The 100,900-nt window shown below is 60.2% G+C and carries 92 protein-coding genes; 33 read left to right on the top strand and 59 right to left on the bottom strand.

The features are described 5' to 3' along the window. Positions 1-269 precede the first annotated feature (269 nt). The 3 genes from AAC850_RS05350 to tpiA all read right to left on the bottom strand — a co-directional run bounded on the left by AAC850_RS05350 (position 270) and on the right by tpiA (position 3,252). The gene (locus AAC850_RS05350) at positions 270-1,910 is read right to left on the bottom strand and encodes a CTP synthase (protein ID WP_340587631.1); all 1,641 of its coding nucleotides are present in this window, start codon (positions 1,908-1,910) and stop codon (positions 270-272) included. 105 nt (positions 1,911-2,015) lie between these two features. Further along, a complete protein-coding gene (gene secG / locus AAC850_RS05345; RefSeq protein WP_340587630.1) occupies positions 2,016-2,393 on the bottom strand; it encodes a preprotein translocase subunit SecG in 378 nt (125 codons plus the stop codon). A 100-nt stretch (positions 2,394-2,493) separates the two neighbouring features. Next, a complete protein-coding gene (tpiA, locus tag AAC850_RS05340; protein WP_340587629.1) occupies positions 2,494-3,252 on the bottom strand; it encodes a triose-phosphate isomerase in 759 nt (252 codons plus the stop codon). Between the two features lie 251 nt (positions 3,253-3,503). On the opposite strand from tpiA, the gene AAC850_RS05335 reads away from it, so the two are divergent. The 6 genes from AAC850_RS05335 (at position 3,504) to trpC (ending at position 10,166) form a co-directional block, all read left to right on the top strand. Next, positions 3,504-5,435: a peptidylprolyl isomerase gene (locus AAC850_RS05335; protein ID WP_340587628.1), complete on the top strand. Its 1,932-nt coding sequence runs from the start codon at positions 3,504-3,506 to the stop codon at positions 5,433-5,435. Between the two features lie 82 nt (positions 5,436-5,517). After that, positions 5,518-7,002 carry an anthranilate synthase component I gene (trpE, locus tag AAC850_RS05330; protein WP_422723177.1) on the top strand — a complete coding sequence of 495 codons (1,485 nt, stop codon included), beginning with the start codon at positions 5,518-5,520 and terminating at the stop codon, positions 7,000-7,002. Then, positions 6,999-7,784 carry a phosphodiester glycosidase family protein gene (locus tag AAC850_RS05325; RefSeq protein WP_340587626.1) on the top strand — a complete coding sequence of 262 codons (786 nt, stop codon included), beginning with the start codon at positions 6,999-7,001 and terminating at the stop codon, positions 7,782-7,784. The genes trpE and AAC850_RS05325 overlap by 4 nt, the downstream gene beginning before the upstream one ends. Further along, positions 7,781-8,386, top strand: coding sequence for an anthranilate synthase component II (locus AAC850_RS05320; RefSeq protein ID WP_340587625.1), 606 nt, complete (start codon positions 7,781-7,783; stop codon positions 8,384-8,386). The genes AAC850_RS05325 and AAC850_RS05320 overlap by 4 nt, the downstream gene beginning before the upstream one ends. Then, complete coding sequence (gene trpD / locus AAC850_RS05315; RefSeq protein WP_340587623.1) at positions 8,383-9,378, top strand: anthranilate phosphoribosyltransferase; 996 nt, start codon at positions 8,383-8,385, stop codon at positions 9,376-9,378. The genes AAC850_RS05320 and trpD overlap by 4 nt, the downstream gene beginning before the upstream one ends. Then, positions 9,375-10,166 (top strand): indole-3-glycerol phosphate synthase TrpC, encoded by a 792-nt coding sequence (gene trpC, locus AAC850_RS05310; protein WP_340587621.1) that lies wholly within the window; start codon positions 9,375-9,377, stop codon positions 10,164-10,166. The genes trpD and trpC overlap by 4 nt, the downstream gene beginning before the upstream one ends. A 31-nt stretch (positions 10,167-10,197) precedes the next feature. Here trpC and AAC850_RS05305 read toward each other — a convergent pair whose 3' ends face one another. Further along, on the bottom strand, positions 10,198-10,887 hold the full coding sequence (locus tag AAC850_RS05305) for a hypothetical protein (protein ID WP_340587619.1): 690 nt from the start codon (positions 10,885-10,887) through the stop codon (positions 10,198-10,200). Between the two features lie 514 nt (positions 10,888-11,401). On the opposite strand from AAC850_RS05305, the gene AAC850_RS05300 reads away from it, so the two are divergent. The 4 genes from AAC850_RS05300 to lexA all read left to right on the top strand — a co-directional run bounded on the left by AAC850_RS05300 (position 11,402) and on the right by lexA (position 14,354). Next, positions 11,402-11,776, top strand: coding sequence for a DUF3597 domain-containing protein (locus tag AAC850_RS05300; protein WP_340587618.1), 375 nt, complete (start codon positions 11,402-11,404; stop codon positions 11,774-11,776). A 155-nt stretch (positions 11,777-11,931) separates the two neighbouring features. Beyond that, positions 11,932-12,414, top strand: a complete 483-nt coding sequence (gene moaC, locus AAC850_RS05295; RefSeq protein ID WP_340587617.1) for a cyclic pyranopterin monophosphate synthase MoaC — start codon at positions 11,932-11,934, stop codon at positions 12,412-12,414. After that, complete coding sequence (locus AAC850_RS05290; protein WP_340587616.1) at positions 12,411-13,616, top strand: molybdopterin molybdotransferase MoeA; 1,206 nt, start codon at positions 12,411-12,413, stop codon at positions 13,614-13,616. The genes moaC and AAC850_RS05290 overlap by 4 nt, the downstream gene beginning before the upstream one ends. A gap of 72 nt (positions 13,617-13,688) precedes the next feature. Beyond that, the gene (lexA, locus tag AAC850_RS05285; RefSeq protein ID WP_340587614.1) at positions 13,689-14,354 is read left to right on the top strand and encodes a transcriptional repressor LexA; all 666 of its coding nucleotides are present in this window, start codon (positions 13,689-13,691) and stop codon (positions 14,352-14,354) included. Between the two features lie 54 nt (positions 14,355-14,408). Here the strand turns inward: lexA and AAC850_RS05280 are convergent, their stop codons facing one another. Further along, positions 14,409-16,592 (bottom strand): ComEC/Rec2 family competence protein, encoded by a 2,184-nt coding sequence (locus tag AAC850_RS05280; RefSeq protein WP_340587613.1) that lies wholly within the window; start codon positions 16,590-16,592, stop codon positions 14,409-14,411. A 28-nt stretch (positions 16,593-16,620) separates the two neighbouring features. Here AAC850_RS05280 and gltX point away from each other — a divergent pair, with 28 nt between their 5' ends. Next, on the top strand, positions 16,621-18,054 hold the full coding sequence (gene gltX, locus AAC850_RS05275; RefSeq protein ID WP_340587612.1) for a glutamate--tRNA ligase: 1,434 nt from the start codon (positions 16,621-16,623) through the stop codon (positions 18,052-18,054). A 42-nt stretch (positions 18,055-18,096) separates the two neighbouring features. Next, entirely contained in the window at positions 18,097-19,383 is a 1,287-nt protein-coding gene (locus AAC850_RS05270) for a citrate synthase (RefSeq protein ID WP_340587606.1), read from the top strand. 19 nt (positions 19,384-19,402) lie between these two features. Here the strand turns inward: AAC850_RS05270 and AAC850_RS05265 are convergent, their stop codons facing one another. From AAC850_RS05265 to AAC850_RS05250, 4 genes are all read right to left on the bottom strand, one after another. Beyond that, positions 19,403-20,767, bottom strand: a complete 1,365-nt coding sequence (locus tag AAC850_RS05265) for a sensor histidine kinase (protein WP_340587605.1) — start codon at positions 20,765-20,767, stop codon at positions 19,403-19,405. A 4-nt stretch (positions 20,768-20,771) separates the two neighbouring features. Next, a complete protein-coding gene (locus AAC850_RS05260; RefSeq protein WP_340587604.1) occupies positions 20,772-21,728 on the bottom strand; it encodes a hypothetical protein in 957 nt (318 codons plus the stop codon). 34 nt (positions 21,729-21,762) lie between these two features. Beyond that, positions 21,763-22,896, bottom strand: coding sequence for a hypothetical protein (locus tag AAC850_RS05255; protein ID WP_340587603.1), 1,134 nt, complete (start codon positions 22,894-22,896; stop codon positions 21,763-21,765). 100 nt (positions 22,897-22,996) lie between these two features. Continuing rightward, a complete protein-coding gene (locus AAC850_RS05250) occupies positions 22,997-23,302 on the bottom strand; it encodes an Hpt domain-containing protein (protein ID WP_340587602.1) in 306 nt (101 codons plus the stop codon). 69 nt (positions 23,303-23,371) lie between these two features. Here AAC850_RS05250 and AAC850_RS05245 point away from each other — a divergent pair, with 69 nt between their 5' ends. Beyond that, entirely contained in the window at positions 23,372-25,966 is a 2,595-nt protein-coding gene (locus AAC850_RS05245; RefSeq protein WP_340587600.1) for a hypothetical protein, read from the top strand. Positions 25,967-25,990: 24 nt separating this feature from the next. Here the strand turns inward: AAC850_RS05245 and AAC850_RS05240 are convergent, their stop codons facing one another. The 22 genes from AAC850_RS05240 to AAC850_RS05135 all read right to left on the bottom strand — a co-directional run bounded on the left by AAC850_RS05240 (position 25,991) and on the right by AAC850_RS05135 (position 46,119). After that, the gene (locus AAC850_RS05240; protein ID WP_340587599.1) at positions 25,991-26,281 is read right to left on the bottom strand and encodes a DUF1467 family protein; all 291 of its coding nucleotides are present in this window, start codon (positions 26,279-26,281) and stop codon (positions 25,991-25,993) included. An 11-nt stretch (positions 26,282-26,292) separates the two neighbouring features. Further along, complete coding sequence (locus AAC850_RS05235; RefSeq protein WP_340587594.1) at positions 26,293-27,945, bottom strand: ribonuclease J; 1,653 nt, start codon at positions 27,943-27,945, stop codon at positions 26,293-26,295. Next, complete coding sequence (locus AAC850_RS05230) at positions 27,945-28,733, bottom strand: type III pantothenate kinase (protein WP_340587593.1); 789 nt, start codon at positions 28,731-28,733, stop codon at positions 27,945-27,947. Before AAC850_RS05230 ends, AAC850_RS05235 begins: the two co-directional genes overlap by 1 nt. After that, positions 28,717-29,451: a biotin--[acetyl-CoA-carboxylase] ligase gene (locus tag AAC850_RS05225; RefSeq protein WP_340587592.1), complete on the bottom strand. Its 735-nt coding sequence runs from the start codon at positions 29,449-29,451 to the stop codon at positions 28,717-28,719. Before AAC850_RS05225 ends, AAC850_RS05230 begins: the two co-directional genes overlap by 17 nt. A gap of 10 nt (positions 29,452-29,461) precedes the next feature. Then, a complete protein-coding gene (gene nuoN / locus AAC850_RS05220) occupies positions 29,462-30,925 on the bottom strand; it encodes an NADH-quinone oxidoreductase subunit NuoN (protein WP_340587591.1) in 1,464 nt (487 codons plus the stop codon). Then, positions 30,925-32,466, bottom strand: coding sequence for an NADH-quinone oxidoreductase subunit M (locus tag AAC850_RS05215; protein WP_340587590.1), 1,542 nt, complete (start codon positions 32,464-32,466; stop codon positions 30,925-30,927). The genes nuoN and AAC850_RS05215 overlap by 1 nt, the downstream gene beginning before the upstream one ends. Further along, positions 32,466-34,532 carry an NADH-quinone oxidoreductase subunit L gene (nuoL, locus tag AAC850_RS05210; RefSeq protein ID WP_340587589.1) on the bottom strand — a complete coding sequence of 689 codons (2,067 nt, stop codon included), beginning with the start codon at positions 34,530-34,532 and terminating at the stop codon, positions 32,466-32,468. Before nuoL ends, AAC850_RS05215 begins: the two co-directional genes overlap by 1 nt. 4 nt (positions 34,533-34,536) lie before the next feature. Beyond that, positions 34,537-34,842, bottom strand: a complete 306-nt coding sequence (nuoK, locus tag AAC850_RS05205) for an NADH-quinone oxidoreductase subunit NuoK (protein WP_340587588.1) — start codon at positions 34,840-34,842, stop codon at positions 34,537-34,539. Beyond that, positions 34,839-35,456 carry an NADH-quinone oxidoreductase subunit J gene (locus tag AAC850_RS05200; protein ID WP_340587587.1) on the bottom strand — a complete coding sequence of 206 codons (618 nt, stop codon included), beginning with the start codon at positions 35,454-35,456 and terminating at the stop codon, positions 34,839-34,841. Before AAC850_RS05200 ends, nuoK begins: the two co-directional genes overlap by 4 nt. 30 nt (positions 35,457-35,486) lie before the next feature. Continuing rightward, positions 35,487-35,972, bottom strand: a complete 486-nt coding sequence (gene nuoI, locus AAC850_RS05195) for an NADH-quinone oxidoreductase subunit NuoI (protein WP_340587586.1) — start codon at positions 35,970-35,972, stop codon at positions 35,487-35,489. Beyond that, positions 35,969-37,027: an NADH-quinone oxidoreductase subunit NuoH gene (gene nuoH, locus AAC850_RS05190; protein WP_340587585.1), complete on the bottom strand. Its 1,059-nt coding sequence runs from the start codon at positions 37,025-37,027 to the stop codon at positions 35,969-35,971. The genes nuoI and nuoH overlap by 4 nt, the downstream gene beginning before the upstream one ends. Beyond that, on the bottom strand, positions 37,024-39,036 hold the full coding sequence (gene nuoG, locus AAC850_RS05185; protein ID WP_340587584.1) for an NADH-quinone oxidoreductase subunit NuoG: 2,013 nt from the start codon (positions 39,034-39,036) through the stop codon (positions 37,024-37,026). Before nuoG ends, nuoH begins: the two co-directional genes overlap by 4 nt. Continuing rightward, positions 39,036-40,328, bottom strand: a complete 1,293-nt coding sequence (nuoF, locus tag AAC850_RS05180) for an NADH-quinone oxidoreductase subunit NuoF (protein WP_340587583.1) — start codon at positions 40,326-40,328, stop codon at positions 39,036-39,038. Before nuoF ends, nuoG begins: the two co-directional genes overlap by 1 nt. Further along, positions 40,318-40,506, bottom strand: coding sequence for a hypothetical protein (locus AAC850_RS05175; protein ID WP_340587582.1), 189 nt, complete (start codon positions 40,504-40,506; stop codon positions 40,318-40,320). The genes nuoF and AAC850_RS05175 overlap by 11 nt, the downstream gene beginning before the upstream one ends. Further along, a complete protein-coding gene (locus AAC850_RS05170) occupies positions 40,503-40,643 on the bottom strand; it encodes a hypothetical protein (protein ID WP_340587581.1) in 141 nt (46 codons plus the stop codon). Before AAC850_RS05170 ends, AAC850_RS05175 begins: the two co-directional genes overlap by 4 nt. After that, complete coding sequence (nuoE, locus tag AAC850_RS05165; protein WP_340587580.1) at positions 40,643-41,311, bottom strand: NADH-quinone oxidoreductase subunit NuoE; 669 nt, start codon at positions 41,309-41,311, stop codon at positions 40,643-40,645. Before nuoE ends, AAC850_RS05170 begins: the two co-directional genes overlap by 1 nt. Next, positions 41,301-41,486, bottom strand: coding sequence for a hypothetical protein (locus tag AAC850_RS05160; RefSeq protein WP_340587579.1), 186 nt, complete (start codon positions 41,484-41,486; stop codon positions 41,301-41,303). The genes nuoE and AAC850_RS05160 overlap by 11 nt, the downstream gene beginning before the upstream one ends. Beyond that, a complete protein-coding gene (locus tag AAC850_RS05155; RefSeq protein ID WP_340587578.1) occupies positions 41,483-42,697 on the bottom strand; it encodes an NADH-quinone oxidoreductase subunit D in 1,215 nt (404 codons plus the stop codon). The genes AAC850_RS05160 and AAC850_RS05155 overlap by 4 nt, the downstream gene beginning before the upstream one ends. Continuing rightward, complete coding sequence (locus AAC850_RS05150; RefSeq protein ID WP_340587577.1) at positions 42,694-43,548, bottom strand: NADH-quinone oxidoreductase subunit C; 855 nt, start codon at positions 43,546-43,548, stop codon at positions 42,694-42,696. The genes AAC850_RS05155 and AAC850_RS05150 overlap by 4 nt, the downstream gene beginning before the upstream one ends. Next, complete coding sequence (locus AAC850_RS05145) at positions 43,545-44,063, bottom strand: NuoB/complex I 20 kDa subunit family protein (protein ID WP_340587634.1); 519 nt, start codon at positions 44,061-44,063, stop codon at positions 43,545-43,547. The genes AAC850_RS05150 and AAC850_RS05145 overlap by 4 nt, the downstream gene beginning before the upstream one ends. A gap of 71 nt (positions 44,064-44,134) precedes the next feature. Next, complete coding sequence (gene ndhC / locus AAC850_RS05140; protein WP_340587576.1) at positions 44,135-44,521, bottom strand: NADH-quinone oxidoreductase subunit A; 387 nt, start codon at positions 44,519-44,521, stop codon at positions 44,135-44,137. Between the two features lie 158 nt (positions 44,522-44,679). Then, positions 44,680-46,119 (bottom strand): coniferyl aldehyde dehydrogenase, encoded by a 1,440-nt coding sequence (locus AAC850_RS05135; protein ID WP_340587575.1) that lies wholly within the window; start codon positions 46,117-46,119, stop codon positions 44,680-44,682. 123 nt (positions 46,120-46,242) lie between these two features. Between AAC850_RS05135 and AAC850_RS05130 the strand changes: the two genes are divergently transcribed. Together AAC850_RS05130 and AAC850_RS05125 are read left to right on the top strand one after the other, a co-directional pair. Further along, positions 46,243-47,439 (top strand): acetyl-CoA C-acyltransferase, encoded by a 1,197-nt coding sequence (locus tag AAC850_RS05130; RefSeq protein WP_340587574.1) that lies wholly within the window; start codon positions 46,243-46,245, stop codon positions 47,437-47,439. A 100-nt stretch (positions 47,440-47,539) separates the two neighbouring features. Then, the gene (locus AAC850_RS05125; protein ID WP_340587573.1) at positions 47,540-47,917 is read left to right on the top strand and encodes a hypothetical protein; all 378 of its coding nucleotides are present in this window, start codon (positions 47,540-47,542) and stop codon (positions 47,915-47,917) included. 63 nt (positions 47,918-47,980) lie between these two features. Here the strand turns inward: AAC850_RS05125 and AAC850_RS05120 are convergent, their stop codons facing one another. After that, the gene (locus AAC850_RS05120; protein ID WP_340587572.1) at positions 47,981-48,448 is read right to left on the bottom strand and encodes an SH3 domain-containing protein; all 468 of its coding nucleotides are present in this window, start codon (positions 48,446-48,448) and stop codon (positions 47,981-47,983) included. Positions 48,449-48,624: 176 nt separating this feature from the next. On the opposite strand from AAC850_RS05120, the gene AAC850_RS05115 reads away from it, so the two are divergent. Both AAC850_RS05115 and AAC850_RS05110 read left to right on the top strand, forming a co-directional pair. Next, entirely contained in the window at positions 48,625-49,890 is a 1,266-nt protein-coding gene (locus AAC850_RS05115) for an ammonium transporter (protein WP_340587571.1), read from the top strand. Next, a complete protein-coding gene (locus AAC850_RS05110; RefSeq protein WP_340587570.1) occupies positions 49,887-50,408 on the top strand; it encodes a DUF805 domain-containing protein in 522 nt (173 codons plus the stop codon). Before AAC850_RS05115 ends, AAC850_RS05110 begins: the two co-directional genes overlap by 4 nt. On the opposite strand, the gene AAC850_RS05105 is transcribed toward AAC850_RS05110, so the two are convergent. From AAC850_RS05105 to AAC850_RS05095, 3 genes are read right to left on the bottom strand one after another with little or no spacing between them, the layout of a single operon-like run. Then, positions 50,405-51,112 carry a YqiA/YcfP family alpha/beta fold hydrolase gene (locus AAC850_RS05105; RefSeq protein ID WP_340587569.1) on the bottom strand — a complete coding sequence of 236 codons (708 nt, stop codon included), beginning with the start codon at positions 51,110-51,112 and terminating at the stop codon, positions 50,405-50,407. The genes AAC850_RS05110 and AAC850_RS05105 overlap by 4 nt on opposite strands. Next, positions 51,109-52,515, bottom strand: a complete 1,407-nt coding sequence (locus AAC850_RS05100; RefSeq protein ID WP_340587632.1) for an NAD(P)H-dependent flavin oxidoreductase — start codon at positions 52,513-52,515, stop codon at positions 51,109-51,111. Before AAC850_RS05100 ends, AAC850_RS05105 begins: the two co-directional genes overlap by 4 nt. Continuing rightward, positions 52,496-53,293 carry a class I SAM-dependent methyltransferase gene (locus AAC850_RS05095; protein ID WP_340587568.1) on the bottom strand — a complete coding sequence of 266 codons (798 nt, stop codon included), beginning with the start codon at positions 53,291-53,293 and terminating at the stop codon, positions 52,496-52,498. The genes AAC850_RS05100 and AAC850_RS05095 overlap by 20 nt, the downstream gene beginning before the upstream one ends. Before the next feature lie 110 nt (positions 53,294-53,403). Here AAC850_RS05095 and AAC850_RS05090 point away from each other — a divergent pair, with 110 nt between their 5' ends. Further along, positions 53,404-55,545 carry a penicillin acylase family protein gene (locus AAC850_RS05090; protein WP_340587567.1) on the top strand — a complete coding sequence of 714 codons (2,142 nt, stop codon included), beginning with the start codon at positions 53,404-53,406 and terminating at the stop codon, positions 55,543-55,545. Positions 55,546-55,548: 3 nt separating this feature from the next. Here AAC850_RS05090 and prfB read toward each other — a convergent pair whose 3' ends face one another. From prfB to AAC850_RS05075, 3 genes are all read right to left on the bottom strand, one after another. Beyond that, positions 55,549-56,676 carry a peptide chain release factor 2 gene (gene prfB / locus AAC850_RS05085; protein ID WP_340587566.1) on the bottom strand — a complete coding sequence of 376 codons (1,128 nt, stop codon included), beginning with the start codon at positions 56,674-56,676 and terminating at the stop codon, positions 55,549-55,551. 100 nt (positions 56,677-56,776) lie between these two features. Continuing rightward, positions 56,777-59,311 (bottom strand): penicillin-binding protein 1A, encoded by a 2,535-nt coding sequence (locus tag AAC850_RS05080; RefSeq protein WP_340587563.1) that lies wholly within the window; start codon positions 59,309-59,311, stop codon positions 56,777-56,779. Positions 59,312-59,387: 76 nt separating this feature from the next. Beyond that, positions 59,388-60,260 (bottom strand): N-acetylmuramoyl-L-alanine amidase family protein, encoded by an 873-nt coding sequence (locus AAC850_RS05075; RefSeq protein ID WP_340587561.1) that lies wholly within the window; start codon positions 60,258-60,260, stop codon positions 59,388-59,390. 503 nt (positions 60,261-60,763) lie between these two features. Here AAC850_RS05075 and AAC850_RS05070 point away from each other — a divergent pair. The 3 genes from AAC850_RS05070 to AAC850_RS05060 all read left to right on the top strand — a co-directional run bounded on the left by AAC850_RS05070 (position 60,764) and on the right by AAC850_RS05060 (position 65,412). Further along, on the top strand, positions 60,764-63,460 hold the full coding sequence (locus tag AAC850_RS05070; RefSeq protein WP_340587559.1) for an Rne/Rng family ribonuclease: 2,697 nt from the start codon (positions 60,764-60,766) through the stop codon (positions 63,458-63,460). Positions 63,461-63,489: 29 nt separating this feature from the next. Beyond that, positions 63,490-64,320 carry an NTP transferase domain-containing protein gene (locus AAC850_RS05065; protein WP_340587557.1) on the top strand — a complete coding sequence of 277 codons (831 nt, stop codon included), beginning with the start codon at positions 63,490-63,492 and terminating at the stop codon, positions 64,318-64,320. 72 nt (positions 64,321-64,392) lie between these two features. After that, positions 64,393-65,412 (top strand): D-alanine--D-alanine ligase family protein, encoded by a 1,020-nt coding sequence (locus AAC850_RS05060; protein WP_340587556.1) that lies wholly within the window; start codon positions 64,393-64,395, stop codon positions 65,410-65,412. Between the two features lie 5 nt (positions 65,413-65,417). On the opposite strand, the gene AAC850_RS05055 is transcribed toward AAC850_RS05060, so the two are convergent. Next, positions 65,418-66,134 (bottom strand): SDR family NAD(P)-dependent oxidoreductase, encoded by a 717-nt coding sequence (locus AAC850_RS05055; protein WP_340587555.1) that lies wholly within the window; start codon positions 66,132-66,134, stop codon positions 65,418-65,420. 229 nt (positions 66,135-66,363) lie between these two features. Here AAC850_RS05055 and AAC850_RS05050 point away from each other — a divergent pair, with 229 nt between their 5' ends. The 3 genes from AAC850_RS05050 to zapE are packed head-to-tail and all read left to right on the top strand — an operon-like array spanning position 66,364 to position 68,718. After that, entirely contained in the window at positions 66,364-67,146 is a 783-nt protein-coding gene (locus AAC850_RS05050; RefSeq protein ID WP_340587554.1) for a succinate dehydrogenase iron-sulfur subunit, read from the top strand. Between the two features lie 20 nt (positions 67,147-67,166). Beyond that, the gene (locus AAC850_RS05045) at positions 67,167-67,601 is read left to right on the top strand and encodes a PaaI family thioesterase (RefSeq protein WP_340587552.1); all 435 of its coding nucleotides are present in this window, start codon (positions 67,167-67,169) and stop codon (positions 67,599-67,601) included. Position 67,602: 1 nt separating this feature from the next. Further along, complete coding sequence (gene zapE, locus AAC850_RS05040) at positions 67,603-68,718, top strand: cell division protein ZapE (RefSeq protein WP_340587551.1); 1,116 nt, start codon at positions 67,603-67,605, stop codon at positions 68,716-68,718. Here zapE and AAC850_RS05035 read toward each other — a convergent pair. The 12 genes from AAC850_RS05035 to AAC850_RS04980 form a co-directional block, all read right to left on the bottom strand. After that, positions 68,715-70,610 carry an XrtA/PEP-CTERM system amidotransferase gene (locus AAC850_RS05035; RefSeq protein ID WP_340587550.1) on the bottom strand — a complete coding sequence of 632 codons (1,896 nt, stop codon included), beginning with the start codon at positions 70,608-70,610 and terminating at the stop codon, positions 68,715-68,717. The genes zapE and AAC850_RS05035 overlap by 4 nt on opposite strands. Before the next feature lie 11 nt (positions 70,611-70,621). Then, positions 70,622-72,199, bottom strand: a complete 1,578-nt coding sequence (xrtA, locus tag AAC850_RS05030) for an exosortase A (protein WP_340587549.1) — start codon at positions 72,197-72,199, stop codon at positions 70,622-70,624. After that, positions 72,168-73,391 (bottom strand): TIGR03087 family PEP-CTERM/XrtA system glycosyltransferase, encoded by a 1,224-nt coding sequence (locus AAC850_RS05025; RefSeq protein ID WP_340587548.1) that lies wholly within the window; start codon positions 73,389-73,391, stop codon positions 72,168-72,170. The genes xrtA and AAC850_RS05025 overlap by 32 nt, the downstream gene beginning before the upstream one ends. Beyond that, complete coding sequence (locus AAC850_RS05020) at positions 73,388-74,446, bottom strand: FemAB family XrtA/PEP-CTERM system-associated protein (protein WP_340587547.1); 1,059 nt, start codon at positions 74,444-74,446, stop codon at positions 73,388-73,390. Before AAC850_RS05020 ends, AAC850_RS05025 begins: the two co-directional genes overlap by 4 nt. Next, positions 74,443-75,366: an XrtA system polysaccharide deacetylase gene (locus AAC850_RS05015; RefSeq protein WP_340587546.1), complete on the bottom strand. Its 924-nt coding sequence runs from the start codon at positions 75,364-75,366 to the stop codon at positions 74,443-74,445. Before AAC850_RS05015 ends, AAC850_RS05020 begins: the two co-directional genes overlap by 4 nt. Before the next feature lie 13 nt (positions 75,367-75,379). Further along, positions 75,380-76,522, bottom strand: a complete 1,143-nt coding sequence (locus AAC850_RS05010; RefSeq protein ID WP_340587545.1) for an XrtA/PEP-CTERM system-associated ATPase — start codon at positions 76,520-76,522, stop codon at positions 75,380-75,382. A 21-nt stretch (positions 76,523-76,543) separates the two neighbouring features. Next, positions 76,544-78,190 (bottom strand): preprotein translocase subunit YajC, encoded by a 1,647-nt coding sequence (locus tag AAC850_RS05005; protein WP_340587544.1) that lies wholly within the window; start codon positions 78,188-78,190, stop codon positions 76,544-76,546. A 5-nt stretch (positions 78,191-78,195) separates the two neighbouring features. After that, the gene (locus AAC850_RS05000) at positions 78,196-79,230 is read right to left on the bottom strand and encodes a P-loop NTPase (protein ID WP_340587543.1); all 1,035 of its coding nucleotides are present in this window, start codon (positions 79,228-79,230) and stop codon (positions 78,196-78,198) included. Positions 79,231-79,241: 11 nt separating this feature from the next. Beyond that, positions 79,242-80,765: an XrtA system polysaccharide chain length determinant gene (locus AAC850_RS04995; RefSeq protein WP_340587542.1), complete on the bottom strand. Its 1,524-nt coding sequence runs from the start codon at positions 80,763-80,765 to the stop codon at positions 79,242-79,244. A 13-nt stretch (positions 80,766-80,778) separates the two neighbouring features. Further along, complete coding sequence (locus tag AAC850_RS04990; protein ID WP_340587541.1) at positions 80,779-81,423, bottom strand: XrtA/PEP-CTERM system exopolysaccharide export protein; 645 nt, start codon at positions 81,421-81,423, stop codon at positions 80,779-80,781. 195 nt (positions 81,424-81,618) lie between these two features. Next, positions 81,619-82,845: a pyridoxal-dependent decarboxylase, exosortase A system-associated gene (locus tag AAC850_RS04985; RefSeq protein ID WP_340587539.1), complete on the bottom strand. Its 1,227-nt coding sequence runs from the start codon at positions 82,843-82,845 to the stop codon at positions 81,619-81,621. Continuing rightward, complete coding sequence (locus AAC850_RS04980; RefSeq protein ID WP_340587538.1) at positions 82,842-84,344, bottom strand: acyl-CoA ligase (AMP-forming), exosortase A system-associated; 1,503 nt, start codon at positions 84,342-84,344, stop codon at positions 82,842-82,844. The genes AAC850_RS04985 and AAC850_RS04980 overlap by 4 nt, the downstream gene beginning before the upstream one ends. A gap of 25 nt (positions 84,345-84,369) precedes the next feature. On the opposite strand from AAC850_RS04980, the gene AAC850_RS04975 reads away from it, so the two are divergent. The 4 genes from AAC850_RS04975 to AAC850_RS04960 all read left to right on the top strand — a co-directional run bounded on the left by AAC850_RS04975 (position 84,370) and on the right by AAC850_RS04960 (position 87,125). Continuing rightward, positions 84,370-85,356 (top strand): GNAT family N-acetyltransferase, encoded by a 987-nt coding sequence (locus AAC850_RS04975; protein WP_340587536.1) that lies wholly within the window; start codon positions 84,370-84,372, stop codon positions 85,354-85,356. A gap of 12 nt (positions 85,357-85,368) precedes the next feature. Then, positions 85,369-85,662: a phosphopantetheine-binding protein gene (locus AAC850_RS04970; protein WP_340587535.1), complete on the top strand. Its 294-nt coding sequence runs from the start codon at positions 85,369-85,371 to the stop codon at positions 85,660-85,662. An 84-nt stretch (positions 85,663-85,746) separates the two neighbouring features. Further along, positions 85,747-86,331 carry an alpha/beta hydrolase family protein gene (locus AAC850_RS04965; RefSeq protein WP_340587534.1) on the top strand — a complete coding sequence of 195 codons (585 nt, stop codon included), beginning with the start codon at positions 85,747-85,749 and terminating at the stop codon, positions 86,329-86,331. Continuing rightward, positions 86,328-87,125, top strand: a complete 798-nt coding sequence (locus tag AAC850_RS04960) for a hydrolase 1, exosortase A system-associated (RefSeq protein WP_340587533.1) — start codon at positions 86,328-86,330, stop codon at positions 87,123-87,125. The genes AAC850_RS04965 and AAC850_RS04960 overlap by 4 nt, the downstream gene beginning before the upstream one ends. On the opposite strand, the gene AAC850_RS04955 is transcribed toward AAC850_RS04960, so the two are convergent. The 7 genes from AAC850_RS04955 to AAC850_RS04925 form a co-directional block, all read right to left on the bottom strand. Beyond that, the gene (locus AAC850_RS04955) at positions 87,084-87,998 is read right to left on the bottom strand and encodes a class I SAM-dependent RNA methyltransferase (RefSeq protein WP_340587532.1); all 915 of its coding nucleotides are present in this window, start codon (positions 87,996-87,998) and stop codon (positions 87,084-87,086) included. The two genes, AAC850_RS04960 and AAC850_RS04955, sit on opposite strands and share 42 nt — an antisense overlap. 281 nt (positions 87,999-88,279) lie before the next feature. Continuing rightward, entirely contained in the window at positions 88,280-89,674 is a 1,395-nt protein-coding gene (locus AAC850_RS04950) for an NAD(P)H-hydrate dehydratase (RefSeq protein ID WP_340587531.1), read from the bottom strand. Between the two features lie 3 nt (positions 89,675-89,677). Continuing rightward, the gene (locus tag AAC850_RS04945; RefSeq protein ID WP_340587530.1) at positions 89,678-90,001 is read right to left on the bottom strand and encodes a hypothetical protein; all 324 of its coding nucleotides are present in this window, start codon (positions 89,999-90,001) and stop codon (positions 89,678-89,680) included. After that, positions 90,001-91,866: a dihydroxy-acid dehydratase gene (gene ilvD, locus AAC850_RS04940; protein ID WP_340587529.1), complete on the bottom strand. Its 1,866-nt coding sequence runs from the start codon at positions 91,864-91,866 to the stop codon at positions 90,001-90,003. The genes AAC850_RS04945 and ilvD overlap by 1 nt, the downstream gene beginning before the upstream one ends. A 96-nt stretch (positions 91,867-91,962) precedes the next feature. After that, positions 91,963-92,691, bottom strand: coding sequence for an N-formylglutamate amidohydrolase (locus AAC850_RS04935; protein WP_340587528.1), 729 nt, complete (start codon positions 92,689-92,691; stop codon positions 91,963-91,965). Continuing rightward, positions 92,688-93,500, bottom strand: a complete 813-nt coding sequence (locus tag AAC850_RS04930) for a 4-(cytidine 5'-diphospho)-2-C-methyl-D-erythritol kinase (RefSeq protein ID WP_340587526.1) — start codon at positions 93,498-93,500, stop codon at positions 92,688-92,690. Before AAC850_RS04930 ends, AAC850_RS04935 begins: the two co-directional genes overlap by 4 nt. Before the next feature lie 13 nt (positions 93,501-93,513). Further along, positions 93,514-95,160: an electron transfer flavoprotein-ubiquinone oxidoreductase gene (locus AAC850_RS04925; protein WP_340587525.1), complete on the bottom strand. Its 1,647-nt coding sequence runs from the start codon at positions 95,158-95,160 to the stop codon at positions 93,514-93,516. Positions 95,161-95,243: 83 nt separating this feature from the next. Between AAC850_RS04925 and AAC850_RS04920 the strand changes: the two genes are divergently transcribed. From AAC850_RS04920 to moaB, 3 genes are read left to right on the top strand one after another with little or no spacing between them, the layout of a single operon-like run. Further along, the gene (locus AAC850_RS04920; RefSeq protein ID WP_340587524.1) at positions 95,244-95,975 is read left to right on the top strand and encodes a uracil-DNA glycosylase family protein; all 732 of its coding nucleotides are present in this window, start codon (positions 95,244-95,246) and stop codon (positions 95,973-95,975) included. A gap of 10 nt (positions 95,976-95,985) precedes the next feature. Continuing rightward, a complete protein-coding gene (locus AAC850_RS04915) occupies positions 95,986-97,752 on the top strand; it encodes a lytic transglycosylase domain-containing protein (RefSeq protein WP_340587523.1) in 1,767 nt (588 codons plus the stop codon). Further along, the gene (gene moaB, locus AAC850_RS04910) at positions 97,752-98,279 is read left to right on the top strand and encodes a molybdenum cofactor biosynthesis protein B (RefSeq protein ID WP_340587522.1); all 528 of its coding nucleotides are present in this window, start codon (positions 97,752-97,754) and stop codon (positions 98,277-98,279) included. The genes AAC850_RS04915 and moaB overlap by 1 nt, the downstream gene beginning before the upstream one ends. Here the strand turns inward: moaB and AAC850_RS04905 are convergent. Next, on the bottom strand, positions 98,276-98,707 hold the full coding sequence (locus AAC850_RS04905) for a YcxB family protein (protein WP_340587521.1): 432 nt from the start codon (positions 98,705-98,707) through the stop codon (positions 98,276-98,278). The genes moaB and AAC850_RS04905 overlap by 4 nt on opposite strands. Positions 98,708-98,856: 149 nt before the next feature. Between AAC850_RS04905 and AAC850_RS04900 the strand changes: the two genes are divergently transcribed. After that, entirely contained in the window at positions 98,857-99,933 is a 1,077-nt protein-coding gene (locus AAC850_RS04900; RefSeq protein ID WP_340587519.1) for a PA0069 family radical SAM protein, read from the top strand. Positions 99,934-100,055: 122 nt separating this feature from the next. Continuing rightward, positions 100,056-100,900, top strand: an 845-nt coding sequence (locus AAC850_RS04895; RefSeq protein ID WP_340587518.1) for a porin family protein, incomplete at its 3' end; no start/stop codon positions are given.

The following is a 100,900-nucleotide window of genomic DNA, read 5'->3' as shown; positions in this document are numbered from 1 at the left end:
GCGCCGACTCGCCAGAGAGATAAGCTGTCCGGGTCGCAAGAGACAGCCTTTCACGCTAGCAAGACCGGTCCGACTGCGCAGGAACCCCCTGTTGCCCGCGCAAGGTCGGTCAATACCTTGGGGTGTGCGAAATGCAGCGCGACCGCGTAGCATCACGGATGAATGTTGATCGAGCTACCCCCTTGCCCCGTATTACCATTGGTTACGCCCCCACTAGTAACAATTGCAAGGTTTTTCTCTATAATGCGTAATCCAATGGAAACTATCGCCTATACAAGTCGTGATTGAGCAAGTGCTGCTTCAATAAAACCGGAAAAAAGTGGATGCGGGTCGAAAGGCCTGCTCTTTAGTTCCGGATGGAATTGTACGCCGACGAACCACGGATGGTCCGGTCGTTCTACTATCTCGGGTAGCAAACCGTCAGGCGACATCCCGGAAAAGATCAGTCCGCCTTCTTCCAATCGCTCTTTATAGGCTGAATTGACCTCGTAACGGTGACGGTGGCGTTCGGAAATCTCGCTGGCCCCACCGTAGATCTGCGAAACATGGCTGTTGCCCGCCAGTTGCGCGGGGTAGGCTCCAAGTCGCATGGTTCCGCCCAGATCGGTCTCTGCGGATCGTTTCTGCAAACCCTCTTCGCTCATCCATTCGGTGATGATGCCCACTACTGGCTCATCCGTCTCGCCGAATTCGGTCGAGGAGGCGCCGCCAATGCCTGCCATGTTCCGCGCACCTTCGATGCAGGCCATTTGCATCCCCAGGCAAATGCCGAGGAATGGAACCTTGCGTTCACGCGCGAAGCGGACGCTGGCGATTTTTCCTTCGCTACCACGATCGCCGAAGCCGCCTGGCACGAGGATGCCATGCAATGGCTCCAACTGGGCGGCAATCTCTGCGTCATCGCCTTCAAAGACCTCGGCGTCGATCCACTCGATATTGACCTTGGTACGATTGGCCATGCCGCCGTGAACCAGTGCTTCGTTCAGCGATTTGTAGGCATCGGGCAGGCCGACATACTTCCCTACGACGCCGATGTTCACTTCGCCTTCGGGGTTCTCGTAGCGGTCAACCACATCTTCCCAACGCGCCATGTCCGGCGGATTGGACGTTCCAAGCATCCCGAAATGGCGAAGAACCTCGGTGTCGAGACCTTCCTCATGGTACTGGCGCGGCACGGCGTAGATGCTGGACGCATCGAGTGCCGGAATCACCGATTCCGGGCGAACGTTGCAGAATGCGGCGATCTTGCGCTGCTCGCCTTCCGGCAGCGGATGTTCACAGCGGCACAGCAGGACATCCGGCTTGATGCCGAGAGCAGCCAGCTCACGCACTGAGTGCTGTGTCGGCTTGGTCTTCAGCTCGCCCGCAGCAGCGATGTACGGCACAAGCGTAACATGCACGGAGACCGTCTGGTCGGGCTCAAGCTCATTTCGCAACTGGCGGATCGCCTCCATGAACGGCAGGCTTTCGATGTCGCCAACGGTTCCCCCGATTTCGCAAAGGATGAAGTCATGGTCACCTTGGTCGGCGAGTGCGAAGTCCTTGATCGCATCGGTGACGTGCGGAATGACCTGCACCGTCGCACCCAGATAATCGCCGCGCCGCTCCTTGGCGATAATATCGCGATAGACGCGCCCCGAGGTGATATTGTCGTTCTGGTGAGCAGAGACACCGGTGAAACGTTCGTAGTGGCCGAGGTCGAGATCGGTCTCTGCCCCGTCATCGGTGACATAGACTTCGCCGTGTTGATACGGGCTCATCGTTCCCGGATCGACATTCAGATAGGGATCGAACTTGCGTATACGGACCTTGTACCCACGTGCCTGCAGGAGGGCTGCCAGAGAGGCTGCCATGAGACCTTTGCCGAGCGAGGAGACCACGCCGCCGGTTATGAAAATGTACCGCGCCATGGGAGTTGAGCCTTAAGCTCACGCGGGGATTCGGCGCAAGCATAATGCGGCGAGTTTTGCCGCGAATGTGCGAATTTTCCCCGGTTTCAAACCGATTGCGGGAAATTACTCGGCGACGTCAGCCAGGGGATCGTCTGCATCAACAGCGTCCGCGTCTTCACCAGCAACCGGAGCGGCCGTGCCGGGCGCAATTTCATCCGACGCACTGATCGAACGATCGAGAGTATCGTCCAGTTCGCCCCCGCCGCTTGCGTCAACCGCAAGGCTGGCAAGAATCACAGCAAGAACAACAAAGGCCACCGCGAACCACTTGGTTGCCCTGGTAAGGAAGTCTGCTGCACCACGGGCTGACATGACGCCGCCCGGGCTACCGCCACCACCGATTCCCAGCCCGCCACCTTCGGACCGCTGCATCAAGACTAGCAGAACGAGCCCTGCGGCCACGAAAGCCTGGATCAGAAAAAGGAAGTTGAAGAGTGTCATGGCCGGTCAGTCAGTCGATTTTTGAGATGAAATGAGCGGCGCATGTAGTCCGCCCCGCCCTTTCTCACAAGGGGGCACATTGTCTACGAAGTTTAAGCAGCTATTCGCGTTCGTCCTCTGCGGCAGCCATGATGATGCCCAGGAAGCTTTCGGCCGAAAGGCTCGCTCCGCCAACCAGTGCACCGCCGACCTCGTCCGCACTCAACAGTTCGGCAGCATTTTCCGGTTTCACGGAGCCACCGTAAAGTATGCGCACTTCACTGCCTGCATCGCCATAGGCCTTCTCCAGAACCTTTCGTATATGGCGGTGCATGTCGGCGATATCATCAGGCGTGGGCGTACGACCGGTGCCGATAGCCCAGACAGGTTCGTAAGCGACGGTGACCTTGTCGGCCACCTCATCACCATCGGGCAGCGAGCCATTGAGCTGGCGTGTAACGACACTTGCCGCTTTGCCCGAATCGCGCTCCGCTTCCGTCTCACCGACGCAGACGATCACGCTCATGCCGGCATCGATGGCGGCATGCGCCTTCCTCTTTACCAACTCGTTGCTTTCGCCGTGGTTCGCACGACGTTCGCTGTGCCCGACGATGGTAAAGCCCGCGCCAGCGTCCTTGACCATGGCTGCGGAGATGTCGCCGGTGTGCGCGCCGCCATCCGCAGGGTGGCAATCCTGCGCGCCAATTGCGATCAACGTTGCTTCCTTGCGGGTGGCGTGAATCAGGGTGAAAGGAGGGGCGATCGCCACCTCGACTTTCAGCAAACGCTCTGCCGCACGGTCAATCGCGCGCGCTTCCGCCAGCATCGCACGCGTGCCGTGCATCTTCCAATTGCCGACAATATATGGCCGAGTGGTCATTGAATTCACTGTGATTTCCGTAACTTGCTTTGACTCGTGATCCAAGCCGAAGTGATAGGTGACAAAGCGCGCTAATGCCCGAGGTCGTTCTTGTCAAAGCTGCTTGTGCACAATGGACGAAAGCACCTACGCCCTGTTGCGGCATGGTCGCAGGCGGGATAAAGCGCATGCTCTTTTCATGGAGCCACGTTGCCAAGCAGCGTGCCCTATCCGCACAAACGGCCACCAGGCCAAGGCAGAATTGATCTCGCATGTTCCAGATTTTCCGCAATTTCTTCAAATCCAAGGTCGGTATCGTGGTGACACTGGCATTCCTCGGCCTGATCGCCGTGGCATTTGCCAGCTCTGACGTAGCAAACACCGGCATGTTCGGGGGAGTCGCCGGAGGCGACCGCGTGGCTGTGGTCGGTGACCGCACCATTTCGACCGCCGATCTGCAGCAGAATGCCAACAACGCCTTGCAGCAGTCCCGCGAAGAAAATCCCACGTTGTCGATGGAAGGATTCGTTGCCCAAGGCGGGTTTGACGATGTGCTCTCGCAAATGCTCAGCCGCGCGGCGATTGCGGAATTTGCCGAAATGATAGGCTTTCGTGCCGGCAAACGACTGGTCGATAGCGAGATCCAGAACGCTCCGGGGTTCCAGGGCATTGATGGTACGTTCAATGTCGAGGCATTTCGCAACTCGCTGCGCCAGCGCAATTTGACCGAAAGCACCGTCCGCGAAGACCTGGCGCTCAGCCTGTTGGCTCGTCAGTCCGTCGTGCCGATCTCCTTCGGAGCGCGGATGCCTGACAGCATGGCGCGCACCTACGCGCAGCTTCTGAATGACACTCGCACCGGGACCGCTGCTGTCTTTCCTGCCTCGGCATTCGCCCCCCAGGGCGACCCGACTGACGAGCAGATACAAGCCTACTATAATGAGAACCGCGCCCGCTATATCCGACCAGAACGTCGTGTGATCCGCTATGCTGCTTTCAGCGAAGATGCGGTATCCGATCTTCCGCCGGTCACTGCTGCGCAGATTGCCGCACGATACGAAGCCGACAGCGTCTTGTACCGTGCGACGGAGCGCCGCACGTTCACGCAGCTTGTAGTTCCGACACAGGCCGCCGGTCAGGCAGTCGTCGATGAAGTGAGGGGCGGCGTCACGCTCGAGGCTTCGGCGCGGTCCAAAGGCCTCGCCACGACGCAGGTGAGCGAAGTCGAGCGCCCCGATTATGCCTCTACCGCCTCACAGGCCGTGGCTGGGGCCGGTTTCGATGCTGCAGAAGGCGGGCTTGTCGGACCAGTGCGCGGAAGCCTTGGCTGGTATGTCTTTCGCGTGGACGACGTCACGCCGGTCGCTGCGCGTTCGCTGGAGCAGGTTCGTGATGAAATTCGCGAGACCCTCATCGCTGAACGGCGCCGGGAAGCCCTCAACGAGCTGACCGAACGGCTCGAGACCGAATTCGGTCGCGGCCGTACGTTGGAAGAAGCGGCTGCCGAACTCGGCGCTGAAATCCAGTCGACGCCACCCTTGCTCGCAAACGGGCAGGTCTACGGCCAGGACGGTCAGGCACCGCCGGCCCTCTCGCGGGTCGTGTCCTTTGCATTCGAAATGAGTGCTAACAGCCCTGAGATCACCGAATTGGTGCCGGGCGAAGCCTATCTGATCTTCGATGTGTCGGAAATCACGCCAAGCGCGACTGCACCGCTCGCCGAAATACGCGACGGGATCGTCCAGCAATGGCGCCGCGATCAGGGCATGGCCGCAGCAGGACGGGCTGCGGGACGTGTCCTCGAGCGCGTCGAAGGCGGAGCCTCGCTGGCCGAGGCCGTTGCCGCCGAGGAAGTCGAACTCCCGTCGCCGCAAAACCTGCGCATCAATCGCCGCGAACTGGCCCAGCAGGGGCAGATTACTCGCGCGACAATCCTGTTCTTCTCGATGGCAGAAGGCACCGTGGAACGCGTTGCCGTGCCGGAAGCGAGCCAATGGTACGTGGTATCGCTCGAGGACATTGAAACGGCCGAGCTCGATGAAGACAGCCAGGACTTTGTCAACACGGCAGCGCAGCTTTCCGAAGCGCTGGGCCAGGAATATGTCGAACAGTTCGTCACTGCCGCAGAGGCGGCCGTCGAAATCGAACGCAACGAGGCCGGCATTGAAGCTGTACGCGCACTGCTGACCGGCGGATCGAACTGAGGAGGCGGGCCTGGGCGCCCCGGAAACCAACAACGCGGTTAACGCAGGGGCTGTCCAGAACGGCGATGAAGCACTCGCCGCACTGGCGCAGGGCAACAACACGCTCGTCTGGCGGCGGGTGGTTGCCGACACCGAAACGCCGATTGGCGGCGCGCTCAAGCTGATCGAGGAAGGGCGCGGAGATTTCCTGCTGGAATCGGTAGAGGGCGGCGAAATTCGCGGGCGCTACAGCTTGCTCGGCCTCGATCCCGACCTTATGTTCCGCGCAACCGGCGCACAGGCCGAAGTCAACCGCAACTGGCGGCACGACCGGGATGCCTTCGACGCCCTTCCCGGCGACAGCATGGCCGAACTGCGCGCGCTGGTGCAGTCCTGCCGTATCGACGTTCCCGATGCGCTGCCTCCGGCGCTTGCCTGCGTCGTCGGTTATTTCGGCTACGAGACGATTGGGCTGGTCGAAAAATTGCCGCGCGCACCGCAAAGCGATCTCTCCCTGCCCGACATGCTGTTCGCACGCCCTGCCCTCGTGCTGGTGTTCGACCGACTGACGGATGGCCTGTTCGTGATTGCGCCGCTGTGGGCCGACGCCGCAGACCCTGCGGCAAAGCTGGAGAGAGCAACCGACCGCATCGACGAGGCGCTGCGCAAATTGGGCGAAAAGGTTCCCGAAGCTGTCCGTCTTGACGATCTGCCAAATTGCGAACTCGATCCTGTCATCCCTGCAGAGGATTACGAGCAGATCGTGCTGCGTGCGAAGGACTACATCACGGCAGGCGATATTTTCCAGGTCGTACTGGCACAGCGTTTCACCTGTCCCTTCCCGCTCCCGCCACTGGCTTTGTACCGCGCGTTGCGGCGGGTAAATCCTTCGCCTTTCCTGTATTTCCTCGACATGCCTGGTTTCGCGGTGGTCGGCTCCTCGCCCGAAATCCTCGTGCGTGTGCGACCCAATACCGATGGCAAGGCCGAGGTGACGATACGCCCCATCGCCGGAACCCGGCCGCGCGGCCTATCCGAGGCCGATGACAAGGCCAATGAAGCAAGCCTGCTCGCCGACCCCAAGGAATGTGCCGAGCATCTGATGCTGCTCGACCTGGGCCGCAACGATGTCGGGCGCGTGGCTTCACAGGGCAGCGTCACCGTGACCGACAGCTTCACCGTCGAGCGGTACAGCCATGTCATGCACATCGTGAGCAACGTGGTTGGCGAACTGGCGGACAACAAGGACGCGCTCGATGCCCTGTTTGCTGGTTTCCCTGCAGGCACTGTCAGCGGCGCTCCCAAGATACGCGCCTGCGAAATCATCGCGGAACTGGAGCCGGAAACGCGCGGAGCCTATGCCGGGGGCGTCGGCTATTTTGCGCCCGATGGCTCGGTCGACAGCTGCATCGTCCTGCGGACAGCCGTTGTGAAAGACGGCGTGATGCACGTTCAGGCAGGCGCCGGTATCGTTGCGGACAGCGATCCGGCGTATGAAGCCGCCGAATGCCGCCACAAGGCCGGAGCCTTGATTGCTGCCGCACGGGAGGCGGTGGGGATCGCTGCAGAGCCGGAGTACGGGCAGTGAAGCGCGTCGCGGGCGTAATGACAGCGTGTCTCGCGCTGACGGCCTGCGAAGTGCATTTCGAAGGTGAACCTGCAGAAGAGCTCTTGTCGATTTGCCAACCTGTCATGTTCGAGGACACGCCGCTAACACATTGCCAGGCTGAGCCGACTCGCCACGCGATCAACACGGACCTCGCGCCCGAAGGCGAAGATAACCCCTATCGATCCCTACGTGCATTCGTACGTCATCCTCGTGAAGTAGAGCATCCTGTCGTCTTCGCCATGAATGCCGGCATGTTTGATGCCGAGGGCGTACCCATCGGGTATTATGTCGAGGAAGGGCGTCGCCTGGCCCTGCTTAACCAGACCGATGGTCCGGGCAATTTCCACCTGCTTCCCAATGGAATTTTCTTCGGCGGGGAAGACGGAAATTGGCGTGTTCTCGAAACCGAGGCCTTCGCTGGCCAGATCAAGGATCGCCCGCATTTCGCCACGCAGTCCGGCCCAATGCTGGTCATCAACGGGGAATTGCACCCTGCCTTCGACCCCGATGGCGAATCCCGCAAGATCCGCAATGCAGTAGGCGTCGATGCCAGCGGGCGAGCGCATTTCGTGATCAGCGAAGCCCCAATCAGTTTCGGCAAGCTGGCGCGCTATTACCGGGACGCGCTGAACGTCGATAATGCGCTTTTCCTCGACGGAAGCGTGTCGCAGATTTGGGACATGCCCAATGAACGGCTCGATACCGGACCGGACATCGGACCCTTGATCGTGGTGAGAAATCGGGCAGAGGCTGCAGAATGAGTCACATTCTCGTCATCGACAATTACGACAGCTTCACTTTCAATCTCGTCCATTACTTGATGGAACTTGGTGCCGAAGTGAAGGTTGAACGCAATGATGCCGTCAGCGTCGATGACGTCATGGCATCGGGTGCCGCTGGCATTCTCATCTCTCCCGGACCATGCACACCGAATGAGGCTGGCATAAGCCTCGATCTGGTCGCAGCCTGCGCAGACGCGAAGCTGCCATTGCTTGGCGTCTGCCTTGGCCATCAGGCGATCGGTCAGCATTTTGGCGGACGCGTGACGCGCGGCGGGCTGATGCATGGCAAGACTTCGCCGGTTGATCATGACGGAACAGGCGTTTTCGCTAACTTGCCTTCGCCCTTTCATGCGACCCGGTATCACTCGCTGATCGTGGACAATATTCCCGATTGCCTGCTGGTCAATGCCACCAGCGAAACACCGGGTCTCGACGGAACGAGCGTGATGGGCTTCCGCCATGCGGACCTGCCCATACACGGCGTGCAGTTCCATCCTGAAAGCATTGCCACGCAGCACGGTCACGCGCTGCTCGCGAATTTCCTCCAATTGTGCGGCATCGCCGCAAAGGTACCTGCATGAGCGGCGTATTGCCCCCTACCGATATTGCCCTGACCGAAGCCGATGCGGAGCGTGCCTTTGGCGATATGCTCGACGGGAAGCCATCCGAAAATGAGATCGCGCGCTTCTTGTCCGAGCTTTCAGACAGGGGCGAGCGGGCAGAGGAAATTGCCGGAGCGGCAATGGCAATGCGCAAGCGGCTCATTCCGATCGATGCGCCGGAGAACGCCATCGACGTTTGCGGCACGGGTGGGGACGGCCATCACACACTCAACGTTTCGACTGCCGTCAGCCTGGTGGTCGCAGCGTGCGGCGTGCCAGTGGCAAAACACGGAAACCGTGCGGCGAGCTCCAAGGCGGGTGCAGCCGACACACTGGAAGCACTCGGCCTCGACATGGACGCGGCCGGGCGGACTGCCGAGAGAACACTGGCCGAAATCGGCATCTGCTTTCTTTTTGCCAAGAACCATCACCCGGCGATGGCGCGTATTCAGCCCATCCGGCAGAAACTGGGCAAGCGCACAATCTTCAATTTGATGGGGCCACTGTCCAACCCTGCCAAGGTCCGTCGCCAGCTGATTGGTATTGCCCGTCCGGCCTATGTCCCGATCTATGCCGATGCGATGGCGCGCCTCGGGACCGAACGGACGTTCATCATCTCGGGCGATGAAGGATTGGACGAATTGAGCCTGGATGAGGGAAACGAACTTGCCGACGTGCAGGGTCGCAATGTCACAATGCGGCGCGTGGATGCCAGCGATGCCGGCCTGGAACACGCTCCCGTCGAAGCCATTCGTGGCGGTGATGCTGCCCACAATGCCAAGGCGCTGCAGGCCCTCTTGATGGGCGCGCCCGGTCCCTATCGCGATGCGGTCGTTTTCAATGCAGCGGGTGCGCTGATCGTGGCAGGCGAAGTGGAAAGCTGGACCGAAGGCGTCGAGGAAGCAGGCGAGGCTATAGACAAGGGGCTGGCCAAGGCACTGCTCGAATGCTGGATCGCGACCGCCAAATGACCGACAAGCTGCAGGAGATCTGCGCCAACAAGCGGCAGGAAGTCGCTGCGCGCAAGACCGCCATGACCATGTCCGACTGTGACCGGGCAGCGCAAAACTCCAGCGCGCCACGTGGTTTCCGGCGGGCGCTCGAAGAGAAAGCACACGATGGCTTTGGCCTCATCGCGGAAATCAAGAAGGCCAGCCCGTCCAAAGGCTTGATCCGCGCCGATTTCCGCCCACATCAACATGCGATGGACTATGCCAAAGGCGGTGCTGCATGTCTTTCGGTGTTGACCGACGCGCCCTATTTCCAGGGGCATGAGGACTATATGATGGAAGCGCGTGCATCGGTAGACCTGCCGGTGTTGCGCAAGGATTTCATGGTTGATCCGTGGCAGGTCGCCGAAAGCCGAATGATCGGGGCCGATGCGGTCCTTGTAATCGTTGCCGCGCTGGATGATGTCGCGATGGTTGAAATCGAGGCCGCAGCTATTGAGCGTGGCATGGACGTGCTGGTCGAGGTACACGACGAAGCCGAGCTTGAACGTGCCGCAAAGCATCTCCAATCGCGGCTTATCGGAGTCAACAACCGCGACTTGCGCACTTTCACCACCGACCTAGCCACTACAGAGCGGCTTGCGCCGCTAGCTCCCGATGGAAGCCTGATCGTCGGCGAAAGCGGGATCAAATCGCATGCTGATTGCGAGCGGCTTGCCGCTGCGGGCGTCCGATGCTTTCTTGTCGGAGAAAGCCTGATGCGGGCCGACGATGTAGAAGCAGCAACGCGGGCGCTGCTCGAAGGCTGACGATCAGCCAGGTAGCAGCGCCCTCGTCCGGCTAGCGTTTTCCAATCGCCGTGCCGATCACGTGAATCCGGCGCCCTGTCCCGCCGTCCTCGGAAACGATTGCAAAGCTGAAACCGGTCTCGATGCCTTGCGGTCCGAAGAACCAACCCCCGTAATTGGACTGGAGGTTCTGCCAGTTGCTGCTCGTCAAATCTGCCGAGTAGGTCTGAACCGTGCCGTCGAAAGATGCCTGCCCCTGGTACCTGCCGAGTTCGGTAATCGCACCCGACGGAACGCCATTCTCGATGCGCCGGCCGACCAGGCGTATATTCGTGTTGAGAGTGCCGGTGGCAAGATTCACTGCCTGGGTGATGACACTGTCCTTGATTTCATATGTCACCACGCCGCTCGTGTTGGTTTCCAGCGCAAATCCACCGACACCGAAATTGTCGTAACTCACATTATTGGCGGTCGGCCGATCATCCAACTGGGTTGGTACGCCGAGCACGCAATAGTGGATGATTGGCTGGTTGGATCCATTGAAGCCCGCAACATATGCACCACGCGTATAGTCCGCGGTACCTGTCGCCAGGGCTCCAACCCCGATGTAGAGCCGCTCCGAAGCACCGCTCGGCAAAGTGCGCTTGTATGCAGCCGAAGAGGGTGTCGGAGGTGCCGTATCAACGTCAGCAGGCCCGAATTGCAAATTGATCTGGTTTGGACCTGATATGGCCCAGGTCATGCTGGCGGCTGTGTAGGGTAAACTTAAGCTCTCGCCAAAAGCCGTCGCCGGGTAAATTTGGGGGTCCGGTACGCGGAAAAAGCCGGATGCACATGAACTCGCAAACGAGCGATTGCCGGTGATATTCGCGTATCGTGCATAGCTCGGCGTGGGCGTGGGAGTGGGTGTCGGGGTTGCAGTGGGCGTCGGAGTTGGCCCCGCTATTGGGCCGGGTGAACTGTCGTCACCGCCGCAACCAGAAACCATCAAGCACCCCGCAAGGAGCGCAGAAACAGTTGATCGCATTTTCGTTAATTCCCCGAGGGACCTATCCCGATTCTGGGCAACTCGCCCAAACGAAACAAATAAATAGCTTCGAAAATTTCGACAATTGAATTCAACCGGGAACCGCAAAATAGTTGGTGGAGACATGCTCAGTCGAGGAACAGAGATTTTACAAAATCATTGTTCTGCCAGACCGGTGCAATTGTGTATGAACACACCATACCGAACAAATCGAAAGAGGAACCAGACCATGGGAATTTTCAGCACGATCAAGAATGCGATCTTTGGCGATGACAAGGATGACGAAGCACCGACGAAAACGGTAGGCGCTCCCAAGTCGACAGGTTTCAACCGCGGATCTTCCAAGGCTGTCAGCAATGTCGATGTCGAAGCCAAGCTGGACAACATGGACGGTGCGGACAAGCTAAACTGGCGCACTTCGATCGTCGACTTGATGAAGCTGGTAGATCTCGATCCAAGTTACGAAAACCGCAAGGAACTGGCGAACGAGCTTGGTGACAATGATTATTCGGGCAAGGCGGAAGAAAACATCTGGCTTCACAAGCAGGTGATGAACCGCCTCGCCGCTGCCGGGGGCAATGTCCCCGCTTCACTCCGCGACTGAAGCATGACCCTGTCCTGATCGGGACGAGTATGGCACAGGTATCGCATGATCCGTGCCTCGCAGAATAATCCAAACGCACAACGCCCTGCCTGCACACGATGCACGGCGGGGCGTTTTCCGTTGCACGATGAATTGCCACGCAAGGATGATGAGCAATGCCGCGTCTGACCCACCTTGATGAAAGCGGCGCGGCGCGAATGGTCGACGTCAGCGGCAAGCGCGACAACAAGCGGACTGCAACGGCAGAGGGCCGTATTCGCATGGCTGCAGCCACACTTGCCGCTATTCGCGACGGCAGTGGACCGAAAGGGGACGTTCTGGCCGCCGCTCGCATTGCGGGCATCATGGCGGCGAAAAAGACGGGTGAACTCATTCCGCTCTGCCATCCGCTTGCGCTGGAGTCCGTCCGCATCGATTTTGCTTTCCAGGATGATGCGATCCGTGTGACCGCGGTGGCGGCACTGACGGGCAAGACCGGTGTGGAAATGGAAGCGATGACGGCTACTTCCATCGCGTTGTTGACGATCTACGATATGGCCAAGGCGCTGGAGAAGGGCATGGTGATCGAACATTTGCGCCTCATTTCGAAATCGGGCGGCAAGAGTGGTGACTGGCACGCCGAAGACGAGGCGGAATGAATCTGCCTCCCCCGATATCCATGCAGGACGCGCAGTCCAGGTTGCTCGCACTTGCCCAACCGCTTGAAGCGGAAACTGTTGCGATCGAAAATGCAGCCGGCCGGTTTCTGGCCTCAGATATCATTGCACGAAGAACACAGCCCCCGGCAGACTTGTCGGCTATGGATGGCTTTGCTGTAGGTGATAACGACCCTTCCGGTTCCTGGCGCGTCGTCGGCGAAAGCGCCGCGGGCCATCCTTTTGAAGGCACTTTTGGTAAAGGCGATGCTGTCCGCATCTCGACCGGAGCGCTGATGCCTGAAGGTGCCAGCGCCGTGCTGCTGCAGGAAGATGCTCAGCTTGATGGCAATGACCTGCGGGTGGCAAGTGACGCTACAGCTTCACCCCGGCACATCCGTCATCAGGGGTTCGACTTCACCGCCGGAGATGCGTTGCTGCGAACCGGAACGCGTATGGACGCAGCCAGATGCGCGCTCGCAATTGCTGGGGGCCAAGTCACAGTCGATGTCGGGAGAAAGGCCCGTCTGAGTGTCATCGACAGCGGCGATGAACTCGTAGCAGATGCAGCAACCGCCAGAGACCACCAGATCCCGGCCAGTAATGGGGCAATGTTGGGAATCATGGCTTCACCTTTTTGTGAATCGTCGCATCGGATCGGTCCGGTCCCAGACCGCCGCGAGAAGTTGGTTAAATCCTTCGATGATGCATCCACAGCCGATGTAATCATCATCAGCGGCGGAGCTTCAGTCGGCGACCACGATCTGGTCCGTCCTGCCCTTGAGCAATGGGGCGCGAAGCTGGATTTCTGGCGCGTCGCCATGAAACCTGGAAAACCACTGTTGGTAGCCCGCAAGGGAACTAAGATCATTCTGGGCCTGCCGGGCAATCCAGTGTCGAGCTATGTCACGGCCTTTTTCTTCCTCCTGCCGCTGCTTCGGCATCTTGCGGGTTCATACGATCCGATGCCGCAATCGCTGGCATTGTCTCTCGCCGCAGACCTGCCAGCCAATGGCTCACGCACCGAGTTTATCCGTGGCGTAATGTGTCCCGAAGGCGCTCAGCCACTGCTCCAACGCGACAGCAGCGCCTTGAGAACGCTCGCAGCTGCGGATTGCTTCATCGAAAGAGGTGGCAACGCCCCGCCGGCAAGGACTGGTGACCCCGTAACGGTCTATCCGCTCCAAAATGGCGGTATTGCTTGACTTTGGCGAATCTGTTTCATACTTGTTCCTTATTCGTTCCCGAAGTGGAACATTGACGCAAGGGACAGGCCGATGTTGACCGCCAAACAACACGAATTGCTGCTTTTTATCAATCGCCGCCTCGAAGACACGGGCATCTCGCCCAGTTTCGAGGAAATGAAGGAGGCGCTTGATTTGAAGAGCAAATCGGGCGTGCATCGGTTGATTTCGGCTCTCGAAGAGCGCGGCTTCATCCGGCGCCTGCCGAACCGCGCCCGCGCGCTTGAAGTGGTCAAGATGCCAGAGAACCTCGCCGGGAACGACCCCGTCGCCAAAGCAACTTCGGTACCGGCTGCGCAACCACAAGCCGCAAACGATGTTATCGAAATTCCGCTTCATGGCCGTATCGCTGCGGGTGTTCCGATAGAGGCGCTGGAAGGCAGTCAGACGCTGCCCGTTCCGGCTGCCCTGCTTGGCAGCGGCGAACACTATGCGCTCGAAGTTTCGGGCGACTCGATGGTTGAAGCCGGCATTTTCGATGGCGACTTCGCGCTTGTGAAGAAGGCCACCACTGCACGCGATGGCGATATCGTGGTCGCGCTCGTCGATGGCGAAGAAGCGACATTGAAGTATCTGTTTCACGATGGCGGCCGCATCCGTCTCGATCCGGCAAATTCGTCCTACGATCCGCAAATATACGCGGATAATCAGGTGGAAGTTCAGGGGAAGCTGGCAGGGCTGCTCCGCCGTTACCACTGATCGGGCCTTATCACTGATGCTGATGATGATCCTGCGCGGGTAGCCCGGGCAGCATCAGTATTCCCGGCGGCCGCGCCACCAGCCATGCTCTCCCTCGGCCTCGGCAACGGCTCTGACGTGCTCGCCCTCCAGATCGATTGCCAGGCCGCCATTGATCGACAGCATTCGCGCATCGGCCTTGAACCAGCGCGGTTCGCAGCTTCGCGGTAGCCAGCGATCGGAGACTACGATGTCAGACCGCTCGCAGGCGGCGGCCAGAGCGCGCTCGGCGACTATATCGCGGCTACGGCTCATCAATATGTGCCAATCGCGTCCACCCCGCTCCACCGTTATGGCGCAAAAATCAGGACTACATTGCGCGCCGGGCCACGCGGCCATGGGCATCGTCTCGCCCTCTACACCTGCCAGTTCGAGCAGGTTCTCGCGGGTGAAGGCGCTGCGTGTGTCGCGGAGGACGAGCAATCGCTCGTCCTCACCGGTGATTCCGACATGTCGGCCATCGCCCGAGATCAGGATATCGGGAATGGGCGTCGTCATCAGCATGGCAATAGCCGCCGCGGCAGGCAGAAAGCCAAGTAGTCGCGCCCTGCCCTTCCATAGCGCCAGCCACAGGCCGCCCGCAGCGAACAGGAGAACCGTTGTCAAAGTCATCTGGGGGATGAGCTTGACCGCGCCGGGCTGACCGGCGGTGAAATGCGCAATTCCCACCAGCAGGTCGAGTGATTTGCCAGCCAGCCACCAGAACGGCGCTCCCGCTCCGATCGTGTCGAACAGGAGCGCGATGGCGATCAAGGGCATGGAGACGAAGGTCACCAGTGGTATGGCGACGACATTCGCCAATGCGCCGTAAATGCCTGCCCGATGGAAATGATACAGCACGATCGGCATCAGCGCGATTTCAATTACCATACCGGTGACAAGCAGCATGAACGTCCGCCGACCGAGCCGCGCCAGCCAGCTTTCCTCGCGCGGCGCCAGGAAACGCTTGACCGGCTCTGAATTGTGTAGGGCAACAATCGCGATAACAGCGCAAAAGCTCATCTGGAAACTCGGACCGACCAGGCTCTCCGGCCATGCCAGCAAGACGGCAAAGGCCGCGGCAGCCACCATTCTCAGCGACAGGGGCTCACGGCCCAGTGCCAGAGCCACGAGGACAAGCAGCGCGCCAATACAGCTGCGAACCGTCGGCACCTCCGCGCCCGTCAAAAGCGTGTAACCAATACCCGCCAACGCCGCGAACGCTGCGGCCATTACCGGCAGCCGCACGCGCAATGTCAACCAGGGCCACAGCGCCAACAGCTTGATAGCCAGGAGATATGCTGCACCGATGACCGCGCTGACATGCAGGCCACTGATAGAGAGCAGGTGCGTCAGGCCTGCATCGCGCATGGCATCCTCGTCGGCCTTGCTTATCGCTCCGCGGTCTCCACTGGCAAAGGCGGCGGCAATGCTGCCTGCCGATCCATCGAGCTCACCGCGTACGTGGCCGGAAAGGCTTCGCTGGATGCTGGCGATAAGGGCACCGTCCGGAGGCGCAGGCTCGACCACCTCGATGTCTCCCTGCAGGCTGCCCGTAGCTGCCAGCCCGTCGAACCAAGCCCGACGGGCAAAATTGTATCCACCAGGCAGCATCGGCGCAGCAGGCGGCATCAACCGGGCCTGCGCCCGGACAAGCGCGCCCTCTCCCATCGCAGGCGTCGCCTGCTCCAGTGGGACGTTCACACGGATGCGGACCGGCTCACCGTCCTCCGGGCTGCGAATTGCCAGAACCAGTCGCACGCGGTCCTGCGCGGGTTGTTCGATCCGCTCGAGCACGCGCCCCTCAACCATCTCGGACATCGGACGCTCGAACGCTTCTTGCCCGACGATCGCAGAGCGCGCCCAGATCAGCCCCGTTCCGAACGCGAACAACACGCCGCTTGCGATCAGCGCGGTCACCAGATGCGTGCGATCGACCCTCCCTTTCCATTTGGCGAGCGCCGCCAGCGCGAGAAGCGGCCCCCCGGCGAGACATGCCACCCATCCTGCGGAATTGGGGAGGATAAACCACGCGCCGATGCCAGCGGCCAGGAGGACCGCCATCCAAGGGCCGCGATCGAATCCCGCCGACGCGAGAAATGCCTCCGCCGCGTCTGCGATACTGGACAAAGTGACGCGGTTTCGCCAAGGCGTGTGCTGCAACGCAACATCGCGATCGTCGTCCCCCAGCGGAACCATTGGCGGCTGACGAGTGGCCATGCATATACAGGACAGGAAACAAGCGGTTATGGCAAGTTCGGATGGCAATGGCGGTGGTGAAAGCCGGCCCGTGGTGACACGGTTTGCGCCCTCTCCGACCGGTTTCCTGCATATCGGTAACGCACGCACCGGATTGTTCAGCTGGCTATATGCGCGCCATCATGGCGGCAAGGCGCTGCTGCGCATCGAAGATACCGACAAGCAGCGTTCCACACAGGAAGCGATCGATGTAATTCTCGACGGGCTGGACTGGCTCGGGCTTGAATTTGACGGAGAGACTGTTTTCCAGAGCGAACGCGCGCCTCGCCATGCAGAAGTGGCCGAAAAACTGCTCGCAGTAGGCAAGGCTTACAAATGCTTCGCGACTTCTGAAGAACTTGCCCAGATGCGGGAAGAACAGCGCGCCGCGAAGCAACCAATGCGATATGACGGGCGCTGGCGCGACCGCGATCCGTCCGAAGCGCCCGAAGGTGCGCCCTTCACCGTCCGCATCAAGACGCCCGAGGGCGGCGAAACGGTGATCGAAGATGCCGTGCAAGGCCGCGTGAAGGTCGACAATCGTGAAATCGACGATTTCATCCTGCTGCGCGCCGATGGCACACCGACCTACATGCTCGCTGTCGTCGTGGACGACATGGACATGGGCTGCACGCATATCATTCGCGGTGACGACCATCTCAACAACGCGTTTCGTCAGATTCAGGTAATCGACGCCATGCAGGACGTCGAGGATGGCTGGGAACGCCCGACCTATGCCCATGTGCCGCTAATCCACGGAAATGATGGCGCCAAGCTGTCGAAGCGGCATGGAGCGTTGGGGGTTGATGCCTACCGCGATGAGCTGGGCATTTTGCCGGAAGCGCTGTTCAACTACCTGCTGCGGCTTGGCTGGGGCCACGGTGACCAGGAAGAATTCAGCTGTGAAGAAGCAATCGCGCTGTTCGATATCAATGCGGTGGGCAAAGGGCCTAGCCGTTTCGATATGAAGAAACTGCTGAACATGAACGGTAATTACATCCGCGCAGCCGATGATGCGCGACTAGCCGGCTTGGTAGCAGAGCGGATTGACGGCGCCGACACCGCGTTGCTGACAGAAGCGATGCCGGTCCTCAAAACCCGCGCACGCGATATCAACGAACTGGCCGACGGGGCTGCCTTCCTTTTCAAGACGCGGCCGCTCGAATTGACCGAGAAGGCATCGAGCCTGCTCGACGAAGAAGCGCGTCTGCGACTTTCGTCTGTATCAAGCAGGTTGCAGGCCGAAACGGACTGGACAATCGAGGCGCTGGAGGCCAATCTGAAGGCCTATGCGGAAGAGCAGGGGCTCGGCCTCGGTAAACTTGCGCAGCCGCTTCGCGCGGCGCTAACGGGGCAGACCACCTCGCCCGGAATTTTCGATGTGCTCGTCCTCCTCGGCAGGGAGGAAAGTCTCGCGCGGATTGACGCGCAGGCGGCGACCTGAACGGGTCGTTTGCGTAACAGGATTTTTAGAAGGAGAACCCCATTGGCGGACAAGCAGGCAGATCTGGCAGTAGGCGGCGAGAATTTCGAATTCCCTACACTTGAAGGTAGCTGCGGCCCGGATGTCATTGATATCCGCAAGCTTTACGGGAAGACCGGAAAGTTCACCTTTGACCCGGGATATAAGTCCACCGCCAGTTGCGAAAGCGCGCTGACCTTTATCGACGGCCAGGAAGGCGTGCTGCTTCATCGCGGTTATCCTATCGGACAGTTGGCTGAACATTCCAGCTTCATGGAAGTCAGCTACCTGCTCCTGAACGGCGAACTGCCCGACCAGGCCGAGCTGGACGATTTCACCTACACGATCTCCCGTCACACGATGCTGCACGACCAGCTGCGTCAGTTCTACCAGGGCTTCCGCCGCGATGCGCACCCAATGGCGATCATGTGCGGCGTGGTCGGTGCCTTGTCGGCATTTTATCACGACAGCACCGATATTTCGGACCCCGAACATCGCAAGATTTCGAGCCACCGCCTGATTGCCAAAATGCCGACAATCGCGGCCTGGGCCTATAAGTATGCGGTCGGCCAGCCATTCATGCAGCCCGATAACTCGCTGAGCTACACCGGAAATTTTCTGCGCATGACATTCGGCGTCCCGGCCGAGGAATATGAGGTCATTCCCGAGGTCGAAAAGGCGATGGACCGGATTTTCATCCTCCATGCCGATCACGAACAGAACGCTTCGACCTCGACCGTGCGACTTGCAGGTTCGTCTGGTGCGAACCCGTTTGCTTGCACCGCGGCAGGCATTGCCTGCCTGTGGGGGCCTGCACACGGCGGCGCGAACGAAGCGGCTCTCAACATGCTGCGTGAAATCGGTACGCCCGACAAGATTCCGCATTACATCGAGCGGGCCAAGGACAAGAACGATCCGTTCCGCCTGATGGGTTTCGGTCACCGCGTGTACAAGAATTACGATCCGCGCGCGACCGTGATGCAGAAGACCGTGCGCGAAGTATTCGACGCGCTGGAGGTAAAAGATCCGGTGTTCGAAACCGCGCTGCAACTCGAAGAGCTTGCCCTGAATGATCCGTATTTCCAGGAAAAGAAGCTGTTCCCCAACGTCGACTTCTATTCGGGCATTATCCTGTCGGCCATTGGCTTCCCGACGACCATGTTCACCGCGCTCTTCGCCCTCGCCCGTACCGTTGGCTGGGTCGCGCAGTGGAACGAAATGATCTCCGATCCCGGCCAGGTCATCGGTCGTCCACGTCAGCTCTACACGGGCCCGACGCAGCGCGATTACGTACCGGTCGAGAAGCGGTAATGTATCGGGGTCTTGGATCCTAGCCCTCCGGATCTGACGGAATCTCGAGCGTGAAGCGGGCACCCTTCCCCTTCGCGCTCTCGACCGTCAGGTTGCCGCCCATCGCTTCGGCAAGGCGGCGCGAGATGTAAAGGCCAAGCCCAGAACCTCCGTCGCCGCTGCGGCCCAGGCGCTCGAATTTTGCAAATACTTTTGCCTGTTCATCAGTGGACAGCCCTTCGCCCTCATCGCCGACGGTGACGCGGGCGCGGGCATTTGCCTTCTCGACACTGATCCAGACCTGTCCGCCTTCGGGAGAGTAGCGGATGGCATTGCCGACAAGGTTGAGCAGCACTTGTAGCGTGCGGCGAAATTCACCGATTGCCGGGACGCTCTCGTCTTCACCAGGCGCATTGAGGATTATTCCGCGATCGCGGGCACGCACCCCGAGAATTCCCGAAGCCCGGCGCGCGACATCGGCAAGGTCGATTTTATCGGGGGCAGGCGCGAATTCCTCGTCTTCGACCATCTCCAGCGTAGTGAGGTCATCGATCAGTGCCAGCAAATGCTCGCCCGCCGAGGCGATGTCGGCCGCGTAAGCGCTGTACTCGTCCGCCAGTGGCCCAGCGAGCTGTGTACGGATTGTCTCGGAATTAGCGATGATGCGGCTGACAGGTTGACGAAGGACCGGTGCGATATCGCGGCCAATCCCCGCAGCGCGTTCCGGTTTTTGAGCATGCCCGCGAGCGACCTCGGGCAGCGGCTTGTTCGGGACAAGATAGAGCTCAAAACCATCCGAGCCCGGTTCGCCGCGCCCAAGGGGAACAAGCTGGACGGCCCATTCACGCGGAGAATCTGCCACAGCGACTTTCACGCCATCCAACAGGCGCCAGTGCATCGGTTGGCGATGGCCATTGCCTTCAGGCACCGCAAAATCTGTCCACGGCTGCCCGACTCCCGCCATCATAGCTTCGCCAAGGCTCTGTAAGTCAGGCGCGTTCCAGTCGACTGTCAGCAATTCCTGCTGCGGCCCGAGCCGTGCCGAAAGGCCTGCGAGGTGACGCACCAGAGCTAGGCGCTGGTATTCTTCACCTTCAGCGTCGGGTATAGGAATGCCCTCCGCTTTCCAGGTGCTGATGTTAATGATCGTGCCAGCTTTGCCCGGCACGACCTCGGCCCAAGCGGTTATCTGCTCGGTCGAATCCTGTGCACGAATTGCTCGAGAAATCCGTCGACCACTCTGCCGCGCCTTGCGTACCAGTTCGAGCAACGCCGGCGTGACAATTGGCCCCGGCAGTTCGCCTCCAGCCCGCAGGTGGAAGCTTGCAAGCGGTTCTTCCGCCTCGATCAGGCGATCATCGGCGTCAGTGCGAGCTCGGGCCGTCAGGATGTTTGTCGAAGCCATGGGATCAGGCCTTTTCCGCCGAAGGCAGCTTGGCCAGCAGGGCCATGGCGTCGTCTGCGGTCAAATTTTCGAAGCCTTCCGGCAATGCCAGATCCGGATGCAGGTAGTGCAACTGTTCCTCGACCAAACTCTTTTCAAGCCCCGCGGAACACAGCTCAACTGCGAGCCGCAAGGACTGCTTTTCACCGAGCGAAAGAATCGTAAAATCTCGTGGCTGGTCTGAAAGCAACGAAAGCGTACTGGAGAAGAATGCCAGACCGGCTCTGTCGATCTCGAGAGCCTCCGTTGCATTCGCTTCCATCATGCCGACCAGCGTTGCGAAATGCTGCGCGCGGCGCTGCGATGGATCATAGTATTCCCGCAATTGAGCAGAAGCGGCCGCGACCGCATCTTTCTCGCGGGCGAGACCATCAATAAGAGCCGACAGGGCAAGATCGAACAATTCCTGCGGCAATTCGGTTATCGCCAGCTCCATCCGGTGACCTTGTTGAACAAAACGCGCCTGTGCAGCGATTGTTCGCATGGCAGTCGCGGATATTTGCTGTTCCGAAGAAACCGCAAGTTCCTGCAAGAACGGGCTGCGAACGGGATCGATGCCGATGCGCTGGCTGAGCCGCTCCGAGACTAATGTCTCGATCGCAAGTGCATGTAGATGGGACAGAAATTCAGCCTCATCCAGCAGCTTCGCAGCGAGCATGTTGGTTCGCTGGCCAATAAAATTATCCGCCTGTGCGCCATCCTGCTCGACAACGGCAAAAATGAGTTGGCGAGCGATGTTGGCTGTCATTCCGCGAATGTGCGCGATGACCTGATCGTTGAACAATGTGTGATCGTCGTTGAGCAGGAGATGGCGGATAATCGGGCCGGTTGTTGCGAGAACCGCATCGCCATGCGCCAGCTCGGCACGCAGCATATCTCCCACAGCATCCGCCGAAGCATCAGATTGGCCATATTCGCTCATGCGTGCGGATTATCCTGTTAGCGTTAATTCCGCGTTAGCCGCTGTCTTTCGCATCAGGAGCCAATTTGACCGCCAGCAGGAGGGCCACCACCGACATGATGGCGACCTCAGGCGAAAATATCGCGGCGACTACGCCAATTGTGGCAGCCACCACGGCCCGGTCACGCAGAGTTTCGACGATTCCCCGCACTGCGCGGCGATCGAGCAAGAGTAGTCCAGCGACCAGAACAAAAGCAGGAAACGCTGCACGATACCAAAGGCTGTCTATCGCAAGAAAGGCGATCACGAGCAGAACCGCATCAATCGCCCGTCGTAGCCATGGCAACCGCGCAATTCTTCCGAAAGGTGCGACTGCAAGGCGCGAGAGGGATAAAAAGCTTTCCAGGAGCGGAACCGCCAGGGCCGCGAGGCCAAAGGCAGCCACAGGCTGATCATAGATTGCCGCCGCAACAGACCCGCCAAGAACTATCGCGGTGACGGCAAGCAAGACCGGCCGCGCCCACTTGCGCGCCATCAACCAGGATCCGGTGCGCGAAACGGCAAAGCGTGCCACCGTGCGAGAGACAGCTCCGTTTGACGGGGCTCCAAGCTGGTCGCGCATCCAGTGCTTTTCGCGCAATTCCGCCGTCTGGGCATCGCAGATGAGCATCCAGCGGCCATCATCGAGTATCGAATCGGCCAACCGCGCCTCTGGCAGGCGTTTTTGCAGAGCGATACGAAGCAAGGCCGCGTGGGGTGCAGCATCCTCCGGCAAGCTGGTAAGCGCTTCCAGCCACCGTCCCGGCATCGTCACCGCCCCGCCCCATGCGCGGTCGAGATCGATACGCTCGAAGCCTGCCGCTGCTCCTGGGCCAGCGGATGTCACCAATAGGCGATCGCCATCGGCACGTAGCAAGTCGAGCGCCTGGCGCGATTCGGGCAGCAGGCCGGGTTGCAGTACAAGCAGGCTGTCTTCACCGCCAATCGCGCCTGCAAGTGCGTGGCTGTTGGAAATCGCTTGATAGCGCAAGCCCGCTCCCTCGACCGCTTGACGGAGCGAGATTGCGTCGGATGAAGCGCCGCCACCATGTGCAATCACCATCGTGCAGCCGCATTCGCGCGCGAACAGCAATTGCCGTTGCGCGATGGATTTGCCGGCTATGATGGGCTGAGCGCCCTCCCCCGGCATTGGCAGGCTGATAAGTGCGGCCCGCAAGTTCTCAAGCTCCTGTCGACGCGATCCTTTGCGTCAAGCTAGGGGCCGAGTGGCATACTGCCAAGGCGATTGGTCAGCCGCTTGCGGAAAACCTGCTGGCATAGGTGTTAAGCTTGCGCACGACTGCGGGGTCACCCGGTGCACCATCAAGCGCTTCTTCGGCCAGCAAAACGAGATCCCCGGCGTGAAAACTGGCTCCCAATCCGCTCAGGCGTTTGGCGGCGGTCTGCCAATTGCCATCGCATCGGGCACGGCTGAGCAGGTCGATCTGGCGCACGAGGCTGTCGGCGAAACTTGTCCGCAACTCGGCCATCAGCGCAGGATCGTTTCCTGCGACTGTCGAGAGCGTCATTTCGAATTCGGACTGCGCATAGGCCATGCCCTACGATGGCGGACAACGTGTTAAGGCGGGGTTTCAAGCCTTGTAGGTTGTGCTAAATGTCCCAGGATGACACGTCGCCGAAACTTTGTGCCCGCCGAAGAAGGCGAAACACTGGAAATTGAACCGACTTTTGGTCGGCATGAGGTCGAGGAAACTTCTGCCGAAGCCGTCGATGAAGTCGAATGGGAAGAACCTGTCGAGCTAGAGGAAGATTGGCTTGATGAAGGCCACTCCACGCGCCCTCGCGGAACGTGGATTGTGCCAGCAGTGGCGATCGCGGCCGGTCTTGCATGGACAGGCTTTTACGGATGGGTGCATCTGGAAACGATGATGTCCGGGGCAAGTGCCGAGCAATGGACACAGTGGATCGCAACCTGGTCTATGCCCGTCATTCTCATCATCGGCTTCTGGTTGCTGGCGATGCGCAACAGTCGGCGCGAGGCCAATCGCTTTACTGATGCTGCACGGGCATTGGCTTACGAATCGTCCCAACTTGAATCGCGGCTCACCGCAGTAAACCGCGAATTAAGCCTGGCCCGCGAGTTTATCGCGTCCCAGTCGCGCGATCTCGAGGCATTGGGCCGTGTCGCGACAGAGCGGCTGTCAACCAATGCAGATCGCCTGCAAGAGCTGATCCATACGAATAGCGCCCAAGTGGAAACAATCGGAACTGTCAGCGATAACGCATTGGCAAATATGGAGCATTTACGCGACCAATTGCCTGTCCTGTCCAATGCTGCACGCGATATGAGCAATCAGATTGGCAACGCAGGCAACATCGCACATGGCCAGATCGAAGCGCTGGTTGCCGGATTCGACCGATTGAACCAATTTGGCGAGGCGGGCGAAAAGCATGTTGAGAACATCAGCGAGAAGGTTACAACTGCGCTCGACTCTTTTGACATGCAGGTCACAGCGTTGGGCGAAGTTACGCAAGCCCGCTTCGGAAAGCTGCGCGAAGTAAGCGAGGCTTTCCGAACCGACATTATCGAGTCGGAAGATACTGCTTTCGCCTCGATCCGCGCCCGCGCCGATGAACTCTCCGAGTTGCTCACTGCACGGCAGGCAGAACAGCGCGAAAGCCAGGATGCCGCCTTGGCTGCCATGCGGAATGAGATCACGATTCTTACAAATGAAGGCGAGCAACTCCTTTCATCACTTGCTGATGGGCGGGAGAACGCCGTTGCCGCCTGGAGCGACGCGCTCGCCGAATTGCAGAGCCGCATAACTGACACGATCACGCGAGTTTCGGCTGTGGACGAGAACGCGATGGAAGGCGCCAGACAGCGTCTTGCTGCACTTTCCGAGCAAATCGAACGCACCGATACACACGCTGCCAGCAGCCTCGAAGCTTTCGATCTGGATATGCGGCGCCGCAAGGACGCGGCTTCTGATCGTCAGCAAGCAGAACTGGCAGAGTTGGAAGAACAGCTTGCCGCGTTCGATGCCCGAATGGCGCATCGCCGAGAGGAATATGCCGCGCTGCTTGGCTCGCTAGGCGAACGTAGCGAAGCCCTTTCCACTCGACTGGATGCAATCGACAGCAACATTCGCAGGCTCGCCCAGGAAGGAGACGATACGCGCGACACGCTCGACTCAGTCACGCAAGAATTCACCGATCGTCTTGCACAAAGCCGTGCTGCGCTTGAGGAAAACACGGCGCATATCGCTCGCTTGACCGACGATGGCGTCAGATTGCTGGAAATCATCCGTTCGGGAGCCGATCACTCTCAAGGCGCACTTGCAGATTCGATCAGCCAGGCCGAAGCGCGTTTGGCCAGCTTCAGCACCGAAACAGACAGGCTGCATACTCTCGTTACCGAAGCAGAGTCGCGTGGCGAATTGCTTGCCGCCCACGTCGCTTCGGCGCATGGCAACAGTGCCTCCACGCTCGAGCAGATGCAGGCGCTTGAAGCACAAATTGGCATCGTGACTGCAGAAAGCGAGAAACTGGCCGAAGAAACAACCAGCGAGTTGCGTGAAGCCATCCAGTTGCTGGCTGGCTCCTCGACACAAGCGCTTGAAAGCCTGCGCGAGGACCACCGCGAGGTTATCGAAGAAATCGCCTCGCGGATTTCGGAACAGAGCCGCGAAAGCGTGGCTGAGGCCATCCGGCGAGACACCACCGCAGTTATCGAAGAAATAGAGGAGGCCGCATCGCAGGCCGCCGAGCGCGGTAGGGAAACTACGCAATCCCTGCGCGATCAGCTTTCAATGGTGAACGAACTGGCCGGTAACCTCGAGCAGCGCATTACAGCTGCGCGTGCGCAAGCCGAGGAGCGGGTGGACAGCGACTTCTCTCGTCGCATCGCGCTGATCACTGAATCGCTTAATTCCGCAGCGATCGATATCTCCAAGGCCTTCGAAACCGAAGTTTCCGACACCCAGTGGGAGCACTATTTGCGCGGAGACCGGGGCATTTTCACGCGTCGGACAGTCCGTTTGCTGGGCCGCCAGGATACTAGGTCGGTGGCCGAAATTTACGGCGAGGACGGCGAATTCCGCGAAACGGTCAACCGGTTCATCCACGATTTCGAAGGGATGCTGCGCGAAGTGCTATCGACCCGCGATGGCAATGCCCTGGCAGTCACGCTGCTTTCCAGCGATACCGGCAAGCTCTACGTGGCACTAGCGCAAGCCATCGAAAGGCTGCGCAACTGATCCCCAGACTGGCGCTTGAAAAAGCTAGCTTTCGCTTGGCTCGTAGCCGGGTGGATTACCGAAGATGTTGATATCGTCGACCGTGATCCAACCTTGCATGTAGTTGGCTATGTACAGCCCGCAAAGCACAGCTGCGATAACACTTGCACGTAAAGCGAGTTTTCCAGGGCGGAAATTGACCGGCGCGCTGTCGGCCTGTCCTGGCACTTTCTCCACCCCGGCTTCATCGGCGGTGCGCACACCGAACGGCAGCAGCAGAAATGCACTCATCACCCAGAACAATGCGTAGATCGCAATTATCGAAGTGAGCTTCACTGCGTAGGTCCTTAGACTTCACCAAGGAGGATTACGCGCGTCTGCGGCTTCTTGCCTGACCAGCGCTGCGCAGCGCGCCGTGCAGCTAGCCGCGCTGCTTCCATAATAGCGTCGCGGTCTTCACGGCGGCCCTTGCGCAATTTCATAAGGGCATCGACCACATCGGCCTGTGCCTCGGAAATGAATTCGGGATAGTCCTCGTCCAGCGGCAGGCCGATACCTTCGATCTGTACCCCGCCCTCGCCATCAAGAACGACGATCAGCATTCCGTCACGCGACATGCGACGTCGCATGGTGACCGCGTCGCCATCTGCCGGCACAATAACATCGCCATCGAGAACGAGGCGACCGGTGTGAATTTCGGCCAGCTTTTCCGGCACTCCGGGAGCGAGGCGGATAATATCGCCATTCTGCTGGACGATATTGTGCTCAATGCCATTGGCACGGCCCAACCGGCCCTGTTCCTGCATATGGCGCATCTCGCCATGGACCGGCACGAGGATATCCGGCCGTAGCCAGCCATATAGCGCTTCGAGCTCGGGCCGCCCCGGGTGGCCGGACACGTGGATTTCACTCTGCCGGTCCGTGACCATCTCGATCCCGCGCCCGGCGAGCTGGTTCTGCACCCGCCCGATGGCAAGGTCGTTGCCGGGAATGACGCGGCTCGAGAACAGCACCACATCGCCTTCGACCAGCGCGAGCGGATGGTTGCCATCAGCGACACGGCTGAGCGCAGCGCGTGGTTCTCCCTGACCGCCGGTGGCCAGGATCATCAGTTCACCACGCGGTATTTCCATGGCCGCATCGAAACGAACGGTTTCAGGAAAATCGCGAAGATAGCCATTAGCCTTCGACACCTCGATGATGCGGTCTAGCGAGCGGCCGGCCACACACAGTTGGCGGCCTGTTTCGCGCGCCACATCGCCCAGAGTCTGGAGCCGCGCGACGTTGGACGCGAAAGTCGTGACCAGCACGCGCTTGCCGCTGTGCTTCTGCACTTCTTCCAGCAGGCCGCGATAGACCGCGCCTTCACTGCCCGAAGGCACCGGGTTGAAGACATTGGTCGAATCGCAGACCAGCGCCAGCACGCCCTCGTCACCTATCTCGGTGAGTTCGGCGTCGGTGGTTGGCTCGCCGATGATCGGCTCTTCGTCCAGCTTCCAGTCGCCGGTGTGGAACACGCGTCCGTAAGGCGTGTCGATCAGCAGCGCATTTCCCTCCGCGATCGAGTGGGCGAGCGGCAGGTAGGTGATATTGAACGGGCCGATGTCAAAACTGCCGTGATCGTCATCGATCACGTTGAGCTCGATTGACTGGGTTAGCCCTGCCTCGTCAAGCTTGCGGCGGATCAGGTCGGCGGTGAACGGTGTTGCGTAAAGCGGTACATCGAGTTCGCCCGCGAAATAAGGGATCGCGCCGATGTGGTCTTCATGCGCGTGGGTCAGCACGATGCCGAGAAGGTCCTTGGCGCGCTCCTCGATGAATTCCGGATCAGCGAACATCAGTTCGGTACCGGGATATTCATTGCTGCCAAAACTCATGCCGAGATCGACCATGAGCCATTTGCCTTTGCAGCCGTAGAGATTGACGTTCATGCCAATCTCACCCGAGCCGCCAAGCGCAAGGAAAAGCAGCTCGTCCTGCGGGGTGTAATCTTTTTTCATTATGCTCCTGCGCGGCCGGTTGCACGATCAGCAAAGATCTGCAGGCCGCGTATGGTAAGATCGGCGTCAATTACGTCGAATATGTCGGTTTTCTCGTCGAACAATATGGCGAGCCCGCCCGTCGCTACAACCTTTACCGGTCGCCCTATTTCGGCCTTCATGCGCTGGATCAGGCCTTCCATCATGGCAACATAGCCCCAGAACACGCCGATCAGCATCTGGTCTTCGGTGTTGCGACCGATCACGCTCGTGCCTTCTGGCGCGCGAATGGCAATGCGCGGCAGTTTTGCAGTTTTGCCGACCAGCGCGTCCAGCGAGAGATTAATGCCCGGCGCGATGATGCCGCCCTTGTAGGCTCCGTTGAAGTCGACCGCTTCAAACTTGGTCGCAGTCCCAAAATCAACCACGATCATGTCACCGCCGAAAAGCTCATGCGCCGCAATGCAATTGAGCGCGCGGTCGGCCCCCAGCGTGTGCGGCTGTTCAACGTCGATCTCGAAATCCCATGCAGCAGCCCCCTGCCCCGCAAACAACGGTTCGACGTTGAAGTACTTGTTCGCCAGTACAGTCAGATTGTGATCTGCGCGCGGCACGACCGAGGAATATATGATGCGGTCAACATCGCTCCGTGTGAATCCTTCGATCGCCAGCAGTTGGAGTAGCCAGGTCGCGTATTCATCACCCGTGCGACGGGGGTCGGTGGCGATACGCCAGCGCGTACGGATCTCGGACCCATCGAACAGTGCGAAGACAACATTTGTGTTTCCGACATCAACTGCCAGCAGCATCGGTTCCATCCTCCAGCATCACATCGCCTGCGTGAATGACATGGACAGCGTCATCGGGCAAACGCAGCCGCAGCGCTCCGTCATCTTCAAGTCCGGCAAACTCGCCGGATATGGCAGTTCCACCCGGTTGATGAACGCGCAGCGCGGTGCCCACCGGGTGTGCCGCAGCACGCCAGCGGTTCATGATCGGGCCAACGCCGAATTCACGCCAACGCCGCACTTCGATTTCCAACTGTGCGGCCAGCCTTTGCGCCACAAGATCGCGCGACGGTGTAGGAGTGGCATCCGACAACGCGCCCACTTTCCGCCCGTCAATTTCGGGAGCTGCGGCAAGATTTATTCCGACCCCGATTATTATACTGTCGCCTTCGCGTTCGAGCAGCAGGCCACAGAATTTCGCCCGGCTGAGCAAAAGATCGTTGGGCCATTTCAGCTGCAGCGCATTTGGATCAGGGATCAGCGGCAACAGCGTTTCATAAACTGCGATCGCTATGACAAAACTGAGACTGGCAGGTGGCGGATCATGCGGTTGCAAACGCACGGCAGTGGAGCCCATGAAATTGCCCGGCGCATCGAGCCATTGCCTCCCCTGCCGTCCGCGCCCGCTAATTTGGCGATCGGCGACGAGCCAGTAGCCTTCCGCAATCACATCTCCGTTGCGCACGCGCGCGGCAAGATCGGCGTTTGTGCTGCCTGTCTTGGGAACTATCTCTATCAACGGCCTATTGTCAGACGGGCAGCGCCAGCGATGCCGCTGCCATATCCGCCAGGTCGCCGAGCCATCCGGCCGCCAGATATCCGAGCGGGGAAATGATGATCGCGCAGATCAGCAGCAGCGCCCAATGCGGCGTATCACCCTCGCCCTTCACCGTGCCGACGGCGTCGTCGAAGAACATGATCTTGACGATCTTGATGTAGTAGAAAGCACCAATGACGCTGGCTGCGATACCGATGGCTGCCAGTGCCAGCAGGTCGGCCTGCACAGCCGCCTGGAACACAACGAACTTGCCCCAGAAGCCGAACAGCGGCGGAATACCCGCCAGGCTGAACATCAGCGCCATCAGCGCCCAAGCCACCGCCGGTCGCGTCGTTGCAAGTCCCGCGAGATCGGAGATGCCCTCAAGCTGGTTACCATCCGCATCGCGCATCAGCAGCACCGCAACAAAGCTTCCCACGGTCATCACGGTATAGATCGCCAGATAGACCATCATCGCGCTCACACCCGCAGCTGTTGCCGCTGCAAGGCCGATCAGGATAAAGCCGACGTTATTGATAGACGAGTAGGCGAGCAGGCGCTTGACGTTGGTCTGGCCAATAGCGCCCAAGGCACCGATCACGATCGACAGCAATGCCGCCGCGATGACGACCTGTTGCCATGCGTCGGCCTGCGTGCCGAAGCCTTCCATCGTGAAACGCGCAAGCAAGGCAACGGCTGCGACCTTGGGCGCGCTGGCGAAGAACATCGTCACCGGCGTTGGAGCGCCTTCGTAAACATCGGGCGTCCACATATGGAACGGTGCGGCGCTGATCTTGAAAGCAAGGCCCGACAGGATGAAGATCAGGCCGAACAGCAGGCCCATATTCATGCCTGAGGAAACAGCCGTGGCGATCCCGCCAAAGTTGGTCGTTCCGGTAAAGCCGTAAGTCAGGCTCATACCGAAGAGCAGGATGCCGCTGGCAAGCGCACCAAGCACGAAGTACTTGAGACCCGCCTCGGCAGAACGCTCGTCATCGCGCAGCATGGCGGCCATAACATAGGCGGACAGCGAGTTGAGCTCGAGCCCGAGGTATAGCGTCATCAGGTCATTGGCCGAAACCATGATGCTCATGCCCAGCGTTGCGAACAGCACAAGGATCGGGAATTCGGGCTTCATCCACCCGATTTTCTCGAAAAAGCGCGGGGCGATCATCAAGGTCGCGCCTGATGCGGCGAAGATCATCAGCTTGGCTAGCCCGGCAAAGGCATCGGCCCTGAACAAGCCGCCGAAAGCGACCGTGTCAGGCCCACTGGCGCCAGCACAGACAGACGGTGCAACCAGCGCGAATGCTCCGCCAAGGGCGATGGCGGCAATGATACTGGTCGCGCGCGAAAACTTGTCGCCCCCGAACGCTGCCAGAAGCACCAGGAACAGTCCGACGATACCGAGAACCAGCTCGGAGGCGATCAGGGCGAAGGAAGCCGAATAGTCCATCAGTGCGCCTCCCCTTCAGCCGCATCATGCGCTGCCGGCTCCACCTGCAAAGGTTCGGCAATCACCAGGTGCGCATCGCTTTCCGGCGCCGAACCGGACAGTCGTTCATCAAGCCACGCGATATCGGCGCGCATGGGGGCAAGGAAGCTTTCGGGATAGACACCCATCCACAGCACTGCCGCCGCGATCGGGGCAAGCAGGAGATATTCTCGCTTTGAAAGGTCGGGCATGGCCGCAGCGTCCTCATTGACCTGCTGGCCGAAACAAACGCGGCGATAGAGATAAAGCATGTAGGCAGCGCCAAGAATGATGCCGGTGGTGCACACAAAGGCGACCCAGCTGTTGATTTGGTAAATACCGGCAAGTGCGAGGAATTCGCCGATGAAGTTGCTAGTCCCCGGCAAGCCGACGCTCGCCATGGTGAACAGCATAAACAGCGTCGCATAGGCTGGCATGTTGATGCTGAGGCCGCCGTAGCGAGCGATCTCACGCGTATGCAGGCGGTCGTAAATCACACCCACACACAGGAACAGCGCGCCCGACACAAGACCGTGGCCGAGCATAATCATCATCGCGCCTTCAAGGCCCTGAACGTTGAAGGCGAACAGGCCGACGGTCACGATGCCCATATGGGCCACCGATGAGTAGGCGATCAGCTTCTTCATGTCGTGCTGCACCAGCGCGATCAGGCTGGTGGCGACGACTGCGACCATCGACAGCCCCCAGATCAGCCACACGAATTGCGCGCTGGCATCGGGGAACATCGGCAGGCTGAAACGGATGAAACCGTATCCGCCGAGCTTCAAAAGCACGCCGGCAAGGATCACAGATCCTGCCGTAGGTGCCTGGACGTGCGCATCGGGAAGCCAGGTGTGGACCGGCCACATTGGCATCTTCACCGCGAAGCTGGCGAAGAAGGCGAGCCACAGCCATGTCTGTGCCTCGGCTGCGAAGTCGTACTCCATCAACACGGGGATGGAAGTCGTGCCGGCCGCATTTGCCATCCACAGCATGGCGATCAGCATCAGCACCGATCCGAGCAAAGTGTAGAGGAAGAATTTGTAGCTGGCGTAGATCCGGTTATCGCCGCCCCATACCCCGATGATCAGGTACATCGGGATCAGGCCGGCTTCGAAGAAGATGTAGAACAGGAACAGGTCCTGCGCGGCGAACACGCCGATCATCAGCACTTCCATGAACAGGAAAGCCGCCATGTACTCGCCAACGCGCTTGGTGATCGCGTTCCAGCTCGCTCCGATACAGATCGGCATCAGGAATACGCTGAGCATGATCAGCATCAGCGCAATCCCGTCGATCCCCAGTGCATAGGCGAACCCGCCGAAGATCGCGGAATACTCCTGGAACTGCCATTGCGCACCGCCGATGTCGTAATTCACCCACAGCAATACGCCGAGCGCTAGGTCGATCAGCGTGGCGGCCAGCGCAACCATGCGCGCAGGCTTCGCGTCCACGAACAGGCAGATGATGGCGCCCAGCATCGGCACCGCCAGCATGGCGGAGAGGATCGGAAAACCATCCATCAGAACAGCACCCAGGTGATGGCGGCGACAAGGCCAATAAGCATGATCAGGGCGTAACTCGTAAGAAGACCGGACTGAACTTTCTTCGCAAGGCCACTGCCCTGCAACACGACCCACGCGGCCCCATCGGGACCAAAGCGGTTGATCGTGCCCTCGTCACCACGTTTCCACAGGATGCGGCCGAGCCAGAAAGCGGGAACGACGAAGATGTAATGATACAGCTCGTCGAAAAGCCATTTGCGATGAACAAAGGTGTAGATCGGACCGAGCTGCTCGACAGTCTGGCGCGGCAGGTCGGTGTTACGGATATAGGCGTACCATGCTCCGACAAAGCCGAGCACCATCACGATGAAGGCGGCATACTTCACCAGCACCGGCACTTCATGCATCGCGTGCATCAGACTTGCGTTGTAAGCGATGGACCCATTCCAGAAGCTTTCCTGATCGAGGAAGGCATCGTGAAACACCTGACCTGCGAAGATCGCGCCGATGCTCAGCAGGCCGAGTGGCGCAAGCATGGTCCACGGGCTTTCATGCGGGTGATAGCCGCCGGTGCCCTCATGATCGGAAGCCGCGGGCACGTCATGATGGTGCAGTTCGCCCGCGTCCTCCTGGCTGGCAGGATTGTGATCATCGGGATCATCATGGCCGTGATGAAGCGCATGCTGGATATGCTCGGACTGCGCCCAACGCGGTTTGCCCCAGAAAGTAAGGAACATCAGGCGCCAGCTGTAGAAGCTCGTCAGCAGCGCGGCGATCGTGCCGAGCCAGAAGGCCATGTTTGAGTATTCACCGGCAGAGGCATAGGCGACTTCGAGAATGGCATCCTTCGACCAGAAGCCAGCGAAACCTGCCTGGAGGTGGTAAATCCCCACCCCGGTGATCGCCAGCGTGCCCGCCATCATCGCCCAGAACGTGAACGGAATTTCTTTCCGTAACCCGCCGTAATAGCGCATGTCCTGCTCGTGATGCATCGCGTGGATTACGCTACCCGCGCCAAGGAACAGCAGTGCCTTGAAGAAGGCGTGCGTGAACAGGTGGAACATCGCCGCGCCATAGGCGCCAACGCCCGCAGCGAAGAACATGTAGCCGAGCTGCGAGCAGGTCGAATAGGCAATCACGCGCTTGATGTCCCACTGCGTCGTGCCGATGGTTGCGGCGAAGAAGCACGTGGCAGCGCCGATCACCGTCACGAACGCAAGCGCGGCAGGCGCAGCTTCGAACATGGGCGATAGGCGGCAAACCATGAAAACGCCTGCTGTCACCATGGTGGCAGCGTGGATCAGTGCGGAAACCGGTGTCGGACCTTCCATCGCGTCGGGCAACCATGTGTGCAGGCCAAGCTGCGCGGATTTGCCCATTGCGCCGATGAACAGCAGGATGCAGAGCACGGTCATCGTATCGACACGCATGCCGAGGAAGCCGATACTGCTCGCTCCTTCCATCGCCGGAGCCATCTCAAGGATTTCGGGAATGCTGGTGGTCTGGAACACCAGGAAGGTGCCGAAGATGCCGAGCATGAAGCCAAGGTCGCCGACGCGGTTGACCACGAAGGCCTTGATCGCGGCGGCGTTGGCGCTCGGCTTCTTGAACCAGAAGCCGATCAACAGGTAACTCGCGAGGCCCACGCCTTCCCAACCGAAGAACATCTGGACGAGGTTATTGGCGGTCACCAGCATGAGCATGGCGAAGGTGAACAGCGAGAGATAGGCGAAGAAGCGCGGCTGGTCCGGATCTTCGTCCATATAGCCCCAGCTATAGAGGTGGACGAGCGCGGAAACGCTGGTGATCACCACCAGCATCACGGCTGTCAGCGTATCGACCCGCAGCGCCCAGTCGAAGCTCATCGCGCCGGATTCGACCCACTTCATCACCGGCACAACGGCGGCGCTTTCGCTGCCGGTCAGGAAACCGAGGAAGATCGGCCAGCTTAGCGCACAGGCGAGGAACAGCCCGCCGGTCGTAATCAGCTTGGCAACGAAATTGCCCAGCATCCGGTTGCCCAACCCGGCGATAATGGCCGCCAGCAAGGGCGCGAAGACGATAATCAGGATGGAGGTCTGCAAGTCCCTAGCCCTTCATCTGCGTTACATCGTCCACCGCGATCGTGCCGCGTGAACGGAAATAGATGACGAGGATGGCGAGCCCGATGGCCGCTTCACCCGCAGCCACGGTCAAGACGAACATGGCAAAGACCTGTCCCGACAAATCGCCAAGGAAGGCACTGAAAGCCACGAGGTTGATGTTGACCGCGAGCAGGATCAACTCGATCGCCATCAGGATGACGATGATGTTCTTGCGGTTGAGGAAGATGCCCAGCACGCCGAGCACGAACAGGATCGTGCTGACGACTATGTAATGCTCGATGCCAATCACAGCTCGACCCCCTTGCCGATTTCCGGCTTCACGTTCAGCGTCGCTTCTTCAGGACGACGGCTGACCTGCTTGGAAATATCCTGATGCCCGCGCGTGCTGCGCTGTTCGCGGTGAGTCAGAACGATCGCGCCGATCATCGCGACGAGCAGGATAATGCCAGCCAGTTCGAACAGGAGCAGGTACTTGCCGTACATCAGCACGCCGATGTTCTCGGTATTGCTCGCGCCAGCAACCGGAGCCGCGTCACCCAGCGGAGTGCCAAGGTCGAGCTTGCCCGCACGATAGGCACCAATGCCCAGCACCAGCTCTGCCAGCAGGATCACTGCCACGGCCACGCCCAGGGGTGCGTTCTTCATGAAGCCGGCACGCAGTTCGGCGAAATCGATGTTGAGCATCATCACGACGAACAGGAACAGCACCGCGACCGCGCCTACGTAGACCACGATCAGCAGCATCGCGAGGAACTCGGCCCCGACGATGACCATCAGGCCCGCGGCGTTGAAGAAGGCGAGGATCAGCCACAGCACGGAATGCACCGGGTTGCGCGCAAGGATCGTCATCGCGCCGGACGCGATTACGATGGTGGCGAACAGGTAGAAGGCAAACGCGGTCAAATTCGGTCCCCGTGGGTTCTTGCGGCGCGGTTAGCGGTAGGGGGCGTCGGCTTCAAGGTTTGCGGCAATCGCCCGCTCCCACTTGTCCCCGTTCGCCAGAAGTTTGGCTTTGTCGTAGAGCAGTTCTTCGCGCGTTTCGGTCGCGTATTCGAAGTTCGGACCCTCGACCACGGCATCCACCGGACAGGCTTCCTGGCAGAAGCCGCAATAGATGCACTTGGTCATGTCGATATCGTAGCGCGTGGTGCGGCGGCTGCCGTCGGAGCGCGGCTCGCTCTCGATGGTGATCGCCTGCGCCGGACACACCGCCTCGCACAGCTTGCACGCGATGCAGCGTTCCTCGCCATTGGGATAACGACGCAACGCATGCTCACCGCGAAAACGCGGGCTAAGCGGGTTTTTCTCGAACGGATAGTTGATCGTCACCTTTGGCTTGAAGAAATACTTCAGCGTTAGTGCATGAGCCTTGAGGAATTCCCACAAGGTGAAGCTCTTGATGAGTTGGGCAGCGGTCATGCCGCACCTCCGTAACGTGTAAGCATGAGCCAGCCCGAGATCAGGAAAACGAAGATCAGGCTCATCGGCAGGAACACTTTCCAGCCAAGCCGCATCAATTGGTCATACCGGTAACGCGGCACGGTCGCCATGACCCAGCTGAACATGAAGAAGAAGAAGAACGTCTTGCCGAGGAACCAGACGATGCCGGGGATGTCGAACCACGGGATCAGGTCCACGTTGAGCGGGGGCAGCCAGCCACCGAAAAACAGCAAGGTATTGAGCGCGCACATCAGCAGGATGTTGGCATATTCGCCGAGCCAGAACAGCGCGAAGGCCATCGAGCTGTATTCGGTCTGGTAACCGGCGACCAACTCACTCTCTGCCTCGGTCAGGTCGAAGGGAACGCGCTGCGTCTCGGCAAGGCTGGAGATGAAGAACACCACCCACATCGGGAACAGCAGCAGGTTGAACCAATATCCATTCACGATGCCGAAGCCGTGGCCAAGCTGTGCGTTGACGATCTCAGTCAGGTTGAACGTGCCTGCGTAAAGCACGACGCACACGAGGATAAAGCCGATCGAGACTTCGTAGGAAATCATCTGCGCGGCGGCGCGCATCGCGGAATAGAATGGATATTTCGAGTTACTCGCCCAGCCCGCCATGGTGATGCCGTAAACCGACAGTGAGCTGATCGCGAGGATGTATAGCAGGCCGACATTGATATCTGCCAGCACTACTCCCGCATCAAACGGGATCACCGCCCAGGCGACCAGCGCCACGGTAAAGGTGATGATCGGGGCGAGCAGGAAGATGCCCTTGTTTGCCGCACTGGGAATGATGGTTTCCTGCAGGAAGACCTTCAGCCCGTCGGCAAAACTTTGCAGCAGCCCGAACGGCCCGACCACGTTGGGGCCGCGCCGCAAATTGATGGCCGCCCACACCTTGCGGTCGACGTAAATGATCATCGCGACAGCCAGCATAAGTGGCAGGGCGATCAGCAGGATGCCGATGACGGATGCGAGCACTGTCGCCCAGCCTTCCATCATGCCTTGGGAGATGAAGAACTCGGTCATTCCGCTGCCTCCTTCAACTCATCGCCATGGAGCAATTCGTCCGAGCAGCGCTGCATCACTAGGCTGGCGCGGGCGATGGGGTTGGTGAGGTAGAAGTCTTTCACCGGATAGGCGTTGATCGTGCCCGATGGGGCTGACCCGGCAGGAGCGGATGGCAGCGCACCAAAGTCCGCAATCTCGCCCTCATTGCCCAGTGCAGGCACGTCTGCCGTCATGGCAGCGCGCAGTTCAGTGTAGTTGTCGAAGCCAACCGTTACGCCCAGCGCATCGGCAAGCGCGCGCAGGATCGTCCAGTCCTCGCGTGCGTCGCCCGGTGCGAAGATCGCCTTGTCGGCCATCTGCACGCGGCCCTCAGTGTTCACATAGGTGCCGGGCTTCTCGGTATAGGCGCTCGCGGGCAGGATGATATCCGCCGCATGCGCGCCCTTGTCACCGTGATGGCCGATATAGACCTTCAGCGCCTCGGGGAACTGGCCGAAGTCGACCTCGTCCGCACCCAGAGCCAGCACGACCTTGGGCTTTGCCGCGACGATATCTGCCATGCCACCTTTCTGCGCAAAGCCGAGCATCAGCGCGCCCATGCGGGCCGCGGAGAAGTGGAGCACGTTGAAGCCGTTCCAACCGTCCTTCACCATGCCGAAATCATGCGCGATCCGCAGCGCAGCATCATGCGCGCCAGCGACTAGCCCCGCCCCGCCGATGATGACCGCAGGCCGTTCCGCGCCCTTGAGCGCATCCTGCACATGACCGGGAAGATTGCCGAGCAGTCCGACATCTTCGCCAAGGAACTCGGCCGTATAGGTTGTTTCCCATTCGGGACCGACCACGAACACCTTCGCACCGCGCTTGGCCGCCTTGCGCAGGCGGACATTTACCAGCGGCGCTTCCCAGCGGATATGGCTGCCGATGATAAGGATAGCGTCCGCCTCCTCGATCCCGGCAAAACCGCTGTTGAAATTCACGCCCGCAAGACTGGACACATCGTAATCCATGCCCGTCTGGCGGCTTTCGATGAGGTCCGAACCGCTCGCCTTGAGCAGCGCCTTGGCGGCGAACATTGTTTCGCAATCGACCATGTCGCCCGCGATGGCGGCGATATTCATGCCCGGCTTGGCCTTGGCGATCTTCTTGAACGCCTCGTCCCAGCTAGCCGCTTCGAGCTTGCCGCGACGGCGGATGAAGACCTTGTCGAGACGGCGGCGTGTCAGGCCATCGACCTGGTAGCGCGCCTTGTCCGAGATCCACTCTTCATTCACGTCATCATTGTTGCGTGGCAGCACGCGGAGAACTTCGCGTCCGCGGCTGTCGATACGGATGTTGGAACCCACTGCGTCCGACACGTCGATGCCGAGCGTCTTCTTCAGCTCCCAAGGGCGGCTTTCGTAAGCGTATGGACCGCTGGTAAGCGCGCCTACCGGGCAGAGGTCGATCACGTTTGCGGAAAGCTCATGCTTGGCCGCCTGCTCGAGATAAGTGGTGATCTGCATGTCTTCACCGCGATAAAGCGCGCCGATTTCGTCCACGCCGGCGACTTCTTCGGAGAAGCGCACGCAGCGGGTGCAGTGGATGCAGCGGGTCATGATCGTTTTGATCAGCGGGCCCATGTGCTTTTCGGTCACCGCACGTTTGTTCTCGTGATAGCGGCTCGCCCCGCGGCCATACATCATTGCCTGATCCTGCAAATCACACTCCCCGCCCTGATCGCAGATCGGGCAATCGAGCGGGTGGTTGATGAGCAGGAATTCCATCACGCCTTCGCGCGCGGTCTTCACCATTTCGCTATCGGTGCGGATTTCCTGACCCTCGGTCGCAGGCAGCGCGCAGCTGGCCTGCGGCTTGGGCGGCCCCGGTTTCACTTCTACCAGGCACATCCGGCAGTTACCGGCGATACTTAAACGTTCGTGGTAGCAGAAACGCGGGATTTCCTTACCCGCAAGTTCGCACGCCTGCAGCACGGTGGCGCCATCAGGTGCGTCGATTTCCTGTCCGTCTACGGTGACTTTAGGCATTACTCAGCGGCCTCCTGCAAGCTGCCTTCACGTTCGGCAATGCGGCGTTCGAGTTCAGGGCGGAAATGTTTGAGAAGGCCCTGTATCGGCCATGCGGCAGCATCGCCCAGCGCGCAGATGGTGTGTCCTTCGACCTGCTTGGTCACCTGGTAGAGCATGTCGATCTCTTCGGGCGTGCTCTCGCCTACGCGTAGCCGCTCCATCACGCGCCACATCCAGCCTGTGCCTTCGCGGCAGGGCGTGCACTGGCCGCAGCTCTCGTGCTTGTAGAAATACGAAAGGCGGCTGATGGCGCGGACGATATCGGTGGACTTGTCCATCACGATGACCGCCGCCGTGCCGAGGCCTGACCCGAGGTCTTTCAGCCCGTCGAAATCCATCGGCGCATCCATGATCTCGGCAGCCGGGACCAGTGGGACAGATGATCCACCGGGGATCACGGCCAGAAGGTTGTCCCACCCGCCGGTGATGCCGCCAGCGTGTTTTTCGATCAGCTCGCGGAAGGGGATGCTCATCGCTTCCTCGACGACGCAGGGCTTCTCGACATGGCCGCTGATCTGGAACAGCTTTGTGCCGTGGTTCTTGTCGCGTCCAAAGCTGGCGAACCAGCTTGCACCGCGCCTAAGGATAGTGGGAACGACCGCAATACTTTCGACATTGTTGACCGTCGTGGGACAGCCATACAGACCCGCGCCTGCCGGGAATGGCGGCTTGAGGCGGGGTTGGCCCTTCTTGCCTTCAAGGCTTTCGATCATCGCGGTTTCTTCGCCGCAGATGTATGCGCCCGCGCCGCGGTGCATGAAAACATCGAAATCGTAGCCGGACCCGCTGGCGTTCTTGCCGATCAGTCCGGCGTCGTAGGCTTCCTCTATGGCCGCCTGTAGAGTTTCGGCTTCGCGGATATACTCGCCGCGAATGTAGATGTAGGCCGCCCTCGCCCGCATGGCAAAACCCGCGACGAGCGCGCCTTCGATCAGCTTGTGCGGATCGTGGCGGATGATTTCGCGGTCCTTGCACGAACCGGGTTCGGATTCGTCGGCATTGATGACGAGGAACGACGGGCGGCCATCCTTGCTCTCTTTGGGCATGAAAGACCATTTCATGCCCGTCGGGAAGCCGGCTCCACCGCGTCCGCGCAGGCCCGATGCCTTCACCTCTTCGATGATGGAATCCTGGCCCTTGGCGATCAGGTCCTTGGTGTTGTCCCAGTCACCACGCTTTTCAGCCGCCTTCAGGCCCCAGTCCTGGAACCCGTAAAGGTTGGTGAAGATGCGGTCCTTGTCAGCCAGCATCGCCATTTTCCTTGTTCTTTTTCGCCTGCGCGCCGAGCACCGCCGAGAGCGCGAAAACCGTGGTCGCGAGCGCCATGAGTACTACGCCGATAACCTGATCCTGCACGAACGACATATACGCACCGATGCCGAAGATCATGAGGCCCACGGCAAGCAAGACTTTCTGCTGTCCGGTCATCCCATGCCCCCGAAAACGAAAATGGCTGCAGCTGCAAGGATCACGACGAGCGCGATGGTCTTGATGATGCCCTTGAGCACTTTCCACGCTATCACGACGAGGATCAGCGCGATGAGGATGGGGAAAATCTGGTCCATTACCAATCGCCCCGATAATCGTGGTTTGCGTCGACCATTTCTTTCAACGTCGTCGGCCCACCAGCTGGCTCGGAGGTGTGGCGTCCCGGCTCCTGCGTGCCGGTCTTGGGCTGCTCGCCAGCTGCCAGCGCATCGAGGATTACATCGAGCCGCTGCGGGTTCAAATCCTCGTAATTGTCGTCATTGATCTGGACCATCGGCGCGGTCGCGCAATTGCCCATGCATTCGACCTCGCTGAGCGTCCAGAGCCCGTCATCAGAGACCTTGCCGAAATCCATGCCGCGCTTCTTGCACGCCGCCATGATCTCGTCCGACCCGCGCAACATGCAGGGCGTGGTGCCGCACACCTGCACGTGGAATTTGCCCACCGGAACAAGGTTGTACATCATGTAGAAGGTCGCGACCTCAAGCACGCGGATCACCGGCATGCTCAGATATTCGGCAACATATTCCATCACCGGCAGCGGCAACCAACCCTGAGTACCAGTCTCTTCACCCACTTGGCGCTGCGCCAGATCGAGAAGCGGCATCACCGCGCTTTTCTGGCGGCCCTCGGGATATTTCTTGATGTGCCAATCGGCCTTCTCACGGTTTGCATCCGTGAAAGACCATCCATCCCAGCGCGCGCGCAGTTCGGGAGTGTCAGGGGCGATATGTCTACCGGCCATGCGCCAGTCTCCGTTCGATATAGCGGCCCACATAAAGGCCGATCACCGCAGCAAAGGCGGTGGAGAGAATGTCCTTAAGCGGCGCTTCTCCGTGGAAGACCGCGAGATATGCCGCGACCGCCGATGCGAATGCGGCGAATGCGGCGACGACAATGAAGAGTTCGCGGAGGATCACCGGTCACACTCCCCGAACACCACGTCGATCGCGCCCAGAATGGCGGTCGCGTCGGGCAGCATGTGGCCCTTGGTCATGAAGTCCATCGCCTGCAAATGCGAGAAGGCGGTCGGGCGGATCTTGCAGCGGTAGGGTTTGTTCGACCCGTCGCTCACCAGATAGACCCCGAATTCGCCCTTGGGGCTTTCGGTCGCGACATAGACTTCGCCCGCAGGGACGTGAAAGCCTTCGGTGTAGAGCTTGAAGTGATGGATCAGCGCTTCCATCGACTGCTTCATCTCGGCGCGCTTGGGCGGAGCGACCTTGCGGTCATCCGTCGCAATCGGGCCTTCGGGCATTTCTGCCAGGCACTGCTTGATGATACGCGCGGACTGGTAGACTTCCTCGCAGCGAACCATGAAACGGTCGTAGCAATCCGAATTGGTGCCGATCGGAATCTCGAAATCCATCCGGTCGTAGACATCATAAGGCTGCGATTTGCGCAGATCCCACGGAATGCCCGCGGCGCGGATCATCGGGCCTGAGAAGCCCCAGGCAATCGCATCTTCCTTCGACACATGCGCAATATCGACATTGCGCTGTTTGAAAATGCGATTGTCCTGCACCAGGCTCATCGCATCACCGAACAGTTCGGGCAGGCGATTGTCGCACCAGTCGCCAATATCCGTCAGCAGCTTGAGCGGCACATCCTGATGCACGCCGCCAGGGCGGAAATATGCTGAGTGCATACGCGCGCCCGAGGCGCGTTCAAAGAAATTGAGGCAGTCCTCGCGCAGCTCGAACACCCACAGGTTCGGCGTCATGGCGCCAACGTCCATCACATGCGCACCGATGTTCAGCATGTGATTGCATATGCGCGTCAGCTCAGCAAACAGCACGCGCAGATATTGCGCGCGGATCGGCACTTCGACGTTGAGCAACTTCTCGATGGCAAGGACATAGCTGTATTCCTGCGCCAGCGGGGAGCAGTAATCGAGCCGGTCGAAATAGGGCAGCGCCTGCAGATAGGTCTTGTATTCGATCAGCTTTTCGGTGCCGCGATGCAACAGGCCGACATGCGGATCGACACGTTCGACGATTTCACCGTCCAGCTCCATCACCATGCGCAGCACGCCGTGCGCTGCAGGGTGCTGCGGGCCAAAGTTGATCGTGTAGTTCGAAATCACCTCACCATCGGTGGTCAGTGATTCTTCCAGAGTCAGGCCGCTCATGACTTGTCTCCAACATCTGGCTTCGTTGCACCCTTGGTGTCGTGAACCGAGCCTTCGCTCTCCTCACGATCGGGCCGCTCTTCGGTCGGTTCGGGCGCGTCCGGTTCGTCCATTCCGGACTCTTCCTCGGCAGGCGATCCGGCGCTGACCTTTTCGGCAGCCTTCTCGTCGGTGGCCGCGCCGGCGCCGGTATCTTTCGGACTGTCGGTCGTTTGCGATTCGTCGACCGGCGGAATGTCGGCCTTCTCGTCACCGGGCAGCACGTAATCGGCACCTTCCCACGGCGAGGTGAAGTCGAATGTGCGGAAGTCCTGAGCCAGCTCGACCGGCTCATACACGACGCGCTTTTCTTCTTCGGAATAGCGCAGTTCGGTATAGCCCGTCAGCGGGAAGTCCTTGCGGAAGGGATGCCCTTCAAAGCCGTAATCGGTGAGGATGCGGCGCAGGTCGGTATTGCCGTCAAAGGTCACGCCATAGAGGTCGAAAACCTCGCGTTCGAGCCATCCGGCAACCGGCCACAGCGTGGTCACCGTGGGAACCGGCGTATCTTCATCGGTGCTCACCTTCACCATCACGCGGTGGTTCTTCGTAAGGCTGAGGAGCATGTAAACGACTTCGAAGCGCTCGTCGCGACCGGGATAATCGACACCGGCGATCTCAACGAGCTGCTGGTAATCGTGATCGTCGCGGAGGCTGCGCAAGACATCTTCAATGCTATCACGCTTCACGGTGAGAATGATCTCACCATAGGCTTCGCTGCTGTCGATCACGTGAGCGCCCAACGCCTTGGTCAGCGTGTCACGCACACCCTCGTTCGACGCGATCCGGGGAGCCGAATGGAACACGCTCATCGTTCGATCGTCCCGCTGCGGCGGATCTTGCGCTGCAACTGCATCACACCATAGAGCAGCGCCTCGGCAGTCGGAGGGCAGCCGGGGATGTAGATGTCGACCGGCACGATACGGTCACATCCGCGCACCACCGAGTAGCTGTAGTGATAGTAGCCACCGCCGTTGGCACAGCTGCCCATCGAAATGACGTATTTCGGATCGGACATCTGGTCGTAAACGCGGCGAAGTGCTGGGGCCATCTTGTTACACAGCGTACCGGCCACGATCATCACGTCCGACTGACGTGGGGAAGCGCGCGGGGCGACGCCGAAGCGTTCCATGTCGTAGCGCGGCATGTTGACGTGGATCATCTCGACCGCACAGCAAGCGAGGCCGAACGTCATCCACCACAGGCTTCCGGTGCGCGCCCACTGAAACAGGTCTTCGGTGCTGGTGACGAGGAAGCCCTTGTCATTCACCTCGCTCTGCAGGGCATTGAAATAGTCCGCGTCAGGCTGCTTCACCTCACCGCCCATGGCGGCAGGCTGATCCTGGTATGGCGGATAGAGAGCGGGTTCGCCCGGCATCTCTTGCGTATTCGGGTCGGTCACTCCCATTCCAGAGCTCCCTTCTTCCAGGCATAGGCAAAGCCGATGGCGAGTTCTCCGATGAAGATCATCATGGATGCCCACCCGGCCCAGCCGGTGAATTCAAGACTGACCGCCCATGGGAACAGGAAGGCCGCCTCGAGGTCAAAAATGATGAACAGAATGGCCACGAGGTAAAAGCGCACGTCGAACTGGCTGCGGGGGGATTCGAATGCCGGGAACCCGCACTCATACTCAGTGAGTTTTTCTGCCGCAGGATTGTGGCTGCCCGTCAGGCGCGACACGCCCATCGGCAAGAACACAAAGGCAGCAGAAAGCCCGAAGGCTATGCCAAGAAACAGCAGGATCGGAAGATACTGCACAAGATAGGGATTGAGATCGGCCAAAGCGGACTCGGAAATAGCTAAAGGTTGCGTGGCGCGTCTAGGCAATGCCCCGCCATCATGCAAGGCAGCACAACGGCCTAAATCCGAGTAATTTCCGGTTATTCGCGAGGCAACTCGTCATCAGGTCCGGATAGACCGCGCTCGCGCAATCCCTAAGTCTATTTGCGGGCCATTAGCTTGAGCACCTTTTTGGCCCGTTCGCCGTAGGGGGGCTTGAGACCGGCAAGGCCTGCCACGTCGATCTTCGGCTGCGTATAAACGGCTCGCGCGTGGCTGAATTCGCGAAAGCCTTCAGGACCGTGATAGGCACCGATGCCGCTTGCACCCACCCCGCCGAAAGGCAAGTCTTCGGCGCTGTTGTGGAAGATCACATCATTGACCGTGACACCGCCTGAAATCGTCCGGGAAAGCACCGCATCACGCTCATCGGAATCGTTACCGAAATAATAGAGCGCCAGCGGATGCGCCCCGTCGTTGATGAAATCGATCGCCTCATCGATGTTCTTGTATGTCTTTATCGGCAGCACCGGCCCGAAGATTTCATCCTGCATGGCCTGCATCTCGCTCGTCGGGTTGCGGATGATAGTCAGCGGCATCTTGCGGGCATTGCTGGCCGAGAAATCCTCGTCCGCCGGGTTGATTTCCAGCACCTCTGCACCCTTGTCTCGCGCATCGGCGACCACTTCCTGCAAGCGCGAATACTGGCTGTCATTGATGACACTGGCGTAATCCGAATTGTCGCGCACGGTTGGGTATTGATCCATCACGCCCAGTTCGAGCGCGGCAATCATTCCGTCTTCCATGCTTTCCGGTACGAGCAGATAATCCGGCGCGATACAGATTTGGCCGGCGTTCATCATCTTGCCGGTTACGAGCCGCGAACCGGCTCGCTCCAGATCGGCGCTGCGACCGATCACTGCGGGACTCTTGCCGCCCAGTTCCAGCGTCACGGGTACGAGATTTTCTGCTGCGGACTGCATGACCTTGCGGCCGGTTGCAGTGGAGCCGGTGAAGACGAGGTGATCGAACGGCAAGGCGGAAAAGGCCTTTGCAAGTTCGCTGTCGCCCACGGCCACGACGACTTCTTCGGGTTCGAAATATTTGACAACGAGTTCAGCCATCAGTTCGCCGGTCGTTTCGGTGGACTCGCTCGGCTTGATCATTGCACGATTACCCGCCGCAAAGACTTGTGCCAGCGGACCGAAGGCAAGGTTTATCGGGAAATTCCACGGGCTGATGATGCCGACGACGCCCTTGGGTTCATACCGTACCTCGGCCTTCGCGCCGAGCAATCCCAACGGAAATTGGACATGCCGGCTGTCGGGCTTGGCCCAATGCGACAACTTGGAGCGGCAATATTTGGCGAGCTGAATCGAAACGAGCACGTCGGTCAACATGCTCTGCACCTCGGAACGGTTGCCGTAATCCTCGTTCATCGCGTCGCACAGCGCCTTGTCGTTTTCGGCAAGCAGAGCGATCAGGCGATCAAGCCGCTCGCGTCGAACCGACAAAGGTTCAGGCCGTGCAGAGACAAAGGCCTTGCGCTGCCGTTCTAGCATCGGGGCGAGTTGATCGGGCGCTGTAATTCTGGAGGTCATTCGGCACACCTTATGTTTTTCGTGCATTCGTATTGGGAATGCATGAGGTTTGCATTTGTTGCAGTGCAAAACTAAAAGACGATCAAATACCTTACACCGTTTTTGCCAGAAAGGCCGCTTCTCATGCCCGCATTCAACGAAAGTGATCCCATTGTTGTTCTCTCCTACGCGCGCACGCCGATGGGAGCGATGCAGGGCGCACTGGCCGATGTCTCCGCCACCGATTTGGGCGCGACTGCTGTGAAGGCCGCCATGGAACGCTCGGGCGTTGCCGGAGAAGATGTCGATCGCGTGTACATGGGTTGTGTGCTGCCCGCTGGCCTTGGCCAGGCACCGGCGCGCCAGGCGGCCCTGAAGGCTGGCCTTCCGCTCAGCGCGCAGGCGACTACGGTCAACAAGGTATGCGGCAGCGGAATGCAGACTTTCATCATGGGCGCAGAAGCACTTGCCACCGGTAGTGTCGACACGATTGTAGCAGGCGGCATGGAAAGCATGACCAACGCGCCATATTTGCTGAAGAAGCATCGTTCGGGCGCACGCATCGGACATGACGTCACTTACGATCACATGTTCCTCGATGGACTGGAAGATGCCTACGAAGAAGGCCGCGCCATGGGCACCTTCGCACAGGACATGGCTGACAAGTACCAGCTCACCCGCGAAGACATGGACAATTACTCGATCGCGTCGCTCGAACGCGCAAATGCGGCAATTTCCAGCGGTGCATTCGCCGACGAAGTCGTGCCGGTCACCTTCTCGTCGCGCAAGGGCGACGTGACGGTCGATACCGATGAGGCACCCGGTCGCGGCCGTCCGGACAAGATCCCGACACTGCGCCCTGCATTCGCCAAGGACGGCACGATTACCGCTGCAACGTCTTCGTCGATCTCCGACGGCGCAGCTGCCGTAGTGCTGACCCGCAAAAGCGTTGCCGAAGCCAAGGGCCTGACCCCTGTGGCAACCGTCATCGGCCTTACCGCACATGCGCAAGCGCCCGAAGAATTCACGATCGCCCCGGTCGGCGCGATCGAGAAGCTGCTCGAACAGACGGGCTGGAGCGTCGATGACGTTGACCTGTGGGAAGTGAATGAAGCTTTCGCCTGCGTCGCCATGTTCGCCATGCGCGATATCGGCATCGATCACGACAAGATCAACGTCAACGGCGGCGGCACCGCCTTGGGTCATCCCATCGGTGCCAGCGGCACGCGCATCATCGTCACGCTGATCAATGCTCTCAAGCAGCAGGGCAAGAAGCGCGGCATTGCATCGTTGTGCATCGGCGGCGGCGAAGCAACTGCCATAGCGGTTGAGCTCGCCTGATTGGCAATCTAGGCTATCCAGTGATCGTTTTCGGGCACGAATGCTGCGCCCGTTCATTGCATAGCCACAGAGAACCAAAACCGTTCTACAGGGAGTTACCATGAAGAAGATTGTTGCACTTACCGGCGTGTTCGCCCTCGCAGCTTGCGGCGGCAACGACGCCTCGGAGCCTACCGAAGCCGTGATCGACGATACGCCTGAAACAGCGGTTGTGTCTGACGCAGGCACATACAGCTCGCTCAATGAAGACGGTGACGTAATCGCAATTTCGCTGAATGCGGATGGCACCTACACGGTGTCCGAAGCCAACCAGCAGGTCGAGAATGGCACTTGGGAAGACACTCCGGAAGGCGCTTGCTGGACCGCTGAAGGCGAAGAAGAGCCTGTATGCGCTACATTCGCGCCTGGCACAGAGCCGGGCACTGTCAACGTCACTTCGCCGGGTGGCGAAACGATGACCTACAGCTACGAAAGCTGAGCATCACGTTATTACAGTTTGAGATTGGGCGGCCTGCGGGTCGCCCTTTTTCGTTGTGCGCGATCAGGGTTCGCCAGCGCCCCATAACCTGTCTTGAGCAACCCAGCCGCGATGACCGTTGACGTCGAGCTGGCACCAGCTTTCGACACAGTCCCCCAGGACGCCGATGACGCCCGGTTCGAGATTCCACCGTAACGGTGCACCGGGCGCACCTGTTTCACGCATGGCGGCAAGCTCTTCGCCTATTACGATGGCAGTACGGGTGTCACTGAGCAGGCCGGAAAAAATCCATCCTTCGGTTCCGTCGACTTCCTGAACCCGGCGCCAACCTTGGAAGCGCAGGATCACCTTCACCGGCAGTCCGCGTCGCGCATAGACCCAGTCGATCGGATACTGTTCGCCCGGCCCCACACGCATATTTGCTTCCTCGGCAGCGATACTGGCCCAGTAAGGCACTTCGGCATCCTGGGCCGCCGCGTTTGGCGAGGTGAGGGATACTGCGACAATGGCAAGCAAGATGATGCGGATCATGCAGTGAGCATTAGCGCGGTGGAAAGAGTCGCGGCAACAGCGGGATTGCACCTTGCTTGGTATTACTAATCTGTCTTAAAGCCCGCGCCCAACGCAATCTCGCTACCAAGGCGGGGATCGGGGAGTGAAGAATGTTACGCAAATCGGGCTTGGCGTTGGGGCTATCTCTAGGGCTAATGGCGGCGCCACAGGCGGCGCTTGCGCAGGAAATGACCAATATCGCGCAAAACGACACGGGCGACACGGCCTGGATCCTCGTATCCAGTGCGCTCGTTCTCCTCATGACCCTGCCCGGTCTCGCACTGTTTTACGGCGGATTGGTACGAGCCAAGAACTTCCTGTCGGTCATGTTGCAAGTCGCGGCAGTCGCTGGTCTGGCGTCCGTCTTATGGGTTGTGGTCGGCTATACGCTTGCATTCGGCGACAGCGTTGGCGGAGTGATCGGCGACGGCAACAAGTGGATGCTGATCGGGCTGTCTATCCTGCGCGAAGGCATGACCCTTCCTGAAAGCACTTTTGTGCTGTTCCAGATGACCTTTGCCGCGATTACTCCTGCGCTGATGGTCGGTGCATGGGTCGACCGGGCGCGTTTTGGCTGGGTACTCGCCTTCACCGCGATCTGGGGCTTGCTGGTCTATGCACCCGTCGCGCACTGGATTTGGGGCGGCGGTTGGCTAGGCCAGATGGGCGTGACCGACTTTGCAGGTGGACTGGTAGTTCACTGCACGGCAGGCGTGTCCGCGCTGGTTATCGCGCTTTTGCTAGGCAAGCGGCAGGGCTTCCCCTCGTCCGCACTGCTCCCGCATGCACCGGGGATGACGATGCTTGGTGCGATGTTGCTGTGGGTCGGCTGGTTTGGCTTCAACGGTGGCAGCGCGCTGGCCGCTACCGATGATGCTTCCAGCGCCATCATCAACACTCACGTAGCCGCCGCCGTGGCTGCGCTGGTTTGGGTGCTGATCGAAAAAGTGAAGTTCGGCAAGGCGACCACGGTTGGCTTTGCGACCGGCGCCATTGCCGGCCTCGCGACGATCACGCCAGCAGCAGGCTATGTCGCTCCCGGAGCTGCGATCCTGCTCGGCATCGCCGGGTCGGTGGTCTGCTACTGGGCGATTACGCTGGTGAAAATCCGTTGGGCCATCGACGATTCGCTCGATGTCTTCGCGGTTCACGGTGTCGGCGGAATCCTCGGTAGCCTGTTGCTCGGCATCTTCATGTCGGCCGATCTGGGCGGGACCGGCTTTGCCGAAGGCACCGGCATCGGCGGAATGCTGGGTATCCAGGCGATCGGCGTTGCGGTTGTTGCACTGTTCAGCGCTGTCGTCACCGCACTGATCGCCGTGGGCGTGAGCCTGTTTATCCCGATGCGCGTCACCGAAGAGGAAGAGGTGCAAGGCCTCGACATGACCAGCCATGGCGAGCGTGCGTGGCACTTTGATTGAGCAAGTTGGAGACCGCAGACCTTAGCGCCAAACGCGGGTGCGCGGCCGATCTGGCCGCCTACTGGCGTGGCCTGCGCCGTTTCTACGATCCGCGCGGGCGCGCAAGCCGCACGGAATTTTTCATGCTGGTGATCCTTTCTGCCCTGATCGCCGCAATTGTCCAGTTTGTGATTGGCAACATGCTCTCGACAAGGGCTGAACATACCGTCGCGTGGAGTGTTTCGGCGCTCGTGCTCATACCCGTTCCGGCCGCGGCGGCCCGACGGTTTCACGATATGGGCAAGAGTGGCTGGTTCGCCTTGCCGGTGCTGCTGCTGTGCCTTGCCTATTTCTGGCATATCTGGGGCGAGATCGAGACTGGACCGGTTACTCCTATTGCATATTCGGGTAGCGAGCCGACGCTTGAATTGCTTTACGGATTTATCGGGGTGATGTTCGCCATTATCCTGATGCAGCCGCCCCAGCATTTGACGAATCCCTACGGATCAGACCCGCGCCCTGCACCAAAGGTAATCTAGGCGCGCTCCGCATCGACCTCGGCGATCTTCGCAAGCAGCTTGTCAATCGCGGCGCGCGAAGTCCCAAGCGCGAAATGCGGCGCATCGATGCGCAAGGTGTAATCCGCTTCACCGTCACGACCGCGCGTGCATTCTGGAGCGATTACGCCATCGACCGCAGACCAAACGGCGATAGTGGGCACGGGGGGTTTTGCACTCATATCTTCGGAGAACGGCGGATCATCGACCGTATGATCGTTTAAAGCCTCATATATGCGCCAGGCATTATTGGCATGGCGATCCCCTGAAAATGGGCTGGCAACGGTCACCACCATATCGAGATGCTGCGCGCAGCGATGGCCGAGCACACGGGCGTAGAGCCCGCCGAGGCTCCAACCGATCAGTACGACCTTCTTGCCGCTCTCCGAATGCAATTGCGCAATCCGCTTCTCGAGCATGCGCAACTTGGCAAGGTCTGCGCCGGTATTGATACCGAGCCGCCAGCCTTCGGGCGCAAAACCGCGCGCCTTCAGTGTCCGGCGCAGCAGCACAGTTGAGATATCGCCCGTTGTCAGTCCGGGGATGACCAGAGCCGGCCTCCCCTTCCCGATTTCCGCACCCGAACGCGCACGGCGCAACGGGTTGACGATGATGCGCGGGAAGCTGGCCCATTCGCGGACCAGCCTCCGAAATGGCGGAGGTGCCGGCCTATCTGCCAGCGTCAATCACCGGTGAGGATTCGTTCGACCAACTGTTTCACGGTTGGCGTGAAATTGTTGGAATAGAACGGATCCTGCTTGAAGCGATAAGCCGCATGGCCTGCAAAGGCGAGATTGTCGTCCGGATCGCCGCCATGGGCGATGTCCTGCAAGGTTTTCTGGATGCAGAAGCTGCGCGGATCAGCAAGGCGACCGGTAGTGAAATTGTCATGATCTTTCCATGACGAGAATCCACAATGCGACAGGCAACCCATGCAATCCTGCTGGTCCTGCCGAATGATCTCGGCGCTCTGGGGCGTCACGAACACCACGGTATCGTCGGGCGTCTTGAGCGTTTCGGTAAAGCCTTCGGCCCACCAAGCCTGCGCCTTGCGCTGATCGCCAGGGTGCACCCAGTAATACTTGGACTTGCCGTGGTCGGAAAGCGGAACCGTGCCCTCTTCCTGGTCGCGCTTGAAGATCGGAATCTGCCGTTCGCTCCGGTGCATAAGATCATACAGGAACGGTGTCTTGACCGCGCTGGAGTAGAAGCCTGTCGGGCTGAACTTGTGCAGCAGCACATCGCCCGGCTCGACCGTGCGGAGCATCTCTTTCCAGACCTGCGGGATCGGGCTTTCCTCGGTCAGCAAGGGGCGTGTGCCGAACTGGAATGCAATCTTGCCGAGTTCCGGATTATCGATCCAGTCTTCCCACTCGCGCAGGAACCAGACGCCGCCTGCCATCACGATAGCGGTTTCCTCGCTCACCCCTTCGGCCCGCATCGTATCGCGCAGGGCTTTCACGCGGGGGTAAGGGTCCTGCGGAACTTCGGGGTCTTCAGCGTTGGACAGGCCGTTGTGACCGCCCGCCAGCCACGGATCTTCATAGACCACAGCGGCCATCAGGTCAGGCACCTTGGAATAGCTGCGCTTCCACAGCGCGCGGAATGCGCGGGCAGAACTGATGATGGGGAGGTAATAGACGTTATGCTTCGCCGCGATTTCGGCCAGCTTATAGGGCATACCGGCACCGCAAGTAACGCCGGTGATCATGCCCGGACAATTTTCCAGCACACCTTCAAGCACTTGCTGGGCCCCGCCCATTTCCCACAGGACATTGATGTTGATCGCGCCGTTACCGCCCGCGATCTCGTGCGCGCGCTTCACCTGCTCCGTCGCGCCATCGATAGCATAACGGATAAGCTGCTCGTGACGCTCGACGCGGGTCGCCTGCGGGTAGACCTGCGGAATCGGGTTACCGTCGCTGTCATAGCTGTCGGCATTTACGGCACTTACCGTACCAATACCGCCTGCAGCAGCCCATGCACCGGAACTGGCGTGGTTGGTCGCCGAAACACCTTTGCCGCCTTCGATCAGCGGCCATACTTCGCGACCACCGTAATTAATGGGTTTAAGGCCCTTGAACGTCATTATCTTCCCCGGAGGAGGAGCCTTCGTCATTGATCAAAAGCTCGTTTAATTCGTCGCCCGGCTGCAAGCAGGGCTCTATATCGCGTGGGTCGGGCCTCTCACCCGCCACTTCGAATTGTGCGTAATATCCCGCAATCTGGGGATTGCGTACAAACTCGACAAGCCGATAGCCGACCCGTTCGAATTCGCAAAACAGAAGCTGCGGGTTGATCCCGTGCTGATCTGCCGGACGATCGACATCGACAACAATCACCTGACCGCCTTCGCGTAGCGCTGGGCGCATGCGCCAGATGAACGCATAAGGCTCTGTAATCTCATGATACATATGTACCATGAATATACGGTCAAAGCTATTGGGTGGTAGTCCTGGGTCGTCGATTCCGCCACGAGCGACGGATACATTGTCGAGCCTGTCGCGTTCCACACGGCTGCCAAGCCGCCGCAATGCCGCCTCGTCGATATCTTGCGCCAGCACACGACCTTCGGGCCCAACCCGGGCTGCGAGGCGCACGGTGTAGTAGCCTTCACCCGCGCCGATATCGGCAACGGTCATACCTTCGGTAATAGCCGCCTGGTCCATGACGGTTTCGGCTTCCCGCCGGTCATCACGGATCTGTTCTGTTGAAAATGAATTTCCGCTCAGGTCGGAGACCGGGCGATAAGGACGAGGAAAGTCCTGGCTGGTGACCGGCCGGTCTTCCTCCGCCACGTCGCACGCAGCAAGTGCGCCACACATGGCGACGCTCGCCAGTATTCCGAAAACAGACCCTCTCTTCATGCTTGAGCCTCTAGCGAGAGAGAATGCTAAAGGCAAAGCCACTTGTGCAGCCCGGCCCCTTGTGCGGCAGTCCCATTTGGTGCCAAACCTCTGATTGGGGAGAATTTCGCATGCATATCAAATCGCTTCTCGCTGGCTGTGCCGCGCTATTTGCCGTTGCTCAACCAGCCCAGGCACAAGATTGGTCGTCCGCAGGAGATGAGGACAGCCCCGCCATCTACTGGGATGAGTGGGGAGTCGCCCATATCACGGCGGCCGGTGACGAAGACGCCGCCTACGCTCTTGGATGGGCGCAAGCACGCGGCCGGCCCGACCAGTTGATCGAACTGCTTGTGCAAGGACGCGGCACCGCGGCGAGCCTTTGGGGTGAGAGCTATGTGGAAAACGACATCCTCGTCATCACAGCGGGTATTCCGGACTCGATCCCCGCCCTGATGGCGGCACTGGAGACTGAAGAGCGAGCACGGCTCGAGGCCTTTGCAACCGGCATCAACGCTTATTTCAACGCACACCCGGAGGCGCTGCCAGCGGAGCGGCGCAGGGGATTGCCGATCACGCCCGAGGACATCGTCGCCCATGCCCAAAGCGGAATATACCTGTCATTTGTCGCACCGCGCGAGCTGTTCCGCGTGCAGCAATTGCGGTCCGCAGCACAAGCCCCGGGAGAACCCGGTGACCGCGGCTCCAATGGTTGGGCTGTCGCTCCGTCCCGTTCGGAAAGCGGCAATGCACTGCTGTTGATGAACCCGCATTTGCCGTGGGACGGGATGTTCACATGGTTCGAAAGCCACGTGATCGCCGATGGTAACAACCGCTATGGCGTGGGTTTGCTGGGACATCCGCAGCAGACGATCATGTTCAACCAGAACCTGGGCTGGACGCACACGGTCAACCGGCTCGACAATGCCGATATGTACGCGGTGGAGTTGACGCCATCGGGTGGCTACATGTTCGACGGCGAGGAGCGCGCACTTGAGATGCACCAGCACGTCCTGACCATCGCCCAGCCCGATGGCAGTTCGATCGAGCAGAATATTCGGATCTTCAGGACAGTTCACGGCCCGGTCGTCGCGCAAGACGGAAACCGCGTCTACGCACTGCGCATCGCCGGAATGGGCGACACCGCTTATGGCAACACTTTCGCCCAATATGCACAGATGGCAGAGGCACGAACGCGAGAGGAGTTCGAGGCAGCACTCGCACGGCTGCAGAACCCCATGTTCAACACCATCTATGCAGATTCCAATGGGGAAATCCTGTTCGTATCCAATGGCCTGCATCCGGTTCGCGGACCCGGTGATGCCGATTACTGGGACGGGGTCATCGACGGCAACACCGCTGAAACGCTATGGACCGACTACCATCCGTATGAGAGCCTGATGCGCATCGCCAACCCGGCGAGCGGCTTCCTGCAAAACGCCAACGAGACAGGCTTCACCGCGACACTTCCAGTAGCGCTCGATCCTGCGGATTTCCCTTCGGACTGGATCCAGCCCGACATGCGTACGCGGCCACAACACAGTATCGAGTTGCTGCGCGATGACACATCGATCACCTTCGACGAAATCATCGCCTATGCGCATGACACTCGCCTGACCTTTGCCGACAACGTGCTGGACGATCTGCTACGCGCCGCCCGGAATGATGGGCGCGCCGAAGCCCTGCGCGCCGTAGAGGTGCTCGGAGCATGGGATCGCCGCACCAATGCAGAAAGCCGGGGCGCCGCGCTCTTCGTGCAATGGGCCAATGCTTTTCTCGACACCGGACAATTCGACTACGATCGCAGGTGGAGCTTCGAAGCGCCCGAGCAATTCAGCGCAGGAATTTCTGATGTGGTGGAAGGTGCGGCGGTCGATGCGCTCGTCGCGACCGTCCAGCGCGCCGACGCGGCAGGAATCCCGCTCGATCTGCCATGGGGTATGCTCGCCCGTGTGCCTGATGGTGATGGGGGCACCCTGCCCTCTGACCTGGCGCCCGGTGGCCTCGGTGCCTTCCGTGTCGGTCAATTCGACTTCGCGACTGGAGTGATGAACACGAGCGTCAACGGCGGAACAGGCTGGGTGGCCGCGATAGAATTTGCCGATACGCCGCGCGCGCAGGCGATTCTTCCCTATGGCAATTTCGAACACCGCCCCGCTGCCGTCCGCAGCCAGTACCAGCTGCTTTCGGAAGGCCTGTTGCGCGATGTCAACTTCACACCCGAAGCCGTGCGAGAGGCTGCGGTATATGGTGAGGTGCTGGAGCGGGACTAGGGCCTACTCCACATCCTCAACATCGACCTTCTCGCCTGTCACACGCTGCGCCAAGGCGGCAGCGATGAAATCGTCCAGATCGCCGTCAAGCACGTCGTCAGGTGACGGGCTGGTGACGCCGGTGCGCAGGTCCTTGACCATCTGGTAGGGCTGGAGAACATAGCTGCGGATCTGGTGGCCCCACCCGATCTCGGTCTTTTCCTGGTATTCGCCCGCTGCCACCGCTTCTCGTTCCGCCATTTCGCGTTCGAACAGGCGCGCCTTGAGCATGTTCATCGCGGTCGCGCGGTTTTTGTGCTGGCTGCGGTCGTTCTGGCTGGCCACCACGATACCAGTCGGTTGGTGGGTGATACGCACAGCGGAATCGGTGGTGTTGACGTGCTGCCCACCCGCACCCGAAGCGCGGTATGTGTCGATCTTCAGATCGCCTTCGTTAATCTCGATATTGATGTCGTCATCGATCACCGGATAGACCCACACGCTCGAAAACGAGGTGTGACGCCGCGCCGAGCTGTCATAGGGGCTGATCCGCACGAGCCGGTGGACCCCGCTTTCGGTCTTGGCGTAACCATAGGCGTTCTCACCCTTGATCAGCAGTGTGGCAGACTTGATGCCAGCCTGGTCGCCTGCGGCATATTCGACCGTTTCGACCTTGAAGCCGCGCTTTTCGGCCCAGCGGGCATACATGCGCAGCAGCATTTCGGCCCAGTCCTGGCTCTCGGTGCCGCCTGCGCCCGCGTTGATCTGGAGATAGGTGTCGTAGCCATCAGCCTCACCCGACAGTAGCGCATTGACCTTGTCGCGGTCGGCGCGCTTGGCGAGTGTTTCGAGGCTGCTGAGACCCTCCTGGACGACGTCATCATCGCCTTCGGCCTCACCCATATCGACAAACTCGATTGCGTCGGACATTTCGCCGGAGATTTCCTGCACGGTTTCCACCGCATCCTTCAGCAGCTTGTGTTCGCGGCTGATTGCCTGCGCCTGCTTGGGATCGTTCCACAGGTCCGGATCCTGCACGCGCGCTTCCAGCTCGTCGAGCCGGCGCAAGGCGTGCTCCCAGTCGAGCGACTTCTTGACCAGCGCGAGCGCTGCGTTGATCCGGTCGATATGGGCCTGCCCTTCGGCACGCATGGCATTGTTCTCCGAGTGATGTGATCGGCGCGCCTAGCGCAGCGCGCGGCTTTGCGGAAGGGGGAGCTGATCTACGGAACCCCGTAGAACAGAGTGTCGATCAATAGATGCCACCCTGCTCTTCAGCGAAATCGACCGGCGCTTCCTCTTGCGTCGTCACAGCCGCAGGTCCGCGTTCGCGTCGTCGCAGTTGGGCGAGGATGATTTCGCGCAGGGCGTCGATCTCGTCCTGGCGCTGGGTCCGGCGCGGTTCGGTATCGGGCTTGAACGCTTCCCAGATCACCGCAGCGGTCGGCTCGTCGCCGGGCCAGCCACCGAATACCCGGCTTCCGGTCCGTCGGTCGATGCGCACCATGCGCACGCCCGATGGTGCGGTGAACGGCCTGCCGCTCCAGTGATCGCGGCTTTCGGTCACGAACTGGCGGAAGATCGGGACGGCCGTGTTACCCCCCTGGATATAACCACCCATGTTGCGCGGCTGGTCGAAGCCGAGATAAGTGCCCGCCACGATATCCGGAGTGCCGCCCACGAACCATGCGTTGGTCGGTCCGGTGCTTGTGCCGGTCTTGCCGAACATCGGAATTTCGAGATCGCGCAGCCGCGTTGCAGTGCCGCGCTGGACGGTGCCGGTCAGCATATGGACGGTCTGGAATGCCGTTCGTGCGTCCATCGCCTGCCGCCCGGTGCGACCGAACCGTGGCATGGGACTACCGTCCCATTCTTCCATGTTGCAGCCAGTGCATTCGCGTTCATCCGCGCGCCAGATCACATTGCCGTCACGGTCCTGTACGTAGTCGATGACCGTTGGCTGGTTTAGCCGGCCGTGGTTGACCAACGCGGCATAGGCTGCGGTGATACGCTCAACCGTCGTTTCACCGGCCCCGAGCGAATAGGCGGGATAGGGCTGGTATTCGATACCATCCGGCTCCAGGCCCATGCTGCGGAAAGTCTGGATGACATTGTCCATCCCGGTTTCCATGGCGATGTGCACGGTCATCAGGTTCTTGGACTGCTCGAGGCCATAGCGCATCGGATATTCGCCGCCACCTCGGCTGCCGCCGAAATTGGTGAAGCACTTTTCGCCCAGATTGCTGCCCTGGTAATAGCAATACTGGCTGTCGGGGATCATTGTCGCCGGGGTCATCCCCTGGTCGAGGCCTGCCGCATAGACAAAGGGCTTGACCGTCGAGCCCGGCTGACGGTCAGCCTGTGTCGCTCGGTTGAAATCGCCCAGACGGGAATCGAAACCGCCCTGCATTGCAAGGACGCGGCCGGTTTCCGGTTGCATCGCCACGAAACCGCCGGACACTTCCGGCACGGTACGTACGCGCCAGCTATTACCCGATGGAGACGCGGCGATCACGTCACCCACACCGGCCTCGTCCGGAACATTGGAAAGCGGTGCTTCCTCGCCATTGGCAAAGCCGATGGTGGCAGACGATCCGCTGCGCTGCGTAATGACGCCGATGCGCCAGTCGTCGTAGCTGATCGAGAGGTATGAGCTGCGCAATTGCTCTGTCAGATCACCATTGTCGGGATTGATAGTGGCAATCGGCCCGCGCCATCCACGGTTGCCGTGATACCGCAACATCGCTGCGCGTAGCGAGTTGCGCGCTGCATCCTGCAATTCCATATCGAGCGAGGTGCGGACCCAAAGGCCCCCTGCATAGACGCTGTTCTCGCCATCCTCCGCCTCTTCACCGAAACGGGCGATAAGCTGGCGACGAACCTCCTCTAGAAAATAGCCCGCATCAGCCGAACGCGCACGGCGCTGGCCCTGAACGATGCCGAGGTCCCTCGCCTGTGCAGCGCGCATCTCGGCCTCGGTAATGTAGCCATTGTCTTCCATCTGGCTGAGAACGAGATTGCGACGTTCGCGGGCTATCCCGAAATTGGCCGAGCGGCTGTATTCTTCCGGCGCGCGCGGCAGAATGGCGAGATAGGCCATCTCGTGCAATTCCAAATCCTCCACGTCCTTGTCGAAATAGGCGAGCGAGGCGGCCTGCACGCCGAAGCTACGCCGACCAAGGGGGATTTCATTGAGATAGAGAGTGATGATCTCTTCTTTTTCCAGCACATCCTCGATGCGCGTGGCGAGGATCATCTCGCGCAATTTGCGGGTGACCGAGTATTCATTGCCGACCAGGATATTCTTGGCGACCTGCTGCGTGATGGTAGAGCCGCCAACCGCACGCTCGCCCGAACCCAGCTTCGAAACATAGTCGATTACCGCATTGAGAAAGCCGCCGGCGTCGATGCCGTTGTGGCTCCAGAAAGTCTCGTCCTCGGCCGAGACATAGGAGTTAAGCAATTGCTCCGGCAGGTCGCGATAATCGAGCTCGATCCGCCTCTCGCGTTCGTAACGGTGGACGATTTCTCCGTCGATGCCGCGCACTACGGTGGGCAGGTTCGGTTCGTAATCCAGCAGAGTTTCCGCATCAGGCAAATCGTGCGCCAGCCAGGCCCAACCGATGATCGCGAAGATCAGGCCGCCACCTACAACATAGGACGACAAGCGGAACCAGCGCCGCGTTTCCCATGCCTGGCGGATGTTTTCCCACGCGCCGCTGCTGCCGCGCGAGATGCGCCGCGCCAAGGTGCCGGTGCCGGATTCGTTTGGATATTCGTCAGTCATCGCTCATCACATTAGCATGGCAAAAGAAGCTGGCGCCACAATGAATACGCACCGCTTGCCGCAATGCGGCAGTTCCCTAGTCTGAAATGCTCTGTCGAGCGAAGAATATGCGGATGGCGCGAGCCATGGCCTCGGCGAACTGCTCCTTGCCCTCCGCAGACGCGAGCGCACGTGCTTCCTCCGGATTGGAAATGAACCCGGCCTCGAAAAGCACCGCCGGCATGTCCGGTGCGCGCAATACCGCCAGTGCAGCGGACCTGCGAGCCTGCGGGTGGAATCGTAGCACCCCCTCCCCCTCACGCTCGACCAGAGTTGCAAATTCGCTCGAACCTTGCAATGTGCGGCGCTGCGAAAGTTCCACTAGGATGGCGTTGACCGCGGCATCATTGCCCGAAAGGTCGACACCGTTGACGATGTCCGCATTGTTCTCACGCTCGGCAAATCGCGCTGCCGCTTCGGAAGAGGCAGTGTCTGACAGAGTGTAAATGCTTGCGCCCTCGATACCCTGCTGTTCACCGGCAGAGTCGGCGTGAATCGAAATGAACAGATCGGCGCCTAGCGCGCGGGCAATTTCTGCTCTTTCCTCCAGTACGATCAGCCGATCATCATCGCGCGTCATCGCCACGCGAATACCGCCTTCGGCCACAAGCTTGTCCCGCAATGCACGGGCAAGGCCGAGGACGATCGTTTTTTCGCGGTAACTGGCTCCCGAAGCTCCCGGGTCGGGCCCGCCATGACCGGGGTCGATCACGACCAACGGCCGCGACGCATCTGCAGGACCGGCGATCTCGGGCAAACCGAGCTTCGCCTGTGTATCGGGCAAGGTCATGGCGATGACATAAGTCCGGCCAAGTACGGGAACGGGCAGCGTCAGGCCCCAGGCATACAAAACGCCCAGCAGGAACACCGGAACGGCGAACAGCAAGCCTATCTGGATGCGCTGCAACACGGCGTTTCGCGGAGTCCTTTGCTGCAATTTTCCAACAGGCCGACTTGTTACCATGAATTGGCAGCAAATTTACCCTGCCACAGACCCAAGGGAAATTTGCCCAAACGCGCAACAAGGTTGCCGAGACTTTCCCCGGATGCTAGCAAATCTGCGTCGGAGCAAAATTTCCCGGCTGACCGGGATGGCGTCCTGCCAGGCCCGGCACAGATTACAGGTTGATGCCGCAATGCAAAGCAATAGCCAGTCTACCACATCACGTCCTTCAGGGCGTGTGATGGTTGCCGCTGGCCAAGCGCAGAAGCAAACCCTGCGCCTTTGCATTATGACAAACACGTTTCGCAAGCCCGAACGCCAGACCCCCAACCGGGCGGCTGGCCACGGCGCGATCATTCCTTCCCTGCGCATGAGCGCCGGGATCCACACATATAGGCAATCCCCCGCAATCGAACCGGCTTCAACCGGTCGGTCCGTTGGCGCATCGGGGCCTGCCTGGAGAAAATTCAATGGCAACGCGCATGTTAATCGATGCGCGCCACCCGGAAGAAACACGGGTGGCGGTACTCAAGGGAAACCGGATTGAGGAGTTCGACTTTGAATCTGCCGAACACAAGCAGATCAAAGGCAATATTTATCTAGCGAAAGTCACCCGGGTCGAGCCATCCTTGCAGGCGGCATTCGTCGATTTCGGCGGCAATCGTCACGGCTTCCTCGCTTTCAGCGAAATCCATCCCGACTATTACCAGATCCCGGCGCAGGACCGCGAGGCTCTGCTGGCCGAGGAACAGGCTGCAGCCGAGGAAGAAGCTGCACTGCGAGAGCAGGACGACGAGGACGAGGCACCCGAGCCTGCGGACGAGCATCACGAGGATGACGAGCCCGGTGTCGAGGAAATCGACACATCCGAAAAGGACAAGGTCGCAACGATCGAGGAAGGCCAGCTCGAAGATAGCGATGACGACGATTCGGACGAGGACGACGGCGAATCTGACGACGATGACGATGACGATGACGCCGAAGATGATGGCGACAGCAACGACGGCGGCAAGCGCCGTGGTCGCGGACGTGGCCGTGGTCGCAACCAGGGTCGTGGCCAGAAGGGTCGCCGCCAGGGTGGCAAGCGCGGCGGCAGCCGTGCCAAGGAAATCGACGAAGCCCGTGCCAAGCGCCAGGCTTTGCGTCGCCGCTACAAGATCCAGGATGTAATCCAGCGCCGCCAGGTACTGCTTGTACAGGTCGTGAAGGAAGAGCGCGGCAACAAGGGCGCTGCCCTTACGACCTATCTCAGCCTTGCGGGTCGCTATTGCGTGCTCATGCCTAACTCCAGCCATGGTGGCGGGATTTCGCGCAAGATTTCCAGCGGTGCCGACCGCAAGCGGTTGAAGAGCATAGTCAGCGACCTCAGCCTGCCCAAGACCATGGGCCTCATCGTGCGGACCGCCGGACTTTCGCGCACCAAGCCCGAAATCAAGCGTGACTTCGATTACCTTGCGCGGTTGTGGGACGAAATCCGCGAACGCACACTCGGCTCCAGCGCGCCGAGCATGATCCATTCGGATTCGGATCTCATCAAACGCGCCATCCGCGACATCTACAATCGCGAGATCGAGGAAGTGATTGTCGAGGGTGAAGCCGGTTACAAGGCCGCCAAACAGTTCATGAAACTGCTGATGCCTAGCCACGCAAGGCGGGTGAAAGCGTATAATGATCCGGTTCCGCTGTTCCAGCGATATGGCGCGGAAGACCAGCTGTCTGCGATGTACGAACCGGTCGTGCAGCTCAAATCGGGTGGTTATCTTGTCATCAACCCGACCGAGGCACTTGTCTCGATCGACATCAACTCGGGCCGCTCCACCAAGGAACACGGGATCGAGCAGACCGCGCTCCACACCAATCTTGAAGCCGCCAAGGAAATCGCCCGACAGTTGCGCCTGCGCGACATGGCCGGCCTCGTGGTAATCGACTTCATCGACATGGATCACAATTCCAATGTCCGCAAAGTCGAACGCGCCATGAAGGATGCGCTCAAGAATGATCGCGCGCGCATTCAGGTCGGCCGTATTTCCGGATTCGGCCTGATGGAAATGAGCCGCCAGCGGCTGCGCACAGGCGTTCTCGAAGCCTCGACCCGTGAATGTCCGCATTGCGATGGCACCGGCCTCGTCCGCACTGCGTCTTCCGCAGGCCTTTCTGCCCTGCGCGTAATCGAGGATGAAGCGGCCAAGGGGAAAGGCACGGTCATCACCCTGCACGCTTCAACCGAAGCGGCAGTCTACCTCCTTAACGCCAAGCGCTCCGACCTTGCGGAAATCGAAAGCCGTTATGGCGTCTCGGTCGAAGTGAAGCCCGAAGGCGAAGACGAAGGCGCCAAGATGCGCGTCGGGTCATCCGGACCAAAGCCGACTGAAGCGCCGAAATTCGAACCAATCGTCGATGACGACGATGACGACGATATCGCCGAAGATGCTGACGAAGCAGACGACACGCGTGATTCGGACGATGGCGAAGATGGCGGCCAGAAGAAGAAGCGTCGTCGCCGTCGCCGTGGAGGTCGCGGTCGCAACAAGAACCGCGATCTGGGCGAAAATGGCTCTGAAGATGATGATTCTTCGTCCGACGACAGCGAAGAGTCTCCGGCTGAAACTTCGGACGACGATGACGCGGGTGACAAAAAGCCTCGGCGTGGTCGTCGTGGTGGACGTGGTCGATCGCGCAAGCCGCGCGGCGATGACGCCTCTGAAGCAAGTGAAGGCTCGGACACCCAGCCTGATGGCGCTGATGAAAATGATGCTGCTCCCGAAGCCGAAGAGAAGCCAAAGCCCAAGCGCCGCTCGCGCAAGAAGGCAGACGCTGACGACGCTGCAACGGAAGAAAGCGCGGCTCCTGAGGCGGAAGCAGCCGTTGAGGCAGAAGAAAAGCCCAAACCCAAGCGTCGTCCACGCAAGAAGGCCGAACCCAACGCCGACGCAGATGCTCCTGCAGATGCTGTGAAGAGCGAGGCTGCGCCAGAAGGCGAGGAAAAGCCCAAGCCCAAGCGCCGACCGCGCAAGAAAGCCGAACCGAAAGCCGAAACAACGGAAATATCGGAAGCCGAGCCCAAGCCGGCAAACGATGCCAACGGGGAGGCAGACAATGCGTCAGCCAAAGGCGGCGAAGGCGGCCAGCGACGCGGCGGTTGGTGGCAACGCACCTTCGGCAATTGAATTTGTGACCTCGGAGAGCCGCACAGGCTATGTCTGAACTTCCCGTCACCGTCATCGTGCTTGCGGCGCAGCGGGCAGGCGTGGTCAATCCGCTCGCATCACGCGCGGGCGTGAGCCACAAATGCCTCGTGCCGATTTGCGGGCGACCGCTGATCGAACACGTGCTGGAAACCCTCACCACCCTGCCCGCCATCACGGCGATCAGGGTGGTGCTGGAGCCTGAAGGACAGGAAGATGTCGGGCGCGCAATCAATCCGTTTCGTGAGCGGGGCATACCGATCGAACTGGTCGATTCCGATCCAAACATCGTCGAGAGCGTGCTTGCCGCCGCGAAGGATGAAGCCGGTCCATTCGTGATCACCACGGCCGACAATGTCCTGCTCACGCAAGATGGTTTCAACCAGCTGCGCAATGCCCTGCGCAATGCTGATGCAGTGCTGGGCGTCACCACTCGCGAGAGAGTGTGGGACATCCACGCGCAAGGGCAGCGAAATTTCTATGAGTTCCGCGATGCCGGCTATGCGAATTGCAACATCTACGGACTTGGCAATCGCAAGAGTTTCGACGCGGCAGAGGCTTTTCGCGAAGGCGGCCAATTCCAGAAGAATCGCGGTAGGATGATCCGCGCCTTCGGACTGCTCAACATCTTGTTGATGCGCTTTGGCCTGGTCACTCTGCCGCAAGGCCTGAAGCGCGTTGGCAAACGCTTTGGCACCAGACTCGCCCCGGTCATATTCGACGATGGCGCGCTTGCCATCGATGTCGATAACGAACGCACCTTTGCAATTTGCGAGTGGGTACTGGGCCAACGGCTTGGGTTGGCTGTTCCGAAACCCGAAATTTCGCCCGACGAGGCATAGCTATTCAGGCCATTGCGCGGCTCGGGCTCCCGCACTAGATCGCGAAGATCAACCAAAGCCGAAAGACACCGCATGAGCCATTCCATCTCTCCCCTGCGAATCCCCGACGATGCCAAGGAGCAGGTTCGCATGCTCTTCATGGCAAAGCATGCGCTGTGGGGCGGCGGGATGCACCCGGAAGATGGCAATCATGCAATCTATCACCACGAAGTGCGCACGACTCTGGAAAATCTCGGGCTGAACCTCGAATTTGCCAATAGCTACGAAGTGCTTTTCAACCGGCCAGAGGTGGATTTCGTGTTTCCGCTGCTCAATCGCGGGGGCTTCGTGAATTCCGAAATGCTCATCCCGATCCTGTGCAACATGCACCGCATTCCCTACCTCGGGGCGATGCCGTTCCTGCGCGGCTTGGGGGACGACAAGTCCGTTTCAAAATTGACGTGCACCCATGCCGGTGTGCCCACCGCACCATGGTTCTGCTACCGCCGCGGAGCGCCAATCAACGAATCCGATCTGCCGCCATCTCCCGACGGACGCTGGGTGATCAAGCCCAATGCTTCCTCGGCAAGCTGGGGCATTTCGGATGCTTTCGACTGGAACGGCGTCGTCAATGCGCTGGCGAATATTCACGGTCAGGGGCATGACGCAATCGTCGAACCCTACCTTGACGGTTATGATGTCCAATGCGCTTTCATTACCATCGACAGCAAGCCAATTGCCTTGCCGATGCTGTGGTATGAGCGTGAAAACACGCAGAAACTCTGGACTTATTACGAAAAGCGCGATCTGGTCCCCAATGCGGAAAAGTCGGCGCTCAAGCGATTTGATCACGCGGAACTGGCCCCCAGGATCGAAAAGATGGCTACCCGGGTGGCGCAGGAATTCGTGCCATTTGACTATGGCCGCATCGAATTTCGCGTCGACCTGAAAACTGGCGATGTCAATTTCATCGAGATCAACCTCAACTGCAACCTGTGGTCCGAAAAGGTCATGGCCAAGGCTGCCGAGCAAGCGGGCTTCAGCCACGCTGACCTGCTGGAAACGCTGTTGGCAGAATCGTGGCGCCGTAACGGGCTGATCGCCGCCGCCTGATCTGTTCAGGCCGGGACGATCGATCCTTTCCAGTCGAGGATGGCGCCGCTGTCTCGCGGCTCCAGCCCTGCAAGCACGCCCAGCAGGTTTGCAGCAGCTTCGTCCGCATCGGTCAGTTGACCTTGTGGCAGGTTCGACTGGAACGGCTTGGAGAGACCGGTGTCCACCGTGCCGGGATGCAAACTGACGATGCAAGCCTGCTTGTGGGTGCGGCCCATCTCGATGGCGAAATTGCGGATGAGCATGTTGAGCGCGGCCTTGCTTGCACGATAGGAGTGCCATCCGCCGATACGATTGTCCCCGATCGAACCGACGCGAGCGGACAGTGCTGCAAAAGTTGCCGGCCTGTCACGCGGTAGAATCGGCAAGACATGCTTCGCGATGATTGCCGGTCCGACCGTATTGATCTGAAGCATCTGCGCCATGACGTCAGGTGCAATGTGGCGCAGGCTGCGTTCCGGCCCGGTGCCGTCTGGCATGGTGAGCACACCGCTGGCCACGATCACGAGATCGGGCGGATCGGAATCCCAACCAGCCACAGCATCAGCTATGCTTGCCTCGTCCGCCAGGTCGAATCTGAAAGGCGTAATATTGGGACATTGCGGCACCTTGCCGCTTCGTGATCCGGCCAACACAGGTGAACCCGTATTAGCCACTACACGCGTCAGGCTTGCGCCTATGCCACCGCTCGCGCCGAAAATTGCCGCTTTGGTCCAATCCATGCTGATCCCTTCAAAAGCAGAACTCGGAACCTAGTCAGACAGAGCGCCGCGCATAACCCGTCCTCTCTGACGTATCCCGGTGCGCTGCAGATCGGCGGGACCACTTTGGCGATAATTGCGCAAATTCGTGCGCTTTCCTGCGGATAGAGGCCTATGCGCCAAAGGTCCTGCTTGCCCTTAGCCGCATGATGGGTAGATAGGGCGCAGCACAGAAAAACCGGGACTTCCAATGGCAACCTTCACCCTCCCCAAGAACAGCACAATTCGCAAGGACGGCGCAGTCCACAAGGCTGACGGCGCATCGCGGGTGAAGACTTTCAGGATATATCGCTACGATCCAGACAGCGGGCAGAACCCCAGCTACGACACGTTCGAGGTCGATCTCGACAATTGCGGCCCGATGGTTCTGGACGCGCTGTTCAAGATCAAGAACGAAATCGACCCGACGTTGACCTTCCGCCGCTCCTGCCGCGAAGGGATTTGCGGTTCATGCTCGATGAACATGAACGGCAAGAACGGCCTCGCCTGCACCACCGCGATCGAGGACATGAAGGGCGACATTCGCATCACGCCGCTGCCGCATATGGAAGTGGTGAAGGACTTGGTGCCCGATTTCACACATTTCTACGCCCAATATGCCAGCATCCGTCCGTGGTTGCAGACCGTCTCCACCACGCCTTCGGGCAAGGAACGCCTGCAGTCCCCCGAACAGCGCGAGCAGCTTGATGGCCTGTATGAGTGCATCCTGTGCGCCTGCTGCTCCACCGCCTGCCCCAGCTATTGGTGGAATTCGGACAAGTTCCTTGGCCCGGCCATCCTGCTGCAAGCCTATCGCTGGCTGGCCGACAGCCGCGACGAGATGACGGGTGAACGTCTTGACGATCTGGAAGACCCCTTCCGTCTCTATCGCTGCCACACCATCATGAACTGCGCCAATGTCTGTCCCAAGGGCCTCAGCCCGGCACGCGCCATTGCCGAAATCAAGAAGATGCAAGCGGAGCGCGCAATCTGAGCACCACCTATCCACCTGTCTTGCAGGGTGAACATCCCGATCATCCGGGGTGGCAGGAATGGCGCGTGCCCGATGATCACGGCTTCAACCAGGCGGTTATCGGCCTCATGCTTGTGCGCCTCGACGATGCGGAAACTGCGCGCGTGCGCATTTTTCCTAGAAAACTTCATCGCAATATGAATGACGTAGTGCATGGCGGCGTGATCCTCTCGCTGGCCGATATTGCGATGTTCGCCGGTGCCGGACTCATCCTCGGCTCGCGCCTGGAACGCGGGGTCACTCTGGAACTGAACACACAATTCCTGACGCCCGGCGATCTCAGACGCCCGCTTGATGCAATTGTCGAGGTGACCAAGGAAACCGGGCGAATGGTCTTTGCCCGGGGTCTCATCGTGCAGGACGACGACAAGGTTTCTTCCTTCTCCGGCATTCTGCGCAAACTTTCAGCAGCTTGAAATGAGCGGGTTGCTCGCACGATACGAGAAGTTGGTCGCTGCCAATGAATTGCGGCCCGACGCCGATCAACGCGCCGCAGCGGTAAGGCTGGACAAGCTTCAAAAGGAACTTGAGGCAGACGAGCCGGGCGGCTTGCTCGGCCAATTCTTCGCGCGCCGGAAGGAGACGCCACAGGGTGTATACATGTGGGGCGGCGTGGGGCGCGGCAAGTCGATGCTGATGGACCTGTTCGTGGCAACATTGGGGATCAAGCGGAAGCGGCGCGTCCATTTTCATGCCTTCATGCTCGAAGTAGATGCATTGCTGCGTGAAGAACGCGAGCGCGAGACCGAAGGGCCGGTCCGGCGGGTTGCCAAGCGGATCGCCGAGAACGTGCGCTGCCTCGCCTTTGACGAAATGGTCGTCACAAACACCGCCGATGCCGCCATCATGGGGCGCTTGTTCACAGCCCTGATCGTGGATGAAGGTGTAACGGTGGTCACAACCAGCAACCGCCCACCGTCAGACTTGTATAAGGACGGCCTGAACCGCTCACTCTTCCTGCCATTCATCGACCTTGTTGAGGCAGAAATGGACGTCGTTTCCCTGAACGGCCCGACCGATTACCGGCTCGACCGGCTCGGCGACATCGAGACGTGGCACACGCCCATCGGCGACGAGGCTACCGCGCAGGTGCGCGAGGCGTTTTTCCGGCTTACCGACTACGCGCCAGAAGATGCCGAACATGTCCCTAGTGGCGAGCTGGATCTTGGCGGCGGACGTACACTCTTCGTGCCCAAGAGCCTGAAGGGCGTTGCGGTATTCAGCTTCAAACGGTTGTGCGCCGAGAACCGTGGAGCGGCAGATTATCTTTCTATAGCGTTGGAATATCACACGATTATTGTGGTTGCGATCCCGTGCATGGGTCCGGAAAACCGCAATGAAGCAATTCGTTTTACCAAGCTGATCGACGCTTTGTACGAAAACGGTGTTAAGCTTTTTGCGACCGCCGAGGCTGAACCTGAGGAGCTTTACCAGAGAGGTGACGGCGCGTTTGAATTCGACCGCACCGTCAGCCGCCTGAAGGAAATGCAGAGCGCCGATTACATGGCGCTGGGCCACGGCCGCGTAAGCTAGGTGATTCCGAGCCGCGCAAGTGAGCGGTCAAGCATCAGCAATTGCCAGAGCAGCCGCGAATGGTCGGACCGACCCGCGATGTGCGCCTCTGCCAATTCGGCAATCCGTGTGTTGTCGAACCAATCGGTCCTTGCCAACATTGCGCTTTTCGAGATGCCCCGCGCCTTGTCCGCCAGCGGACCACGAAACCATTGGGCAATTGGCGTGACGAAGCCCTGTTTGGGTCGATACAGAATGTCGTCCGGCAGATAGCGTTCCATCGATTTCTTCAGCAGCCATTTTCCCTGCGAACGTTTGACCCGCAGCCCCTCCGGTAGCGCCGCCGCAAACTCCACCAGTCGGTGATCGAGCAGGGGCTCACGCGCCTCAAGGCTCACCGCCATGCTCGTGCGATCGACCTTGGTCAGAATATCGCCCGGTAGCCAGAATTTCAGGTCGGCATATTGCGCAGCGTCGAGGCCGGAACGCGCCGGAGCCTGCGCCATCATTTCTGTCAGCGGCGTCTCGCCACGATAGCCGCCGATCTGCTTGCGCAAACCCTCGCTGTAGAGGCCAAGCCGCAATTCGGGCGGTACCACCGAAAGCGCGCGGGCATAACCATCGGCACCCGAGCCAGCGAGCGATTGCAGCGTGGACTTGGCGCGCAGAGGGCGCGGAGCCCAGTCGAGCTTGGGAAATGCTTCTCCAAGTGGTCCAAGCACCTTGGAACGGATCGCCCGCGGGATCAGTCCGCGCAGCCGTTCCTCATGTGCGTGAAACACCTGGCGTCGATAGCCGGCAAATGCCTCGTCCGCGCCGTCGCCCGAAAGCGCCACGGTCACACTTTCCCGCGCCAACTGGCAAACACGCCACGTTGGCAAGGCAGAGGCATCCGCGAAGGGCTCATCGAACATGCCTGCCACCGTGTCGATGGCATCGAACTGGTCGGCACTCACGATGCGGCTGGCGTGGTCTGTGTCGAACAGCTGTGCGACCTTGTCTGCGTGGCTCGTCTCGTCGGCGCTGGCGACATCGAAACCGATCGAGCAGGTGCGCACCTTGCCCTTCCCCGCACCCGACATGAACGCCACGACAGTAGAACTGTCCACTCCGCCCGAAAGGAATGCGCCAAGCGGAACATCGGATACCATGCGGCTTTCAACTGCTTGCTGCAGGTGGTGCAGCAGCTCTGCCTCCAGATCGCGCGGTTTCGCCTTGTGCCGACGCTCAAAGCTGACATCCCAATACTGTCGGGGCCGCGGTACGGGCGTGTCGTGCTTGAGCAGCAAGCTGTGACCGGCAGGAAGTTTTCGCACTCCGCGCAGGATGGAGCGGTGATCGGGGACATAGCCCCAGGTCATGTAATCCTCGATGGCCAGCGGATCGGCTTCACGGCGCAGCAGCGGATGCGCCAGCAGGCCTTTTAGTTCTGAAGCAAATGCCAGTGATCCATCTGACAGTTCGGCGTAGAAAAGGGGCTTCACACCAAGCCGGTCACGCGCGAGAAACAGTGTCCGGTCCGCACGGTCGTAGATTGCGAAGGCGAACATGCCGTGCAGGTGCGCCGCGCAATCCTCGCCCCATTTCTGCCACGCAGCGAGAATGACCTCGGTATCGCCGTCAGTCCTGAATTGTGCGCCCTGTTGTTCAAGCTCGCGGCGCAATTCGCGGTAATTATAAATTTCGCCGTTGAACGAAATGACCACACGCTCGTCTGCAGATTGCATCGGCTGCGGCGAACCTTCGAGATCGATAATCGCGAGACGTCGATGCCCCAGCCCTACTCCGGGAGCGGTCCAGATGCCCGAGCCATCAGGCCCGCGATGGGCGAGTACGTCGCACATCCGTTCAACCCGAGCAGGGTCGACCGGCTTGATGGTTCCGGTATGAAAAAGTCCCGCGATCCCGCACATGGGAAGATGCGTTAATCGACCCCGACCGCGCGGTCCATCCATTGATCGAGACCTGCGGTGGACGAGCGGAAATCGGCGATAGTCTGCGTGCTGTCTTCGCCGGTCCTCTCTTCTGCGGAAATAATCAGCATTGTGGCAGGCTGCGCACGCAGCAAAAGCCGGTCGCGCATGGTGACCAGCTTGAGCGACAAGGTGCTACCGCCGCTCCAGTTGCCAAGTCTGTACCATGTCTCCGCCACACGTCGGTACGTACCCAGAGCTTGGATCCGTTCACCGGCGACACCATCAGGGGAGATGGTCGCCGATAGCCAGCGCCAGTCACTCTCCGCAGGCAGAGCGCCTTGCCCGAAGGCCCCAGCCTCACGCCCCTCGGACTGGTTGGCGTAGACCGCGAAGACCACGTCGATCACCCGGCCCTGCTCATCACGGTAGCTGACGGTCTGCTTCCGGTCTGCCCCACCGGCATGTGGTTGCCAGCTATGCGCATGATCCGGCATAACCTGCGTCCAGCCTCCGACTTCCGGCAAAACCAGCTCATCAGGAACCGCCGCTTCAAGCGATTGCGCTTTTGCGGACCACGCTAGGGTGAAGAGCGTTATTGCCGCGACCGCTGCCAAGACTCGCCACCCATCTGTATCGCGGCGTTCCATCTTTTCGAAGATAGACAAGGCAGCGATACGTTCGGCGCTTACAAACGGTGTGGTCACGCCGCGATCAAAGAATTTCCATGCGATCCCAAGCAGCAACCCCATCACCAGCGCAAAGAATACCCAGCCGTAAATGATGTGATCGAAGCCCGCAGCAAAGGCGACACCCTGCGATTGCGCGATGTAGATAGTTCCCCAGGCTCGTACGCCATTCGCCAAGACCGGGATAACGACAGCCAGCGCCATGAACCCGGCGCGGCGCCGCCATGACGTGAAGCCGACATGCGCGACAAGCGTACCGAGTGCGACCATCGCAATCAGGAATTTCACGCCCGAACATGCCTCGGCTACCTCGAACAATCCCGCCGGTGTATCGATGAAAACTCCCTCGATATGCGCCGGAATGCCGCTAGCCATGGTCAGTGCAATGGTGATCTCCGCAGTGATCATCTGCAGCGCGGGTACCAGCTCATCGCCAAGCGGGACCAGGAACAGGCCGTAGCACAGCGGAAACAGCAGCGCCCAGCTCACGCGTGGGCCCAGCATCGTCAACACCAGTGCCTGGAGCGCAAGCACCACGCCGAGATGCGTTGCGGTCGCGAGGCCCGAAATATCGCCTAAGAGCCAGATGAAGAGGGCACCGGCAAGCGGAACCAGTCCGGGCCACCACGTTCGGGGCGACAGTTTGGCAAGCTCGCCCGCACGCTGCCAGACGAGCCATACCAGTATCGCCGGGACAAGCAGGATGTGGTTGTAAGTCGAACTGTCCCACCATTGTAGCGCCATCTCGGCCCAGTCAGGTGCAAACAACAGGAAGATCACTGCCCACGCAAGCGCAAGCTGTGCCAGGGGCTCGCGCCATTGCGGGGCAATACGCTCCGTTATCGGCGCGCGCTGCGGCGAAATTACATCAAGCCGCATCGCGCCGGGTTCCGCTGTCAAATCCCATCAGGTTGGGTAAGTCGACCAACATGGCCGGCCAACTCATGCTATCTTGCACAATGCGGCGCGCAGCCTGGCCGATTGCTTCGCGTTCTGCTGTCCGATCAAGCAAGTGCAATGCTCGCATCACGAGCGCATTGTTATCCTCGCCAATCACGAAGTGCTTGCCGTGTTCGGCGTCGATCCCCGTCGCCGCTTCCGGGCTGAGGAGAACACAGCGCGCCATCGCCATGGCTTCCAGCACCTTGTTCTGCACTCCGCGCGCAATTGTCAGCGGCGCGACCACTATGTCAGCTGCGGCAAGAAAGGGGCGCACGTCAGGCACACTTCCCCACACACGCACGCCCGGCGTCTCTCCCAATCTTGCGACTTCGTCCGTCGGCGCGCGGCCCACGATATGAAAATTGGCGTCAGGCTTCGACCGGTGAATGGCTGGCAGGATTGCCTCGGCAAACCTCGTGACGGCTTCCACATTGGGTGCGTAGTCCATTTGTCCTGTAAACACGAAGTGCGGCCCGCTTCTCGCGAGCTCTGGATGCGGTTGCACCTTGGCCGGATCGAACTCGGCACAATCGATACCGTTGCGAAGCGCAGAGATGGTCGTCTGTCCTGATACACGCGAGCGCAGCAAGGCAGCCTCTGCATCGCTGACCAGCAACGTATGATCCGCACGCTGTGCCAATTCGGTTTCCACTTGCCGCAACAAGCGCCCTTCACGCGCATCGATCCATGCACGCGGTCCGGATCCCGACAGGGCATAGGCCTCGAACTTGGCGGAATCGACATCGACCAGATCAACTACGAGGCGTCCTCGCCAATTGGCCGGGACATACTGCCCCATCTGACCCGAATACACGTAGATCGCTTTGATATCTCTTTCGGCCAGGGTCTGTGCGACCCAGCGCTGGAGGTTGGCTGACCGGAATGCTGCGAGGCTTACCGGTTCGGAACGTCCAAGCGCCTCGAGTCCAGCAAGCGCCAGCGGCTTCGAACGCGCAGGCATGCAGTATGAGGCAGCCAGCGTTTCCAACTCATGCTCATGCGCGTAATCACCCGAATCTTCTGCAAGGCATCCGACATGGACCGGGGCAATGTGCGCCAGCGCCTTCAGAACGTGATGTGAGCGGATCTTGTCGCCACGATCAGGCGGAAACGGCAAGCGATGCGCGAGAAGGAGGATCTCGCCACTCATCCCAATCCCCTGGCGATCAGCGGACCAAGCCTGTTTGCAATTGGCAGCGGCAGCTTTTTCCAAAGCGCAATGCGCGACTGGTGCTGCTCACTTGTTGGGTCTGCATCGCGAGCTTCTTGTCCCGGCGCGGTCCAGCTTGCGTAGGATAGCGGTTCCGGCGTGAAGCCCCAGTTTTTCTTGAAGCTGTAGGCCCCGCTTCCGGTCTTGCTCCGCCCGAAATCGAAGCGATCGCAACCACGCGTACGGGCATGGATCATCAGCGCGTAATACATGCGGTCGTTCGCCCGTAGCGCGCGCGCGTTCCATGTGCCGCCGCCCCAATACGGCATGACCGCGCCATCATGATAAATCGACAATACACTTGCCACCGCTTGACCGCGATGGCGCACCGTCAGAATATCTGCATCGAGAGTATCGAGCACGGCATCGAACAGGCTGCGCGGGAAAACCGGTGTACCCAGATTGCGCACGCTTTCTGCATAGACCGCGTAGTGAGTAGCGCGGTCGGCCTCATCCGAACCCGTTTCAACAGTCAGATCATTCTTCAGCGATTTTCGGACTTCGGCGCGTTGCTTGCGCGGGATCGCGATTAGCTGCGCTTCGTCATCGCCAGCCAGGGGTTCGACAAAACCGCAGTGACTGTCAGTGCGCACCTGCCAACCCGATCCCACCGGTCCCCCGCGCAATTCCACCGTCGTACACGCCAGTCGCTGGGCATATTCGCAAACGGCGTCACAAAGCGCTGCTGCGCTGGCGTCATCGCTCGCAAGGATTCCGCCCTCGACTGCAAAGCCGCTGGATGCCAGCATCCGGCCGAAGATAGGTGAGTGGACCTCGGAAAGCGGCAACCAGCCGGAAATCTCGCCTGCCTGCTCGGCAATCAGGCCACGCGCACGCTGCCCGGTGCCTGCCGCTATTGCCAGGAGCCATGCGGGGCGATGGAACACCGATCCACCCAGCTTCGCAACATAACCCTCTACCAGAGCGACTTCGTCCGGCTCACGCAGGTCTGCTGCGCGAACCGCCACGCGAGACAGGGCGAAGGGCGCGTTCATTCGTGGGTCTCGTATCGCGCCGCCTTCTCCGCTGCGAGGCGCAAGGCTTCGCGGTGCGCAATAAGGTCGATCCGGCCCCATGAGAAATCACGGATAAGCTGGCTGAGCTTGCCCGACATCTTTTCCAGATTGGTATAATGCCGCAGCCGCGATCGCAGCGGCGCCCCCGAGACGCGTGGCTGTCCGGGGTCGATTTCCCACGGGTGAAAATAGAAGATTGCAGGCCGTTCTTCGTCGCGATTTACCTGCCGGATAGCCCAACGGCTGAAGGCGTATGGAAGCACACGGAAAAACCCGCCACCGCCCGCAGCAAGTCGCTTTCCGCGAAATTGCGCGGTCGTAACGGGCAATTCGATCAGATCGTGCCACGGAACAGGTTTGAAGGCGAAGCGCGGTGCCTCGGCCCAGCCGTAATGATCGTGCGAAACCGGAGCGACGCTGGAGGAATAGAGATATCCCTGCTCGGCCAGTTCCATGAAAGCCCAAGGCGTGCGTTGGTCAATGGAGAAGCTAGGTGCGCGGTAGCCGATCACGCGCTTGCCGCAGCAGTCCTCAATCGTCTTGCGTGTCCTTTCGATATCGCGGGCAAAGGTTTCGCGGTCCATGCGGAATACCCGCTCATGGTCCCAACCGTGGCTTGCGACCTCGTGTCCGCGCCGCCTGATTTCCCGCAAGAGGTTGCCATGGCGCGCCGCAACCCACCCCAGCGTGAAAAAGGTGGCCGAGGCATTGGCTTCATCGAACAGGTCAAGGATCGCATGGACATTTCGTTCGACCCGGTCGTCCAGCCCTCCCCAGCTGTCACGCTCGATGACGTCCTCGAAAGCGCCCACCTGGAACCAGTCTTCGACATCGACCGACAGGCCATTTGTGATGACCTCGTCTGCCGGGTCCAATTCAGGAAAGGATGGCGCGTTCACGGCGGCAGCTTTCTCAGGCTGCCTTGCTCGAGTGCATTTCGCCTTCGATCCATTCGATCAGCATGGTCAGCGTCTGGCGGATCGAACGTTCCTGTTCGAAACTGCGCGCCTCGATGGCGGCAATCTGTTCACGGATGGCGTTCATTTCCGCATTTACCGCATCCGAAGCGGCGTGAGGAATTTGGTGCGAGAGCGCGACCACCGCATCTTGCAATTCCGCAATCTGCGCATCACGCTCTGCCAAGGCTGCCGAGATAGTCGCGACATCAAAACCCGAGATCGTTGCGGCGTCAGCGACCTTACCTTCGACAGCAGTCGGCGATGGCGGCGCTTCGGGAAAAGCGCTTTCGGAATCGATTTCAGCCATCACAGACTGCAGCATCGATGCATCGATACGCGAACGTTCTTCCACCGCGCCCAGCAGCATGAGACGGTTCGCGATCTGGTTGACCCGACGCGGAATGCCGCCCGATGCCTCATACATGTCGGCAAACACGCGCTGGTCAAACTCCGGATTGCCAGCCCATCCGACCTTCTTCAGTCGGTGAAGAATGTAGGCTTCGATTTCGTTCTTCTGCATCGGTTCGAGATGATGCGCCGCGATGACACGCTGGCGCAATTGCTCCAGCCCCGGATCGCTCTGGATCGTAGTTCGGAATTCCGGCTGGCCGAGCAGCAGCGTTTGCAACAGCGGGTGGCTGCCAAGCTGGAAGTTCGAGAACATGCGCAATTCTTCGAGCGCCTCGACCGACAGGTTCTGCGATTCGTCCACCACCAGCAGGCAGCGCCGGCCAGCGCGGGCCTCGTCATGCAGAAAACTTTCGATTTCGGTCAGTGCGGTGGCCTTGTCGTGTCCTTCCACGTCGAGGCCCATGGCCCCTGCCACCACATGCACCACCTCTTCCTCGTCCAGCTTGCTGGTGACGATCTGAGCGACGGTCACCGCGTTGGTATCAAGGTTTTCCATCATGTGCGCGACGAGGGTCGACTTGCCCGAGCCTATTTCGCCGGTGATGACGATAAAGCCTTCTCCCTGCGCCAGCCCGTATCCGAGATAGGACAGTGCCTTGCGATGGGTGATCGAGCGGAAATAGAATTCCGGATCGGGTGTGAGTTGGAAAGGTTTGCCGGTCAGGCCGTAGAAATTGTCGAACATGGTTCTGTGTTCCTTGCCCCGTCAGAAGCTGTAGCGAAGGCCGACCAGAGCCGAAGCGGCTTCGTAATCGGGCAAGTCTTCGCGGCTGATGAGATCCAGGCCGACAGCGGCAGTACCGCTCAGCCCTTCAAGAAAATTGCGGTCGTAGGCGGCAGTCGCGCTGTAACCGAGCACGTTGCCTGCACCGGTCACGCCACTGTCGAACAGTGTTGCGGAGCCGCCGACAGAAATCTGCGATACGTGATCCAGACGGCGCGTTGCGTATGCGGCAAGCCAGTAATTCTCGTCCGCAATGCCATCGATGCCGGCCAGAACAGTGTTTTCGCCGGCGATGAAGGTGCGGCGGTCGTATCCAGCGCCAATGCCCCACGATGTGCGCGCGCTGCTGGCGCCATAGTTTGCCGACACGCCGCGGCTGCGAAATACGCCGGACCGGATCGAGCCGAGCCTGGCCAGTGCGCAATTGTCGCCTTCGCTGCCGATTACGCATCCGCCCAGATCGCCTGTCACGGGATTACGGAAGGCATCAAAATCCGTGCCGAGGTCGCCTAGTGCGCCGACCAGTTGTCCGCCAAAGCTGTTGATGTTGTCATAGACAGATACGTTCAGGCTCGAACGCGAACTGGGCGCATACGACAGCGAACCATAGTAGGTCATGGAACCGTATCGACGCCCGATCGAGGCTGTCAGCGAAGTCCGGCGACTTGGGCGCCACATCACCCCGACATCCCAGATGATGCCGTCGGTTTCATAGGCGATCTGGCGCGGGGCGCTGTCATCAGTGACCAGGCGTCCATCGGACCCGATCACCGGATCACCGTTTACATCGCGCACCGCATCGCGGCTGGAAACTTCCACATCCTCGTATCCCACGCCGCCGATCAGGGCGACATTGGGCGAGACGGGCACGGTAACATCGGCGCGCACGTGGCGATCATCGACGCGCTGATCGAGATTGGACACGTCCTGCCTGTTCCACCCTGCCCCAACACCGACACCGACTGGCAGAACGGTATCAGGGGCAAAGCCTGCACGGACAGCCGCATTGTGCGTGGTCGCTTCATCGAGAACATCAACCGGCTCGGTGCCCGGCGACACAAGGACGGCATCCGGCGATTCGACCCGGGTGTAGCCAAGGCGATACGCGCCGGTGACCTCTGCCTCGCCAACCTGCGTTCTGACAGATGGGCCGGCATAAACCGAGTAAATCTGTGTGGTCGCATCGTCATTGCCGCCAAAGGCACCCAGTGATGTCGCACCGTTACCCTCGACACGGGTGCGGGAGGCAAGGCCGCCGGCCTCGAAGGTTACTGCGGGGCCAGCAAGCGCCAGTGAAGTGCGTGCGATGCCTGAGAACGTGTCCGTATCGGCAACATCGTCGCCATATCCGATGCGTCGCTCGTAACGCAGCGAGACCGAGCCTTCCGAATAACGACCCGCAAATCCCGCATCGACGCCTGCTGCAACGCGCGAGTACGTGACGACATCGTCACCCGGAGAAAGCTCGGCAGTTACGACCTGAGCGGCCTCGATATATGGCACGACTTCAACACCGCGCTCGGGCGCCAGCGCAGAATCGCGCTCCTGCCCGATATTGTCGGACTGCTGGGCAAAGGCCGCAGCCGGAATGGCTGCAACGGCAAGGATAGTGGCTAGGATCAGACGCATGGCGACTATGCCTCCTGCCCGTAGTAGACACCGAAGCGGCGTCCACTCGGACTGAAATGCGCTGCATTCAGCAGCAGTTTGAGGTCGGGGCAGGATGAAAGCAGGGTCAACGCGTCTTCCAGCGCGCTCTGTCCCGTTCGGTCTGCGCGGGCGACAACAATCGCCTGTCCGACATGGTTGGCCAGTTCGGCAGCGGGCGACGCGGCAAGCGCAGGCGAACTGTCAAAAATCACGATGCGGTTAGGATTGGCGCGCGTGAGCCTATCGAGCACATCGGCAGTCCGGGCGCTGGTCAGATACTCACTGTCGGAAGTCGTGTGATTGCCCGCAGGCAGGACATGCAGCCCGGCGACATCAGTGGCGAGTACGCAGTCCTCGACCTTGATATCATCGCGCGCCAGCACGTCCATGAAGCCGGGGCCGCGCGGTAAGCCGAGCATCGAGAGGATGGACGGCTTCGCAAAATCGGCATCCACCAGCAGCACTTCGCTATCCTTCTCGGCCGCCATTGCAAGCGCCAGATTGGCCGCACAATAGCTCTTGCCTTCGCCGGGCAGCGGCGAGCAGACCAGTACGCGCTGGGCCAGCTTGCCATTGCCGCCCTCGCGCGCCTTGCGCACCGATGCCAGCACCTGGCGCTTCACGATGCGGAACTCCTCGAGCAGCGCAGTGATAGGGCCGTCGGGCTGGATCAGGCCGTGCCGGGCGAGACATTCGGGATCGAGTTCGTGGATCTCCCCGGGGAAATGCACATCCTCATATGCCGGCTCAGCATCGGCCGAGGCTTCTACGGTCGCAGGTGCCGAATGCTCGCCAAACTCTTTCGGCGGCATCCCGCGCGCTATCGCCCGTGCGAGCGACTGCTCTGTATCGAGCGATTGCGTTTTGCGGGACTGGCGGCGCTTGATACGCCGGTTCACGGGCGCTGCAAGGTCCCTGGGCACAGGCGCAGGGCGCGCAGCCTCGCCAAGGCCGAAGAAATCCTCCGCCCGTTCGATGAGCGACTTTTCCGGAGGCTGGATCTTGCTGTGTTCGGTCATTCCCGGTCCCCTCAAGCCATCGTGCTGCGCTGGACGAATTCAACGCCCACCAGCACCACGAAAAGGACGCCGAGCCCGCCGACCCCAGCAGCGAAATACTTGAAGCGCTTGCGCCGCAGGTCGCGACCGGCTTCGGTGAATGTATGTGTGATCGTACCGATGACAGGCAGGCCGAAGGTGCGTTCCAATTGCCCTGCCGTGGCGAAAGTCGAGCCGAGCTTGCTCAGCGCAAAGCCTGTGCCCACACCGCCACCAAGGCCGAGGACAAGCACTCCGAAAAGCAGCAATGCGCGGTTGGGAGCTGCAGGCACCCGCGGCGTGGTGGGCGGATCGACGACCTCGAATTGCACGGCGCTGCGCTCGCTTTCGACCTGGCCGCGCAGGCGAAGTTCTTCGCGGTCTTGCAACAGCTCGTCATATTGCTCGCGCAGCACTTCATAGTCGCGGCTGATACGCTGCGCCTCGGCAGCAACGCCCGGCTCGCGCGCCTGGCTGGCGTTGATCGAAGCGATCTCGGCCCGCAGTGCAGCTGCACGCGATTGCAGTGACATTACGTTGGACTGGCGTTCCACCCGCATCGATTGGAGAGAAGTATAAGCCGGGTTTGGCATTCCCCCTCCGCCCGAGGCTCCCGAGGCCGAAGCGCGCTCGCGCAGCGAAGCGACCGTGCGTTGCGCGGCCACTACATCGGGATGCTCGTCGGTCAGGCCGCGAGCGCGCATTGCGGCGAGGTTGGATTCGGCCTGTGCGAGGCTGGCCTGCGGACCACCCGATCCGGGCACAATTATCGAGCGCGGGGTGCTTGCAAGCTGTCCCTCAATCGCGGCCATGGCGCTTTGTGCTGCGGCCAGATCCGATTCCACGCTCCGCAATTCGGCGCGAGTGGCGCTCATCTGCGAGGCAATGGTTTGCGCGCCACCAATCAGATCGGGGTACTGCGCTTCGAAAGCGAGACGACGCTCTTCGGCAGTGCTGAGTTCCGCTTCGCGCGCTGCCAGTTGCTGGTTTAGGAATTCGATCGAGTCTGACATTTCCCCGCGTGCACCGCCGAGGTTTTCTTCACGGAAAATGTCGATCATTCGCTGCGCGATCGTGTGGGCAAGTTCTGCGTTCTCGGCGTCGGAAAGCTCGCTGCGACCGCTGGTGGCAGAGATCTCGAAGATGTTTTCACCCTCGCTCACGACCTTGATGTCATCTTCGAGCCGAGCGATTGCGCGCTCCATATCTGTCGGCGAGCTTACGGTGTCTCCAATGCGGGTAGACCGCACGACTTTTTCCAGGTTGACCGAACTGACCAGCGTTTGCCGGATGCGGTCGATATCGCGTTCACGGGCATTGGCGCCGATACCGATCTGCTCGGCCAGGACATCATCGAGCTGAACGAAAATCCGCGCTTCGGATTCATAGCTGTTGGGAATCAGCGCGACAGCCAGCCAGCCCAGCAGGCACACGACCCAGGCGATGCCCAGCGCAAGCCAACGGCGGTTCCAGACAGCCCACAGTCCGGCGCGCAATTCTTCGAGAAGCTGGTTCAAGCCCCCGCCTCCCTCAGAACATGCTTTCGGGGATGATGATCACATCGCCCGGCATCAGCATGACATTGGCATTGCTATCGCCGCGACGAAGCAGGTCCGAAAGGCGCAGGTCGTATTCGCGCTGGTCCCCCGATTCCCGGTCGAAACGGATCAGGCGTGCCCTGTTGCCTGCGGCAAATTCGGACAGGCCGCCGACAGAAATCATCGCGTCAAGCAGCGTCATATTAGCGCGGTAAGGAATAGAGGCAGGTTCTGCCGTTGCACCCACCACACGCACCTGCTGGCTGAACGTGCCGGCAAACTCGTTGACGATCACTGTCACCAGAGGTTCTTCGATATATTGCGAAAGCTGGAGGCGTATATCTTCGGCCAACATGGTCGGGGTTTTTCCGACGGCTGGCATATCGGTCACCAGTGGGGTGGTGATACGCCCGTCGGGCCGTACCTGCACCTCCGCGCCGAGCTCGTCATTACGCCAGACATGAATCGTCAGCTTGTCGAGTGGACCGATCACATATTCCTCGCCCGGGCCCTCCTGCATGGAGACGAAACGGGCGGGCTCCAACTGCGAGCCGGCAGAAGTGGTGGCACAGCCGGACAGGGCAAGCGCAAGGCTCGCCGAAGCGAACAGGTTCTTGAACGGAAATTGGGTGCGCATCGAACGCGTCCTTCACGAGTATTCTGGTGCTCAGCTGACGCGACCTCGATTGCCACGCACGCATTACACCCTTGGATCCAATCAGGCCTTCTCGCGAAAATGGGTGAACATTGCGTTAGTATTGCGGTCCAAACCGGCAGGAATCGCCGGAATTTGAGCCCCTGTCCCGTTTCGGGACGCGCATGTGTGACGGCGTTAAACCAGCATTTCGTGTGCTGAGCCCTGCCCCAGGAAGGCGGACGGGCTGGCGCTGGCCCCATAGGCTCCTGCGCAAAATACCGCGACGAGATCACCGATTTCCGCCTGCGGCACACAAGCTTCGTCAGCCAGTCGATCGAGCGGAGTGCACAAGCATCCGACGATGTTGACCTCTTCGGAAGGCTCTTCAGCAAATCGTGTGGCTATCGCTACCGGATAGTTTCGCCGGACCACCGTTCCGAAATTTCCCGAGGCTGCAAGCTGGTGGTGCAGTCCGCCATCGGTGATGAGGTATGTTAAACCGTGACTCACCTTCCGCTCCACGATCCGCGTCAGGTAAACGCCAGCCTCGCCCACAAGATAACGTCCGAGTTCGAGCGCAAACTCCGTCTCACGAAGATTCTCGGGCAAATCGGCAAACCGCTCCTGAAGGGCGCGACCGATTGCCGCTATGTCCAACGCGCTATCACGGTCAAAATAGGGAATGCCGAAACCGCCCCCCATGTTGAGATGGGGAACAGGGACCTCCGCCTCTTTCCCGAGCCTTGCAGCGAGCGCAAGCACATTGGCCTGTGTCTCGATTAACGCTTCTGCATCAAGAGCCTGACTGCCGGAGTAGATATGGAATCCACGCCAGTTAGCACCCTCATCAACCAGCTTGCGTGCAAGCACGGGGACACGGTCCTCATCGATACCGAATGGCTTGGCGCCGCCACCCATCTTCATGCCCGATCCGCGCAGTTCGAAAGACGGATTGACCCGGATGGCAAGGCGCGGCGCGATACCCAAGGTCTTGCCAGCTTCGAGTGCGCGCTCCGCCTCGCCTTCGGATTCCAGGTTGAGCGTTACACCGGCTCTCACCGCGGCAAACACCTCGCGCTCACGCTTCCCCGGTCCGGCAAAACTGATTTCGCGTGGAAGGTACCCCGCTTCACGAGCCTGCTCGAATTCCCCGCCAGACGCGATATCCAGTCCGTCGACAAGGTCTGCCATGAATTCGAGGAGAGGTCTGTAAGGATTTGCTTTCATGGCATAATGCAAGCGTAAACGGTCGGGCATTGCCGCGCGCAATTCAGCCATGCGCCGGGTTATCGCATCGCGCGAATAGACGAACAATGGCGTGTCGCCCGCTTCCTTGACCAGCGCGCTTGCCGTGCGCCCGCCAATGGCCAATTCGCCATGTAGCTCTTCAAAATAAGGCGGAATGGGGCCGAGCGGTTTCATGCCGCCTCCTGTTTCAATCTAGCGCGGTCGATCTTGCCGTTAGGGTTGAGTGGCATCGCGTCAACAATACGTATGACGGCAGGCTGCATAAAATTGGGCAAATCGCGGCGGAGAGCTTCGCGCAAGGCCGCTTCATCACCCTTGCCGCGCACTATCAGGTAAATCGCATGGCCTAAACGTTCATCGGGCATTCCAAATGCCACCGCCTCGTCTGCCAGGCCTGTAGCAACGACCGCATCCTCGATTTCCTGAGGACTGATGCGATTGCCCGCGCTCTTGATCATCGCATCGTCACGGCCGACGAAATACAGCAGGCCGACTTCGTCCCTGCGAACCGTATCGCCGGACCATACCGCTGCTCCACCATACCGTGATGCGTCCGGAGCGGGCTTAAAGCGTTCTGCAGTGCGTTGCGGGTCCTGCCAATACCCTTGCGCTACCAGAGGCCCGCAATGCACCAGTTCCCCTTCGCTAGCGATCTGGCCTTCGGTATCAACGACCAGTATTTCGGCAAAGGGGATGGCCTTGCCCATGGAGGTCGGGTGGATGTCGACCAGATCGGGTTCGAGATATGTAGAGCGAAATGCCTCTGTCAGTCCGTACATCGGAAAGAGCCGAGCATCCGGGAATATCCGCCGCAAGTCACTTACCAGATCAGTAGTGAGCGCGCCGCCGCTATTGGTCATCCGCCGCATTTGGGTAGCAACTTCTTCAGGCCAGTCCTGCTCGGTCAATTGTACCCACAGCGGCGGAACAGCGGCGAGCGTGGTGACTTTGTGGCGGGCACAAGCCTTGATCACGTCACGTGGCACCAGATAGTCGAGCGGCGCGACGCTACCGCCGGCATACCATGTCGAAAGCAACTGGTTCTGCCCGTAATCGAAACTGAGCGGGAGCACCGCCAACGTTACGTCATCGGGCTCCATGCCCAGGTAATGCGCCACACTGACCGCGCCCAGCCACAGATTCGCATGACTCAGCATCACGCCTTTTGGCCGGCCGGTCGAACCGCTGGTGTACAGGATCGCAGCAAGGTCATCGCTATCTGCTGCCGAAGGCTTTAGCGCGCCTTCGAAACTTTCGAGCAAGACATAGGTTTCCTGCTCCTCCTGCACTGCACAATTTGCGGGAATATCCCCGTCCTCCAGCGCAGACAGCCGGGCGGAGTTTGCAATGAGCAAACTGGCCGAACAATCGTGGAGGATGTGGCGTACCTGCGCATGCTTGAGCAGCGGATTAAGCGGCACATGGACCAGCCCTGCCCGCGCTGCTGCGAGTGGCATGATGCAAGTAAGCTCACCCTTGGCCGCCCATGTCGCAACCCTCGCACCCGGCTCGGGCACCTGCTGCGCCAGCCAGGCTGCCAACCGGGCAACACGGCTTCTTAAGTCCTTCCAGCTAAGCGTTTCACGACGAAGTATCAGCGCCGGATCTCCGTCCGCACCAAACCCGGCAAGGTGATCGAGCGGCCGGGGGACAGGATCAGGCGTGGCGGACATTCAACCTCGAAGGAGTAAGCGGCTAGTGACAGCCATCAGCTATCACGATACGTTTAACGACTTGCAAGACTTGGATTGGCAGTCGGAGGGCCCTTTTGCCCGGCTTGCGTGGTTCGAACTGCTAGAGGAACGTGGCGCGACGCCGTCCATCGCGCTCGCCAAGGATGGCGAGGAAGCCGTTGCCCTTCCCCTACATCAGACAGCAGACGGTATGGACACCTTGTCCAATTGGTATGCCTTCACCTGGTCATACCTGTGCACTTCGGGCGTGGACGAAGCGTCACTGCTCAAACAACTCGCACGCAACCTCGCAAATCGGACGTCGCGTGTCGATTTTGCCAAGATTGCCGAGGAAGATGGGACTGTCGAAAGGCTGCATCACGCATTTCGCGCGGCGGGATGGCTGGTGTTGCGCTCACCATGCGACAGCAACCACATCCTGCGGATCAACTCTCGCAAATATGCAGACTATCTCGCTGGCCGGCCAGGAAAAGTTCGCACGACGTTGAAGCGCAAGACGAAAAAGCTGGAGGTTTCGCTGACGAAGCATTTCTCCGCAGATGACTGGGCAGCTTACGAAGAAATCTACGCCAACAGCTGGAAGCCGTCGGAGGGCGATCCGGAACTTCTCCGCAGCTTTGCCGAGGCAGAGAGTGCTCGCGGCCATTTCCGCTTCGCAATCGCTCGTCATGAGGGCACACCGGTCGCAGCGCAATTCTGGACGGTTGAAGATGGCGTGGCCTATATCCACAAGCTGGCGCACCGCGAAGATGCCAGCGCGCTGTCACCCGGCACCATCCTGACGGCGGCCCTTTTGGAATACGTGATCGACACAGATCACGTCACGCTGGTCGATTTCGGAACCGGAGACGATCCCTACAAGGCCGAGTGGATGGAGGAGGTACGCACCCGCTGGCAGTTGACGTGCCTTCGGCCGGCAAACCCGCGCAACTGGCCCACTTTGGGCCGGGCGGCGCTACGCAAACTTGTCAGCCGCCCAAGCGCTGGCTAGGGCGGATAACCTATGGCGAGCAAACTTCCTGTTCCGGTCGCGGAGTCCGGCGATATCGACCTCGTGCTGCGACAAGTGTTGCAGGACGTCCTGGGATTGTCGACAGAGCGCGTTGCGGAGTTGGATACCGACTCCGGCCTGTTCGGTCATTTGCCAGAACTTGATTCCATGGCAGTTGCAGGCCTTCTAACCGAGCTGGAAGACCGGCTCGACATTTTGATTGAGGATGATGATGTCGATGGCGAGATGCTGGAGACATTTGGCGCTCTTGCCGCATTCCTCGCCGCAAAGCGCGCGGACGCCTGAGCCGCGATGCAGGCGGGCAACTGGCCCAACCTACCGCATACAGATGAATATGCGATCCGCTTCGATTCCGGACGCGCAACGCGGTTGCTGATCGTCCCGGCCCTGTTCGATGAAGCGAACAAGATGCGGCACTTCACCGTGGAGATCATGCGCGCGCTTGATGAAGCCGGCATTGATACGATGCTGCCGGATTTGCCGGGCACGAATGAAAGCTGCGAAGTGTTGGCCGATCAGTCTTTGTCGAGTTGGCAGTCTGCAATGGTTGGCGCTGCTGCCTATTTTGAGGCGACACACGTGTTGGCGCTCCGCGGAGGGGCGCTGTGTGCTCCTTCAGACCTGCCTTGCCTGCGTTATGCTCCAGTGAAGGGAGTTCGAGTGCTGAATGCCCTGCTGCGCGCCCAGACGCTTGCTGACCGCGAAGCAGGGCGGGAGAGCACTCGCGAGCAACTTTCTGAACAGGGTAAATCAGCTGGATTGACGCTCGCAGGGTACACGCTTTCCCCTGCAATGTTCAGGCAGCTGGAAGAGGCCAATCTCCCCGGACATTCCTTCTGCGACATTGCGCAAACGGATATTGGCGGAGGGGGGCTTTGGCTTCGTGCAGAACCTGACCACGATCCGGACCAAGCTCGTGCTCTGGCCCGCATCGTGGCGGAGCGCCTTGCATGACGCGGCGCCATATCACTTTCGGTTGCGGCGAAGAAAAACTCGTCGGGACGCTTGATGGTGCAGACGGACCGGTCGGCCTGCTTATCGTAAGTGGCGGAAACGAAATACGCAGCGGAGCCTTCTCGGGGCAGGCGAAACTGGCTGCCAAGATAGCGGACGCTGGCTATCGGGTGTTCCGGTACGACCGGCCCGGCATTGGCGATAGCAGCGGCGACAATCGCGGGTTCCGTGACGAGCGAGGCCATGTTGCGAGCGCGCAGGATGCGTTCAAGGCCCAGTCACCGTCACTGAGCCGCATCGTTGCGTTCGGCAATTGCGACGCAGCTTCGGCGCTCATGCTGCAAGGCGGTGCAGGCTGCGAAGGGCTGGTTCTCGCCAATCCCTGGACTTTCGATGAGGACAATGGTGACGCGCTACCGCCCGAGGCGATACGCGCCCGCTATGCCAAGAAACTCGCCGATCCGCGTGAATGGTTCCGGCTGCTGCGGGGCAAGGTTTCCATCCGTAAACTGGTCGGAGGCCTTACCCGCGCTGCGACAAGCTCACCATCCACAACCTCGCTTGCAGCCGATATGCGCAACGGCCTCGCGGATTATGGTGGCGACATCCGGTTCCTGATCGCCGGGCGGGACCGGACAGGGTTGGCATTTTGCAGCGCATGGGGGAAGGACGACAGGGTATCGGTCCGCGACGGCGCCGACCACGCGTTTTCCGCTCCGGAAGACTTTGAATGGCTGCGAGCGCAGTTGTTGTCAGCGCTTGATGAACAGGCTCGCCAGCTCAACATGGGTTGACCAGCGGAACTGGCCCACAGGGCGCAATTCAGCCAATTCGTACCCCGCGTGTGCCAGCAAGGCACCGTCCCGCGACCAGCTGGACGGGTTGCAGCTGATGTAAACCACACGACTCACCCCGCTCGCTGCTATCTGCTCGACTTGTGCGCGTGCCCCCGCTCTCGGCGGGTCGAGCAATATGCCGTCGAACCCTGCTAACTCGTCGGCGCGAAGCGGGTTGCGAAACAGATCGCGATGGGCTGTCTCCACTGGCAAGCGCGCCGGATTGACTGCGCTGCGACATGCAAGGACGGCGGCCCGATCTGCTTCGGCAGCGAGCACCTTGCTCTGCGACACCAGTGCCAGGGCAAATGTACCAAGACCGGCAAACAGGTCCGCAACCTGACCGCATCCAGCCAGCCACTCGCACGCCGCCCCGACCAACGCGGCCTCACCATGCTCGGTCGCCTGCAGGAACGCTCCGGCAGGATACGCGACGGGAATGCCGCCCAGCGTCACGGTCACTGGCTCCGGCTCCCAGAACCCCTCAGAACCGTAGCCAGCATCGAGCGTTAGCCGCGCCAGTCCGTTTTCACGGCAGAAATCGAGCAGGTCTTCGGTTTGGTCGAGGCCTTCGGGCATAAAACCTTTGAGCGCGCAGTCGACGCCCTGATCGACTTGGGCCAGCTCGATATCGATGGAATACTTGCCCTTGAGCGCCGCGAAATAGCGCCGCAGCGGCACGAGCAGCGCGAACAATTCGGGTTTAAGGATGTGGCATTCGGCAAGGTCGATCACGCGGTGCGAGCCTGCCGCCCTGAATCCGATCAGCGGCCTACCGCCCCCGTTGATTGCCCGCAGGCTGGCGCGGCGGCGCGAACGTGGCGGAGACATGTCCGGGGGTGCAACGTGGCGTGGTTCCAACCCCTGCCCCGACGCCGCATGGGTCACGCGGTCACTAACGAAACGGGCGAGTGATTCCTCATCGCAGTGCTGCAACTGGCAACCACCACAAGTGCCGAAATGTCGACATGGAGGGTCCACATGGTGTGGTCCGTTCTCCAGCGAGCCATCTGCCAACACGCGGTCTCCCGGCGCTGCGTAACTTAAGTGTTTTCCGCTCGCAGTGACCCCGTCACCCTTGGCCGCAATACGCAAGATTACTTCAGATTCGTTCACAAAAAACGCTCATATGCATCGGGGATATAGTCTATTAATTGACCAGCAGCAAAGGCCGGCCCCGCGCGGCGTGCTGCTTCCGCGTGAAGCCAGCAACCTTGCTCCGCCGCCTTTCGCGCACTCGCTCCGGTCGCCAAGCGGCTTGCTATCAGGCCTGCGAGAACGTCTCCGGTACCTGCGGTGCTCAGCCAGCTTGTTGCAGGCGGCATGATGGTCAGCGGCATCCCTGCCGCAGCGATCAGAGTATCAGGTCCCTTGGCAACCAGGACCCCCTCTATAGCCTCTGCCAGTTCATTGGCCTGCTCCTGGCGGTCCAGCCCCACGGCGTCGAAGACGTTAGCCATTGTTTCGAGTTCACCGGCATGAGGCGTGGCAATGATCGGCCATTCGCGGCCTTCAAGCATCGTCGGCTCAATCATCGCCAGCGCATCAGCGTCACACACGGTGGGCAAGTCGCATGCCAGCACCCAATCAAGCCTAGAGCGCGCCTCCGCGGTTCGGCCAAGTCCCGGACCGACAAGGAAGGCATCGATCCGGTGGTCCCGCACAAGTTCGAACAATGATCCGTGGTCGATCACCAGATCTGGAGGCCCGGCAAGGCTTTCATCACCCTCACCCGCAAAGATCTTCACATATCCCGCCCCGCCATGCTGGGCTGCGTAGGCTGCGAGGAGTGCAGCACCCGGCATTTCACCAGCGATAATGACCAGAAGTCCGCGCGTATACTTATGCGCAGAACGTGCCGGAGGAGCCAGCCTGGGCGCTGCCGACAGGTGAGCCGCTTCGCGCACAATCCCGACACCGATACCGACTAGCCGCCTTTCGCCCATACGGTCCATCGCGGGCATCAGCCAATGGGCAAATTTCCACGCTCCAAGCGCAATTGTCAGGTCGTAATGTGGAAGACCTTCGTTCAACATTTCGCCATTGTCGCTGTCAACACCGCTCGGCAGGTCGATAGCGATGCGGAAATGATGCGATATTGCGAGATTTCGCAAGAGCTTCTCCAGGTCGTCTCCCAGAGGCCTGCCAAGACCGGTGCCGAACAGGCAGTCGACGAGCACGCTGTTGCTTGCATCGGCGACGGGCTGCCCGCCCCAGAGCTTCCTCGCATTGATGGCAGCCTCGGTCTTAGGGTCTATCGGCGCAATGACATCGACATGGCAGCCGCGCTCCTGCAGGCTGCGGGCGATGACATAGCCATCTCCGCCATTATTGCCCGGACCACAAAGGACGGTGATCGAGCGCCCCGCTGCCACACGCCAGACCCAGTCGGCAGCACCGTGACCGGCGCGCTCCATCAAGGTTTCGACCGTTTCGCCCTCGTCGATCAGTGCTTCTTCAGCCGCACGCATCTGGGCGGCGGAAAGTATCTGGAGCCGGGAATCCACGCGCTATTCCGCGACCGGAAGGCGGTACCGGTCTGCACCGACCTGCAATTCGACCATCCCCTCGCTGCGCGTGACCTCGGCTTGTTCCATACCGTCCGCAGTAACGATCCCGCGCCCACGCATACCAAGTTCGAAACGGCGGAATGCACCGTCGGGATGATGAACGATCAAGAGACGCTGAGTTTCGAGTTCAGCCGATTCCATCTTGCAATCTGCCGAGAAGGCAGCGGCACCGGCCAGCGCGCACTCTATCGCCGTCCCATCCGCGCCATCATTACTAGGGGCACACGCCACTGGCATGAGCAGCAGGAGAGCGGCAAACCGCATCAGGTCGCGCTTTTACCCGTCACCTGCGAAACATCGCGCACCGCACCGCGTGAGGCGCTGGTCGTCATGGCGGCATAGGCTTCAAGCGCAGGCGTGATCTTGCGTGGACGCGGAGCGACGGGCTGCCACGCAGCGGCTCCCTTCGCTTCCATCGCGGCGCGGCGATTGGCAAATTCCTCGTCCGAGATTGCAAGATTGACCGTGCGATTGGGTATGTCGATGTCGATCCGATCGCCGGGCTCCACCAGCGCAATAGCACCGCCTTCGCCGGCTTCCGGCGAGGCATGACCGATGGAAAGCCCCGATGTCCCGCCCGAGAAGCGACCATCGGTCAGCAAAGCACAGGCCGCGCCCAGGCCCTTCGATTTGAGATAGCTGGTCGGGTAGAGCATTTCCTGCATTCCCGGTCCGCCCTTTGGTCCTTCGTAACGGATCACGACCACATCGCCCGCCACGATTTCGTCGGCGAGGATGGCATCGACCGCAGCATCCTGGCTTTCAAAGACTTTTGCCGGGCCGGAGAAGGTAAGAATGCTTTCATCCACCCCTGCCGTCTTCACTATGCAGCCATCGCGCGCGATATTGCCGTAAAGCACCGCCAATCCGCCATCCTGGCTGAAAGCATGTTCCGTGGAGCGGATCACGCCGCCCTCTCGGTCGAGGTCCAGCTCATCCCAGCGGCGCGCCTGGCTGAAAGCGGTTTGCGTGGGCACCCCGCCCGGCGCGGCCTTGTAGAACTCATGCACCTTGGGATTGCGATTGCGCACGATGTCCCAGTCATCCAGCGCATCGCCCATGGTTGGGCTGTGCACTGTGGGGAGCGCGGTATGGAGCAATCCGCCGCGGTCGAGTTCGCCCAAGATAGCCATGATACCGCCTGCGCGGTGGACGTCTTCCATGTGCACATCGCTCTTGGCCGGAGCGACCTTGGAAAGGCACGGCACAGTTCGGCTCAAGCGGTCGATGTCCTTCATCGTGAAGTCCACACCCGCCTCATGTGCTGCGGCAAGCAGATGGAGCACGGTATTGGTCGATCCGCCCATCGCGATATCGAGGCTCATCGCGTTCTCGAACGCTTCGAAGCTGGCGATGGAGCGCGGCAGGACGCTGGCATCGTCCTCCTCGTAATACCGCTTGGCGAGCGCAACGACGAGCCGCCCTGCCCGCTCGAACAAACCTTGCCGGTCGGCATGGGTGGCAAGCTGCGAGCCGTTTCCGGGAAGCGAAAGGCCAAGCGCCTCGGTCAGGCAATTCATCGAATTGGCGGTGAACATGCCCGAGCACGAACCACATGTCGGGCAGGCTGAACGCTCGATCTCGGTCACTTCCTCGTCCGAATAGCTTTCATCCGCTGCAGCAACCATCGCGTCGACGAGGTCGAGCGCGACTTCCTTGCCCTTCAGCACCACCTTGCCCGCTTCCATCGGTCCGCCGCTGACGAATACGACGGGCACGTTCAGCCGCATCGCCGCCATTAGCATGCCAGGCGTGATCTTGTCGCAATTGGAAATGCACACCATCGCATCGGCGCAGTGTGCGTTGACCATATATTCCACGCTGTCGGCGATCAGGTCACGGCTTGGCAGCGAATAGAGCATCCCGTCATGACCCATGGCTATGCCATCATCCACAGCGATAGTGTTGAATTCCTTGGCAACTCCGCCCGCAGCCTCGATCTCGCGCGCGACAAGCTGGCCGAGATCTTTCAGGTGGACGTGGCCTGGCACGAATTGGGTGAATGAATTGACGACCGCGATAATCGGCTTGCCGAAATCGCCATCCTTCATGCCCGTTGCCCGCCACAAGCCGCGAGCGCCAGCCATATTGCGGCCATGGGTTGTTGTTCTGGAGCGATATGCGGGCATCGTTAATCCTGTTGGTCCGGCGTCATGTTGAACCGAATTCTAGAGGAACAGCAGCATAATCCGAAACAGGAAATGCTTACAGGCGTAATAGAGGGCTTATACCGTCTCCAGCGCCAGCTTCACACGGCCTGCAACATCGGCGATGATTGCTGCCCAGCGCGCCTGACCACGTTCCTGCGTTATCAGGTCGTTACGGATTTCGATGGCGCAATAGGGGCGGCCATGCGCCTCTGCATGGCGGTTCATCGTCGCATTGAATTCGCTGCCCGAATAAGGCTCGTTATCGCCGACAGTGACGCCGAGTTCGGCAAACAGGCGCATGGCATGGCGCGCGGCGCGGTCGTCATCGTTGTAGAGCAGCCCGATTTCCCACGGTCGGTCCTCGGCAGGCTTGCTTTCCAGCTTTGGCGTGAAGCTGTGGATCGAGAGGATCAGTCCGGGCTGCGCCTCGTCCAGCCACTTGTCCATCGCGGCATGATAGGGGCGGTGATAGTCATCCAAGCGCTTTTCGCGGTCAGCGCCGATATTGCCGGGGATCAGAATTCCGTCAGTAGACATGGGAATGAGGCCGTCGGATTCCTCCTCGCGGTGATGGTCGATGACCAACCGACTGACTTCGGAAAGCATCGCCGCAATCCCGTGCCGCCGGGCCAAGCGTTCCGTAACACCCGCTGCGCCGATGTCATAGGCAACATGCTTTTCAAGCGTTGCAGCGGAAACGCCAAGCTGGATATTGTCGGGCACATTGTTGGAGGCATGATCGCAAACGGCAACGATTCCGCCACGCGTGGCCTCGCCGATCGTACGGAACACGGGTTCACTCATCGAAGATGTCCTTTCATCTGCCACCAGTCCGGATGGTCGGTAGCCAATGTTTGCGACGCCTTATCGCGTTCGCCGACATCTTGAAACAGCGCATAACAGGTCGCCCCGGAGCCGGACATGTCCGATTTCAACGGATTAGAACGCGAAAGCGCGTCTAGAACGTCCTGAATGACGGGGCAGAGTTCGATGGCAGGCCCGCGCAGGTCATTGCGCCCTTCGCGGGCAATTGCGCTGACAGGACCAACGGGAAGCGGGCCGCGGTCGACGCCGTCCCACGCCTTGAAGACCGGTCCGGTTGTCAGTGCGACGCGCGGGTTGACCAGCAAGACGGGTGTTCCGGCAAGGTCGCTCTCGATAGGCTGCAACTCGGTGCCGGTGCCGCGCCCGATGCATGTGATGCTTTCGACACATGCGGGAACATCGGCCCCAAGCCGCGCAGCCCTTTGCCGCCAGTCATCGGGCAGGCCATAGGCATCGCGGATCATGCGGAAAATGGCACCGGCATCTGCCGAACCGCCGCCCAGCCCCGCCGCGACGGGGAGATTCTTCTCGAGTGTTACGGCAAGGCCATCCGCACGCGGAAGCGCAGTAAGCGCGCGCATCACGATATTGTCGAACGGATTGTCCAGCGCATCAGCGAATTCACCGACAGTTGTCAGCAGATCCACCTCGGCCGCCTGCGCAACAAGCTGGTCGCCCGCATCGACGAAAGCGAACAGCGTTTCCAGCTCATGATAACCATCCTCCCGCCGCGAACGGACGTGCAGCGCAAGGTTGATCTTGGCGTAAGCTATTTCTCTTAGGTGCAAGCGGCCCGCCGCGTCACATATTCGGATAGTTCGGCCCGCCGCCGCCTTCGGGCGTGGTCCATTCGATGTTCTGGTTCGGATCCTTGATGTCGCAAGTCTTGCAGTGGACGCAGTTCTGCGAGTTAATCTGGAACTTGGGTTCCTGCCCTTCCTCGACCAGCCATTCGTAGACACCCGCCGGGCAATAGCGTGTCGATGGGCCTGCGAAGACCTCGAACTCGCTCTCACGCTGCATTTCGAGGTCCTCCACCTTCAGATGGTTGGGCTGGTCCTCGGCATGGTTGGTGAAAGAGTAGGAGACGCTGGTCAGGCGGTCGAAGCTGATCTTCCCGTCGGGCTTGGGATAGTCGATTGGCTGATGCAAATCGGCGCGTTGCAATTCGGTATAGTCGCGGTGATGCTTCATCGCCGGAAGCACCCCGATCTTTAGCTGGCGCATCCACATGTCGATCCCGGCGAGCACCGTGCCGACATCACCGCCGAATTTGGCGACGAGTGGCTGGGCGTTCTTCACCTTCTTCAACTCGGTTGCGATCCAGCTTTCGCGCAGGTTTGCTTCGTATTCGGCAACTTCGGTGTGCTCCGCGCCGTCGGCAATCGCTTTTGCGACAGCTTCGGCTGCCAGCATTCCGCTCTTCATCGCGGTATGGCTGCCCTTGATACGCGGAACATTCACGAAGCCTGCCGCGCAGCCAATCAGCGCGCCGCCGGGGAAAGCGAGCTTGGGGACGCTCTGCCAGCCGCCTTCGTTGATTACCCTTGCGCCATAGGCAACGCGCGTGCCGCCTTCGAGATATTCGCGGATCGCGGGGTGGTGCTTCCAGCGCTGGAATTCCTGAAAAGGTGAGACATAGGGGTTCTTGTAATCGAGCGCGGTCACGAAACCGATCGCGACCTGGCCGTTTGCCTGGTGATACAGGAAGCCCCCGCCCCAGGTGTCGCTTTCCGAAAGCGGCCAGCCCTGCGTGTGGATCACGCGGCCCGGAACATGCTTGTCCGGGTCGATGTCCCACAATTCCTTGACGCCGAGGCCATAGACCTGCGGCTGGCAATTCGCCTCCAGATCGAACTTCGCCTTCATCTGCTTGGTCAGGTTTCCACGCGCACCCTCTGCAAACAGCGTATATTTGGCGTGGATTTCCATGCCGGGCTGGTAGTCTGGCTTGTGGCTGCCATCTGCGGCAACGCCCATGTCCTGCGTGATAACGCCGGTCACTGCGCCAGCATCGTTGAACATGACTTCCGACGCCGGGAAGCCGGGGAAGACCATCACGCCCAGCGACTCTGCCTGCTCACCCAGCCAGCGGGTGAGATTTCCGAGCGAACCAGTGTAGCAGCCATCATTGGACATGAACGGCGGCATGGCGAGATGCGGTATGGCGAACTTGCCGTTCTTCGTCAGCGCCCAGTGCCAGTTATCGGTGACAGGCGTTTCCGCCATCGGGCAATCCATGTGCCGCCAGTCGGGCAGAAGCTCGTCGAGCGCCTTGGGATCGACCACCGCGCCCGAAAGTATATGCGCGCCGATCTCGGAGCCCTTTTCCAAGACAACGACCTCTAGCTCCTCATTAAGCTGTTTCAGCCGGATCGATGCGGCAAGGCCGGCAACACCGCCGCCCACGATCACGACATCAGTGGGCATTGATTCCCGTTCACTCATCGCTTTGTCCCGTTTTGCAGATTATCCATTGCAGGGGGACTTGATCGTTGGCCAAGTGCAGGTCAAGACCGCGCTCTGAACATATGACAGAAAATCGCCCCGACATTCCGCTTGCTGAGCAATATGGAGCGGCCATCGATTGGTGGCGCGATGCGGGCGTGGATTGCCTGTTCGAGGACGATATCCAGGTCATGCTCAGCGAAAAAGAGCCTGCGGCGATTGCGCCTTCTACTGTGCAAGCCGGCGGAGTGGACGAGCCAGAAACCGCGAAGCCAAAACCCGCCTTTTCTACAAAAGAACTACCGGGCGATCTGGACGCATTTCGCGATTGGTGGATGTCGGCACACGAATTGCCGACCGGCTCTGCACCCCGCATCGCTCCACGCGGAGAAATCGGTTCCCCGCTCATGCTGGTCGCACCGATGCCCGAGATCGACGATACCGAACGCCTGCTTGCGGGCCCGCAAGGCACGATGCTGGGAAATATCTCCCACGCACTCGGGCACGGAGCTGATACTCCTTATTTTGCATCGGCCCTGCCTGCCTATATTACGCTTCCCGATTGGGATGCGCTGGGCGCTGCCGGCTTTGGCTCAGTGCTTCGCCACCATATCGCGCTCGCAAAGCCCCGGCGCGTCATCCTGTTCGGGAGCAAATTGCCCGCGCTGCTCGGGCAGGACGCCGCCGCGCCTCCCGAATCCATAACCGAGATCGCGGGCGTCCCAGCGCTCGCCACTTTCGCTCCCGAACGCCTGCTGGACCACCCGCGCCAACGCGCGCGCTTGTGGCACCGCCTGCTTGAATGGACTGCCTGACCAAATGACAATGCTGAAGAACGCTCTGACCCTTTGTGCCCTCGTCGGGGCTGTTTGCACCCCGTTGAGCCTCAAGGCGCAAGAACAGAATACGAGAACCTATTTCACCGCGCGGATCACGGCGCAGGAAGTGCCTCAGCAGCTCTCCTCTGATGAGCGCGACCATTATCGCCGTCTGTTCAGCGCTATCGAGGGCGAGCAATGGGCAGAGGTCGAGGCGATGCTGTCGCAAAGGCCGGGCGGCCTGCTGACCGACGTCGCCCGCGCCGAATACTACCTCCACGCCAACTCCCCGCGGGTCGAACTGCCCGCACTGCTCGATTGGTTGAGGAGTGGGCAAAACCTGCCCCAGGCCGAGCAGATCGGTCGTCTCAGCATAACGCGAGGTGCTACGAGCGCTCCGAACCTGCCCTATGTGCGCCCGACGCAGTCCCAAGGCTCCATGCCAAGGCGCACGCGACCAAGTTCGATCGACGATGGAACGATGCCAGCAGAAATGCGCTCTGCCATTCTGGAGCGTATCTCCAACGATGATCCCTTTGGCGCGCGGCAATTGCTCGACGGGATCGATGCCAGTCTCAGCAGCGCAGCGCGTGCCGAATGGCGCCAGCGCGTTGCCTGGAGCTTTTTCATCGAGAACCTCGATGCAGAAGCGCTTGCCATGGCGCAGACGGTTGGCGCGGGCAGCGGGTCCTGGGTTGCCGAGGGGGACTGGGTTGCCGGCCTGGCTGCCTGGCGCCTTAACGACTGCCAGACGGCGAGCGAGTATTTTCAACGATCTGCTGCCGGAGCAGCCAGCCCCAACCTACGCGCAGCCGCGCTTTACTGGGGTTCGCGAGCCGCCATGCGCTGCCGTCAGCCCGATCTCAGCACGAGATTGCTGACCAACGCCGCATCGGACGATCGCACAATGTACGGAATGCTGGCCGCCGAACAGCTTGGCCAGAGGCTACCGAACCGTGTGGAAAGTGCCGATTTCTCGCAGGAAGACTGGCGATCCGTGCAGTCGGAACGAAATGTTCGCATTGCTATCGCACTGGCAGAGATCGGGCAGGACAACCTCGGCAGCCAAGTGCTGCTGCACCAGGCGCGTATCGGCGATCCGCGCAATTATGCAGCGCTCTCGCGTCTCGCCCGCGCACTGGATTTCCCGCAAACACAATTGTTCATGGCCTATAACGCGCCGAGCGGGGCGCAGGCTGATCCTGCATCGCACTTCCCTTCCCCGAAGATCGCGCCTTACAATGGCTGGCGGGTCGACCCTGCGCTGGCGTTCGCACACATCCTGCAGGAGAGTGCATTCCGGCCGAACGCGACAAGCCCCGCCAATGCCCAGGGCCTGATGCAGATCACGCCTATTACTGTTCGCCAGCACGCACCCTCGCTGGGGGTGAGCGCAAGTCAGGTGAACATCTATGACCCAGAAATCAATCTCGCGTTCGGCCAACGGAATCTGGAAATGTTGCGCGACCATCCGACAACACGGGGTCGGTTGCCGGTTATCATGGCGGCCTACAATGCCGGCATGACGCCGATCACCCGTTGGGAAAGCGAAATCCGCGATTTCGGCGACCCGCTGCTCTACATGGAAGCGATACCTTATTGGGAGACACGCGGGTATGTCGCCATCGTGATGCGCAATTACTGGATGTACGAGCGGCAGGCGAACGCAGCCTCGCCAAGTCGGATGGCCTTGGCGCAGAACGGTTGGCCCCTGTTTCCGGATGGCAACGGATTGAACAATGGCCGCGTCTATATGTCCGCCGGCGGAAACTGATGGCGATCGACGAAAGCCTTGCCTTCGTCCCGATCAACATCGCTGTGCTGACTGTCTCCGACACCCGCACGCCGGACGACGATACATCAGGCGATATTCTCGTGGAGCGGATGCATAAGAAAGGGCATTTGCTTGCCGCCCGCGCGATCATCCGGGATGACGCTGAAATGCTGGCAGAAGGGCTGCGCAAGTGGATCGATGATCCGCGGGTAGATGCAATCATCTGCACTGGCGGGACCGGCCTTACCGGGCGCGACGTAACACCAGAGGCGCTCGACGCCGTAAAAGACAAGGACATTCCCGGCTTCGGCGAAATGTTCCGCTGGATCAGCTGGGAGAGCATTGGGAGTTCGACAATCCAGTCACGCGCCTGTGCCGTGCTTGCTGGCGGCACCTATATCTTCGCGCTTCCCGGCTCGAACGGTGCGGTGCGGGACGGGTGGGATCGCATATTGTCCGACCAGCTCGACAGCCGCAACCGGCCGTGCAACTTCATCGACCTGATGCCCCGCTTGCGCGAAGCCTAGCCCTTTTTCAGACCCGAGGCTGCTATGTTGGCCCGAAAATCATCCCACTGTTCGGCAGTCAACGCGCTTTCAGGGATTGTGTGGAACATCTGCTCGCTGATGTGGAGGAGCAGCAGGGACCTACCCTCGGTCCATCTGTAATAATCATCCCACGCCAAATTGGACTCGCCACGGCTCCCGCGCAGGCGAATTCCCTGCGCGTCCCATTCGACCGTGACTTCGTCTTTCAGGCCGGCCGATTGCATGTAATGCCGACGCGCCTGCCAAGGAACCACAAGGTACTGGAGGACCGCAACCAGAACGAGGAGAAAAATCAGCAACGGAACGATATACTGCGTCACCCAAGCCTTTTCTCCTTCGAAAACGAAAAAGCTCGCAATTGCAACGGCTGTGCCAACGGCAAGGATGACGCCAATCGGAATTGGCATCTTTCGAGCTGAGGCAAGGCTCGCCGCCGTCACAGCGTCATCTGCACTCAGGTAGAATTTCGCGGTCCGCTGCATATTGGCAATCGCCTATAGCAAATTCGATCCGACTCCGTTAATGTTCCACATATGTTCTTTTCGGACGAGATAACATGAAGAGCAACGCCATAAAAGGACGCGGCGCGCAATCTGCGCAGGTGCCGCAGAGGTTCGGCCTGGCGGAACGCCAGGTCGATGGCGATTGGCGCGATGCGATGGAGGCGCTTGATGGCCCTCCGATCAAGCTGCGGACAAGCGTTACCGAGGAACATCCCAAGACGATCCTCAGTTTCAACCAGTCACCGGACATACCGTTCGACCGTTCGGTCAATGCCTATCGTGGATGCGAGCATGGCTGTGTCTACTGCTTTGCGCGCCCGACTCACGCCTACCACGATCTTTCTCCCGGCCTCGATTTCGAAACAAAGCTGTTCGCAAAACCTGGTGCGGCAGACTTGCTGCGCGAAACTCTTTCCCGTCCGAAGTACCGCCCTCGACCTATCGCGATGGGGACAAATACCGATCCCTATCAACCGATCGAGAACCGTTATCGCATCACCCGTGAACTGCTCGAAGTCTGCCACGAAACGCGCCACCCCGTCACAATCACCACCAAGTCCGATCGCGTCCTGCGCGATCTCGACCTGCTGGCAGAGATGGCCACGCACAGGCTGGTGGCGGTTGCCATTTCTGTGACGTCGCTGGATCCGGACCTGTCGCGCAAACTCGAACCGCGCGCCGCTGCGCCGGCAAAACGCATGGCTGCGTTGCAGGCGCTTTCGAGTGCTGGCGTCCCGACCCACTGCTCGATATCGCCAGTAATACCGGCGATCACCGACGAGTTCATGGAAGCCATAGTTCAGCAGGCCGCAGTAGCGGGGGTGAACAGTTGCGGCTGGATTCCCTTGCGATTGCCTCATGAAGTCGCACCGCTGTTCCGCGAATGGCTCGACGTCCACTTTCCAGAGCGGGCTTCGAAGGTCATGAGCATCGTGCGATCCATCCGTAACGGGCGCGATAACGACCCGCAGTTCTTCAGTCGCATGAAACCGAGCGGGATCTGGGCAGACCTGTTGCGAGCGCGCTTTCGCCTCGCCTGCCGCCGCTCTCATTTGAAAAAGGGCGAGTTCGAACTCGATTGTTCCCAATTTCGCCGACCGGAGATCGGCGGGCAACTTCGTTTGATATAAACTCTGTGCAACAAGCATATAATTGCGCTAGGGCAGTGCACGGCATTGTCGCATTATGGGGTTGTGCGCCCTAGGGATGTCGTGCACTGATTCGAATGTGTTTGAATATAGGGGATAACCTCATGAGGAAAATCACTACCGCACTCCTGTCAGCCTCCGCGCTGATCGCTACTCCGGCGCTCGCCGGTGATCAGGAGTTCTACATCGGCCTTGGTGGCGGTGTCATGGACGCCGAAGACACCGACTTCCGCACAGGCACGGACGAAATCACGCTGGAAGGCGACTATGGCTGGACGGCAGAAGCTGTGCTCGGCTACGACGCCGGCCCGGTCCGCTTCGAAGTCGAAGGCGCTTACCAGAACTTCGATCTCGAAACGCTCAATACCGGGACACTCGGTACGGTCGCCAGCATTGGCCCCAACGGTCAGGACCAGTTCGCATTCGGCACGTTTTCACCAGTTGGTGGCGAAGGCGAAATCTGGAGCGGTATGCTCAACGCATTGCTCGACTTCGGTGGCAATGAAGGCCTCGGTTTTGCGATCGGTGGTGGTGTCGGCGTTTCGAGTGCATCGTTCAACGATGTGCGCGCCTTCGGTACCGGCCCTGGCTTTATCGATGACAGCGACTCGCGCTTCGCATGGCAGGCTATTGCCCAGCTTTATGGCCCGGTAACGGACAACATCGATGCGTCGCTGAAGTACAAGTTCCACAATATCGAGGGCGGAGACTTCGTCGACCAGTCGGGCCGTCAGTTTGACGCGAGCGTTCGTACGCACGCCCTGCTTGGCACGTTCATCTTCAACTTCGGTGGCACGGAAGCTCCGCCTCCGCCGCCGCCTCCTCCGCCGCCCCCGCCGCCGCCTCCCCCGCCGCCTCCGCCGCCGCCGCCGCCGCCGCCGGTTGCCGAGTGCAACACCGGGCCGTACATCGTGTTCTTCGACTGGGATCAGTCGAACATCACTCCGGA

The sequence above is a fragment of the Erythrobacter alti genome, assembly GCF_037996805.1.
Taxonomy (GTDB): domain Bacteria; phylum Pseudomonadota; class Alphaproteobacteria; order Sphingomonadales; family Sphingomonadaceae; genus Alteraurantiacibacter; species Alteraurantiacibacter alti.
The sequence above is the reverse complement of the archived record's forward strand: the minus strand, read 5'-3'. Positions and strand labels throughout refer to the sequence as shown.

What these genes read in the sequence shown, in the direction of transcription:
- AAC850_RS05120 (WP_340587572.1), bottom strand. Translation starts at nt 48,448, where the DNA reads ATGATCCGCATCATCTTGCTTGCCATTGTCGCAGTATCCCTCACCTCG.
- nuoG (WP_340587584.1), bottom strand. Translation starts at nt 39,036, where the DNA reads ATGCCTAAAGTCACCGTAGACGGACAGGAAATCGACGCACCTGATGGC.
- AAC850_RS04945 (WP_340587530.1), bottom strand. Translation starts at nt 90,001, where the DNA reads ATGCGGTTTGCCGCTCTCCTGCTGCTCATGCCAGTGGCGTGTGCCCCT.
- AAC850_RS05010 (WP_340587545.1), bottom strand. Translation starts at nt 76,522, where the DNA reads ATGTTCGACAATTTCTACGGCCTGACCGGCAAACCTTTCCAACTCACA.
- AAC850_RS05230 (WP_340587593.1), bottom strand. Translation starts at nt 28,733, where the DNA reads ATGCTGCTGGCAGTTGATGTCGGAAACACAAATGTTGTCTTCGCACTG.
- AAC850_RS05115 (WP_340587571.1), top strand. Translation starts at nt 48,625, where the DNA reads ATGGCGGCGCCACAGGCGGCGCTTGCGCAGGAAATGACCAATATCGCG.
- ilvD (WP_340587529.1), bottom strand. Translation starts at nt 91,866, where the DNA reads ATGCCCGCATATCGCTCCAGAACAACAACCCATGGCCGCAATATGGCT.
- AAC850_RS05000 (WP_340587543.1), bottom strand. Translation starts at nt 79,230, where the DNA reads ATGACCGAACACAGCAAGATCCAGCCTCCGGAAAAGTCGCTCATCGAA.
- AAC850_RS05250 (WP_340587602.1), bottom strand. Translation starts at nt 23,302, where the DNA reads ATGGCCTATGCGCAGTCCGAATTCGAAATGACGCTCTCGACAGTCGCA.
- AAC850_RS05035 (WP_340587550.1), bottom strand. Translation starts at nt 70,610, where the DNA reads ATGTGCGGGATCGCGGGACTTTTTCATACCGGAACCATCAAGCCGGTC.
- AAC850_RS05135 (WP_340587575.1), bottom strand. Translation starts at nt 46,119, where the DNA reads ATGACCTCCAGAATTACAGCGCCCGATCAACTCGCCCCGATGCTAGAA.
- AAC850_RS05150 (WP_340587577.1), bottom strand. Translation starts at nt 43,548, where the DNA reads ATGAGCGTGTTCCATTCGGCTCCCCGGATCGCGTCGAACGAGGGTGTG.
- tpiA (WP_340587629.1), bottom strand. Translation starts at nt 3,252, where the DNA reads ATGACCACTCGGCCATATATTGTCGGCAATTGGAAGATGCACGGCACG.
- secG (WP_340587630.1), bottom strand. Translation starts at nt 2,393, where the DNA reads ATGACACTCTTCAACTTCCTTTTTCTGATCCAGGCTTTCGTGGCCGCA.
- AAC850_RS05065 (WP_340587557.1), top strand. Translation starts at nt 63,490, where the DNA reads ATGTCTGAACTTCCCGTCACCGTCATCGTGCTTGCGGCGCAGCGGGCA.
- AAC850_RS05300 (WP_340587618.1), top strand. Translation starts at nt 11,402, where the DNA reads ATGGGAATTTTCAGCACGATCAAGAATGCGATCTTTGGCGATGACAAG.
- AAC850_RS05260 (WP_340587604.1), bottom strand. Translation starts at nt 21,728, where the DNA reads ATGAGCGAATATGGCCAATCTGATGCTTCGGCGGATGCTGTGGGAGAT.
- AAC850_RS05245 (WP_340587600.1), top strand. Translation starts at nt 23,372, where the DNA reads ATGACACGTCGCCGAAACTTTGTGCCCGCCGAAGAAGGCGAAACACTG.
- AAC850_RS05130 (WP_340587574.1), top strand. Translation starts at nt 46,243, where the DNA reads ATGCCCGCATTCAACGAAAGTGATCCCATTGTTGTTCTCTCCTACGCG.
- AAC850_RS05320 (WP_340587625.1), top strand. Translation starts at nt 7,781, where the DNA reads ATGAGTCACATTCTCGTCATCGACAATTACGACAGCTTCACTTTCAAT.
- AAC850_RS05215 (WP_340587590.1), bottom strand. Translation starts at nt 32,466, where the DNA reads ATGGATGGTTTTCCGATCCTCTCCGCCATGCTGGCGGTGCCGATGCTG.
- AAC850_RS05055 (WP_340587555.1), bottom strand. Translation starts at nt 66,134, where the DNA reads ATGGATTGGACCAAAGCGGCAATTTTCGGCGCGAGCGGTGGCATAGGC.
- AAC850_RS05060 (WP_340587556.1), top strand. Translation starts at nt 64,393, where the DNA reads ATGAGCCATTCCATCTCTCCCCTGCGAATCCCCGACGATGCCAAGGAG.
- AAC850_RS05025 (WP_340587548.1), bottom strand. Translation starts at nt 73,391, where the DNA reads ATGAGTGGCGAGATCCTCCTTCTCGCGCATCGCTTGCCGTTTCCGCCT.
- AAC850_RS05350 (WP_340587631.1), bottom strand. Translation starts at nt 1,910, where the DNA reads ATGGCGCGGTACATTTTCATAACCGGCGGCGTGGTCTCCTCGCTCGGC.
- AAC850_RS05005 (WP_340587544.1), bottom strand. Translation starts at nt 78,190, where the DNA reads ATGCGTCTGATCCTAGCCACTATCCTTGCCGTTGCAGCCATTCCGGCT.
- lexA (WP_340587614.1), top strand. Translation starts at nt 13,689, where the DNA reads ATGTTGACCGCCAAACAACACGAATTGCTGCTTTTTATCAATCGCCGC.
- AAC850_RS05235 (WP_340587594.1), bottom strand. Translation starts at nt 27,945, where the DNA reads ATGAAAAAAGATTACACCCCGCAGGACGAGCTGCTTTTCCTTGCGCTT.
- AAC850_RS05175 (WP_340587582.1), bottom strand. Translation starts at nt 40,506, where the DNA reads ATGACCGGACAGCAGAAAGTCTTGCTTGCCGTGGGCCTCATGATCTTC.
- AAC850_RS04980 (WP_340587538.1), bottom strand. Translation starts at nt 84,344, where the DNA reads ATGTCCGCCACGCCTGATCCTGTCCCCCGGCCGCTCGATCACCTTGCC.
- AAC850_RS04970 (WP_340587535.1), top strand. Translation starts at nt 85,369, where the DNA reads ATGGCGAGCAAACTTCCTGTTCCGGTCGCGGAGTCCGGCGATATCGAC.
- nuoN (WP_340587591.1), bottom strand. Translation starts at nt 30,925, where the DNA reads ATGGACTATTCGGCTTCCTTCGCCCTGATCGCCTCCGAGCTGGTTCTC.
- moaC (WP_340587617.1), top strand. Translation starts at nt 11,932, where the DNA reads ATGCCGCGTCTGACCCACCTTGATGAAAGCGGCGCGGCGCGAATGGTC.
- AAC850_RS04900 (WP_340587519.1), top strand. Translation starts at nt 98,857, where the DNA reads ATGAAGAGCAACGCCATAAAAGGACGCGGCGCGCAATCTGCGCAGGTG.
- AAC850_RS05090 (WP_340587567.1), top strand. Translation starts at nt 53,404, where the DNA reads ATGCATATCAAATCGCTTCTCGCTGGCTGTGCCGCGCTATTTGCCGTT.
- trpC (WP_340587621.1), top strand. Translation starts at nt 9,375, where the DNA reads ATGACCGACAAGCTGCAGGAGATCTGCGCCAACAAGCGGCAGGAAGTC.
- AAC850_RS04955 (WP_340587532.1), bottom strand. Translation starts at nt 87,998, where the DNA reads ATGTCTCCGCCACGTTCGCGCCGCCGCGCCAGCCTGCGGGCAATCAAC.
- AAC850_RS05280 (WP_340587613.1), bottom strand. Translation starts at nt 16,592, where the DNA reads ATGGCCACTCGTCAGCCGCCAATGGTTCCGCTGGGGGACGACGATCGC.
- AAC850_RS04915 (WP_340587523.1), top strand. Translation starts at nt 95,986, where the DNA reads ATGCTGAAGAACGCTCTGACCCTTTGTGCCCTCGTCGGGGCTGTTTGC.
- nuoH (WP_340587585.1), bottom strand. Translation starts at nt 37,027, where the DNA reads ATGACCGAGTTCTTCATCTCCCAAGGCATGATGGAAGGCTGGGCGACA.
- AAC850_RS05050 (WP_340587554.1), top strand. Translation starts at nt 66,364, where the DNA reads ATGGCAACCTTCACCCTCCCCAAGAACAGCACAATTCGCAAGGACGGC.
- nuoE (WP_340587580.1), bottom strand. Translation starts at nt 41,311, where the DNA reads ATGGCCGGTAGACATATCGCCCCTGACACTCCCGAACTGCGCGCGCGC.
- AAC850_RS05020 (WP_340587547.1), bottom strand. Translation starts at nt 74,446, where the DNA reads ATGAACGCGCCCTTCGCCCTGTCTCGCGTGGCGGTTCGCGCAGCAGAC.
- AAC850_RS05305 (WP_340587619.1), bottom strand. Translation starts at nt 10,887, where the DNA reads ATGACCTGGGCCATATCAGGTCCAAACCAGATCAATTTGCAATTCGGG.
- AAC850_RS04925 (WP_340587525.1), bottom strand. Translation starts at nt 95,160, where the DNA reads ATGAGTGAACGGGAATCAATGCCCACTGATGTCGTGATCGTGGGCGGC.
- AAC850_RS05335 (WP_340587628.1), top strand. Translation starts at nt 3,504, where the DNA reads ATGTTCCAGATTTTCCGCAATTTCTTCAAATCCAAGGTCGGTATCGTG.
- AAC850_RS05070 (WP_340587559.1), top strand. Translation starts at nt 60,764, where the DNA reads ATGGCAACGCGCATGTTAATCGATGCGCGCCACCCGGAAGAAACACGG.
- AAC850_RS05290 (WP_340587616.1), top strand. Translation starts at nt 12,411, where the DNA reads ATGAATCTGCCTCCCCCGATATCCATGCAGGACGCGCAGTCCAGGTTG.
- prfB (WP_340587566.1), bottom strand. Translation starts at nt 56,676, where the DNA reads ATGCGTGCCGAAGGGCAGGCCCATATCGACCGGATCAACGCAGCGCTC.
- AAC850_RS04920 (WP_340587524.1), top strand. Translation starts at nt 95,244, where the DNA reads ATGACAGAAAATCGCCCCGACATTCCGCTTGCTGAGCAATATGGAGCG.
- AAC850_RS04985 (WP_340587539.1), bottom strand. Translation starts at nt 82,845, where the DNA reads ATGAAACCGCTCGGCCCCATTCCGCCTTATTTTGAAGAGCTACATGGC.
- AAC850_RS05255 (WP_340587603.1), bottom strand. Translation starts at nt 22,896, where the DNA reads ATGCCGGGGGAGGGCGCTCAGCCCATCATAGCCGGCAAATCCATCGCG.
- AAC850_RS05080 (WP_340587563.1), bottom strand. Translation starts at nt 59,311, where the DNA reads ATGACTGACGAATATCCAAACGAATCCGGCACCGGCACCTTGGCGCGG.
- AAC850_RS05100 (WP_340587632.1), bottom strand. Translation starts at nt 52,515, where the DNA reads ATGACGTTCAAGGGCCTTAAACCCATTAATTACGGTGGTCGCGAAGTA.
- AAC850_RS04960 (WP_340587533.1), top strand. Translation starts at nt 86,328, where the DNA reads ATGACGCGGCGCCATATCACTTTCGGTTGCGGCGAAGAAAAACTCGTC.
- AAC850_RS05145 (WP_340587634.1), bottom strand. Translation starts at nt 44,063, where the DNA reads ATGGGCGGTGAGGTGAAGCAGCCTGACGCGGACTATTTCAATGCCCTG.
- AAC850_RS04990 (WP_340587541.1), bottom strand. Translation starts at nt 81,423, where the DNA reads ATGCGCACCCAATTTCCGTTCAAGAACCTGTTCGCTTCGGCGAGCCTT.
- AAC850_RS04905 (WP_340587521.1), bottom strand. Translation starts at nt 98,707, where the DNA reads ATGCCAATTCCGATTGGCGTCATCCTTGCCGTTGGCACAGCCGTTGCA.
- AAC850_RS05095 (WP_340587568.1), bottom strand. Translation starts at nt 53,293, where the DNA reads ATGAAGAGAGGGTCTGTTTTCGGAATACTGGCGAGCGTCGCCATGTGT.
- AAC850_RS05155 (WP_340587578.1), bottom strand. Translation starts at nt 42,697, where the DNA reads ATGAGCGGCCTGACTCTGGAAGAATCACTGACCACCGATGGTGAGGTG.
- nuoF (WP_340587583.1), bottom strand. Translation starts at nt 40,328, where the DNA reads ATGCTGGCTGACAAGGACCGCATCTTCACCAACCTTTACGGGTTCCAG.
- AAC850_RS04935 (WP_340587528.1), bottom strand. Translation starts at nt 92,691, where the DNA reads ATGAGTGAACCCGTGTTCCGTACGATCGGCGAGGCCACGCGTGGCGGA.
- trpD (WP_340587623.1), top strand. Translation starts at nt 8,383, where the DNA reads ATGAGCGGCGTATTGCCCCCTACCGATATTGCCCTGACCGAAGCCGAT.
- AAC850_RS05265 (WP_340587605.1), bottom strand. Translation starts at nt 20,767, where the DNA reads ATGGCTTCGACAAACATCCTGACGGCCCGAGCTCGCACTGACGCCGAT.
- AAC850_RS05170 (WP_340587581.1), bottom strand. Translation starts at nt 40,643, where the DNA reads ATGGACCAGATTTTCCCCATCCTCATCGCGCTGATCCTCGTCGTGATA.
- zapE (WP_340587551.1), top strand. Translation starts at nt 67,603, where the DNA reads ATGAGCGGGTTGCTCGCACGATACGAGAAGTTGGTCGCTGCCAATGAA.
- AAC850_RS05125 (WP_340587573.1), top strand. Translation starts at nt 47,540, where the DNA reads ATGAAGAAGATTGTTGCACTTACCGGCGTGTTCGCCCTCGCAGCTTGC.
- gltX (WP_340587612.1), top strand. Translation starts at nt 16,621, where the DNA reads ATGGCAAGTTCGGATGGCAATGGCGGTGGTGAAAGCCGGCCCGTGGTG.
- moaB (WP_340587522.1), top strand. Translation starts at nt 97,752, where the DNA reads ATGGCGATCGACGAAAGCCTTGCCTTCGTCCCGATCAACATCGCTGTG.
- nuoI (WP_340587586.1), bottom strand. Translation starts at nt 35,972, where the DNA reads ATGACCGCTGCCCAACTCATCAAGAGCTTCACCTTGTGGGAATTCCTC.